This window comes from Bhargavaea massiliensis, from assembly GCF_050480245.1.
Taxonomy (GTDB): domain Bacteria; phylum Bacillota; class Bacilli; order Bacillales; family Anoxybacillaceae; genus Anoxybacillus.
Window position 1 is genome coordinate 1 of record NZ_JBCNEQ010000019.1, and the last position, 115,343, is coordinate 115,343.

Below are 115,343 nucleotides of genomic sequence, written 5' to 3' on the forward strand. Positions count from 1 at the left end.
TGTCATGCAGGAAGACTGGAAATTTCGACATCAAAGGAAAAGACGGTAAACGTATCGCACAAGGAATCAGCTATAAATATATTCAAGTCATTCAGCGATTTGATGGATATACTTACAGAAATGAGGAAGCGGAACTTGCGTAAGGCGCAATTCCTCCCCGTGCCTAAAGGCAGGGGCTTCCTTGCGTGAGTTTCGTGAAAATGTAAAGTTGCATATCCCCCTTCCGTTACATAATATATAAAAAAGAATTTTCAGAAAAGATAAAGACGGAAGGGGTGCACGAGATGAGAAAAACAGCCGATGGATTTAAAAAAATGGATGGAGAACGCCGAATTAAAGTATTAAAGCTCGAAGTTGATTACGAACTAGCCACCCTTTATGAAGCGATGTTAGAAAACAATGAAGCGAAAAAAAATGAATGTAAACGAAAATTAGAAAGACTGCGCCAAGAACTCATTCGTCTGTTGTCGAAATGAAAGGCGGCAAGCGCCGCCTTTTCTACATAAGTATATGCAGGAGGTTTTTTATGTGGAACGAAATTGATCAACATATGCAGCATTGGATTCGCGAAGCAGGGGAGCGCATCCGCGATGCGTTTCAAACGAAACTAAAAATCGAAACGAAATCAAGCCCGTCTGACTTAGTGACAAACGTCGATCGGGAAATCGAACAGTTTTTTATTGAGCGCATTCGTCGGACGTATCCGACACACCGCATTTTAGGAGAAGAAGGGCTCGGGGATGAATTACAAGCGCTAGATGGCGTCGTTTGGATTATCGACCCGATTGACGGGACGATGAATTTTATTCATCAACAGCGTCATTTCGCCATTTCAGTCGGGGTGTTTCAAGATGGCGTCGGCATGCTTGGCTACATTTACGATGTGGCGTTTGACGAACTATATTATGCTCAAAAAGGAAAAGGGGCGTTTTTAAACGGCACGCCCCTCCCCCCACTTGAAAAAACATCGCTCGACCGCGCGATCATTTCACTAAATGCAACGTGGGTGACAGAAAACCGCCGCATTGACCCGCATGTGCTAGCACCGCTTGTGAAAAAAGCGCGCGGCACGCGTTCGTACGGTTCTGCGGCACTTGAGATGGCGTACATCGCATCAGGTAAACTAGATGCGTACATTACGCTTCGGTTGTCGCCATGGGATATTGCTGGTGGGATGGTTATTGTTGAAGAAGTAGGCGGTGTGGTGACAAATTTGTACGGTGAGCCGCTCAATATGATTGAAAAAAGCTCGGTGTTTGTTTCAAAACCGGGATTGCATGAAGAAATACTTGCGATGATCAAGCGCTAACTATCGTTCGTTAGCGCTTTTTCTTTTTTTCAGTGAAAACCCAAGCCCCATCACACCAAAAAAGGCAATGATCGAGCCGACGATTGCTGGCACATGTCGATAAGCGATCGCAATGCCGGTGCCTATTAACGTTATCGTCGCAAGTAGCGCCATTATAAAAAAAAGCGGTTGAAATTTATTCATATGTTCTCCTCCTATTTCCTTTAGATTACAACAAAACATTCCGCTTTTCTACTATATTTGTGCTATAATAGACGCGCAATGTTGAAAAATAGGAGCTGAAAACAATTGAGAAACGATATTCGCAACATCGCGATTATTGCGCACGTTGACCACGGAAAAACGACGTTAGTCGACCAATTGCTTCGCCAATCGGGCACGTTTCGGGCGAACGAACAAGTGGAAGAACGGGCGCTTGACCGCAACGATTTAGAACGTGAACGAGGCATTACGATTTTGGCAAAAAATACAGCCATTCAATACAAAGGCACGCGCATTAACATTTTAGATACGCCGGGACATGCGGACTTCGGCGGAGAAGTCGAACGCATTATGCGGCTCGTTGATGGGGTGTTGCTCGTTGTCGATGCGTACGAAGGATGTATGCCCCAAACGCGCTTCGTCTTAAAAAAAGCGCTTGAACAAAACTTAACGCCTATTGTCGTCGTCAATAAAATTGACCGCGAATTTGCTCGACCGCACGAGGTCGTCGATGAAGTGATCGATTTATTCATTGAGCTCGGCGCATCAGAAGACCAGCTCGAGTTTCCGGTCGTGTACGCTTCAGCGATTAACGGCACAGCAAGTTTAGATGCGGACAAACAAGACGCCGACATGACGGCGCTATTTGAAACGATTATTGAGCATATTCCGGCTCCAATCGACAATAGCGATGAGCCGCTTCAATTTCAAGTCGCCCTTCTCGACTATAACGACTACGTCGGTCGCATTGGAATCGGCCGTATTTTCCGCGGGCGCATGCAAGTGGGGCAGCAAGTCGCCCTTATGAAGCTAGATGGCTCTGTGAAAACGTTTCGCGTTACAAAACTGTTTGGCTTTCTCGGGTTAAAACGCATTGAAATTGAAGAAGCGAAAGCGGGCGATTTAGTTGCGGTTTCCGGAATGGAAGATATTAACGTAGGCGAAACGGTATGTCCCCTCGACGCTCAAGAAGCATTGCCTCCGCTTCGCATTGACGAACCGACATTACAAATGACGTTTCTTGTGAACAATAGCCCGTTTGCTGGACGGGAAGGAAAACATGTGACCGCAAGAAAAATTGAAGAACGCCTTCGCTTACAGCTAGAAACAGACGTTTCGCTTCGCGTTGAGCCGACCGATTCCCCTGATGCATGGATCGTGTCAGGGCGCGGAGAGTTGCATTTATCGATTTTAATTGAAAATATGCGCCGCGAAGGCTTTGAACTGCAAGTATCGAAACCAGAAGTCATTATGAAAGAAATCGATGGCGTCATGTGCGAGCCAGTTGAGCGTGTACAAATTGATATTCCAGAAGAATATACAGGAGCGATTATGGAGTCGCTCGGTGCGCGCAAAGGGGAAATGGTCGATATGGTCAATAACGGAAACGGGCAAGTGCGCCTTATTTTCCTCGTGCCTGCGCGCGGATTAATCGGCTATCGAACAGAATTTATGTCGCTTACGCGCGGATACGGCATTTTAAACCATTCGTTCGACAGCTATCAACCCGTCATCCCAGGTCAAATTGGCGGGAGACATCAAGGGGTACTCATTTCGATGGAGACAGGAAAAGCGACGGCTTATGGCATTATGCAAGTCGAAGACCGCGGCGTCATTTTCATCGAACCGGGAACGGAAGTGTATGAAGGGATGATCGTTGGCGAACATAGCCGCGACAACGATTTAGTCGTAAACGTATGCAAAATGAAACATGTGACAAACGTCCGCTCGTCAACGAAAGAACAAACGGTGACGATGAAAAAGCCACGCCTCATGACGTTAGAAGAAGCGCTTGAATATTTAAACGACGACGAATATTGCGAAGTGACGCCACAATCGATTCGCTTGCGAAAAAAAATATTAGATAAAAACGAACGCGAAAAAATCGCGAAAAAGAAAAAACTCGCCGAGCAAAAGAAATAGGGGGATTTTTCATGGATGTGGTCGGTCGCCTGTCATTTTTTGCTTCGCTATACAACGTGCACGAACAGCCGATAACAGGGATGTGGTTGTTGTACGCGACGATCGTCGTGTTAGCGATCATTGTGTATCGTCTCGGCTTTGCGCGTAAATTACCGATGTTAAAAAACGTTGTCATTTATACGCTACTTGTGCTCGGTTGTACGATTTTAACGTTTTTTGCTGTCTTTTTACCTGTGGCAGAAGGATTGCTTGTTGCTGCCGTCGTATTAATCATTTATAAATGGCGTCTTCGTCGCGAGGGGGAAAATGCGTGAAATTACAAGATGCGGTATACAATTGGCTGACAATTAAAGTAGTTGCGCAGGCGCGCCCAGACGATACGGCAGCACAAGAGACAGAACAATTTTTTTCTGATTTGTTGCGTGAAGATCATGCGATTGAGCAAATCACATATACAAAAGAAGATGACGTCTATACGGTCGCGTTCACTGTAAACAACGAATCACGCACGTTTCGCTTTCCGGCCGAGCTCGTCGAAACGATGCTTGATCAAATTAATCGCGAACCTGAAAAATATGTCAATTACGAATAAGCGCCCACGCTTCGTGCAGGGCGCTTTTCTTACCATTCTGTTTCATGTTTGCTCGTGCGGAAAAAGCGAAATTTGCCCGTTGCAAGCCGTTCTTTCGTTTTTTGCGCAATGCGCTCATGGCACGTTTCACACATATACGTATGAATCGGGCGATTGCGCAATCGTTTTGCAAGCAACGTTTCATCGTTTAACGTATCTATTTTTTCACAAAGAATGCATCGTACTCTCATCGTCAAACCTCACATGTTTTTTTGATCAATAGTATATCATATCATTTGAAAGTGTGTGAAAAAAAGGTATGATAAAAATAAGGAGGGATACGTATGCCAAATGCGGTAGAGCCAACATTAATTGAACCGTTGTTCCGAGCGTTACAAAAAGAACGATATGTCATTGTATGTACGATTGACCACGAAACAGGTGCACCAAATGCAAGTGCGGTTTCATGGGTGTATGCGCCTGCCCCTGACAAAGTATATTTTGCGGTCGATCAACGTTCCCGCATCGTTGCGAACGTGAAAGCGAATCCAGCGATTTCGATCGTTTTAATCGCCAACGAATCGACGTACTCCATTAGCGGAAAAGCGCACGTGAAAGTTGAAAAATTAGAAAATGTTCCGTTGAAGCTTGCCGCAGTTCAAGTCGATATTGAAGCAGTGCGCGATGTCATGTTTTACGGAGCAAAAATTTCTGTCGAACCGAAATACGACAAAACGTACGATGCACAGGCCGCAGCGAAACTTGATCAACAAGTGATGAGCGCATTAAAACAAGCATAAGCCGAGCAATACGCCCGGCTTATTTCATATGGTCGCTTGATTGTTTTTGTTGTACGTTTTCGAGTTGCTGTTGTTCACCATCGTTTAGTTGCTTGTCGTTTTGTCGTGTTGGGCGCGGATTTTTCGTTTGAAGAAAGTCGCTCGGAATTTCAGGCATGACCCGTCCGACGATGGCGGCGAGTTCATCCATAAATCCTTGAATCGGCTTTCCTTCCTCCACTTGTTTTTGAATGGCTTTTAACCTCGTATTCAAATCCGCATCAGCGATAACGATCGCATTCGCCCCGTACGGATCTTTTTGTAAGCTTTCCACGACAGAATATTTCACCGTCCCTACCCGTGATGGATCGAGTTTAGCGTTGACGTCGATGCCGACTAACGCATATTTCCCAACAACTAATACGGTCGCATCGTTTACATTCGGCACGCTGCTCGCAAGATGAGCGAGATGACGGGCAATTTGTTGTCCTGATTTATTTACAATTTCTTCATTTGTCGTATTTTTCACATGAATGAGCGAATCGCGATCGTTCGGCTGTGCTTGTTGTCCACAGGCGCTCATAAAAAGCAACATGAAGATGAAGATATATTTCAATCGTTCCACCCCTTTTCGTCTTTAAGTTTATTTTGCGAAACTTCTTCTATCTTTATACGCCTGTTCATATATATAAACAACAATCCCGTCCAACGACGGTCGTCAAGGGGGAGAAAACGTGGGCAAAAAAATATACGTATTAGATACAAACGTTCTTTTGCAAGATCCGTATTCCATTTTTTCCTTTCAAGATAATGAAGTTGTCATCCCGGGTGTCGTGTTAGAAGAAGTGGACTCAAAAAAGCGATATATGGACGAAGTAGGGAGAAACGCGCGCCAAGTGTCCAAACTTATTGATCAATTGCGCCAAAACGGCAAACTCCATGAAAAAATCCCGCTTGATAACGGTGGGGTGTTGCGCATTGAATTAAACCATCGCTCCTTTCAGCAGCTGCAAGAAATTTTTGTTGAAAAAACGAACGACAATCGCATTTTAGCGGTTGCGAAAAATTTATTGCTTGAAGAACAAACGAAAGAAAACGGTCGCCCGGTTATTTTAGTGAGTAAAGATGCGCTCGTGCGCGTCAAGGCAGATGCGATTGGACTAGAAGCGGAAGATTTTTTAAGCGATCGCGTCGTTGAAATCGACCATATTTATACCGGATTTTTAGATTTGTACATAAGTCCGGAGCATTTGTCACGCTTTTATGAAAAAGGTGAACTTGTGCTGGCGGAAATTACAAACCATCCGTTTTATCCGAATCAATTTATCGTCATGAAAGACGCGCTTGGCGGTTCGTCATCGGCGCTTGGCATCGTTGACCATACCGGGAAAAAAGTGCGCAAACTTGTATTTCATTACGATCATATTTGGGGCATTCGCCCGCGCAATGTACAGCAAACGATGGCATGTGAATTGTTGCTTCGCACAGACATCCCGCTTGTGACGCTGATCGGAAAAGCTGGGACAGGAAAGACGCTGCTTGCGTTAGCGGCAGGACTGATGCAGACAGAAGATATGCGGCTATATAAAAAATTGCTTGTCGCTCGTCCGATCGTGCCTGTCGGCAAAGATATCGGCTATTTGCCAGGCGAGAAACAAGAAAAGTTAAGGCCGTGGATGCAACCGATTTTCGACAACTTACACTTTTTATTTGATACAAAAAAACCGGGAGAACTCGATGCGATTTTATCAGGCATGGGGTCGATTGAAGTCGAGGCGCTTACGTATATACGCGGAAGAAGCATTCCAGAGCAGTTTATTATTATTGATGAGGCACAAAACTTAACGAAACATGAAGTGAAAACAATTTTAACGCGCGTCGGGGAACGAAGTAAAATTGTATTAATGGGTGATCCTGCTCAAATTGATCATCCGTATTTAGATGAATACAATAATGGGCTCACATACGTCGTTGAAAAATTTAAAGACCAAAAAGTGGCTGGACACGTGCGGCTCATTAAAGGCGAACGGTCATCGCTTGCGCAGCTTGCCGCCGATCTTTTATAAAGCACGAAAAGAGGCGAAAAGCCTCTTTTTACTCGACGATAAACGCCCGCACGTGTGTGATCGGATTGTCGCGGTTCGAGCCGTCGCCGAAATAAATATGGACAGGTCCATCTTCTTTGAGTGGTTTGCCGTCTTTTGAAAAACATAATAACAACTCGTAAGCTTCAGCAAGTGAAATCGTCGTATCGCCGTTTTCTGTGACGATCACGACCTTTGTAGCATTCTCGTTCGGCTCTGCATTGCGCAAAAACGGGGCAAATGGCATACCAAATGTGCCTGTTAATATTTTTTCTTTTTCAAATTGTTTTTCTGTTTGCAATGTTGGAGGGGACACAGCTCCCTCTTGAATTTCACGATCCCAATATGCTGAAATTTTTTGAATGTCGTCGGTTTCTTTTCGTTGTTCTGTTTCGAAATTGCGTGTAAAATAAGTATGTACATCTACTTTTCGATCGTCAAAAATCCATACGCTCGGATCGAGTGTAATCGTAAATTTGACGTTTCCCTTGATGACGATGACCATGTTTATTCCCCCTATCTGCCTTTCATTATATGATGGAAGCGCTTATTTGTAAAATGAATCGGTCTAGACGCGATGCTTGCATTTTTCTCGTATTCACGATAAGATGAAAAGACAGGAACGTACGGAACGGAGGGGTCAACGTGACGCCTGAAGTGGCGATAAACTTTCGAGAAAGAGCCTATTCGTTATTGCAAGCGGATGCGGAGAAAATTGTGAAGCTGATTCAAGTGCAAATGGATCATTTAACGATGCCGCAATGTCCGCTATATGAAGAAGTGCTAGATACGCAAATGTTCGGGCTATCCCGTGAAATTGACTTTGCGGTCCGCTTAGGACTTGTCGATGAAAAAGACGGGAAGGCGATTTTAGACCGACTTGAGCGTGAGCTTTCGGCATTGCATGAAGCGTGCACGAAAAAAAAGAAAAAATGACAAAAACTCAAACGAATTTCGTTTGGGTTTTTTCTGTTTTGTAGTACAATGCAAAGTAAGAAAATGAAAAGGAAGATGGGGCGAATGCGCTTGAAAACGTTTCTGAAATATCATGATTATCCGTTAATCATCGCTGTCATGTTGTTGTCGTTGTTTGGGCTTATCATGGTATATAGCGCAAGCATGATTACAGCGGTCGTCCGTTTTCATACGGCGAGTGATTATTTTTTCCAAAAACAAAAATGGGCGTGGATCATCGGTGCATGCATGTTTTTATTCACTGCATTTGTTCCGTATAAACATTATGCGCGCAAAAAGTTTTTGCAATTCGTTTTTTTTGTTATGCCTTTGCCGCTCATTTACGTCCTTTTGTTTGGACATACAGCAAACAATGCGACAAGCTGGATTAAAATCGGTCCGTTGAGCGCTCAGCCAGCCGAGTTTGCGAAAATGGGCTTAATTGTGTATTTAAGCGGGGTATTAGCAAACAAACAAAAAAAATTGATTGCATCACCGCAAGAAGCGCTCTTTCCCATTTATTATATGCTGTTTATTTGCTTGCTTATTTTTCTTCAACCAGACGCTGGAACAATGCTCATTATCGTTGCGATTTGTTTAACAATCATACTTTCATCGGCAACAAGCAAATGGCTATTAATTAAACAAGGCGTATTATTCGGGATTGTTTCTCTCTTATCCCTTCCGTTCATATATGACAAAGTTTTTACTGAAGTGCGCAAGGCGCGGCTGTACAGCTTTTTAGATCCGTTTGCATACGCACAAAAAGAAGGATATCAACTCATTAACTCATATTTCGCAATCGCAAACGGGGGACTAAAAGGTCTCGGTCTTGGACAAGGCATTCAAAAATACGGCTATTTGCCAGAAGCGCATACCGACTTTATTATGGCAGTCATCGCAGAGGAGCTTGGTTTATTCGGCGTTTCATTCGTCCTTATTTTACTATCGTTTATCGTATTGCGCGGCTTTGTCATTGCAAGGAGATGTCCAGATGCGTTCGGCAGTTTATTAGCTATCGGTATTTCCGCAATGATCGGCATTCAAGCGTCCATCAATCTCGGTGGGGTGACAGGTATTATCCCGCTTACAGGGGTGCCGCTTCCGTTTGTCAGCTACGGCGGATCGTCGCTCGTTTTACTTATGATGTCTGCAGGCGTGCTTGCGAACATTTCCGCTGTCACAACGTATGAACAAAAACATAAAACGAAGAAAGAAAGCAATATTCAAAAAAATCATATTTCTTTTTCGTAATGCTATTTACAAACAAAGAAAATTCGTTATAGTTTTTATATAAAGAATAGGGGGATGATTTATATGAGGCGTATTCAAAAAGTGCTTGTCGCTAATCGCGGGGAAATTGCGATTCGCGTTTTTCGCGCATGCAATGAGCTCGGGATTCGCACTGTTGCCATTTACTCGCGTGAAGATGCAGGATCATATCATCGCTATAAGGCGGATGAAGCATATTTAGTTGGTGAAGGAAAAAAGCCGATTGAAGCCTATTTAGACATTGAAGGCATTATTGAAATTGCCAAAATGCATGATGTCGATGCGATTCATCCAGGCTATGGCTTTTTATCGGAAAACATCGAATTTGCGAAACGATGCGAAGAAGAAGGCATCATTTTTATCGGACCGCGCCAACAACATTTAGATATGTTTGGCGACAAAGTAAAAGCGCGCCACCAAGCGAAACAGGCGGGCATTCCGGTCATTCCGGGTAGCGACGGCCCTGTGCAAAGCTTGGAGGATGTCGTGCGCTTTGGTGAGACATACGGTTATCCGATGATCGTCAAAGCAGCGTTGGGTGGCGGCGGTCGCGGGATGCGCATCGTTCGTTCCCAATCGGAAGTAAAAGAAGCATACGAGCGCGCCAAATCAGAAGCAAAAGCGGCATTTGGCAGCGATGAAGTATATGTTGAAAAACTCATTGAAAAGCCAAAACATATTGAAGTGCAAATTTTAGGTGACGAATACGGCAACATCGTTCATTTATACGACCGCGATTGTTCTGTACAACGTCGCCATCAAAAAGTGGTCGAAGTGGCGCCGAGCGTGTCACTTTCGAAGGAGCTTCGCGAAGAAATTTGTGAAGCGGCAGTCAAACTTATGAAAAACGTGCAATACGTCAACGCGGGAACAGTCGAGTTTCTCGTTTCTGGCGATGAATTTTATTTCATTGAAGTAAACCCGCGCATTCAAGTTGAACATACGATTACCGAAATGATTACCGGCATCGATATCGTTCAATCGCAAATTTTAATTGCCGAAGGACATGCGCTACATAGCGAAAAAGTCGGCATTCCGAAACAAGAAGACATTTATGTTCACGGATATGCGATTCAGGCGCGCGTCACAACAGAAGATCCGCTAAATAACTTTATGCCGGATACAGGGAAAATTATGGCGTATCGCTCAGGCGGCGGTTTCGGCGTTCGTTTAGACACAGGAAATAGCTTTCAAGGGGCGGTCATTACCCCGTATTACGATTCGCTGTTAGTGAAAGTGACGACGTGGGCATTAACGTTTGAACAAGCGGCAGCGAAAATGTTGCGCAACTTGCGTGAGTTTCGCATTCGCGGCATAAAAACGAACATTCCGTTTTTAGAAAACGTCGTTCAACATCCGAAGTTTTTAACAGGGGAATATGACACATCATTTATTGATACGACGCCAGAGCTATTTATTTTCCCGAAACGAAAAGACCGCGGAACGAAAATGTTATCATATATCGGAACAGTGACTGTAAACGGTTTTCCGGGCATCGGAAAAAAGAAAAAGCCGGTATTTGATCCACCACGCATTCCAAAAGTAAACTATATCGAACCGATGCCAAAAGGGACGAAACAAATTTTAGATGAGCGCGGAGCTGACGGGCTCGTCCAATGGATTAAAGAGCAAAACCGAGTGCTGTTGACAGATACGACGTTTCGTGACGCCCATCAATCGCTTTTAGCAACGCGCGTGCGCACAAACGACTTGTTGCGCATTGCGGAGCCGACGGCGCGCATATGGCCGCAACTGTTTTCGATGGAAATGTGGGGCGGGGCGACGTTCGATGTCGCGTATCGCTTTTTAAAAGAAGATCCGTGGGAGCGGCTTGTCCGATTGCGCGAAAAAATTCCAAACATCCTGTTTCAAATGTTGCTTCGCGCCTCGAACGCGGTCGGATATAAAAACTATCCAGATAACGTCATTCGCGAGTTTGTTGCGAAATCAGCCGAAGCGGGCATTGACGTATTCCGCATTTTCGATAGCTTAAACTGGGTCAAAGGAATGACGGTTGCGATTGATGCGGTGCGCCAAACCGGAAAAGTAGCGGAAGCAGCCATTTGTTATACGGGCGATATTTTCGATCCGGCGCGCACAAAATACAATCTCGATTACTATAAAAACTTAGCGAAAGAGCTAGAGCAAGCAGGCGCGCACATTTTAGCCATTAAAGATATGGCAGGGCTATTAAAGCCGCAAGCAGCGTATGCGTTTATTTCCGCTTTAAAAGAAGTCGTCGATATTCCGATTCATTTGCATACGCACGACACAAGCGGCAACGGCATTTATACGTATGCTAAAGCGATTGAAGCAGGGGTCGATATTGTTGACGTAGCCGTTAGTTCCATGGCTGGTTTAACGTCACAGCCGAGCGCGAGCACGCTTTATTATGCGCTAGAAGGAACGGAGCGCGCGCCCGAAGTCAATATTACATCGCTTGAAAAATTGTCGCGTTATTGGGAAGATGTGCGCAAATATTACGCCGACTTTGAAAGCGGCATGAACGCACCGCATACGGAAGTGTATATGCACGAAATGCCAGGCGGACAATATAGCAATTTGCAACAACAAGCGAAAGCGGTCGGTTTAGGAGATCGTTGGGATGAAGTAAAAGAAATGTACCGCCGCGTCAACGACATGTTTGGCGACATTGTAAAAGTGACGCCATCATCGAAAGTCGTTGGTGATATGGCGCTATATATGGTGCAAAACAATTTAACAGAACAAGACATTTACGAACGTGGGGAAACGCTCGACTTCCCAGACTCCGTCGTCGAATTTTTCGAAGGCTATCTCGGCCAGCCGCATGGCGGATTCCCAGAAACGTTGCAGCGCATCATTTTAAAAGGGCGTAAACCGATTACCGTTCGTCCGGGTGAACTGTTAGAGCCAGTCGATTTTGAAAAATTAAAAGAAGAATTGTATCATCTCATCCAGCGAGAAGTGAGCGACTACGATGTGTTAGCGTATGCGCTTTATCCGAAAGTGTTTGTCGAATACGCCCGCACCGTTGAACAGTTTGGCGACGTATCTGTTTTAGATACACCGACGTTTTTATACGGCATGCGCCTTGGCGAAGAAATTGAAATCGAAATTGAAAAAGGAAAAACGTTAATCGTCAAGCTCGTTGCCATCGGTCAACCACAAGCGGACGGAACGAGAGTCGTTTACTTCGAATTAAACGGTCAGCCGCGCGAAATCGTCATTAAAGACGAAAGCATTAAAACAGCGGTTGTCACCCGTGCGAAAGCAGATCGCAACAATCCGAACCATATTGCCGCAACGATGCCAGGAACGGTTGTGAAAGTGCTTGTGGAAAAAGGGGAAAAAGTGAAAAAAGGCGACCATTTAATGATTACGGAAGCGATGAAAATGGAAACGACGGTGCAAGCCCCGTTTTCAGGCATTGTGAAAGACATTTACGTCCAAGGCGGCGACGCGATTCAAACGGGAGATTTATTAATTGAATTAGCCGAAAAATAAAAGAACGAGGGATCCCTCGTTCTTTTATTTTAATACCGCAGATGGAATGGCGCTTGATTGTTGCGTTACGTCTTTTTCTTTTTTGCTGCGTGTCGCAAGTAAAACAAAATAGCTTAGCACGCCGAACAAACATGAAATGAAAAACGCATGAGCTAAGGCGACGTATAAATTCAATTCCGTAAAGACGACAAGCGCACCGGTTGCAACTTGGCAACTGACGAGAATAAGCGCAACGAGCCAACCCCAATACATAATTGGCTGTTGTTTATATCGCTTCAACGCATACATCGTCGCCCATAAAATCCAAACAAATAAAAGACCAGCTGCAAAGCGGTGCCCCATTTGCACCCATTCGTGTAATTGTGTCGGGAATATGCGCGTTTGCGCGCAAAACGGCCAGCTTGGACAAGCTAAGCTCGCCTGCTTATGACGAACGAGCGCGCCTGTATACACAACGATATAGCAGTAGGAAATAATGCCATAAATATGAAATTTCATCGTGCGATCAAGCACAACAGATGAGGCATCAAATTTTTTATCGACTTCAAAAATAAACAACGTCAATAAAAAGACGGCCGCAAACGAAATTAATGAAATGCCGAAATGAAGCGCAAGCACAACGTCCGATTGTCCCCATACGACCGCGGCTGCCCCGATGAGTCCTTGCAAGACGAGAAACACGAACGAAACGATCGCTAAAAATTTCGTTTCGCGAATATGGCCAATCGCTTTCCATACCCAAACGGATAGGATGAGCACCATCAGCCCAACGACACCTGAGACGACGCGGTGACTTAACTCAATCAGCAGCTCTGCTGTAATATTAGACGGAATAAGTTGTCCGTGACATAGCGGCCACGAACGACCGCAGCCCATGCCTGAGCCTGTTTTTGTTACAAGCGCTCCGCCAATTAAAACGAAAAGCATGCCGATTGTTGTCGCTACCGCAAACCATTTTAAAAGCCGTTGCAATGTATTCACTTCCTTAATGCGAAATTTTATCTAGCAAACGCCTAGTAAAAACTGTATAATAAATGTGAAATACGTGTGAAGAAATTCTATTCCCATATTAGCGGAAAACGTCGAAAAGCGCAAAGTTTTATTATTTTACAATATAGCAATCGTTGCAAATATGGTTGAATATTTGTGTGGAGTTTGCTAGAAGTATAAATGCAGTTATTTTTCAACGTTTTCATCGTAACAATCTCATTTTGACACAAATTCGACACAATTCAGACAAAAAAAGTTCACAATTTGATGGAAAAATGTGCTTTAATTACAGAGACGGCATATCGTTATCGTGTATAGAATGGAAACGCCTTCACAGGCATAAGAGAGGAGTGGCGACACATGGCGGATGTAGTCGAAGATGTAAAAACAACAAAAATACGATCAGGCGTTTTAAAAGATGTGCTTGCGGTCGTAAAAATTGGCATCGTCAACTCCAATTTAATTACGACGTTTACAGGACTTTGGTTAGCCCTTCATTTTACGGGAAAAGGATTTTTAAGCAATTTGCATACGGTGTTTTTCGCGCTCGTTGGATCTGCGCTTGTCATCGCAGGTTCATGTGCGTTAAATAATTTTATCGATCGCGACATTGATCATTTAATGGAGCGAACAAAAGATCGTCCGACGGTAAGCGGAAGTGTAGAACCGAAGCGCGTGCTTTGGTTCGGCATCCTTCTTGTCGCTATTGGCACGCTTAGCTTGCTCATGACAACCGTCACTGCTGCCATCATCGGATTAGTTGGCGTTGTGACGTACGTCTTTTTATATACGATGTGGTCAAAGCGAAGCAATACGCTAAATACGGTTATCGGAAGCGTTTCTGGTGCGGTTCCGCCGGTCATTGGCTGGACGGCAGTCGATGACGCCTTTCATATCGTTCCAATCATTTTGTTTTTGCTTATGTTTTTATGGCAACCGCCGCACTTTTTAGCGCTGGCGATGAAGCGATGTGAAGAGTATCGCGCAGCGGGCATTCCGATGTTGCCTGTCGTTTACGGATTTGCGATGACGAAGCGGCAAATCATCATTTGGATTGTAGCGCTTTTGCCATTGCCGTTTTACTTGTTTTCATTAGGCGTTCCGTTTTTAGTCATTGCGACGCTGTTAAACGTCGGTTGGCTAGCGCTCGGATTAGCCGGCTTTAAAATGAAAGACGACATCAAATGGGCAAAATGGATGTTCATCTACTCATTAAACTATTTGACGATTTTATTCGTCACGATGGTGATCGTCACCATTGATTGATGAAGCGTCCATTTGGCGCTTGTTGCAAAACAAATAGGTTTACAATTCTTTCTTTTTGTAAAGAAAGAATGTATATATTTCACTTTATTTCATAATCGAAAGAGGGGTTTGATTAGGCTATGAAAAAGTGGCTACGAAATTGGCGCTTGGTTTCTCTTGTATCCGCCATGGCGCTTTTGCTAGCTGGTTGCGGTAAGCCGTTTTTATCGACGCTTCAACCAGCAGGAGAAGTAGCTGACATGCAGTACAAGCTTATGCTGCTCAGCACGGCCATCATGGTCATCGTCATTGCGGTTGTAACAATTATTTTCCTTTACGTCGTCACTCGCTTCCGTCGTCGTAAAGGGGAAGAAAACAAAATTCCAAAGCAAGTGGAAGGAAGCCATACGCTTGAAATCATTTGGACAGTTATTCCGATTATTTTACTAATCATCTTAGCTGTTCCAACGGTTTTATACACATTTAAACTTGCTGATGTAAAACCGATGAACAAAAAGGAACGTGACGTTGTGGTCGTCAACGTTCGTGCGAATTTGTACTGGTGGGAGTTTGAGTACCCAGACTACGGCATTATTACAAGCCAAGACTTAGTTGTTCCAACAGGTGAACGTGTGTATTTCAACTTAAAAGCATCTGACGTTAAACATTCGTTCTGGATTCCTGCGGTTGGAGGAAAAATGGACACAAATACAGATAACACAAACCAATTTTTCCTCACATTTGATGACAAACGTGCTGAAGAGGCAGGACGTCTGTTTTACGGAAAATGTGCGGAGCTTTGCGGCCCGTCACACGCTTTAATGGACTTTAAAGTGAAGGCGCTTCCTCGCGCGGAGTTTGACCAATGGGTAGAAAAAATGAAAAATGCTAAACCTGTTGCTTCAACAGATCCAGTTGTGAAGCAAGGGGAAGAAATTTTCAACAAAAGCTGTATTGGCTGTCACGCGGTGACACCGGTTGATGGTCGTCCAGAGCAAGCTCGCCTTGCGCCGAACTTAGGCAACTTTGCAGATCGTGAACGCATTGCCGGCATCTTAGAACATAATGAAGAAAACTTAAAAGCTTGGTTAAAAGATCCAGAGAAAATTAAGCCAGGCAACAAAATGACAGGCACATACCCAGCGTTGTCTGATGAAGAGCTTGAAGCATTAACAAAATACTTAATGACATTATCTGTTGAGTAAGGGGATTATTGATCAAGGGAGGTTAAACTGTGAGTACGTTAGCTCGGAAAAAAGGTGTCGGCGCAGTCATTTGGGACTACTTAACAACAGTAGACCATAAGAAGATTGCGATTTTGTACTTAATCGCCGGCGGAATTTTCTTCTTGCTTGGCGGTTTAGAAGCGATGATTATTCGCATTCAGCTCGCCGTGCCAAACAACGACTTCATTAGTGCGGGTTTTTACAATGAAGTGTTGACGATGCACGGAACGACGATGATTTTCCTTGCGGCGATGCCGCTCGTGTTTGCGATGATGAACGCCGTTGTTCCGATTCAAATCGGTGCGCGTGACGTGGCGTTCCCGTTTTTAAACGCGCTTGGATTTTGGTTATTTTTCTTCGGTGGTGTGTTTTTAAACTTATCTTGGTTTTTAGGTGGAGCACCAGATGCGGGTTGGACATCTTACGCATCGTTGTCGCTTGCATCACCGACGCACGGGATCGACTTTTACGTATTAGGTTTACAAATTTCCGGTATCGGAACGTTAATCGGTGGAATTAACTTCCTTGTGACAATCATCAATATGCGTGCACCAGGAATGACATATATGCGCATGCCGATGTTTACATGGGCAACGTTTGTCACATCTGCGCTCATTTTATTCGCATTCCCACCATTAACAGTCGGTTTAATTTTCATGATGATGGATCGCTTGTTCGGTGGAAACTTCTTTGATCCAGCGCTTGGTGGAAATACGATCATTTGGGAACATTTATTCTGGATTTTCGGTCACCCAGAAGTATACATTCTCGTATTGCCAGCGTTCGGTATTTTCTCTGAAATTTTTGCAACGTTCTCGCGTAAGCGTTTGTTCGGCTATTCATCGATGGTATTTGCAACGGTGTTAATCGGATTTTTAGGATTCATGGTTTGGGCGCACCATATGTTTACAGTTGGTTTAGGTCCAATTGCCAACGCCATCTTTGCGGTTGCGACAATGGCAATTGCGGTTCCAACAGGAATTAAAATTTTCAACTGGCTATTTACGATGTGGGGCGGAAGCATTCGCTTTACAACACCAATGATGTATGCGGTAGCGTTTATTCCATCGTTCGTTATCGGTGGAGTGACAGGTGTCATGAACGCTGCAGCAGCGGCAGACTATCAATATCATGACAGTTATTTCGTCGTTGCGCACTTCCACTACGTTATCGTCGGCGGGGTTGTTTTCGCGCTACTAGCAGGTGCTCACTACTGGTGGCCAAAAATGTTCGGTAAAATGTTAGATGAAAAATTAGGAAAAGTAACATTCTGGTTGTTCTTTATCGGCTTCCATTTAACGTTCTTTATCCAACACTTCCTTGGTTTAATGGGTATGCCACGTCGCGTATTTACATTCTTGCCTGGCCAAGGATTTGAAACAGGAAACATGATTAGTACTGTTGGTGCATTTTTCATGGCAGCAGGTATAATCGTGTTATTAGCAAACGTTGTCATCACAACAGTAAAAGGAAAACGCGTTGGCAACGATCCATGGGAAGATGGACGTACGTTGGAATGGGCAGTATCTTCACCAGCGCCAGAATACAACTTTGCCCAAACACCACTTGTGCGTGGATTAGACGCATATTGGATTGAAAAAATGGAAGGCAAAAAAGGCTTAACACCAGCAGAGCCGCTTGGCGATATTCATATGCCTAACCCTACAATTTTGCCGTTCGTTATGTCGTTAGGTCTATTCATTTCAGCGTTAGGCTTCTTGTTCCATAACGACTACGGTTGGGGATTACCTGTTGGTATTATCGGCTTACTGATCACGCTAGTTGCCATGTTCTTCCGTTCAATTATTGATGACCATGGCTTCCACATTCCTAAAGAAGAAGTGATGGAAGCAGAGAAAAAGGGGGCTGGGGCATAATGCATATGGAAGAAAAATTAACGCCGGAGACGTTCCCGGCAGAGCCAGAAAGAGCAACCCTCGAAGGGAAGAATAAGTTTTTAGGTTTTTGGTTTTTCCTCGGTGGAGAGACGGTATTGTTCGCCTCTCTCTTCGCCACATATTTGGCGTTAAAAGACTCTGTGGCAGGAGGACCATCTGGAAAAGAACTGTTCCAAATGCCGATCGTCTTTTTAGCGACGATGTTGCTTTTAACGAGCAGTTTAACGAGCGTATATGCAATGCATCATATGCGCAACTTTGACTTTAAAAAAATGCAGCTTTGGCTCGGCATTACTGTATTGCTTGGTGCAGCCTTTTTAGCGCTTGAAATTTACGAGTTTACAGAGTACGTACATGAAGGATTTAAATTTTCAACAAGTGCGTTTTCTTCAGCGTTTTATACGCTTGTTGGTACGCACGGTGCCCACGTCGCGTTCGGTTTGCTTTGGATTGTTACACTAATGGTTCGTAACGCGAAACGCGGGTTAAACTTATATAATGCACCGAAGTTTTACGTCGCAAGCTTATATTGGCACTTTATCGACGTTGTTTGGGTGTTCATTTTCACGGTCGTATACTTAATGGGAATGGTGGGGTGATTGTATGGCAAATCATACACATGTACAAAACCCAAAAGTAGATGTACAATATCGCCGCAAAAAAAATGCGGAAGAAATGAAACATCAAATCGTTTCATTTACGTTAATGATTTTCTTAACGCTCATCGCTTTTTTTGCGGTTGGATATGAAGGATTTTCCGCTTGGTTTTCTGTACCGTTCATTTTATTGTTAGCGGTCGTGCAAGTCATTTTCCAGCTATATTACTTTATGCATATGAGCCATAAAGGGCATGAGCTTCCAGCTCTATTCATCTATGGTGGCGTGGCAGTTTCGTTCATTACCATTTGGGCGTTTTTAACAATCGTCTGGATTTAAGAAGCTAGCATTGGCTAGCTTCTTTTCTTTTCACGTTTGTTACGTTTGTAGTATAATAAAGTTGGAAAAAAAGCGAGGTGAGTATGATGCCGTTAAGTATATTTGGTTTTGAAGCGATGTGGAGCCCATACTTTTTCATCTTTTTAGTTGCGGTAACGGTCGTTTATTTTTGGCTTGTCAATCGCTCAAAAGAACAAACGACGACGAAACAAAAAACGTTGTTTGTGACTGCGATTGTTTTGCTTTATATTTGCAAAGGTTCTCCGGTCGATTTGCTAGGGCATTTAATGTTTAGCGCCCATATGACGCAAATGGCTGTCCTTTATTTAATGGTGCCACCGCTTCTCATTAAAGGTATTCCATCGTGGATGTTTGAAGCAATTTTTCGAATTCAAATTATTCGTTCAACGTTTACGTTTTTCACGAAACCGCTCATCGCCTTATTTTTGTTTAATGGTATTTTCTCGTTATACCATGTGCCGCTTATTTTTGATGTCGTGAAAACAAACATGTGGCTGCATGCGTTCACAACAACTGCCATTTTTATTGCCGCAATCATGATGTGGTGGCCGCTCGTCAATGAAATACGCGGTTTTCCAGCATTGTCTGGATTAAAAAAAGTCGGTTACATTTTCGCCGATGGCGTGCTGCTTACACCAGCATGTGCGCTCATTATTTTTGCCGATACGCCGTTATATGCCACATATTCCGATCCGACCGCTTGGATGAACGCATTAGCGCTTTGTGTGCCACAAAGCACGTTATCGTCGCTCAAATTGAGCGGACCAGAAATGTTTAGTTCCATGTCGATTTTACACGATCAACAGCTCGGTGGCGTATTAATGAAAATTATTCAAGAAATTGTGTATGGAGTTATGTTGTTTTACATTTTTATTGCATGGTATCGAAAAGAACGAGATGAAGAAAACGTCGTGGCTCAAACAACAAAATGATAAGCTAAGAGAGGGGACGCTATGGGTTCATTACCAATTTTACCTACTATTAGTACAAGCTTTATTGTCATTAGTGCGATTCTAGTCGCCATCGGTTGGTATTTCATTCGGCAAAAACAAGTCGAGAAGCATGAAAAAACGATGTGGCTTGCGGCTGCTTTTGCGCTCGCTTTTTTCTTAATTTATTTGTCGCGCACGATTTTTATCGGCAATACAAGCTTCGGCGGTCCAGATGATTTGAAAATATATTATACAATCTTTTTGCTTTTCCACATTTTTTTAGCGACTGCTGGTGCCGTTTTTGGCATTGTGACGTTGTTATCAGCGGTGAAAAAAAATTGGTTGCGACATAAAAAGCTCGGTCCAATCACAAGCGTTGTTTGGTTTTTTACGGCAACGACAGGTGTAGCAGTCTATTTATTGTTATACGTCTTTTACCGCGGCGGTGAAACGACATCGGTCATTAAAGCCATTTTAGGCTTTTAAAAAGAGGGTGAACGATTCACCCTCTTTATCATTTGTATCATAAAGTAATGGCATCAAAACATAAATATTTTGAACGACGAAGCGGCATCTGCTTTGATTTTAGTGTGGGGGATGGATATGCATAAACCCGTTATAACGATTGTTGCGATGAGTGTACAACCGTTTGATCATGTCATATTAGAAGAAGTGAACGTGTATGAACGACAAAACCGATTGACGATTTCCATGACCATTTCTGTCAAGCTGCATGGCAATATGCTCACCTTATGTGAACGTATTCAAAAACAAGTGATCGATGACATATACGACATCACAGGAAAAGAGGTTGTTTCTGTTCACCTGTACGTCCGTCGTCTCATTGACGGAAAAAACGCATGAGCGCGCTCATGCGTTTATAGTTGCAAGACCTTCTTTCACTTTTGCTAAAAGAGCTTCACATTGGTTTACTAATGATGAAGGGAAGTTCTCTCCCTCACCATATTCGACACCATGTGGATAATAATACTTGCCAAGCAACGGCTTCATCAGTTTAATGACCGCATGGCGACCACCAACGTCTCCTTCAATCGCATAACCTTGCACACGTAAATAAAAGACGTCATTTTTAATTTCAAATTTGCGGTCATATGTGACACGTTCGTAATCCCATTGACCGGCACGTACGAAGCCGAGGCTTTCCATTAAGTCATCTAAACGTGTTAATGGCGCTGTTTGATTTTCAATGCCTGTATTTTCGAAGCGCATCGTTCATTTCCCCCCCTTATGTAAAAAACATTCCTCCCTCAATAATAGTACGAAAGCGCATAACTTTCAATGACGAGCTTCATAATTGTTCCGATTTTGGTGAAACTAAAGGGCGAAAGGAGAGATGAACATGACAAAAGTAAAAGAAATGATGACGACAGAAGTAGAATGTTGTACACCGCTCGATAATATGTACGAAGCAGCGGTAAAAATGCGCGATTATAACGTCGGTGCTATTCCGATTGTAGATGGGAATCGACTTGTCGGCATTGTAACTGATCGCGACTTAGTCATACGCGGCATCGCTGAAAAAAAACCAGGCTCGACAGCCGTAACAGAAGTGATGAGCAAACAGCTTGTGACGATTTCACCGGACGCTTCTGTCGCTGAAGCCGCTCGTTTAATGGCGAAACATCAAATTCGTCGTTTACCTGTTGTGGAGGGAGACACGTTAGTCGGCATGGTGTCGCTTGGCGATTTAGCGACCCATACAGCAAGCGACGAACAAGCGGGAGAAGCGTTAACAGAAATATCACAATATCATTAAAAAATAAGGCTATGTTTTCGCATAGCCTTATTTTTTAGTGTTGCGAGGGTGACAAGCTGTATATAATGAATATATATAACGATTAAGGGAGAATGATGAATGCGTTGGATAGTTGCCCTTATGATGGTCCTCATCATTACTTTTTATTTTTCACCAACAGATGAACAAGCCCCGTTAAACGATACATCAATAATGAGTAAACAAACGAGTGAACAAGCGGTCGCGGAAGGGTTAGGTGCGTGGATCGGAAAGACGGAAGAAGAGGTTAAACAAACATTTGGACAACCTGCCCGCATCGATCCGTCTGCGTACGGTTATGTATGGTGGATCTATAACGATCTAAAAACGTATATGCAAATCGGTATATTGAATGGACGAGTTGTGACGATTTATGCGTGTGGACCTGAAGTAAATATCGCCCCGTTTCAATTCGATCGCTCGATCAATGAGCTATTGCAAACGATGCCGCTTCAAGACGAAATTCATGTGCAGCTTGACGATGGCGTATATCGTTTTCAACTGACAGAGGAAGATTTAATGATTCAGCCGCTTCTTTCATTTGGCGATGCGTATGTGCAATTATATATTGACCGTTTTACCGGAAAATTATCAAGCGTTCGCTGGGTTGACTGGGAGACGTTAGTGAAGCTTCGCCCATATGAGCTTGAATATCGTGGGCCGTTACCTGAGGTGGCGCTTGATGAAACGATTGCAAAACAAATCGAACGAGCAAACGCCAAACAAATTTTTGATATTACGAATGTGATGCGCATACGCCACGGTCTTTCTCCGCTACAATGGGATGAACGTGTGGCGAAAGTAGCATATGGACATAGTAAAGATATGGCAGAAAACAAATTTTTTGCGCACGAATCGCCAACAAATGGCGACTTACAACAGCGACTTACAAAAGCAAACATTCCTTTTGAACTAGCGGCGGAAAATATTGCGGCGGAATATGTTGATGCACCAGCAGTCGTCGAAGCATGGCTCAATAGCCGTAGCCATCGGCAAACGTTGTTAAATGAGAAACTGACGCATTTAGGTGTTGGTGTATATAAACGACATTATACGCAAAATTTTATTCGCCCTTTTTCACAACCAAAATAGGCGCACGTATTGGCTGTTCGGTCGTAATATATGATAGGCAAACAAACGAGAAAGGAGCGACCGATATGTCCGTTGAACAATTTAAACAGTTTGTTAAAAAACATCCAAAGTTAATTGAAGAGGTGCGCGAAGGAAAAAAAACGTGGAAACAGCTATACAACGATTGGTACGTATTCGGCGAAGATGATGAAATGTGGAATGAGTATACGCCCACTAATGATAAACAAGAACAAGGAGCGCTCGTTCAAAAATTAGCAAGTTATTTAAAACATCTTGACGTCAACGAGCTTCAAACGTACATTACAAACGTTCAACAAGCGATTACATCCATTCAAGAAGTCGTTCGTCAAATGCAGCATACGGATAAAAAAGATCCGTTTTCGTTCCGAAGGGATTAAGGAGATACCCGATGAGAAAAGACGTATACGAATACATCATAGCAAAGCCAAAGCTTCATCAGTTTTTACGCGAACAACCGTCATGGTATCGGCGATTAGCGAGACGTCCGATGGATGTGAAAGAAATGGAAAAACAAGCGCGTCAATATTATAAACAAACGTTGCCACATAAAGTCGAACAAGTCGTCCAAACGGTTGAAATGGCTAAAATGATGATGGCGATGATGAAACTGATGAAGAATACTCATAATTAAAGACGAAACGTAAACACTATCACTATGAAAGGATGGTGAAAGTGTTGCGTTTCTTTTTTTTATGTGTTGCGCTATTATGTTCCATGTACGCAAATGATTGTGACCAAATCGTTTTTGCCAAACAAAAACAAGCGTTATTTGTGAAACATCATGTCAAAGGAAATAACGTATTCGTCGAATGTGTAGTCGATCAGTTTACGTTTACGAAAGGAAAACATCCGAAAAAAGACGGACAAGGACGCATTCACATTTACGTTAATGGAAAAAGAGTAAGCGAAACGACGACGGCAGCGTTCGTCATTCGGGGATTGCCTGTCGGAAAGCATACGATTCGACTTGAGCTTGTGCATAACGATGCTAGCAAATACGATGTATCGCATGAATTTACGGTGACGATTCCATAAGTTTGTGGGGCCTCCATACGTATTTGTTTTGTTTATAAAATCATGTTATGATACCGTTGTGGAGGTGTTGCTCGTGCTTGTAGCAACGATCGAACGATTACAGTTGTTAGATTTCGCCGAAGAGCTTGGCAAAATGATCGTCGAATCAGACGTGGCGGAGGAATATCGCCGCTGTTTTTATCATGTGCAACAAGATGAAAAGGCGCAGCAACTCATTCGTCAGTTCGTTCAGTTAAAAGAACGATACGAAGAGGTGCAGCGTTTTGGAAAATATCATCCAGATTACAAAAAGATGACAAAACAAGTGCGCGACGCCAAACGCGAGCTTGATTTATACGGTCCGATCGCTAATTTTAAAAAAGCGGAAAAAGAGATGCAGTCGCTTTTAGATGAAATTAGCACGATGATCGGTCGCGCCGTATCCGAAAACATTAAAGTGCCGACAGGAAACCCGTATTTTGACTCTTTATCTTGCGGCGGAGGATGCGGGTCTGGCGGAGCGTGCGGCTGCCGGACGAAATGAAAAGGGGGATGGGGTTTTTATGTTTCCAATGCGTCAAGGGATTATCGTTTGGCTTTATTCGCTGAAACATAGTAAACAGTTACGAAAATATGGTAACGTTCATTACGTGTCGAAACGGCTCAAATATGCGGTCTTATATTGCAACATGGACGAAGCGGAAGATGTTATGAAAAGACTCGCCGATTTGCCGTTTGTAAAGCGGGTCGAACCGTCTTACCGTCCGTATGTGAAAGTCGAATTTGAATCAAAAGCGGATAAAGAAAAAGAATATGAATATGGCATATAAAAAAGGATGTCAGCGAGCGACATCCTTTTTTTCATCGTCTTTGGCGAGGAGACCCCCACCTTCAACGACCAAAGGGAGTAAGTGGGGGCGGAATCGCTTTTTTTCAAGATGAGAAAGTATGATAGGGCGCTTTCTTTATTGTAATGGCGGAATGAACCGATTCATGCGCATAATGCCGATTAAATGTTGGTAGTACAATTGTAAATCTGCAAAAAAGTTTGATGGCTTCACGTCTAAATGAATAATTTCTTGATTCAATTCCTTCGCTAAATCAACAAATAGCTCGTATCGCTTTGTCACTTTGACAGACGGATGTGGAATGCCTTCACGGCAAATGTATAACGGCTGAAAATCGCCCGGATCGGTCGGATGAAGCACGACGACGAACGACGTGAGCGCCTTCCCATCTTTCATCGTATGGAACGCAAACAAACCAGATAAACGATGGCGGTTTGATTTGGCGATTTCGATCAGCTCATAAATGTCAGAATATCCTTCTCCAAGTTCAATAAAGCGTTGAATCATCTGTTCATTCCCTCACTTTTATGTTTTGTCCCATCATTACTTTAACACGTTCAACTTTTTTCGACAATTAGTGAAAACGGTGTATGACAACGGATTGAAATTTTGCTATTGTTATATTATAAACTGCTAAATGAGGGGCAATCGCATGCGGAAAGTAGCTTTCATTTCAACGCTCCTTTTCCTCGGAGTTAGCGCAGGGGCTTTATATTACCAGTGGGACGAATATCATACAGAAGCAACGAAACAGTCGGTCATGCAACATGACATTGAAGCGACATTTACGGGAAAGACGATACAAGTCGTTCATCATATACGCGGGGCTGTTGCTGATACGTATGAAGTGACAGTGCCAAAAGAAGTGAAAGGTGTTTCGTGTTTAAACGACAAAACATGCGTGAAACGACAAAACGACAAAACAGTCGTCGACGCACCGAAGACCGGTGAGCTTTCCCTCACTTATCGCGTGCCAATTGCACAAAAAGAACCGCTTTTTGTTAAGGAATGGCTCGTTCGTTTTCATACATCACAACAGCAACAAATGAATATATCCCTCACCGATGCTGTTCATCCGAAAGGTGTGTGGGCAGCGGACGGAAAGCTCATTGGCTACGTATATAAACCGTCGTTTTCGTTTTTTATGTGGGAGAAAAAAGGCGGGCAAGCTGTTCCGCTTTATTTTCAAGCGAAACCACTTCGCACATCGTTTGATCATGACCTGGCAGTGTATGCGACAAAGCCAGTCGATCCAACAGCGCTATCGTTTTGGCGAAAAAGCAGCGTACAGACGCTTATTGTTACTCCGTTTCAGCTGCAATATATAACACCGACGTTTGTCATGATACCGGAAACGGCTTCCTTTGCCAACGTGCAGCGCGCTTACGTTCGCGTGGAGCTACAACAGCGATTTCCAAATAGTTCTGTTCCGGATTGGATATGGGATTTGCTTGCAGCGTACATGACAAAAACAAAACCGATGACACAACAAGCGCAACGCGTTTTGCAGCAATTGCAGACGACATTAACGAAAGAAGAACAACAAACGTTTTGGACATCCGTTACAACGAACGATGGTCAACCATTGACGATGAAAAAGTTGGATGAATGGTTAGGAAAGGCGTACGGTGGGAATACGACATTTTTCCAAGATGAACAACCGTACATGACATTTACGGAGCGAAAAATGCTTGTCGCCAATAACGTCAAATTACCGAATGCCCACGTCTTATTAAAAGACGGTCAACAACTGTTCCCATTCGTTCCGATTATGCGCACGCTTGGCTATACCGTTCAACGTTCAAGTGAAGCCGTATTTATTGAAAAAAATGGTGCACGTTGGCGCTTTTTTACGAATGGCACAAATGCCGTCATTCGTGAATGGAACGGAACGCTATACGTGGAACGAACCGAATTTCCAAAATGGTTTTCTGTTTATATTAGCGAAACGAGTGAAGAAATACATGTTGTAGGGCAATAGGGCAAAAAAAAATCCCTGTGGCATATGCCATAGGGGCCCTTCTATTTTTTTCGGACAAGCCGAAAAAAGAAGGCAAAAAGGGAGAGGAGAAACCGGAGGAAGAACTTATGGGGAACGTAAGTCTTCTCCATGGTTGGCAACAACATCGCAACGATGTTGTTACTATCAGTATGACCATTGTTTCGCATTGTATACATCCTCATCATTTTTTTCCTTACAATGATTGTCCATTTCGTCGGTTATGCTATGATCATAAAAGCGAGGTGAAATACGATGAGAGTCATATCAGGGAAATGTAAAGGAAAGCTGTTACAAGCTGTACCAGGGATGACGACCCGTCCGACGACAGATAAAGTGAAAGAAGCAATGTTTAATATGATCGGTCCATATTTTTCAGGTGGACTTGGACTTGATTTGTTTGGCGGAAGCGGCGGGCTTGGCATCGAAGCGTTAAGCCGCGGACTCGATCGCGTCATTTTCGTCGATCACGATGCAAAAGCCGTCCAAACGATGAAAAAAAACGTGGCGGCTTGTCGTTTGACAGACCAAGCGGAAATTTATCGCAACGATGCGGAACGAGCGTTAAAAGCAATCATCAAAAGAGGCTTGACGTTTCGCCTTATTTTTCTTGATCCGCCTTATAAAAACAAGCAATTGGAAGCACTTATTGCGATCATCGATGCCCATCAGCTGTTGCAACGAGACGGTTTCATCGTGGCTGAACACGGGGCGGAAGTGGAGCTTCCAAAGCAAATTGGGCGGTTAACACAAGTGAAACATGAAACGTACGGCATTACGGCTGTATCGATTTTTGCTTATGTCGATGAGGAAGGGGAATAAATATGGCAAGCATTGCAGTATGCCCAGGAAGTTTTGATCCTGTGACGTATGGGCATTTAGATATTATTCGTCGCGGGGCGAAAGTGTTTGACCAAGTTTATGTTGTCGTATTAAACAATTCATCGAAAAAACCGTTATTTTCAACCGAAGAACGAGTGCAATTGCTTGAGGAAGTGACAAAAGATTTACATAACGTCACCGTAGATTCGTATCGAGGGTTGCTTGTCGATTACGCCCGCAGTAAAAATGCAAGCGCGATTTTACGCGGATTGCGTGCTGTTTCTGATTTTGAATACGAAATGCAAATTACATCCATGAACCGCGTATTAAACGAACAAATTGAAACGTTTTTCATGATGACAAACAATCAATACGCCTTTTTAAGTTCAAGTATCGTAAAAGAAGTGGCGAAATATAACGGCAACATTTCTGAACTCGTGCCAAAAGTTGTAGAAGAAGCACTTCGTAAAAAATTTTCCGAAATAAAAAACCACCTTTAAGCAGGTGGTTTTTCGCGTCGAAAAGTGATCATCACATACATAAAACACGCCGTAGCTGTAATGAAAAAGCCGTATTGTTCGATCCAATGCGCATACACAATCGACCACTGGCTTGTTGTTTCTGGAAGCCAAACAGGTAACATTTCTGCTGATTCAAGCGGTTGAACGTAAAGCGGCTTCCAAAGAAGAGACGCGAAAAAAGCAGCAAACAATCCGTGAAAGATGCGCGCAATGAAAAAAGGTTGAAAGCGAATATGAGCTTCCGCTAAAATGCTCGCGACTTGTGCTTGTACAGAAAAACCGCCAAAGGCAAGAATGAAGCTTGTGACGATGACTTTTTGCAATAGCGTCGCATTTGCCGTTTCGCTCGTCATTTGACTGCCAAGCGTAATTTCAAACAACCCTGCGATAAACGGAACGCTTAATTCGCTCGGTAAATGAAAAAGCGCTAATGCGTATCGCACGATGCCGGCTAGCCATTCGGTGATGTTTGTAATATAAAGCAACTTATTTAAAACAGAAAATAAAATAATAAATCCGCCGATCATAAGAAGCGTTTGAATGGAGGACCGAACCGCATCCCCGAGCAGCTTGCCGATCGCTTGGCCATGTTTTAAGCGCGTTTCATGCATCGCACGAAATGCTTGCTGGAAAATACCTTTTTTTTGTTTAGCGACAAAAGCGGTGTCATCTTTTCCGTGAAAGCGCATCATGAAACCGACACAAATGTTGCCGAGATAATGAGATAAGGCAAGAATGATGCCGATGTTTGGATTATGAAAAAATCCGACCGAAATCGCCCCGAAAATAAAGAGCGGATTAGATGAGTTTGTAAACGAAACGAGCCGCTCTGCTTCAATGGCGGAAAGTTGTTGTTGCTGTCTTAACCGCGCGGTCAGTTTTGCGCCGACAGGGTAGCCGGAAGCCATGCCCATCGCCCAAACGAATCCGCCGATGCCCGGCACTTTAAAAAGCGGACGCATCAATGGCTCAAGCAATACACCGAGAAAATGAACGACACCAAATCCAATTAAAATTTCTGATACAATAAAAAAGGGAAGAAGGGAAGGGAAAACGACATCCCACCACATATGCAATCCGCGCACCGCAGCTTCAAGCGCATGTTGCGGGTAGCGGAGCAATGCAAAACATAAGCAAATAATTATAGACGATAGCATCAATGTTTTCCATTTTTCTTTCATCGTTCGTTGGCCTCCTTATCCGCCGATCGTACTCGTTTTAATATACGAGTATATGTGGACATTTTAGACCATAGTATTGAAGAGGGAAGGGGGGGGAAATGGATGAAAATCGGGTTGGCGCTCGGCTCTGGTGGTGCGCGCGGTTTTGCACATGCAGGTGTCATCAAAGTGCTAGAAGAAGAAAACATTCCGATCCATATGATTGCAGGGAGCAGCATGGGCGCACTCGTCGGAGCGTTATATGCATCGGGGATGTCAACGGAACGATTATATCGGCTTGCGATGGCGTTTCGGCGCAACGACTATATCGACTGGACGTTGCCGAAAATGGGGCTTATTGCAGGGCGACACATTAAACAGTTTATATCGGTTATGACGAAACAAAAGCGCATTGAAGATGCCCGCATTCCGTTAGCGGTTGTGGCGACCGATTTGCAAAAAGGTAAGAAAGTGGTGTTTCGCGAAGGAAACATCGCTGATGCCGTGCGTGCGAGCATTTCGATTCCAGGCATTTTTGTGCCCGAACGTTTGAATGGCCGCCTTCTTGTTGATGGTGGGGTCATTGATCGTGTGCCAGCCACCGTTGTTCGTGACATGGGGGCTGATGTCGTCATCGCGGTTGATGTTGCCTCCGTCAAAAAGAACGACACGCTCACCTCCATTTTTGATGTTATTTTACAAAGCTTAGACATTATTCAAGCTGAGCTCGCTTCCCACCGCATCGCTCAAGCGGATATCGTTATTCGTCCGCAGCTTGAGCGATATAGTTCGTATGCGTTTACACATGCGAAAGAGATGATTCAAATGGGGGAAGAAGCGGCACGCCAACAGCTACCGATCATTCGTCAATTGCTTGCAGAGAAGGGGTTTAAACGATGAACAATAAACGGTATATTCGGACGATTGCGCTCATTGCACTATTGCTCGTTTTTGGTACCTTTTTTAAATTGCCATATTACGTGACGATGCCTGGAACGGCTGAACCGTTGCGTCCGCTCGTTGAAGTCGAAGGCGGCTATAAAGAAAAGGGAAAGTTTATGTTAACGACCGTTCGCATGGGGCAGGCAAACCTTTTTTCGTTTGTATTCGCCCATATGAGTAAATATAACGAACTATATCGCATAGACGAAGTGCGTCAACAAGACGAAAACGACGAAGAATATACGTATCGCCAATTGAAAATGATGGAAAATTCAAAAGAAACAGCGATTGCTGTCGCCTACAAAAAAGCAAACAAACCGGTTTCATATCGCAATAAAGGTGTATATGTGCTTTATGTCGTCGATAACATGCCGGCAGCAAAATATTTAAAAAGCGGCGATCAATTAGTAGCGATTGACGGGCAACGTCTCAACGACGCAGACGAATTTATTCAATACGTAAGCGGAAAGAAAAAAGGAGATCGCGTCCGAATTACGTATAAACGATCAGGAAAAGAAAAAACAGCAACGTTGACGCTTGCGCCGTTTCCAAATGAAAAAAATCGCATCGGTCTCGGCGTTTCCGTCATGACGGATCGCGATATTGTGACGGATCCGCCTGTTCATATTGAATCTGATGACATTGGCGGCCCGTCGGCTGGACTTATGTTTGCGCTAGAAGTGTACAATCAGCTCGTTCCTGAAGATTTAACGAAAGGATATGACATTGCCGGAACGGGAACGATCAATATCGACGGAGAAGTCGGACCGATCGGCGGCATTTCTCAAAAAGTGATCGCTGCTCATAAAGCAGGAGCGGACATTTTTTTCGCTCCGAACGAACGCGGAGCGAAACATTCCAACTATAAAGAAGCGGTGAAAACAGCAAAAGATATCGGCACAAAGATGAAAATTGTACCTGTTGATACGTTTGATGATGCCGTTCAATTTTTACAAAAATTATCGTAGTGGTGGCGTTGCATATTCATTGCGCAACGCTTCTGTCCAAAGCGGCTCAGGCAAAATACACATATATGCTTGTGTCGCTTTTTTTTCGATATGATATACCGGATCGTGTTGTATATGCTTGACGTTTGTGACAATTGGCAATGTCGTTTTCTTTTTCACCGTTTGTAAATACGCTCTTCCTGTTTCGTTCATCGCTAGCGGGCGAATGTATGTCGCACGCTTCTTTTCGTGCGCTTTCGCCATTTCTTTTTTGGTGACGTTCGTCAACACATGTGTGCATATGCGCTGCAACCGTGTCCACGTATATCGTTTCGTTTTTACAGCTGAAAGAAAGTCGTGAAACGATGTGGCGTGAACAATTGCCTTTTTCAGACGATGTTCGATGCCTTCTTCCACTTCAGCAATTTGGCGAATGTCATCTACTTCCATCGTCAATAACCGATATTTTAAAACCGGAAAATATTTGTCCCAATCGTGCCACGTTGTATATGTATGACGATACGTTTGTAACGTTTCAAATGTTGGATGCGGAACATAGCGCGCGACGTCCTCGTGACCAGATTGTAAAAAACGGCGGATGCTCGTTGCGCTAGCAATGTCATCGTTTGCTGGAAGCGACGCGTCGTGATAATGAGCGACGATCCGTTGAATCGTCTCAGGCTTTATATCGCTTTGTTGTTCGATGATCGCTTTGACGTAATGTAAGCCTAAAATGTTGTTTGGTTGCGATATATCTAGCGCATCGTGACCGATGTCATAAAGCGCAAGCGCATATGCTTTCGCGTAGCTCATCCCTTGATGCATATAATGTTTTATTTTTTCGTTATGCCGTTCTTTTTCGTCGATGAGCAAGCGTGCTGTTTGGATAAATGCTTCAACGTCTCCGTGTTCGCTCCCGAAACATAATTGTTCACAAAAAAGCGCATCGAGAATCGAAACAGCGCCATGGGCGAACCGTTCAGCTGTTTGTACGGCAAACGGATAAGGAAGCTCGACGACGAGATCGACACCGCCTGCAAGCGCCATACGAGCGCGCTCCCATTTCGGTACGATCGCAGGTTCGCCCCGTTGTGTAAATGAGCTGCTCATGACGGCGATGACGCAATCCGCCTTTGTTTTTTTTCGCGTCTGTTGCACATGGTATAAATGCCCGTTATGAAACGGATTGTATTCGACAACGATGCCGACCGCTTTCATTTGTCGTCCACCTTTCTTTTTTGTGTAAAACGTGATACAGTGAGTATAAGCTGATTATAATCGAGGTAGTGTAAAGAAAAAATATTGACAAAACCGTTGTTCAAACGTATAATTTTCTTTGTTGTCTTGAGGTGATTATCATTGAGATGGTCTATTCATCAACTTCATCAGTTGCAACATAAAGGGCTGACGATTGACGAAATAGCCGATGTGTCCGAGTTAAAAGAAGTGAACGCTTCCATTCGCGACATTTCACCGGTTCATGTGTATGGACGGGCCGATGTGAGCGCGAAAAAGTTTACGTTCCACTTAACGATTGAGGGGACAATGAAACTGCCTTGTTCCCGCACGCTCGTGGACGTATCGTATCCATTCGCCATCGAAAGCACCGAAACGTTTTTTTTAAATGACTATGACGCAACGGATGAAGAGTCGCATGTTGTTCAAGGAGAGACGATCGACTTAATGCCGATCGTAAAAGAACTCATTCTTCTTGAAATTCCGATGCAAATTTTTAGCGAGCAGCCGGATCATCCAGATGCCGTTCCGCAATCAGGAAAAGATTGGGCAGTCATTTCAGAAGAAGAACATGAAAATAAAATTGATCCGCGCTTAGCGAAGCTAGCAAAGTTTTTCGAAAACAAAAATGAATCTTAAGGGAAGATCCGGAACTACACCGGCCTCCATATTCGCCTAAATCTCTTTAAGGAGGTGGAAATGATGGCAGTACCTTTTAGAAGAACATCGAAAATGAAAAAGAGACTACGTCGTACGCACTTCAAATTGCGCGTACCTGGTATGGTAGAATGCCCAAACTGCGGTGAAATGAAACTTGCTCATCGCGTATGCAAAGTTTGTGGAACATACAAAGGAAAAGACGTTGTAAACAAATAAGAAAAGCGCGGGGAATTGCCCTTGCGCTTTTCTTGTTTTGAAAGGAAAACACGCAGTTTGCAGCGAATCATACGATGGACATGCAATAAAGGGGAGAAGGAAGATGATTGAAAAAACACGAGCGAGCGGTGCAATCATTTTTAGCAAAACGGAACAAATAATCTTCTATCTTCTAATCTTCTATCTTCTCTATTAGCTGCATAATTATATAGTAAATGCAGTGAGGAGGGATAGGAATGATGCGTCAAGATGCATGGAAAGAAGAAGAAGATGTGTTGCTTGCTGAGACGGTGTTAGCTTTTGTGCGCGAAGGTAGCACGCAATTACGAGCGTTTGAGGAAGTAGGAAAAAAACTATCGCGAACCGCAGCGGCTTGTGGTTTTCGTTGGAATGCATACGTGCGCAAACAATATGAAGAAGCGCTAGAGCTTGCCAAACAACAACGAAAGCAGAAAAAAGAGCCTAAACCGCCTGAGCGCGACATTACGTTACAAGATGTCATTTCCTTTTTACAAACGTTGCAACAACGCGGGGAAGGACAACAAGAAATCGAACGGCTGCGCAACCAAGTATCCACGTTGCAAAAAGAAAAAGAAGAGCTTGAAAAACAACTGCAAGTGGTACAACAAGAATATCAAGCCATTATGCACATTTTAGAACGCGCACGCCAATTGTCCGTATAGTAGCTGATAGACGCCAGCTACTTTTTTTTATACAATAAAGCATAGGTAGAAAAGAGGAGGACGTACCGTGCGCATCGGAATTATAGGGGGCGGAGCGGTCGGGTTGTTGACGGCCGCTTACTTCAGTAAAAACTATGATGTGACGATTTATACACGTCGTCATGAGCAGGCGGAACAGCTATGTACATACGGAGTGACGGTCATTTGTGGCGACGAACAGACAACGCATCGTGTGAACGCTAAGCCGTTCGTTCGAGAAACGGAAGAAGATGTGCTGTTTCTTGCGGTCAAACAATACGACTTAACAAACATATTGGAAACGCGCATACATATGCTTCAAGCGAACGCCATCGTCTTTTTGCAAAACGGCATGGGGCATGTTTCGTATTTGCCGCATTTGCCACACGACCATATTGCGCTTGCTGTCGTTGAACATGGCGCCTTAAAACTCGATGATACGACCGTTTCTCATACCGGTGTTGGCCAAACGAAATGGAGCGTATGGAAAGGAGAAAAAGAGACGTTTTCGTTTCTATCATCGACAAGCAGCCGCTTTGCGTTTCAATATGTCGCTCATTGGGAAACTATGTTGCTTGAAAAATTAATGGTAAACATAGCTATTAATCCGCTAACTGCGTTGTTGCGCGTTCCAAACGGCATGTTAGTGACGCATGAGCCATATCGGCAAGCGATGAAACAATTGTTTTGCGAAGTTGCGTCTATTTTTCAACTTGACCAACGCGAGCGCATATGGCAGCATATTGAAACCGTCTGTCATCAAACGGCTGCGAACCGTTCTTCGATGTTGCGCGACATCGAGGCAGGGCGGAGGACGGAACTAGATGCCATTTTACGCTATGTCATTGAGCACGCGCACAAACAGCACATCTCTGCCCCAATTACGACATTTTTATATGCGCTTGTGAAAGGGAAAGAATTAGAGGGGGAGAAGAAAAAGTGAAAGATGTACTCGCCTCTTTCATTGCTATCATGATTGTTATGCCGTTTCTTTCGTTTTTTTTTATTTTTACACTCGCCAAAGCGGTTTTTAGACGTAAAGGAAAGCGCGCGTTTCATTTGGCTGTAAACGGATCGACCATTTTTTTTATTGTTGCTGTTCACGTGTTATTGCAAGCGATTTTTCAACGATCGTATATTGTTGAATTTCTCATTTTTTTTATTGTAGCATTTATGATTGGAATCGTTTTATATTGGAAAAAAACAGGGGACGTGTCGCTGCAACGAACGTTTAAACTGTACTGGAGAATGCAATTTTTATTATTTACAACCGTTTATGTCGGACTATTTATATATGGGATCATTCATCGTGTCATGATCGCATTTTCATCATGAATGAGAAAGGGAGTTTAGGATGGAAATCATCGAGCTGTCATTGCCAGCAACGAACCGTTTAGCAACGGAGTATATCGAAGGGACGTTTCCTGTTCATGAAGCGTTTCATCCTTGTTCATTTCAAGAACGTTTGCATGAACTTCAAAAACGAACGTATGCCCGCGAAGCGATCGTTGACCATTTGTTGACGTATCATAAGCAGTTTCAAGCAAGCGCCGAAACGATGGCAAACATTGAAAAACTGCGTCATCCGGAAAGTGTTGTTGTCATCGGTGGACAACAAGCTGGGCTTTTAACAGGACCGTTATATACGATATATAAAATCATTTCAATCATTACATTGGCCAAACAGCAAGAACAACAGCTTGGCGTTCCTGTCGTTCCGGTATTTTGGATGGCATCAGAAGACCATGATATTGCAGAAATCAATTATGTACATGTCGCTGAATACGGAAAAGTAAAAAAACGTATATATCCGCCATTAGCAAAAGAAAAACGAATGGCTGCTCATATTGAACTCGACGCGAACGCGTGCCGTCAATGGATTGATGACGTGTTAAAAACATATGGCGAGACAGATGTCACAAATGAATTGCGCGCGTACATCCATGCATGCATCGCGAAGTCCAATACGGTGGTAGACTTTTTTGCGAACGTTGTTTTAACGTTGTTTGCCAAAGAAGGCATCGTCGTTGTGGATGCCGCCCATCCGCAATTGCGGGCGATGGAGCGCGAATGGTTTATGACGCTTATTCATGAACATCATATGATTACAAACGCGCTTCAAAACCAACAACAACATCTCGAACGGTTAGGCTATACAAAAGCGATTGACGTGATGCCGATGTGCGCCCATTTGTTTTATGATGACGGTCAACGCCGTTTGTTATATTACGATGATGCTCAACGTTGTTTTTACACAAAAGACGGGGCGTACCGTTTTGCGCCAGATGAGTTAAGACAACGAATCGAAAGCGATCCGCAATCGTTTAGCAACAACGTCGTCACAAGACCGCTTATGCAAGAATGGTTATTTCCTACGCTTGCTTTTATTGCCGGTCCGGGCGAAATTGCGTATTGGGCTGAACTAAAACAAGTGTTTGAGCATTTTCATTGGCGCATGCCGCCGATTGTGCCGCGCCTTTCTTTAACGCTTATCGAACGCCATATTGCGTCCGATGTAGCGGATGTGCATATGACGGTGGCAGAGGCGTTAACAAACGGAACGAAACAGGCGCTAGAGAAGTGGATGCGCGACAATCAGCCTGTGGCATTTGATGAAACGTTTCATGAGGCGAAAAAAGAAATCGCACGCATTCATGAACAACTGCGCCAACTCGGGCTCCAAGTGGATCCTCAGCTTGAAGGAGTCATGTTGAAAAATGCTGAACGGGTCGAGACACAAATCGATTATCTTCAACAATTGATTACACGCCGCCTATTGCAAAAACATGATGTGCACATACGAAAATATGAGCGCATTGAGTTGGCGCTCCGCCCGAACGGTATGCCACAAGAGCGCGTTTGGAACGTATTTTACTATATAAACCGTTACGGTTTTGATTTTGTTGATCGACTTCTTCATGTCGATTATCGGTGGAATGGGTTGCATAAAATTGTATATATTTAACTGTTTTCGTCGATAAAAAAATCCTGTCGCGCACAGGATTTTTTTTATATACAATAGAATAGTTCGGAAGTAAGTAGTGAATTTAGTGAAATGATGGTACAATACAATTGCAATCATTTTTGTAGCACGTTTGAAGTTGTAGAGGTAGGTGACATCATTGTTTCATCACGTAACCGTATTATTAAAAGAGACAGTTGACGGATTAAACATTAAAAAAGACGGTACATATGTAGATTGTACGCTCGGTGGAGCTGGACATAGCGAATATTTATTGTCGCAATTATCGCCGGAAGGAAGATTGTTCGCCTTCGATCAAGACGATGTCGCGATTCGTCATGCCCAACAAAAACTCGAACGATATAGCGGTCAGTTTACGATCATTAAAAGCAACTTCCGTTATTTAAAACAACAGTTGGCGCTTTACGGTGTGCATGAAGTAGACGGCATTTTATTTGATCTCGGCGTATCGTCTCCGCAGTTAGATATGCCAGAGCGCGGCTTTAGCTATCAGCATGAAGCGCCGCTCGATATGCGCATGGATCGCGAGCAAACGTTAACGGCGTATGACGTTGTCAACACATGGCCGTATGAGCAACTTGTGAAAATTTTCTTTCAATACGGTGAGGAAAAATTTTCAAAAGCTATCGCGCGTAAAATTGAGCAAACGCGCAAGCAAAAGCCGATTGAAACGACGACAGAGCTTGCGGAAGTCATTAAAGAAGCGATTCCAGCACCGGCACGTCGAACGGGAGGGCATCCGGCAAAACGCGTATTTCAAGCGATTCGCATTGCGGTAAACGATGAATTGCGTGCGTTTGAAGAAGCGATCGAACAAGCGATCGATTTATTAAAGCCTGGGGGACGCATAAGCGTTATTACGTTCCATTCGCTCGAAGATCGCATTTGTAAGCAAGCGTTTAAACAAGCAAGTGAAACGCCGCACTTGCCGCCAGGTTTGCCGATCATTCCAGATGAATACAAACCGAAATTAAAAATCATTACAAAAAAACCGATCGTACCATCGGAAGAAGAATTGCAACATAATCATCGCGCACGATCTGCAAAATTGCGCATTGCCGAAAAGTTGTAAAAAAGGGGGAAAAACGTATATGGCAGCTGTTCGCATTCAACAAAAAGTACAAAAAGTACAACAAGAACAACACGTGCAACGCGCACCGAGAAAAAAGCAAAAACGTAGTGTGCGCTGGACGGTTGGGGAGAAACTTGTGTTTGTTTCGTTTCTCGCATTTGCGCTATATAGTAGCGTAACGATCATTTCTAATCAATTTACGATTTATCACGTCAATAAAGAAGTTCAACAATTACAAGCGAACATTCAAGAGCAAGAAAAACAAAACCGCGATTTATACGTGCAAGTGCAAGAACTAAGCACATACGAGCGCATTTTAGCAAAAGCGAAAGAGCTCGGTTTGACATTAAATGAAAATAACGTAAAAGTTGTGCAGGACTGATGCCGAATGAGAAAGCATAAACATACGCATAGAGGAGCAGCTATATGTTTCGGTATTTTTAGCTTGCTCTTTTTTATATTATTTGGACGTTTCGTTTATTTACAAGCCACAGGTGTCGCTGATGGACAAGTGCTAGCTGTCGAAGCACAAAAACGTTACTTAAAAAAACAAGTGCTAGAAGCAAAGCGGGGAACGATTTTGGATCGGCGCGGCAAAGTGATTGCCGAAGACATTCCTTCTTACACCATTGCCGCGATTCTCGACCCGGACATGCCGGAACACGTGACTGATCCAGAGGAAACAGCGCGCAAGTTGGCCCCATTATTAAATATGGACGTAGCGGATGTCGAACGCATTTTGAAAAAAGATGCAAAGCAAGTTGAGTTTGGTCCGAACGGACGCGGCATTAGCCAAACGGTAAAAAAACAAATTGAAGCGCTAAAGCTTCCAGGCATCATTTTTTTGCGCGATTCAAAACGATTTTATCCGAACGGCACGTTTGCCTCATACGTCGTCGGCTATGCGCAAAAAGATGAAGCGACGAACGAAGTCGAAGGAAAAATGGGCATTGAAAAACAGTTTAATGAGCAATTAAAAGAAAAAGACGGCTATGTCGTCTATGAGGGCGATCAACAAGGGTTTAAACTGCCTCATGCGGATGAACAAATCGTTCCACCGCAAAACGGAAAAAACATTTACTTGACGATTGATCAAAACATTCAAACGTTTTTAGAAGATGCGATGAATACGGTGGAAAAACAATATACCCCAAAAAAAATGATCGCCATCGTTGCCGATCCGAAAACAGGCGCCATTTTAGCGATGAGCACGCGCCCGAGTTTTGACCCAAACAAACGAAATATCGAAAACTACTTTAACGATGCGATTGCATATCCGTACGAACCAGGATCGACGATGAAAATATTTACGCTGGCTGCTGCGGTGAACGAAGGGGTGTTTCAGCCGAATGAAACGTACCAGTCCGGTTCATATCAAATCGGTCCTCATCGCGTTCGTGACCATAACAAAGTCGGGTGGGGGAAAATTACGTTTCTTGAGGGAGTACAGCGCTCGTCAAACGTCGCATTCGCAAAAATTGTGCGTGAAAAATTAGGGGAAGATCGCTTTTTACAATATTTGCATCGTTTCCGTTTTAACGAACCGACAGGCATTGAATTGCCGGGTGAAAAATCTGGAAACATTTTGTATCGTTATCCGATCGAAAAAGTGACAACCGGCTTTGGACAAGGAACATCGGTTACACCAATTCAACAAATTCAAGCGGCAACTGCCATTGCAAACGGCGGTAAAATGATGCAACCGTATGTCGTCGATCGTATTGTCGATCCTGATACCGGAAAAACGGTGGCAAAACACGAGCCGAAAGTCGTCGATACACCGATTTCAAAAGAAACAGCTGAAAAAGTATTAGACATTTTAGAAACGGTCGTCACATCTGAAAAAGGAACAGGGCGTCCGTATCAAATTGAAGGTTATCGTGTGGCAGGAAAAACAGGAACGGCGCAAATTCCAGATCCAAAAGGCGGATATTTAACAGGGCATCAAAACTATATCTTTTCCTTTTTAGGCATGGCACCGCGCGAAAATCCGCGCTTAATTATGTATGTCGCTGTGCAACAACCGAACATTTCATATACGGAAACAGGGGCGGTGCCCGTATCGATGATTTTTAATTCCGTTATGAAAAGCAGCTTGCAATATTTAAACATTCAACCGACCGTTGGGAAAAAGAGCGAGAGAAAAGAAAAAAGCATTTCGCTTCCTTCTTATGTCGGTCAATCGGTTGAACAAGCAACAGCATCATTGAGAAAACAAGGGCTACACGTAACAGTAATCGGAAAAGGAACAAAAGTACATGCTCAGTTTCCGCAAGCAGGTGAACACGTTGTCGCGCCAGATCGCGTGTTGCTGCAAACGGACGGGAACGCCATCATGCCGGATTTGACGGGCTGGTCGTTGCGCGATGCCATGAAGCTTGCTGAACTGCTGCAGTTGAAACCGAGCTTTATCGGCAGCGGATATGTGTTTCGGCAAAATATCGCTCCGGGATCGGTTGTGAAAAAAAACGACTATATGATTGTCGAGCTGGCGAAACCATCGGAAATCGATAAAAAACAACAAACCGAAACAGAACAACAAGAAACGGACGGTCCGATCGATTAGTTCTACATGAAACGGTACAAGCATATAGTGGAACGAGCCTAAACATATAAGGAGGTTCCGCTATATGCGCGCAGTCACCGTTCGAAAACGATTAACGGCTGTATTGTTGATCGGATTTTTGATTTTTGCCATTATTGATATACGTCTCGGTTATGTGCAATTCGTTTTAGGAGATGTGTTAACCGAGCGAGCGAAAGATTTATGGAGCCGAAACATACCGTTTGAACCAGAACGCGGAGAAATTGTTGATCGCAACGGGGTGCCGTTGGCAACAAATATGAGTGCCCCGTCTGTGCTCGTCGTACCAAGACAAATCGAAAATCCATCTGAAGTGGCACAACATCTCGCACGCATTTTAAACATGCCGGTCGAAAAAGCGTATAAACATGTAACGAAAAGAACATCGATTGAACGCATTCATCCAGAAGGGCGAAAAATTTCAAACGAGCAGGCAAAACAAATTCGCGATTTAGGGATGAAAGGGATTTACATTGCTGAAGACTCGAAGCGTTATTATCCGTTTGGAAGATATTTATCGCACGTGCTTGGATTTGCAGGTATCGATAATCAAGGATTGATGGGGCTTGAACTTTATTACGACGAACAATTAAGCGGCAAGCCGGGATCGGTGCAATTTTATTCCGATGCAAAAGGGAAACGCATGCCGGGCATGGCGGATGCGTACACGCCGCCTGTCGATGGTCTCGATTTAAAGTTGACGATTGATACGCGCGTCCAGACGATTTTAGAGAGAGAACTAAATATCGCTGAAGCGACATATCGCCCAGATGGCATTATCGCGATTGCGATGAATCCAAACAACGGAGAAATTTTAGGGATGGCAAGCCGTCCGACATTTGACCCTGCCGATTTTCAAAACGTTCCTCCAGAAATTTTTAACCGCAACTTACCCATTTGGAGTACGTACGAACCGGGATCAACGTTTAAAATTATTACGCTTGCTGCGGCATTAGAAGAAAAAGAAGTGGATTTATTGAAAGAACATTTTCATGACCCAGGATATGTAAAAGTAGCGGGGGCGACGTTGCATTGTTGGAAGCGTGGCGGTCATGGCGATCAAACATTTCTCGAAGTCGTGCAAAACTCTTGTAACCCGGGATTTGTTGAGCTCGGTGATCGGCTCGGCAAAGAAAAACTATTTGAATATATTCGCGCATTCGGCTTTGGTGAAAAAACGGGTATTGATTTGCAAGGAGAAGGAAAAGGCATTTTGTTTCCGCTCCATCGCGTTGGACCGGTCGAACAAGCAACGACTGCTTTCGGTCAAGGGGTAGCGGTCACACCGATTCAACAAGTCGCAGCGGTAGCGGCGGCTGTGAACGGCGGCATTTTATACAAACCGTACATTGCAAAAGAGTGGCTTGACCCTGTCACAGGTGAAGTCGTGCGCCGCCAAACGCCACAAGCGAAAAGACGGGTTATTTCCGAGGAAACGTCAAAACAAATTCGTTATGCGCTCGAAAGCGTTGTTGCCCAAGGGACAGGTAAAGGGGCGTTTGTCGATGGCTATCGCGTCGGTGGCAAAACAGGGACAGCCCAAAAAGCGAAAGACGGTCAATATTTAAAAGATAATCATATCGTTTCTTTTATCGGTTTTGCACCGGCGGACGATCCACAAATTGTTGTATATGTAGCGGTCGATAATCCGAAAGGAACGGTGCAATTTGGTGGCGTCGTTGCGGCACCGATTGTTGGAAATATTATGGAAGATAGTTTGCGTGCGCTCGATGTCAAACCGCGCAAGCAACAAATTGAAAAAGAAACGACATGGCTAGATACACGCTATGTAGAAGTACCAAATTTAATCGGTTTAACAAAAAAAGATTTGCAACAGCAACTTTTTAACTTAAAATTAGATGGTAGTGGTGAAGGAGATATGGTCATTGAACAGGCACCGAAGCCTGGAGTGAAAGTGAAAGAAGGAGCGACGATCCGGGTTTATTTTGGAACGAAACGGTAAAGCCTAGAGGGAGCATCCTCATGGCTTCTTTTTCTGTTTATAAAGAAAAAAGAAAGGACAGATTGATATGAAGTTACAAACGTTGCTTCGTTATTTGCATCGCTTTACGCCACACGTTAGCGAAAATCCAACGATTACATCAATTGAAATGGACTCAAGGGAAGTAAAACAAGGTTCGTTATTTGTATGCATCAAAGGATTTACAGTAGACGGGCACGATTTCGCCAAACAAGCAGTGGCGCGTGGAGCAGTGGCTGTCATTGCAGAAAAGCCGCTCACATTGCCTGTACCGGTCATTTATGTAAACGATAGCCGCCGCGCGTTAGCGGTGTTAGCGGATGCGTTTTACGGCCAACCGACGCATCAGCTTCATTTAATTGGTGTGACAGGAACGAACGGTAAAACGACGACGACCCATTTAATCGAACGCATATGCCGTCGCGCTGGAAAAAAAACCGGGCTTATCGGTACAATTAACATGAAAATTGGCGATGAAACGTATGATGTAAAGAATACAACCCCAGAATCGCTCGTTTTGCAAAAAATATTTCGCAAAATGGTTGATGCGCATGTGGACATCGCTGCGATGGAAGTATCATCGCATGCGCTACATATGGGGAGAGTGCATGGTTGCGACTTTGATGTCGCTGTTTTTACGAATTTAACGCAAGATCATTTAGATTACCATCAAACGATGGACCATTACCGTTGGTCAAAAGGGTTGTTGTTTGCGCAGCTCGGCAACCGTTTTGATCATCAACGTCCGAAGTTTGCGATATTGAATGCAGACGATGCTGCGTCAGAAGAATATAAAAAAAGTACGGCAGCAACAGTTGTGACGTACGGCATTCATAAAAAAAGCGATATCATGGCGAAAAACGTAGAGATGACGACAAGCGGCACGACGTTTCAGCTCGTCACGCCGATCGAAACCGTACAAGTGAAAACGAAACTGATCGGTATGTTTAGCGTGTATAATATTTTAGCTGCGGTGAGCGCTTGTCTCGTTTCAAACATTCCGCTTGCAACCATTGTTGACGCAATCGCTGACATCGAAGGCGTTCCGGGCCGGTTTGAAGTCGTTGATGCTGGTCAGCCGTTTACCGTCATCGTCGATTACGCTCATACGCCAGATAGTTTAGAAAATGTGTTACAAACGATTCGACAGTTTGCGAAAAAGCGCGTGTTTGTCGTTGTTGGTTGCGGCGGAGATCGCGATCGGACGAAGCGTCCATTAATGGCGCAAATCGCTGTCAAATATGGCGATGTCCCGATTTTTACATCGGATAATCCACGCTCGGAAGACCCGATGGCCATTTTAAACGACATGAAACAAGGCGTAACCGAAGACGTTGTATGTATCGTCGATCGAAAAGAAGCCATTACATATGCGATCGAGCAAGCCGAACAAGACGATGTCGTTTTAATTGCAGGAAAAGGGCATGAGACGTATCAAATCATTGGCAAAGACGTGTTATATTTCGATGATCGTGTCGTCGCACGCGAAGCTATTCAACGGAGAAAAGATAAATAGGAGATGAGGAAGGTGCAACGATCATGAGCGAGAAAGTCATTTTATTCACGGCAGGGCTTGCCTTTATCATTACGGTTGTGCTATCGCCGATTTTCATTCCGTTTTTAAGGCGATTAAAATTCGGGCAAAGCATTCGTGAAGAAGGACCAAAATCTCATCAAAAAAAATCAGGTACGCCTACGATGGGCGGTTTAATGATTTTACTATCGCTTTCAATTACGACGTTTATCATGAGCGATATGTTTTTTGAGCGGACAGCCCAAACGTATTTATTGTTGTTCGTTACAATCAGCTACGGATTGCTCGGTTTTGTTGACGACTTTATTAAAGTGGTGATGAAACGCAACCTCGGTTTGACGAGCAAGCAAAAACTAGCAGGGCAACTGCTCGTTGCGCTCATATTTTACTTTTTCTTTCAACACTACAGCATTTCAACGGTCGTTTCGATTCCAGGGACGAATCAGTCCGTCGATTTAGGTGCCGCCTACATTTTATTAATTATTTTTATGCTTGTTGGCGGTTCGAATGCGGTCAACTTAACAGACGGCTTAGACGGCTTGCTTGCGGGTACAGCGGCGATTGCGTTTGGTGCATATGCTGTATTGGCATGGAATCAAGGGCAATATGACATCGCCATTTTTAGCGTCGCTGTCGTCGGTGCGGTGCTTGGATTCCTCGTTTTTAACGCTCATCCTGCTAAAGTGTTTATGGGCGATACCGGTTCGCTTGCACTTGGGGGAGCGATTGTCGCCATTGCGATTTTAACGAAACTTGAAATTTTATTAGTAATTATCGGCGGTGTGTTCGTCATCGAAACGTTATCCGTCATTATTCAAGTCATTTCGTTTAAAACGACAGGCAAACGCGTGTTTCGCATGAGCCCGATTCATCATCATTACGAATTAATCGGCTGGTCTGAATGGCGCGTTGTCGTGACGTTTTGGGCAGTTGGTTTATTGTTTGCCATTTTAGGAATTTACATTGAGGTGTGGGTATAATGTATAACGGAAAAAAAGTGTTTGTATTAGGGTTAGCGAAAAGTGGATTCGCAGCGGCGAAAAGGCTTCGTGAGCTAGGAGCGGATGTCGTCGTCAACGATCGAAATGAACCGAGCGAGCAAGATAAACGCGAATTAGAGGCGCTTGGCATCCGTCTCGTATGCGGAGGGCATCCGCTTGAACTACTTGACGAGCCATTTGATGTTGTCGTGAAAAACCCAGGCATTCCATACTCAAACGCGCTTGTCCAAAAAGCGCTTGACAAACAAATTCCGGTCATTACGGAAGTTGAAATTGCCTATGAAACGTCTAAAGCGCCTATTATCGGCATTACAGGCTCAAACGGAAAAACGACGACGACGACCTTGATTTATCACATGTTGCAAGAAGCGAAACGTCGGCCGCTTATTGCAGGAAATATCGGAACGGTCGCATGCGAAGTGGCGAAACGCGCGACAAAAGATGATGTGATCGTCATGGAATTATCCTCGTTCCAGCTGCTTGGAACGATTCGCTTTCGCCCGCACATTGCGGTGTTGTTAAACATTTTCGATGCGCATTTAGACTATCATGGGACGAAAGAAGCGTATGCGGAAGCAAAAGGAAACATTTTCAAAAACCAGACAGAAACAGATTATGCTGTCGTCAATGCAGATGACCCGATCGTTATGCAATTAGCGGAGAAAAGTCGCGCGCAAAAAGTGCCGTTTTCTGCGACTACGCCATTATCGTACGGTGCAACGGTGAAAGAGGGAGCGATTTATTTTCATGACGAGCGGATCATTGATGTCACAGATGTGGCGTTACGCGGGGCGCATAATATCGAAAATATATTGGCGGCTGTTGCAGCAACAAAACTAGCAGGTGCAGACAACGATGCCATTCGCCGCGTATTAATGACGTTTACCGGTGTGCCTCATCGTTTGCAGTTTGTTGCTGAAATTAACGGACGAAAATTTTATAACGATTCGAAAGCGACAAACATTTTAGCAACACAAAAAGCGTTAAGCGCCTTTCATGAGCCGGTCATTTTACTTGCAGGCGGATTAGATCGCGGCAATGAGTTTGATGAGCTATTGCCGTACTTCAAGCACGTCAAAGCCGTCATTACGTTTGGACAGACGGCACCGAAAATTGAACGCATAGCGCGCGAAGCGGGAATACAGCAAGTGAAACGTGTCGATAATGTGGAACAAGCAGCTTTTGCCGCGTATGAATGGTCGTCACCGGGCGATGTCATTTTACTCTCCCCGGCTTGTGCAAGTTGGGACCAATATAAAACTTTCGAACATCGTGGGGACATGTTTATACATGCGGTGCATAAGCTTAAATAAGACGAATTTTAAGTAAATTGAGGTGTTCCGCATTGCATGGAAAAAAGTCTGCACCTGATTTTTTGTTAATGATCATCACGTTTTCGTTGTTGGCGATCGGGCTCATTATGGTGTATAGCGCAAGCGCCATTTGGGCGGACTACAAGTTTCACGATTCGTTTTTCTTTGCGAAGCGTCAGCTGTTGTTTGCAGGCGTTGGGATTGTTGCGATGTTTTTTTTCATGAACATCGACTACTGGACGTGGCGCACGTGGGCGAAAGTGCTGCTGATCGTTTGTTTCGTTCTTCTCGTCCTCGTTTTAATTCCAGGCGTCGGCATGGTGCGCAACGGTTCGCGCAGCTGGATTGGCATCGGTGCATTTTCCATTCAGCCATCTGAATTTATGAAAATGGCGATGATCGCTTTTTTAGCAAAATATTTATCCGAAAATCAAAAAAAAATTACGTCGTTTAAGCAAGGGTTACTCCCGTCTTTGGCGCTCGTGTTTATCGCCTTTGGCATGATTATGTTGCAGCCGGATTTAGGGACGGGAACGGTGATGGTCGGCACGTGCGTCGTCATGATTTTTGTCGCTGGTGCGCGCATGAGTCATTTTGTGCTTCTCGGTTTGCTCGGATTGGCAGGGTTTGCCGGGCTTGTGTTATCCGCTCCGTATCGCATCAAGCGCATTACATCATTTTTAAACCCATGGGAAGACCCGTTAGGAAGCGGTTTTCAAATTATTCAATCCCTATATGCGATCGGGCCGGGCGGGCTATTTGGACTTGGGCTCGGGCAAAGTCGCCAAAAGTTTTTTTACTTGCCTGAGCCGCAAACCGACTTTATTTTTGCCATTTTAGCTGAGGAGCTTGGGTTTATTGGCGGATCGCTCGTCTTGCTTCTGTTTAGCTTATTGCTTTGGCGCGGCATTCGCATCGCCTTAGGGGCGCCTGATTTGTACGGCAGCTTTTTAGCTGTCGGCATCATTGCGATGGTGGCCATTCAAGTTATGATTAATATCGGGGTTGTAACCGGATTAATGCCGGTGACGGGCATTACGTTGCCGTTTTTAAGCTACGGCGGTTCGTCGTTGACGCTTATGCTCATGGCGATTGGCGTCTTATTAAACATTAGCCGTTATGCGCGCTATTAAAGGCTGACTTCATGGAAGTCAGCTTCTTCTGTTACTTTTGATGAGGGGGAAAAACGATGAAAATTGTAGTAAGTGGTGGCGGAACAGGAGGTCATATTTATCCTGCGCTTTCGTTTATTCATGAAGTGAAAAAACAACATCCGAACGTAGATGTATTATATATCGGCACGAAAAAAGGATTAGAAAGTACAATCGTTCCAAGAGAAAACATTCCGTTTCATGCGATTGACATTAGCGGATTCAAGCGTAGTCTTTCATTTGAAAACGTCAAAACGATCGTTCGTTTTATAAAAAGCGTGCGCACATGTAAACAACTGTTGAAACAATACAAACCGGACGTTGTGCTCGGCACGGGAGGATATGTGTGCGGACCTGTCGTCTATGCGGCAGCGAAATTAGGCATACCGACGATCATTCATGAACAAAACAGCATTCCGGGGCTGACGAATACTTTTTTAAGCCGTTATGCCGATAAAGTGGCCATTTGTTTTGAAGAAACAAAACAATATTTCCCACAAGAAAAAGTGGTGTTAACAGGAAACCCGCGCGCTTCAGAAGTCGTAGGAAAAGACGGACGAGAAGCGAGACGGTCGCTCGGATTAGATGAGAAGAAAAAAACGGTGCTCATTGTCGGTGGTAGTCGCGGAGCGCGTCCGATCAACGAGGCGTTTTTACAAGTGCTTCACGAAGTCGAACAAAAGCCATACCAATTTTTATATGTTACAGGTGACGTTCATTATGATAAAGTAATAAAGGCGGTACAAGGTGTCGGCAATCCGACAAACGTCATCATTCGTCCGTTTATTCATAATATGCCGGAAGTATTAGCAGGAATGGATATGATCGTCGCGCGCGCAGGTGCAACGACGCTCGCAGAAATTACAGCATTAGGCATTCCGAGCGTTTTAATTCCGAGCCCGTATGTGACAAATAATCATCAAGAAAAAAATGCGCGGGCGCTTGAAAAAAAAGGAGCAGCGATCGTTCGCCTAGAAAGCGAATTGACGGGCGCGCGCTTGCTTGACGATATCGATCGTATTTTGCTGGACGAACAAACGTTGACGAGCATGAAAGAAGCGGCGTTTCAACTCGGCATTCGCGATGCGGCGGAACGTTTATATCGCGTTATGGTAGAGATGATTTCATAAGCTGCATACGATATATGGAACAGGTAGAGGAGGTATGACATTGGAAAAGCTACGTGAAGAGCTACTGCAAGCAAATGTTGGAACGGTGAAAGAGAACGAGCGGATGGCCCATCATACGACAATAAAAATTGGCGGACCTGCTGACCTTTTTGTCGAGCCGAAAAATATAGATAGCTTAAAAAAGACGATGGAGATCGTGCGGAAATATCACGTACCTTGGCGTGCGATCGGCCGCGGTTCGAACTTGCTCGTATCAGACGAAGGCATTGAAGGCGTCGTCATTAAGCTTGGTGAAGGATTAGACGAGTTGCACATTCATGAGACGGAAGTGACTGTTGGCGGAGGATATTCGCTTATTAAACTGGCGACCGTCGTTAGTAAGCAAGGATTGTCCGGACTTGAGTTTGCTGGCGGCATTCCGGGAACGGTGGGTGGAGCGGTATATATGAACGCCGGCGCTCACGGATCGGATATGTCGCACATCGTGAAAAAAGCACAAATTTTGTTTGAAGACGGAACGATCGAATGGTTGACAAATGAACAAATGGAATTTTCGTATCGCACATCGGTATTGCAGAAAAAACGAAAAGGCATTTGTGTTGCGGCAACGCTTGAAATGAAAAAAGGAAAGCGCGACGAGATTGTCGCAGCGATGCAAAAAAATAAAGATTATCGCCGCGAAACACAACCGTGGAACTATCCGTGCGCCGGAAGTATTTTCCGCAACCCGTTGCCGCAGTATGCGGGGCAGTTAATTGAACAAGCGGGGCTAAAAGGATATACGATTGGCGGGGCGAAAATTTCTGAACAACATGCGAATTTTATCGTTAATGCAGGGGGAGCAACGGCAAAAGACGTGCTTCAGCTCATCGACTATGTGAAAAAGACGATTCACGACTTATATGGCGTTTCATTGCAAACAGAAGTTGAAATTGTTGACCGAAAGTAATGAAATTTCCCCATCCTAATTTTTGCTATATTATGCTATAATATAAAATAGAAACAATGAACTAACGGTTGCTGCCACGCACCGTTAGTTTTCTTGTTATTTTGATTTGGTCCATCGACCGAGGTGGAGTGAATGGGAAAAGGAAAAGTTGTTGTTCTTGAAGAACGTGTACCAAAGTTAAAAGAGCAGCGAAGACAGCGCGCCAATCGTTTACTCATTGTATATATCGCTTTATTTTTTATGCTTTTGTTAGGCGTCATTTATGCCCAGTCGCCACTTAGCAACGTCGCAGTCATCCACGTCGAAGGAAATCATCATATCGCTTCGCAACAGATCATCCAATTAAGCGGTATAACGAAACAAACGAGCTTTTGGAAAGTAAAAAAAGACGAGGTCGAACAGCGAGTGAAACAACATCCAGAAGTGAAAGACGTCAGTGTAAAAAAACGAATCCCGAATCGAATCGACATCGTTGTCGTGGAACGAAAGCGCATCGCTTACATTTTGGACAAGCATTCGTTTCTCCCGATTTTAGATAATGGGAAAGTGCTGACGCATGCGAAACAAGCGATTCCGAGCGATGCCCCGATTTTAGTTGGGTGGAAAGAAGGAGAGGCTATTCAAGAAATGGCTGCCCAATTGGCCAACACGCCAAGTTCTATTTTAAACCTCATCTCGGAAATTCATCATACCCCAAGCCCATCTGATCAAAGGCATATTACCGTCTATATGAATGATGGCATAGAAGTAAGTGCTACCGTAGATCGTTTTGCGGAAAAAATCGTTCATTATCCTTCGATCGTCAGTCAGTTGCAGCCGGGGATGAAAGGTGTTCTCCACTTAGAGATGAGCACATATTTCAAGCCATATGAAGCAGATGAAGGGAATGACAAAAACGATGAAAATGAACGGTAGCCATGTCATTTTGTCGTTCGTTTGTTTTGTTTTAGGGTTTATGCTGGCATTCTCCTATCAAATGACGAAAAAAGAAGCAGCCAATCGCCAGCTAGAACGCCAATGGAACAAAGAATACGAATACCGTCAGCAGCTCATTGAACAACAAGAGCAAAATCGCAAGTTGCAAGCTCAATTATTTCAAAGGCAACAACGCGTTCGCGACATGGAAAAAGAGTTAGCGGATGAGGAGCAAATTTATTTTAACCTCGTTGAAGATGCGGAACGATTGCGCATGTATCTTGGGAAAGTGAAAGTGAAAGGAAAAGGGGTGGAAGTGACGTTGTCAGACGCTTCCTACATCCCTTCGGAAGAAAACGCCACAAACTACATCGTCCATGAACAACATGTATTTCAAGTCGCTAACGAACTATGGATTGCGGGAGCGTCTGCGGTGGCGATTAACGGTCAACGATTGTCGCATCGTTCATATATCGTATGTAACGGTCCGGTCATTGAAATTGATGGGACGCAACATCCAGCCCCGTTTGTCATTCAAGCGATTGGCGATCCGAACGTACTCATTCCAGCATTGACGATGGCTGGCGGCGTCAAAGACCAACTGACAAGCGATCATATTGTTGTGGACATTGTAGAAAAATCGGAAATTACAATGGAACCGTTGATGCAAAAATAGAGGAGGAGCGAGGTTGACGCGAAAAACGACATGGCATTTTACGTTTGTATCGCTCATTATCGGTTTTATGTTAGCTGTCCAGTTTCAAACGAGCCATGAGCCAACCGTGCGCGATACACGCGACATATGGGAAATACGTCAAGAGTTAAAAAAAGAACAAGAGCTACATGAACAACTATTAACTGAAATACGAAAATATGAAGAAACGTTAGAAAAATATGAGCAACAGCGCGAAGAAAGCAAAGGGGCTATTTTGCGTCAAACGGTAGAGGAGCTGAAAAAAGAGGCGGGATTAACGGAAGTCGTTGGCGAAGGTGTGGTGCTTTATGTCGAGCAAATGTACGATGAATCATACGTTGGTCCTGTGACCGACACGGTGTCCGCCGACTTGCTTCGCCGGCTTATTAACGAACTAAATATGTACGGAGCTGAACATATTTCGATTGCAGATCAACGAATTGTCAACACGACCGTCATTCGCGACATTAACGGGGTGACGAAAGTAGATGCGCATCCGCTTCGCTTCTTCCCGATTGAAGTGAAAGTCATTGCCGCCGACGCTGAAAAGCTGTACAACCGACTAAAAGCTTCAACGATTGCCGATGACTTTGCGCTCGAAAATTTACAGCTGACCATTTCAGAGCCACAACAGCGAGTTGTGATCCCTCCGTATGATGGAACGGTGCGCGTCAAACAAATGGAAGCAGTCGAAGATGATAGGAGGTGAACATCATGTGGCTTCCATTGCTCGGTTTAATTATCGGGATATTGCTCGGCTGGTTGACGGATTGGCACATCCCAAGCGAATATGCCAACTACTTGTCGATCGCGGTGCTTGCGGCGTTTGATACGCTCATTGGCGGCATTCGCGCCCATTTACAAAACATTTACGATGAGCACGTGTTTGTCTCTGGATTTTTTTTTAATATTATTTTAGCAACAAGTTTAGCTTTTCTCGGTGTGCATCTTGGTGTAGACTTGTATTTAGCAGCTGTATTTGCGTTCGGTGTGCGCCTGTTTCAAAACATTGCTGTCATCCGCCGAATTTTATTAACAAAATGGTTAGAAAACCGCCAAAAAAATCGTTTATAAAAAAGGGAATGCTGTTCGAATGTGGAATATAGTGTTGATATACATAGCAACGTTCATTTTGTAAAGGAGGTGCCAATAAGATGAACAGCAACGATTTTTATGTTAGTCTTGACATCGGTACGTCGAGCGTAAAAGTCATTATTGGCGAAATGATGAACGATCAGTTAAACATTATCGGTGTCGGCAATGTGAAATCGCAAGGGCTGAAAAAAGGCTCCATTATTGATATAGATGAAACAGTACAATCCATTAAACGAGCGGTTGAGCAAGCGGAACGGATGGTCGGCGTAACGATTAAGGGCGCGATTGTCGGGGTGAACGGCAATCATATTCAACTTCAACCGTGTAACGGGATTGTCGCTGTATCAAGCGAAAATAAAGAAATTACAAATGAAGATGTCACGCGCGTCATCGAAGCAGCGCAAGTCGTTTCCATTCCCCCGGAGCGCGAAATTATCGATGTCATTCCGAAACAGTTTATCGTCGATGGACTAGATGGCATTAACGATCCGCGCGGCATGTTAGGCGTTCGCTTAGAGATGGAAGGTACGATGATTACCGCTTCAAAGACGGCTTTACATAACGTGCTTCGTTGCGTTGAACGCGCGGGTTTAGAAGTGCTTGACGTATGCCTTCAACCGCTGGCTGCCGCCTCGATTGCGTTATCAAAAGATGAAAAAAATTTAGGTGTGGCGCTTATTGACATCGGTGGCGGTTCGACGACCGTTGCGGTGTTTGACCAAGGATTTTTGCAAGCAACGACCGTGCTTCCGATCGGCGGTGAACATATTACAAAAGATTTATCGATCGGCATGCGTACGTCGACAGAAGATGCAGAACGCATTAAACTAAAACATGGACATGCTTTTTACGACCTTGCTTCAGAAGACGAAGTATTTAGCGTTCCAATCATCGGTACCGATCAACATCAACAATTTAGTCAGCTACAAATTGCTGATATGATTGAAGCACGTGTAGAAGAAATTTTACAAATGGTACAAGCGGAAATTCGAAGACGCGGATTTCGTGACTTGCCTGGCGGATACGTGCTGACAGGCGGCACAGCGAATATGCCTGGCGTATTAGAACTTGCCGAAGCGATATTTGAACATACCGTTCGGGTGGCAATGCCAGACTATATTGGCGTGCGCGATCCGCAATATACAAACGGGGTCGGCTTAATTCAATTCGCTTATAAAAATGCGAAGTTGCAAGGAAGAAACGTTCCTGTTCTTTCTCTCGGGGTGGCAGACGATTTCCAAATGGAGAAAAAGGTGCATAAAGCGCCAGCCAAACCGAAACAAAAAGAAGAACATTTCGGACATAAAGTCAAAAAATTTTTCGGATACTTTTTTGAATGACAATTTGAATGGCTAGGAGGATTATGTCATGTTGGAGTTTGACACGACTGTTGATCAGTTAGCAACAATTAAAGTAATTGGTGTCGGCGGCGGGGGAAACAACGCTGTAAACCGCATGATTGAACATGGTGTGCAAGGCGTTGAATTCATCGCGGTTAATACAGACGCCCAAGCGTTAAACTTATCAAAGGCGCCAATTAAGCTGCAAATTGGAGCGAAATTGACGCGCGGATTAGGTGCTGGGGCAAATCCAGAAGTAGGAAAAAAGGCGGCAGAAGAAAGCAAGGAACAAATTGAAGAGGCGCTAAAAGGTGCCGACATGGTATTCGTTACAGCCGGCATGGGCGGAGGAACAGGAACTGGCGCGGCTCCGGTCATTGCACAAATTGCGCGCGATTTAGGCGCGCTCACAGTCGGCGTCGTTACGCGGCCGTTCACGTTTGAAGGAAGAAAGCGCGCGATGCAAGCGGCAAGCGGCATTGCGGCGATGAAAGAAGCAGTTGATACGCTCATCGTCATTCCGAACGATCGTTTGTTAGAAATTGTCGATAAAAACACGCCGATGTTAGAAGCGTTCCGCGAAGCAGACAACGTGCTTCGTCAAGGCGTGCAAGGCATTTCCGACTTAATCGCTGTACCGGGGTTAATTAACTTAGACTTTGCCGACGTGAAGACGATCATGTCGAATAAAGGGTCAGCCCTTATGGGAATCGGCGTAGCGACGGGCGAAAATCGCGCCGCAGAAGCAGCGAAAAAGGCGATTTCAAGCCCGCTACTAGAAACGTCGATCGACGGTGCCCAAGGGGTGTTAATGAACATTACAGGCGGCACGAACTTAAGCTTGTATGAAGTGCAAGAAGCGGCTGACATTGTCGCATCAGCGGCAGACCAAGATGTGAATATGATTTTCGGTTCCGTCATTAACGAAAACTTAAAAGACGAAATTGTTGTTACTGTCATCGCGACAGGATTTAACGAAGAAATCAACCAAGCGAAAGCAACGCGGCAAGCGGTTGTCAAACCGAATGTTGGCGTCAAACGTGAAAAAAAGGAAGAGCCGGTCGACTACTCGCCAACACGCGGCCAACAAGTTGAAGACCCGCTCGACATTCCAGCATTCCTACGCAATCGTAACCGCCGCCGTTAAAAAAACGCTCACTACGTGTGGGCGTTTTTTTCATTTTCGTATCGTTTGACAAAATCTCTAAAAAAATGACGTCATCGTTTGACACACTTTTCTATTGAAAGTGCTATATACTAGTTTCAAAATAAGGAGGGGATGCCGCTGATTTATGCCGATCTCGTATGGTTATTAAATCTTTGTTTTGATGCGATGTTGCTATGGCTTGCGGCGATCATGTTAAAGCGCCGCGTTCGCTTATGGCGGCTTATGCTTGCAGCGTTGTTCGGCTCGCTGCTCGTCTTACTTGTTTTCACTCCTTTTGCTTATATGACATCTCATTTCGTAACGAAACTTGTCATCTCTTTTTTCATCGTGTGGATTTGTTTTGGCTTCCATCGCTTTCGCTTTTTTGTGGAAAACGTGCTCGCTTTTTACTTTGCCACGTTTATGATGGGGGGAGGGATGGTTGCTTTTCACTTTTTGTTGCAAAGTGAAATCACGCCTTATTCATCGGGTTGGCTCACGCATTCAACTTCGATTAGCTGGTTGTTTATCGTCAGCATGTTTCCAATTTTATGGCTTTTATCTAAAGCGCAAATGGGAACGATTCGCGAAAAAAAATTGCGGTTTGAACATGTCATTGACGTGCGTGTGACATGCTTCGGACAAACGGTATCGTTAAAAGGATTAGTAGATAGCGGAAACCAGTTGCGTGACCCGTTAACAAACACACCGGTCATGATCGTTGAATTGCAACCGTTCGCACATATACTCCCTCATGCTGTTTTACAAATGATTCACAAACGGACGTACACAGATGACATCCCGAGCGAATGGGTTAGTCGTATGCGTTTCGTTCCATATCGCGCCGTTGGCGTTGAGCAACAGCTGTTAGTAGCGATGAAACCAGACGACGTACAATGGTTGGACGGAAAACAATGGACATCCGTCGCAAAAGCGCTGATCGGCTTTTATCCGTCATCGCTTTCAGCTGACGGGGAGTACAACTGCATCGTTCATCCGCATATGGTCATGTCGCAAGCTTCGTAATTATTATTATCATACGGCCGATCGTGCCGAAATAGAAGGAGGTTTTTTTATGAAGTTATTCAAATTACGTCTCACTTATTTATGGTACAAACTATTAAAAAAATTAGGGCTCAAAGCGGACGAAATTTATTACATCGGTGGAAGTGAAGCGTTGCCACCGCCACTTACTAAAGAGGAAGAAGAAATGCTCCTGCAAAAACTTCCTTCTGGAGACGAAACGGCGCGTTCGTTGCTGATTGAACGAAATCTTCGCCTTGTCGTATATATTGCACGAAAATTTGAAAATACCGGCATCAACATTGAAGATTTAATTAGCATTGGTACGATCGGATTAATTAAAGCAGTCAATACGTTTAATCCGGAGAAAAAAATTAAACTCGCTACATATGCGTCGCGCTGTATTGAAAATGAAATTTTAATGTATTTACGGCGCAACAACAAAGTGCGTTCAGAAGTATCGTTTGATGAACCGTTAAACATCGATTGGGACGGCAACGAACTATTGTTGTCCGACGTATTAGGCACAGAAGACGACGTCATTACGAAAGATTTAGAAGCAAATATTGATCGCAACTTATTATTTCGTGCACTCGACCAATTAAGCGAACGAGAAAAACAAATTATGGAACTTCGTTTCGGCTTAACTGGCGGAGAAGAAAAAACGCAAAAAGATGTCGCCGACTTATTAGGCATTTCCCAATCATATATTTCCCGCTTAGAAAAGCGAATTATTAAACGATTGCGAAAAGAGTTTAACAAAATGATGTAATGCATATTTTTCCCTTCGAAGGAGATACTGAAAGCTGACAGCAATCTCCTGCAAGGAGGGAAAGACATGACAAGAAACAAAGTTGAAATTTGCGGCGTTGATACATCGAAGCTTCCCGTACTGAAAAACGAAGAAATGCGTGAATTATTTCGGCAAATGCAGGCCGGTGACATATCTGCACGCGAAAAGCTGATCAATGGGAATTTACGGCTCGTATTAAGCGTCATTCAACGATTTAACAATCGTGGTGAATATGTCGACGATTTGTTTCAAGTCGGCTGTATCGGACTTATGAAATCGATTGATAATTTTGATTTAAGCCAAAACGTCAAGTTTTCTACGTACGCTGTGCCGATGATTATCGGTGAAATTCGCCGATATTTACGTGACAATAACCCGATTCGTGTGCCCCGCTCGCTGCGCGACATTGCGTACAAGGCGTTGCAAGTGCGGGAAAAAATAATGAGCGAAACAGCAAAAGAGCCAACAGCGGAAGAAATTGCGAAAATTTTAGACATCCCGCATGAAGAAATTGTATTTGCGCTCGATGCCATTCAAGATCCTGTTTCGTTATTTGAACCGATTTACAATGACGGCGGCGATCCGATTTATGTGATGGATCAACTGGGCGATGAGAAAAATCGCGATACAAACTGGGTTGAAGAAATCGCGCTCAAAGAAGGGCTACGCCGGTTAAATGGGCGAGAAAAAATGATTATTCGCAAACGATTTTTCCAAGGAAAAACGCAAATGGAAGTGGCTGAAGAAATCGGCATTTCACAAGCGCAAGTATCCCGTTTAGAAAAAGCCGCCATCAAACAAATGAATAAAAACATTCAATGGTAATTTACGCCTCCACCGACGTAAACAGGTGGGGGTTTTTCTATGTGCCTCATATGACTACTGTGCCTCATATGACTACAACGAACAGCTTATGCATACATATAGGAGATAGAACGAAGAAAAGGAGCGGGGAAACATGATGAAAATTTCTGAATTACAGCAAAAAGATGTCGTCAATGTCGCCAACGGGAAGCGGCTTGGAAATATTGGAGATATTGATATTAACTTAACGACCGGTCAAATTGAAGCCATTATTATTATCGGAGGCGGGAAAGTGCTCGGTTTATTTGGACGGACGACGGATGAAATGATCATTCCGTGGCGCGATATTGTCAAAGTTGGTGCCGATGTGATTCTTGTTCGATTAGATGGCGATGAATAATTCACGTTTTCGGCAAGTTGTGATAAAATAGGAAAAAAAGTGATAAAATTGTACAAAGGATGTCGAATGGTCAACTACCCACCACTTAAGGCCTAACGGCTTTTGAAGTGGGGGCTTGCCAAGCCCTAGTTGACTACCCTCAGCCATTCAATGGCTACGTTGGAGGGGTCATGACACTTACGGATGCTCCTCCAGTCCGTAACCCTGTCGCAGATGGTTAAAAGTTCTGATGGGTAGGAGCGGTGCTGTCTGCCAAACAAGTCCTTCCAACATTGGGGAGGAGGAACTCACTCCTGAAAGGAGGTACACGTCTTGTTCGTGTACATTATCAATAAGCATGGAAAACCACTCATGCCATGCTCACCAAGGAAAGCAAGACTTCTGTTAAAACAGAAGAAAGCAAAAGTAGTAAGAAGGACACCTTTTACCATCCAGCTTCTGTATGGTAGTAGTGGTTACAAACAACCAGTGTCATTGGGTGTTGACATGGGAACACGACATGTAGGAATTTCCGCAACAACAGAGAAAGATGTGCTGTTTGAAGCGGAAGCGCAACTTCGAACAGATATTGTGGATTTACTTGCTATACGGAGACAGTTCCGCAGAAGTCGAAGAAATAGAAAGACTCGCTACCGAGAAGCCAGATTTCTTAACAGAAGAAAACCAGAGGGGTGGTTGCCACCATCTATTCAACACAAAATCAACTCGCATATAAAGTTGATTGATTTAGTACACAATATTCTCCCTGTTACATCTGTCACTATTGAGGTAGCAACATTCGATACACAGAAACTAAAGAACCCAAATATCCAAGGGGTGGAATATCAACAAGGAGAACAAATGGGGTTTTGGAATGTTAGAGAGTATGTTCTATACAGAGACAATCATACTTGTCAATATTGCAAAGGAAAAAAGAAAGACCCTGTTCTCCAAGTGCATCATATTGAAAGTCGAAAGACAGGAGGCGATTCACCAGATAATCTGATTACTCTATGCAAAACATGTCACCATGAAATTCACGAAAAAGGGCTTGAACATATATTACAACGCAAACGACCGCCTATGAGGGATGCTAGCCAGATGACTGCCATGCGATGGACAATGTTTAGTAGGATAAGAGAAAAATACTCGCATGCAAATATCACATATGGGTATATCACCAAGTGTATTCGCATTGCTAATGGACTGCCTAAATCTCATATGGTGGATGCTCGTTGTATTAGTAGAAATCCACTAGCTAAGCCAAGTGGCACGGTTTATCTTCTAAAATTCGTTCGCAAAAACAACCGTCAATTGCATAAGGCAACCATCTTGAAAGGTGGAAAACGAAAATCAAACAAAGCTCCACGATTTGTCAAAGGGTTTCAACTGTTTGACAAGGTGGTGTACGAAGGGAAAGAATGTTTTATATTTGGCAGAAGAAGCAGCGGTTATTTTGACCTTCGGCTGTTAGATGGCACAAAAGTGCATGCTTCAGCAAGCTGGAAAAAACTAAAAAGAGTTGAGTATGCTAGTACATTACTAATTGAAAGGAGGAAGGGCGATTCCTCCCCGACTTTCGCTCTCGCTTAGAAGTCGGGGTCTCCTCGCCTAAAACTGATGAATGAAATATTTCGCCAAGTGGGCGAACAATTGCTTTTGTTTGAAGGCTGGGAACATGTTACCGTTGCGTTTACAACGAGGCAAGGCGGGGTAAGCGATGAACCGTTCGCTACGTTAAATGTTGGCATGCATGTGGAAGATGATGAAGATGCGGTGTATAAAAATCGAACAATTGTTGCCGAAACGCTCGGTCTTCCGATTGAGCGATGGGTGTGCGCACATCAAGTGCATGGCGTGCATATAGAGAAAGTGACGAAAGCGCATGCTGGCAAAGGCGTGCGCACGTACGACACCGCGTTGCCGCATACAGACGGGCTTTATACGAACGAGCGACAATTAACTTTAGCGCTTTGTTTTGCGGATTGTGTTCCGCTTTACTTTTTTTCACCAAGTAAAAAGCTAATTGGACTTGCACATGCCGGCTGGAAAGGGACGGTGCAAAACATCGCTGGTCAAATGGTAAAGCGATGGAGCGAAGAAGGAGTAGATGCGAGCGATACGTATGTCGTCATCGGGCCAGCAATTGGCCGCTGTTGCTACATCGTCGATGACCGCGTCATCGAATTCGTTCAAAAGGCGCTGGTCAATTCCTCACAATCTCTTTATAATGAAACAAGTAAGGGACAGTATGCGCTTGATTTAAAAGAAATGAATAAACAGCTTTTGCAGCAAGCCGGTGTGCCCGTTGACCACATCGCTGTTTCATCGTATTGCACAAGCTGTGAGCGGTCATTATTTTTCTCCCACCGTCGCGATGGTGGAAAAACAGGAAGAATGATGGCGCTTATTGGCTGGAGGTGATCATATGTCTGTGAAACAACGCTTACAAACGATTCAACAACAAATTGCCGAAGCGTGTGAAAAAACAGGACGAAGCGCGGCAGACGTTCAAATCGTTGCGGTGACGAAATATGTAAGCATCGCGCGCGCAAAAGAAGCGATCGAAGCGGGGATCGTTCATTTAGGCGAAAGTCGTGCCGATGGCTTTTTACGCAAATACGAAGCGATTGGAAACGAAGCAACGTGGCATTTTATCGGCACGTTGCAATCAAGAAAAGTGAAACAAATCATCGATTACGTTGACTACGTTCATTCGCTCGACCGTCTTTCATTAGCGGAAGAAATTAACAAACGAGCGAATCGAACGATCAAATGTTTTGTGCAAGTTAACGTATCAGGAGAGACGTCTAAACACGGATTAGCGCCAGAAGACGTATTGCCGTTTATTGAAACGTTATCCGCTTTTTCGCGTATCGAAGTTGTCGGACTGATGACAATGGCGCCATATACGGATGATGAGGCGATCATTCGCCGTTGTTTTCGAACGTTGCGTGAGTTAAAAGAACGCGTGCAAGAAAAACAATTTCCGCACGCCCCATGTACAGAACTGTCGATGGGGATGTCAAACGATTACGTTATTGCCGTCGAAGAAGGAGCCACGTTTCTTCGACTTGGTACATGCCTTGTTGGTGAAGAGGAGGTGGAGTAAATGGGATTTGTGAAAAAAATTCGTGATTTTTTCGATTTAGATGAGGAAAAATGGGAAGAAGATGAATATGAGGAAGAAGAAGTCGTTCAACAACCGAAAGCCGAACAAAAACAAAATGTTGTGAGTTTACAAAGTGTACAAAAATCGTCCAAGCTCGTTTTATTTGAGCCGCGCGCATATGCGGAAGTACAAGAAATTGCCGACCATTTAAAAAACCGGCGTGCTGTTGTCGTCAACGTCCATCGTGTTGACCGCGATCAAGCGCGGCGCATCGTCGACTTCTTAAGCGGAACGGTGTATGCGATAGGCGGAGACATTCAACAAGTTGGATCGACCATTTTTTTATGCACGCCAGATAACGTCGATGTAAGCGGCTCGATTTCAATTGTTTCTGACGATGAACCGACAATAAAGAGGTGGTAAATGTGTATACAATTGCAAACTTTTTAGCAACAGCTATTGAAGTATATTCGTACGCGATTATTATTTACATTTTAATGTCTTGGTTTCCGAATGCGCGCGACACGAAGGTAGGTCAGTTTTTCGCCAACATTTGTGAGCCGTATTTAGAGCCGTTTCGTCGCTTTATTCCGCCGATTGGTATGATCGACATTTCCCCGATTGTTGCCTTGCTTGTTTTGCGCTTTGCGACAGCAGGCGTCTATGGGTTAGTTGATATGGTTAATAGAGGGCTGTAATGGACATTTATCAACATTTTCGCAAAGAAGAGCATCATTTCATCGATCTCGTATGCGAATGGAAGCGGCTCGTGACGGAACAATACGCTCCGAAACTAACCGACTTTTTAACTCCGCGCGAACAGCAAATTGTCCGCTCGATTGTCGGCCATCACGATGATGTACACGTTGCGTTTTTTGGCGGTTCATCGTCGGTCGAACGAAAGCGTGCGCTATTATATCCGCCGTACATGCAACCGAATGAAGAGGATTTTCAACTATCGTTATTTTCCATTCGCTACCCGAAAAAATTTGTGACGCTCGGGCATCGCGACGTGCTCGGCGCACTTTTGTCGCTCGGTGTGAAGCGGGAAAAGTTTGGTGACATTATCATCGTTGATGATGTTATTCAATTTGTCGTTGCTAAAGAAATTGCGCCGTTTGTTCAAATGAACGTGACAGCGATTGGAAAAGCAAAAGTATTGTTAGAGGAACAACCGCTTTCAAAACTTCTCGTCGTGGAAGAACAGTGGGAGGAAGAGACGTTTACCGTTTCTTCTTTGCGCCTCGATGCGATTTTGGCCCAATGTTTCCGCATTTCGCGGCAAAAAGCGCAAGCGCTCATTGACCAAAACTTCGTGAAAGTGAATTGGAAAACGGTTGACCAAGCTCATATGGAGTGCCAAGAAGGCGATTTATTGTCGCTGCGTGGGTATGGGCGCTGCCGACTGCAAGCGATTGTCGGTCAAACAAAAAAAGAAAAATGGCGCATCGTTGTCGAAAAAGCAAAATAAAAGCAGGATTTCCGCAAAAGATGTCGAATAACCCGATACGTACATAAGATGGAGGTGGGCCGCATGCCGTTAACGCCGTTAGATATTCATAATAAAGAATTTAGCCGAGGCTTTCGCGGATATGATGAAGATGAAGTAAACGAATTTTTAGATCAAGTGATTAAAGACTACGAAATGGTGTTGCGTGAAAAAAAGCAATTAGAAGAAAAAGTGAAAGAGCTGACAGAAAAACTAGACTACTTTACAAATATTGAAGAAACGTTAAATAAATCGATTTTAATTGCGCAAGAAACAGCAGAAGAAGTGAAGCGAAACGCGCAAAAAGAAGCGAAGCTCATCATTAAAGAAGCGGAAAAAAACGCGGATCGCATCATTAGCGAAGCGCTCGCCAAAACGCGGAAAATCGCGATGGAAGTCGAAGAATTAAAACGGCAAGCGAAAGTGTTTCGCAGTCGTTTTAAAATGTTAATTGAAGCGCAGCTCGATATGTTAAACAACGACGATTGGGATCATTTATTAGATTACAAGCTCGACGATGAAGCGGTGCAAGAGATGACGGAGTCTTGACGAGCGGTGTTGTTATTGCCTATAATATCGAATACAGTTATACATGAGAAAACGATGAAGGGGACAGTAGTTCTTTCATCAGCTTATTTCAGCGAGCCGAGGGCGGTGGAAGCTCGGCATAAGCGAAGGAATGAAAATCACCCCGGAGTTCCGTGCCGAACGATATAGTAGGCCACGGCGCGTCATTCCCGTTACGAATGTCGAGTGGGCTATGTTTACATAGTCAATAAGGGTGGTACCGCGAGACCTTCTCGTCCCTTTTGGGCATGAGAAGGTTTTTTATTTACATGAAAAGGAGGTCACATGATGGATTACAAAGATACGTTATTAATGCCAAAGACCGATTTCCCGATGCGTGGAAATCTTCCACAACGTGAACCACAAATACAAGCAAAATGGGATGAAATGGACATTTACCGTAAAGTGCAAGAGCGTACGAAAGATCGTCCGCTGTTTGTGCTGCATGATGGACCGCCGTATGCGAACGGCGACATTCATATGGGCCATGCGCTCAATAAAATTTTAAAAGACTTTATCGTTCGCTATAAGTCAATGAGCGGCTATTGTGCTCCGTACGTACCGGGCTGGGATACGCACGGCTTGCCAATTGAAACGGCGCTGACGAAAAATAAAGGCGTCAATCGGAAAGAAATGAGCGTTGCGGAATTCCGCAAGCTATGTGAGCAATATGCATACGAGCAAATCGATCGCCAGCGTGAGCAGTTTAAACGACTTGGTGTGCGCGGCGATTGGGACAATCCTTACATTACGTTAACGCCAGAATACGAGGCACAACAAATTAAAGTATTTGGCGAAATGGCGAAAAAAGGATTAATTTATAAAGGACTAAAACCGGTCTATTGGTCTCCATCGAGCGAATCGGCGCTTGCCGAAGCCGAAATCGAATATAAAGATAAACGCTCACCGTCCATTTACGTCGCTTTTCCTGTCAAAGACGGAAAAGGAGTGCTTGATGGCGATGAAAAAATCGTCATTTGGACGACGACGCCATGGACGATTCCAGCGAACTTAGGTATCGCTGTTCATCCAGAGTTGCAATATAGCGTCGTTGAGGCAGACGGTGGCAAATATGTCGTTGCATCCGAGTTATTACAATCGGTGCAAAAAGAAATCGGCTGGGAACATGTAACCGTATTAAAAACAGTAAAAGGAAGCGAACTCGAATACGTCGTTGCGAAACATCCGTTTTACGACCGCGATTCGCTCGTCATTTGTGGCGAACACGTCACAACGGATGCCGGAACCGGTTGCGTTCATACGGCTCCAGGACACGGGGAAGACGACTTTATCGTCGGTCAAAAATACGGCCTCGGTGTTCTTTGCCCTGTCGATGAGCGCGGCTATATGACGGAAGAAGCGCCAGGGTTTGCCGGCATGTTTTACGATGACGCAAACAAAGCGATTACAGAAAAGTTACAAGAAGTAGGTGCTTTATTAAAACTATCGTTTATTACGCACTCGTATCCGCACGACTGGCGCACGAAGCAACCGACAATTTTCCGTGCGACAGCTCAATGGTTTGCGTCCATCGACAAAATTCGCGAGCAATTATTGAAAGCTGTCGAAGAAACGAAATGGGTGCCAGCATGGGGCGAAATTCGCATCCACAACATGATTCGCGATCGTGGCGACTGGTGCATTTCGCGCCAACGTGCGTGGGGCGTACCGATTCCAGTCTTTTATGCGGAAAACGGTGAACCGATTATTACAGACGAAACGATTGAACACGTATCGAACTTGTTCCGCCAATACGGTTCAAACGTTTGGTTTGAACGCGAAGCAAAAGATTTACTTCCAGAAGGGTTTACGCATCCAGGCAGCCCGAACGGACGGTTTACGAAAGAAACGGACATTATGGACGTATGGTTCGACTCTGGTTCTTCTCATCAGGCGGTATTGGAAGAACGCGATGATTTACAACGGCCAGCAGACCTTTATTTAGAAGGGTCCGACCAATATCGCGGCTGGTTTAACTCGTCGCTTTCCACCGCTGTTGCGGTTACCGGAAAAGCGCCGTATAAAGGCGTATTAAGCCACGGATTCGTACTAGATGGCGAAGGACGAAAAATGAGCAAATCGCTTGGCAACGTCGTCGTGCCTGCGAAAGTGATGGAACAGCTCGGTGCCGACATTTTGCGCCTTTGGGTTGCTTCTGTCGACTATCAAGCAGACGTGCGCATTTCTGATAACATTTTAAAACAAGTGGCAGAAGTGTACCGCAAAATTCGCAACACGTTCCGCTTTATGCTCGGTAACTTGTTCGATTTCAATCCTGCGGAACATACGGTAGCGGTCGATCAATTGCGCGAAGTTGACCGATACATGCTCATTAAATTAAATCGTCTCATCGACAAAGTAAAACAAGCATATGAAACGTATGAATTTGCGACGATTTATCATGAAGTGAACAACTTCTGTACCGTTGATTTAAGCGCGTTTTACTTCGACTTCTCAAAAGACGTGTTGTACATCGAAGCGGCAAATAATCATGAACGTCGTTCGATTCAAACGGTGTTGTATGAAACGCTTGTTGCGTTGACGAAACTTGTTGCGCCGATTTTACCGCATACGGCAGATGAAGTATGGTCATACATCCCGCATGTAAAAGAAGAAAGCGTGCAGCTTGTCGATATGCCGGAAGCGGTGCATATTGATGATGCAGATCGCATCGTTGCGAAATGGGATGCGTTTATGGAATTGCGCGATGAAGTATTAAAAGCACTAGAAGTGGCGCGCAATGAAAAACTTATCGGTAAGTCGCTTACTGCGCATGTCATTTTATATCCGACAGACGAAACGAAAGCGCTCATTGATTCGATTGAAGAAGATATGAAACAGCTATTAATCGTTTCAGCATTTTCGATCGGCGGAACGTTTGCTGATGCACCGAGCGAGGCGCAAACGTTCACAAAAACAGCGATTGTCGTCAAACAAGCAGAAGGAAAAACGTGCGCGCGTTGCTGGGTTGTTACACCAACGGTAGGCGAAGATGCAGACCATCCAGAGCTATGTCCACGTTGTGTGGCCATTGTCAAGCAATAACACATATCCCCCCTCGCTTTCAAGGGGGGATTATTTATGATAAAATGGAGAAGAATTTCGCTCTGGAGGGGTATGATGTTATATTATTTGCTTGCTTTTGTCGTTATATTGATCGACCAATGGACGAAATGGCTTGTCGTTCGCTATATGGAATTAGGGGAAAGCATTCCAATTATTGAAAACGTGTTATACATTACATCGCATCGCAATCGCGGAGCGGCATGGGGCATGTTGCAAGGGCAATTTTGGTTGTTTTATATCGTTACGGTTGTCGTTGTCGTCGGCATCGTCATATACATTCAACGCTTGCAGCCTACGCAGCGGTTGCTTGGCATTGCGCTTGGACTTATGCTCGGTGGCGCGCTCGGCAACTTTATTGATCGCGTGTTTCGAAAAGAAGTTGTCGATTTTGTGCATACGTATATTTTCAATTATAGCTTCCCGATTTTTAACGTCGCCGATGCAGCATTGACAATCGGTGTTGCGCTCATGTTTATTTATACATGGACCGAAGAAAAACAACGAAAGGGAATGAGCGATGGAGCAAATTCAACTCACGATTGAAGAACAACATGATGGGGAACGCATTGATAAAGTCATTGCCGAATTAAATGAACAATGGTCGCGCTCCCAAGTACAACAATGGCTAAAAGAAGGCCGCGTGCTTGTCAACGGCAAAGCGGTGAAACCGAACTACAAATGCCATGTCGACGATGAAGTGGTCATTTCCATTCCTGACCCAGAACCGTTAGATGTTGAGCCGGAGCCGATTCCACTCGACATTTATTACGAAGATGCGGACGTGCTAGTTGTCAATAAGCCGCGCGGCATGGTCGTTCATCCAGCACCAGGGCATATGCACGGGACGCTTGTCAACGCATTGCTTGCTCATTGTAAAGACCTTTCAGGCATTAACGGCGTATTGCGCCCAGGCATCGTTCACCGCATTGATAAAGATACGTCTGGTTTATTAATGGTCGCAAAAAACGATTTGGCGCACGAGTCGCTTGTGAATCAGCTTGTAAACAAAACGGTGACGCGCAAATACCAGGCGATCGTTCACGGCGTCATTCCACACGATTATGGGACAATTGATGCGCCGATCGGACGCGATCCGCGCGATCGACAAAGCATGGCCGTTGTTGAAAATGGGAAAGAAGCGGTGACGCATTTTCGCGTTCTTGAACGATTTGAACATTATACGTTTTTGGAGTGTCAACTCGAAACAGGGCGAACGCATCAAATTCGGGTTCATATGAAATATATCGGCTATCCGCTTGCGGGTGACCCGAAATACGGTCCGCGCAAAACGCTACCGATTGATGGACAAGCGCTTCATGCCGGCGTATTAGGGTTTCATCACCCGCGCACAGGCGAATATTTGCAGTTTGAAGCCCCGATTCCTCATGAATTTGAACGATTGCTCGATATGTTGCGAAATAATCGTTGACAAACGAAACAAGGAAACGTAAAATGAACTCAAGTGAACAAGGACCTTTAAATTCAGTCCCGTGAGGCTGAGAAGGTGTCGGATCTAGGTGACGTATGCCTACATGCACCCTCTCGCCAAACGGTGAGAGGGCTTTTTGTATGGAGGTGGAACGATGCAAAAGGCAATTGTATTAGACGAACAAGCGATTCGACGCGCGTTGACGCGCATTGCCCACGAGATTATTGAGCGCAATAAAGGCATCGATGGCTGTGTGCTCATCGGCATTAAAACGCGCGGCATTTACTTGGCAAAACGATTGGCGGAACGCATTGAACAAATTGAAGGAACGTCTATTCCTGTTGGTGAGTTAGACATTACATTGTACCGCGACGATTTAACGGTAAAAACAGCCGAACGTGAACCGCTTGTGAAAGGAACGGACGTCCCGTTTTCCGTTACGAATCAAAAAGTCATTTTAGTTGATGACGTATTATTTACAGGCCGAACGGTGCGTGCAGCAATGGATGCGGTGATGGATCTTGGGCGTCCTGCGCAAATTCAATTAGCTGTGCTCGTTGATCGCGGTCATCGCGAATTGCCGATTCGCGCCGATTTCGTCGGCAAAAACATTCCGACGTCAAGCTCGGAAATGATCGTCGTCGAATTAAAAGAAGTAGACGACACCGATCAAGTGAGCATACATGAATAAAGCACCCTTTTTAAAGGCAGTCCAGCGAGGCTGACAAAGGGGATTCGTTTCCTATACCCTCTTTGTGCCTTCGTACGGACAAAGAGGGTTTTTTATATAAATTGAGAAAGGGAGAGAGAAGATGAACAAACCGGTATTAGACGTGAAAGATGTCCCTTCTTTTGGACAGCTTGTTACACTTAGTTTACAACATTTGTTTGCGATGTTTGGTGCAACGATTTTAGTGCCGTATTTAGTCGGATTAAGTCCAGCGATGGCGCTCATTTCCAGCGGACTCGGTACAATCGCCTTTTTGATTGTAACAAAATGGCAAGTCCCTGCGTACCTTGGCTCATCGTTTGCGTTTATTACGCCAATTATTGCGGCAAAGGCAGCTGGTGGTCCGGGTGCGGCGATGATCGGCAGCTTTTTAGCGGGACTCGTATACGGGATCGTCGCTTTAGCAATTAAAAAAGCAGGTTATCGTTGGATCATGAATTTACTTCCGCCGATCGTTGTCGGTCCAGTCATTATCGTCATCGGCTTAGGATTAGCAAACGTCGCCGTCAACATGGCGATGAACGGTCCAGACGGAAAATATAGTTTAACACACTTTTCCGTTGCGATCGTGACGCTCGCGGCAACGATTGTATTCTCGATTTTATCGCGAGGAATGTTTAGCCTTGTACCTGTCCTTATGGGCATTATCGTTGGCTACGTGTACGCGCTAGCTATCGGTGTCGTTGATTTATCAGGGGTGGCGAAAGCAAAATGGCTCGAAATGCCGGATTTCTTATTGCCGTTCGTTGATTATGACGTGCGTGTGACACTCGATATTGTGCTATTGATGGTGCCTGTCGCGATCGTCACTTTGTCTGAACATATCGGGCATCAGCTCGTATTAAGCAAAGTCGTTGGGCGCGACTATATTAAAGAACCAGGTTTACATCGCTCGATTTTCGGTGACGGATTAGCAACGATGATTTCTGCGCTCATCGGCGGTCCGCCAAAGACGACATACGGTGAAAATATCGGGGTATTAGCGATTACGCGCGTATATAGCGTGTACGTGTTAGCTGGTGCAGCTGTCCTTGCGATTGTGTTCGGATTTTTCGGCAAAGTGACAGCGATCATTAGCTCGATTCCGACGCCGGTGATGGGCGGCGTATCCATCTTATTGTTTGGGATTATCGCTTCTTCTGGCTTGCGCATGCTTGTCGACAGCAAAATTGATTTTGGCGACAAACGAAACTTAGTCATCTCATCGGTTATTCTTGTCATCGGCATCGGGGATGCGGTCATTAAAGTATCAGAGCAATTTGAAGTGCACGGCATGGCGCTTGCAGCAATCACAGGTATCGTCTTAAACCTCATTTTGCCTGGTCGTCCGAACGTGACAGATGGCGTATTTGAACAAAAACATGATGTCGTATAATACACCTTTTAAAAGAAGTCCAGCGAGGCTTACAAAGGTGTGATAGAGGAAATCCGTTCATTGAAACGGTCTCTTTCCTCATGCTTTCAAACACCTTGCCTCGCTCGGCAAGGTGTTTTTTTACTAAAAAGGAGGAGTTTTATATGCATTTACTTACGTTAACAGAGTTATCAGTTGATGAAGTGCTTGCTATTTTGCATGAAGCGGAACGATTTGCACACGGAGAGACGTGGAAAGTCAATAAACAAACATTTGTCGCAAACTTATTTTTTGAGCCGAGCACGCGCACAAAATGTAGCTTTGAAATAGCGGAACGAAAACTTGGGCTTGAAGTCATTCCGTTTGATGTAGAGATGTCGAGCGTTCAAAAAGGAGAAACGTTGTACGACACGGTTCGGACGTTGCAAGCGATCGGTGTTGAAGCGGTCGTCGTTCGCCACCCATCTGATCATTACTTTGACTCGCTTCGCGAAACGATTCATATCCCGATCATTAACGCAGGTGACGGATGCGGTCACCATCCGACACAATCGTTACTCGACTTAATGACGATTCGTCAACAGTTTGGCACATTTATAGGGCTCCATATCGCCATCGTCGGTGACATTCGTCATAGCCGAGTGGCACGTTCAAATGCTGAAATATTAACTAGGCTAGGCGCAAACGTCTTATTTTGCAGCCCGCCCGAGTGGCAAGATATAACGAATCCGTATGGCACGTACGTCGACTTCGATACAGCGGTAAAAGAGGCAGATGTGATTATGCTTCTTCGCATTCAACATGAGCGGCATGAAGAAAAAATGGGATGGACGAAGGAGCAATATCACGAGCAATACGGCTTAACGGTCGCGCGGGAAAAACAAATGAAAAAAACGAGCATCATTTTGCATCCGGCTCCAGTCAACCGCGACGTAGAAATCGCAAGCGAGCTCGTTGAATGTGAACGCTCCCGCATTTTTAAACAAATGGAAAACGGTGTATACGTGCGCATGGCTGTATTAAAACGGGCATTACAAAAAGGAGGGACGAAAAATGGCTATCATTTTCAAACATGCGCGCTTGCTTAATGAACAAGGCGAGTTCATATCGGCCGATATACAAATTGACGAAGGTCGCATCGTTCATATTGCCCCTGACCTCGATGCAAGCGATGACGATGAAGTGATTGATGTTAACGGCCAATTTGTTGCTCCGGGGTTTATTGACGTACACGTTCATTTGCGCGAACCCGGTGGGGAACATAAAGAAACGATCGCAACAGGTACGCTTGCTGCTGCAAAAGGTGGATTTACAACGATTGCGGCGATGCCAAACACAAAACCTGTTCCTGATACGAAACAACAAATGGAATGGCTCGTTAACCGCATTCGCGAAACGGCGCACGTGCGCGTGTTGCCGTATGCGGCTATTACGGTGCGTCAAGCAGGAAAACAGCTCGTTGATTTTGCCACATTAAAAGAAGCAGGGGCGTTTGCATTTACAGATGATGGCGTTGGCGTGCAAAGCGCACGCATCATGTATGAGGCGATGAAACAAGCGGCCTCTCTCGATATGCCAATTGTTGCGCATTGTGAGGATGAAACGTTGACGTATAAAGGATGCGTGCACGACGGATCATTTGCGAAACGGCATGGGCTGACAGGCATTCCCTCTGTTTGCGAATCTGTACATATTGCGCGTGATGTGTTGTTAGCGGAGGCGACAGGATGTCACTACCACGTTTGCCATATAAGCACGAAACAATCGGTGCGCATCGTGCGTGACGCGAAGCAAGCGGGCATTCGTGTAACTGCTGAAGTGACACCGCACCATTTGTTGCTTTGCGATGAAGATATCCATGCGTTAGACGCGAACTTTAAAATGAATCCGCCGCTGCGAACGAAAGAAGATCAACAAGCGTTAATTGAAGGATTGCTTGATGGAACGATTGATTTTATCGCAACCGACCATGCACCGCATACAGAAGAAGAAAAAAGCGAAGGGATGGTACTTGCCCCGTTTGGCATCGTTGGATTAGAAACCGCCTTTCCGCTTTTATATACGCATCTTGTTGAAAAAGGAATATGCACGTTAAAACAGCTTGTCGATTGGCTTGCGAAAAAGCCAGCTGAGACGTTTCGCATCGACGGCGGGGAACTAAAAGTTGGCGCCAAAGCAGATCTTGTCGTCATCGATTTACATAACGAACAAGTCATTGATCCTCATACATTTGCTTCAAAAGGAAAAAACACACCGTTTGCAGGCTGGGTATGTAAAGGATGGCCGTCGATGACGGTTGTAGATGGAAAAATCGTTTGGCAGAAAGGAAGAGAGCGATGAAACGACAACTTATTTTAGAAGATGGTACGCGCTTTGTTGGCGAGGCGTTTGGAAGTCAGGTGCAAACAATCGGTGAAGTCGTTTTTAACACCGGAATGACAGGATATCAAGAAATTTTAACCGATCCGTCGTATTGCGGGCAAATCGTGACGATGACGTATCCTTTGATCGGAAACTACGGCATCAACCGTGATGATTTCGAATCAATCGAACCGCATGTGTTCGGTTTTATCGTAAAAGAAGCGTGTACATCTCCGTCCAATTGGCGAAGCGAGCTAACGATTGACGAATATTTGCGTACAAAAAACATTCCGGGTTTAGCCGGTGTCGATACGCGGAAACTAACGCGCATCATTCGCCAATACGGCACGTTAAAAGGAATGATTTGCGACATGGACGTGTCCGTTTCGGAGGCGGTCGCTTATTTAAAAGAAACGGAACTTGCGCGCGATCAAGTGAAGCGCGTATCGACAAAAAGCCCATACGCTAGCCCAGGGCGCGGCCATCGCGTCGTTTTAATCGACTTTGGCATGAAGCACGGCATTTTGCGCGAATTAAATAAACGTCATTGCGACGTTATCGTATTACCATACAACGCAACAGCAGAAGACGTGTTACAACTTCATCCCGATGGTGTCATGTTATCGAATGGACCAGGGGATCCAAAAGATGTGCCAGAGGCGCTTGACATGATCCGAGGTGTCCTTGGGCGTGTGCCGCTTTTCGGCATTTGCCTCGGCCATCAACTGTTTGCGCTCGCCTGCGGAGCGAATACAGAAAAAATGAAGTTCGGCCATCGCGGTTCGAATCATCCTGTGAAACATATTGAAACAGGAAAAGTAGCGATCACCTCGCAAAATCACGGCTACACTGTCACGGAAAAGTCGCTCGTTCATACGCGATTAGAAGTGACGCATATCGCCTTAAACGACGGAACGATTGAAGGGCTTCGCCATCGCGACGTTCCTGCGTTTACGGTGCAATATCATCCCGAAGCATCGCCAGGACCAGAAGATGCGAACCAGTTATTTGATGATTTTATGGCGATGATTGAACAGTTTAAAAAAGAAAGAGGTGTCGTTCATGCCTAAACGTCAAGATATTGAAACGATTCTCGTCATCGGTTCTGGACCGATCGTCATCGGGCAGGCAGCGGAGTTCGATTATGCGGGAACGCAAGCCTGCTTGGCGTTAAAAGAAGAAGGATATAAAGTCATCCTCGTCAACTCCAATCCGGCAACAATTATGACCGATACACAAATTGCCGACAAAGTATATATGGAGCCGTTAACGCTCGAATTTGTCTCGCGCGTCATTCGGAAAGAACGGCCCGATGCCATTTTGCCGACGCTTGGCGGACAGACGGGGTTAAATTTGGCGGTCGAATTGGCAAAAGCGGGAGTACTTGAAGAGTGCGGCGTTGAAATTCTCGGCACGAAATTAGAAGCGATTGAAAAAGCAGAAGACCGCGAACAATTTCGAGCGCTTATGAACGAACTTGGCGAACCGGTGCCGGAAAGCGCAATCGTGCATAGTTTGCAAGAAGCATATGCGTTCGTTGAACAAATCGGGTATCCGGTCATCGTTCGCCCTGCATTTACGCTCGGTGGAACAGGCGGAGGCATTTGTACGAACGAAGAAGAGCTAATCGACATCGTCTCAAGCGGTTTAAAAATGAGCCCTGTTCATCAATGTTTATTAGAAAAAAGTATCGCGGGCTATAAAGAAATTGAATATGAAGTGATGCGCGATGCGAAAGACAATGCGATCGTCGTCTGCAATATGGAAAATATCGATCCGGTCGGCATTCATACGGGCGATTCGATTGTCGTTGCCCCAAGCCAAACGTTAAGCGATCGCGAATATCAACTGTTGCGAAACGCCTCGCTCCGCATTATTCGTGCGCTCGGCATTGAAGGGGGTTGCAACGTGCAGCTTGCCCTTGATCCGCACAGTTTTCAATATTACGTCATTGAAGTCAACCCGCGCGTCAGTCGCTCATCGGCGCTTGCATCGAAAGCAACGGGGTATCCGATTGCGAAACTCGCCGCAAAAATTGCGGTCGGTTTAACGCTTGATGAAATGATGAATCCTGTGACGGGAAAAACGTACGCTTGCTTTGAGCCAACGCTTGATTACGTCGTCACAAAAATTCCGCGCTTTCCGTTTGATAAATTTGAGTCAGCGAACCGCCATCTCGGCACGCAAATGAAAGCGACAGGCGAAGTGATGGCGATCGGGCGCACGTTTGAAGAGTCGCTATTAAAAGCGGTACGCTCGCTTGAAACGAATGTCTATCATTTAGAATTAAAAGAACAAGTCGATGATGCGCTGCTACAAAAACGCATTCAAAAAGCGGGTGATGAACGGTTATTTTACATTGCGGAAGCGTTTCGCCGCGGCGTAACAGTCGAACAAGTGCATGCATGGAGCCAAATCGATCCGTTCTTTTTAACGAAAATTTCCAACATTGTGAAGTACGAATCGGTTTTACGCCAACATGTTGGCGACATCGACGTACTAAAAAAAGCAAAAGAAATGGGCTTTTCCGATGTAGCAATCGCGAAATATTGGCATATGACCGAACGCGACGTCTATGAGATGCGGAAACGCGCTCGCATAACGCCTGTATATAAAACGGTCGACACGTGCGCAGCGGAATTCGAATCAGAAACGCCGTACTATTACAGCACGTATGAAGAAGAAAACGAATCGCTTGTTACGCCGCGCGAAAGTGTCGTCGTCCTCGGCTCTGGTCCGATTCGCATCGGGCAAGGGATCGAATTTGACTATGCGACCGTTCATTCCGTATGGGCGATTAAAGAAGCGGGATACGAAGCGATTATTATTAACAACAATCCAGAGACGGTTTCAACCGACTTTAGTATTTCCGATAAGCTTTACTTTGAACCGTTAACGATTGAAGATGTGATGCACGTCATCGATTTAGAACACCCGATTGGCGTTATCGTTCAATTTGGCGGTCAAACAGCGATCAACTTAGCGGCCGAATTAGCCGCACGCGGGGTGCGCATTCTCGGCACGTCGCTTGAAGATTTAGATCGCGCCGAAAATCGCGACAAATTTGAACGAACGCTTGCGCAACTCGGCATTCCGCAACCGAAAGGAAAAACAGCGTTTTCGGTTGAAGAAGCGGTACACATCGCTGAAGACATCGGATATCCTGTTCTCGTGCGCCCGTCGTATGTGCTTGGTGGTCGTGCGATGGAAATCGTATATAAAGAAGAAGAGTTGTTACATTATATGGAGCATGCAGTGAAAGTCAATCCGCAACACCCGGTATTAATTGACCGTTATTTAATTGGAAAAGAAATTGAAGTCGATGCGATTTCCGACGGAGAAGATGTATTCATTCCAGGCATTATGGAGCATATTGAGCGCGCTGGTGTCCATTCGGGCGATTCGATCGCCGTCTATCCACCGCAGACGTTAACAAGAGACATCAAACAAAAAATTGTTGATTATACGATTGCGCTTGCGAAAGGGTTGCGCATCGTCGGATTGTTGAACATTCAGTTCGTGTTATATGACGGCGATGTGTACGTTTTAGAAGTCAATCCACGTTCAAGCCGTACCGTTCCATTTTTAAGTAAAATTACGAACGTGCCGATGGCAAACCTCGCAACAAAAGTCATTTTAGGCGCAAAGTTAAACGAGCTTGGTTACTACACCGGATTAAAAGAAGAAAGCGAAGGGGTATATGTGAAAGCGCCTGTGTTTTCATTCGCGAAGTTGCGTAACGTCGATATTTCGCTCGGTCCAGAAATGAAATCGACGGGCGAAGTGATCGGGAAGGATGAAACGTTTGCGAAGGCGCTTTATAAAGGGCTTGTCGCTTCGGGGATTCACATTCGTCCACACGGTGCTGTGTTGTTGACGATCGCCGATAAAGATAAAGAAGAAGCGATTGATATCGCGCGCCGCTTTTACAATATCGGCTATCAGTTGCTAGCGACAAACGGAACAGCACAAACGTTGCGCGAAGCGAACATTCCCGTGACCGTCGTCAATAAAATTCATACCGGCTCACCGAACATTCTTGACGTCATTCGCCAAGGTGAAGCGCAAGTCGTCATTAACACATTAACAAAGGGAAAAGAAACAGAAAGCGACGGCTTCCGCATTCGTCGCGAAGCGGTAGAAAACGGCATTCCTTGTTTAACGTCGCTCGATACAGCGAAAGCGATGCTTCTCGTCTTAGAAGCGATGACGTTTTCGACAACAGCGATGGCAGAAAAGAAGGTGGGCGTATGAAGGAAAATATGACGATTATCTCCAATCGCCAAATCGCAAAAGGCATTTATGAATTGACGCTCGCTGGTTCACTCGTTCGGCGCATGCGTACGCCCGGGCAATTTGTGCATGTCAAAGTGGGGCATCGCGAACCGTTATTAAGACGGCCGCTTAGCCTTTGCGACATCAATCAAGAAGCGGGCGAATGCACGATCGTTTACCGCGCGGAAGGGGCAGGCACGACGCTCCTTTCGCAAAAACAGCCTGGGGAGACGCTCGATGTGCTAGGACCGCTCGGAAACGGCTTTCCGCTTTCCGCTCTTTCAAGCGGACAACATGCCCTTCTTGTCGGCGGCGGCATTGGGGTGCCGCCGTTATATGAACTAGCAAAGCAATTAGTAAATAACGGCGTATGTGTGACGATCGTGCTTGGCTTTCAAACGAAAGATGTCGTCTTTTACGAGCAACGGTTTGCTTCGTTCGGCACGACGTACGTTGTCACCGTAGACGGCTCGTACGGCATGAAAGGATTTGTTACCGACGTCATTCTTGATCACGCCCTTTCGTTTGATGTGCTATATGCGTGTGGACCGAAGCCGATGTTAAAAGCATTAGAACAACAATTTCCGCATAAAAAACTATATTTGTCATTAGAAGAACGAATGGGTTGTGGCGTCGGCGCTTGTTTGGCATGCGTATGCCGCGTGCCGCATAGCGAAACAGCATATAAAAAAGTATGTAGCGACGGGCCGGTGTTTCGAGCAGGGGAGGTCGTGTTATGAACCGATTAGCAGTTGAATTGCCAGGACTTTCATTAAAAAATCCGATTATGCCTGCATCGGGCTGTTTCGGATTCGGACGGGAATACGCGAAATTTTACGATTTAAGCATCCTTGGAGCAGTGATGATTAAAGCGACGACGCTTGAAGCGCGCTTCGGCAATCCGACGCCACGTGTCGCCGAGACGCCAAGTGGCATGTTGAATGCGATCGGACTGCAAAATCCTGGTGTAGACAAAGTGCTTGCTGAAGAACTTCCGTGGTTAGCGCAATACGACGTGCCGATTATCGCAAACATTGCCGGTTCTACGATGGAAGAATACGTGGAAGTCGCCAAGCGCATATCAAAAGCGCCAAACGTTCATGCGCTCGAGTTAAATATTTCATGCCCCAATGTAAAACAAGGTGGCATTGCGTTCGGTACTGTGCCGGAAGTTGCCGCCGAACTGACGCGGGCGGTAAAAGAAGTGTCTGCCGTGCCTGTGTATGTGAAACTATCTCCAAATGTGACAAATATTGTTGCAATGGCGAAAGCGATTGAACAAGCAGGAGCGGACGGATTGACGATGATTAATACGTTATTAGGCATACGTATTGACGTCAAAACAGCGAAGCCGATTTTAGCGAATCGAACGGGCGGATTATCCGGTCCAGCCATTAAGCCGATTGCGCTACGAATGATTTATGAAGTAAGCCAAGCGGTATCGATTCCGATTATCGGCATGGGCGGCATTCAAAGTGCGGAAGATGTGATTGAGTTTTTTTACGCTGGTGCGAGTGCGGTCGCGATCGGAACAGCCAATTTTATCGACCCGTACGTTTGTCCAAATATTATCCGCGATTTGCCACCGCTTTTAGATGAACTTGGCATTCATCATATTTCGGAATGTACGGGAAGGAGCTGGAACAATGGACAAACCGTTTATTGTGGCACTTGATTTTTCATCCAAGGAAGAAGTGCGGTCGTTTTTGCAGTTATTTTCTGACACATCGCTTTTTTTAAAAGTCGGCATGGAGCTATATTTTCAAGAAGGTCCAGCGATCATCGACGAATTAAAGCAGCGCGGACATGATATTTTTTTAGATTTAAAGCTTCATGATATTCCACATACAGTAAAACGAGCAATGAAAGGATTGGCGAAATTAGGCGTTGATTTAGTGAACGTTCATGCATTAGGGGGAAGCGCGATGATGCGCGCAGCGATCGAAGGATTAGAAGAAGGAACGCCGCCTGGAATGAAGCGTCCCCGTTGCATCGCGGTGACGCAGCTAACAAGCACAAGTGAACGAATGCTTCACGATGAATTGTTGATTGACCGGACGATGAATGAAACGGTGCTTCATTACGCTACACTTGCGCATTGTAGCGGGCTTGACGGCGTTGTTTGTTCGGCGCAAGAAGTGCCGCTTCTTCGCGCAACTTTCGGAACATCTTTCGGAACATCTTTCATCACCGTTACCCCAGGCATTCGTTTTGCGGATGATCAAGCGGACGATCAAGTGCGCATCGTCACACCTTATAAGGCGAAACAGCTTGGAGCAAATTATATCGTCATCGGACGAAGCATAACAAAAGCGCATGATCCTTATGCGGCATATGAGCGGCTAAAACGGGAATGGGATGGTGGACAATGATGAAAAAAGAAATCGCAAAACAATTGCTTTCGATTGGCGCGGTGTCGTTAAGCCCAAATGAACCGTTTACTTGGTCTTCAGGCATACAAGCGCCTATTTATTGCGACAATCGGCTGACGTTAGCGTACCCAACGACGAGACGAATGATTGCTGATGAACTAACTGCGCTTATCCGCATGCATTTTCCAACCGTTCATGTCGTTGCTGGCACGGCTACCGCAGGCATTCCGCATGCAGCATGGGTGAGCGAACGGCTCGATGTGCCGATGTGCTATGTGCGCAGTCAAGCGAAAGGGCACGGAAAAGGAAAACAAATCGAGGGGAAAGTAGAAGCAGGTCAACATGTCGTTGTCATCGAAGATTTAATTTCAACAGGCGGCAGCTCACTCAATGCTGTGCGCGCTTTGCGGGAAGCAGGATGTCACGTGCTTGGCGTCGTTGCGATTTTTACATACGGATTAGAAAAAGGCAAACGAGCATTTCAGCAGGAACAAGTCCCATACTACACCACCACTGATTACGATACGCTCATCGAAACAGCAACAGAGCTTAGTATCATTACCGAAGAAGAGCGGGCCACGTTACATCATTGGCGCGAGCAGTTAGAAGCATAAAGTTAAGGGTGTCCAACGAGCGACACCCTTTTTGATTTTATACTTATTTAGTGGAAATTGCGTTTGTTTTTAAATAGTGGATATCGTTTGCTTGTTGAATCGAACGGAGTGATAATGCTTGTAGGATCGTTTCTTGATGCGCTATTTTCTCAAACCCTTCTTCCATTTGTTGCGACAATTGTTCGATTTGCTGTTTTATGGCTGGAATTTCTTGCACATGCAACTCAACAACAGTCATTCGTTCCATCAACTGTCCAACCATTTCCCGAATAGCTGGCACAAGCGCCACATCGTCTTTTGTGGCCATTGTTTGTTCAATTCGCTCCACCCGATGTTCAAGCGCACGCATACCGCTTTGCAGAGATACAACATCATCTTTTGTCGCCATACGCTGCTCGATGCTTGCGACGTCGTCTTTTGTCGCCATACGCTGCTCGATGCTTGCGACATCGTCTTTTGTCGCCATACGCTGCTCGATGCTTACGATATCATCTTTTGTCGCCATACGCTGCTCGATGCTTGCGACATCATCTTTTGTAGCCATGCGCTGCTCGATGCTTACGATATCATCTTTTGTAGCCATGCGCTGCTCGATGCTTACGATATCATCTTTTGTAGCCATGCGCTGCTCGATGCTTGCGATATCGTCTTTTGTGGCCATGCGCTGCTCGATGCTTGCGACATCGTCTTTTGTCGCCATCGTCTGTTCGATATGACTCACGCGGTTTTCTAATACGCGAATGTCATCTTTCAACATAGCGACGTCTTCTTTCGTTGCCATGTTCGCACGCAAATATGCCAGCTCATCAAAAATGCGTTGCAACAACTGTTCCACCACATTCACCTCCTTTTTTCCTTTTCTATTATATCATCATTCGACAAAAAGAGAGGACGAAAAAATAACAAAAAATTTTGATTAAATTGAAAACCCGCCTACTTAGACGGGTTTTTTCATCCTCACAACTAACTCCTCATCCGGCGTGACGTAAATCGTCTGTTGGTTTTCGTAAATGACGAAACCAGGTTTGGCACCGCTCGGTTTTTTGACGTAGCGGACGCGCGTGTAGTCGACCGGGACGGAGCTCGAGTGGCGCGCTTTGCTAAAGTAAGCGGCTAAGTGGGCAGCTTCCATAATCGTTTGTTGTGACGGTTGTTTGCTGCGAATGACGACATGGGAGCCAGGGATGTCTTTCGTGTGAAGCCAAATGTCGTCTTTGCTTGCGAGTTTGTTTGTTAAATAGTCGTTTTGTTTATTGTTTTTGCCGACAAAAATCTCCGTTCCGTCGCTTGAAACGTAGCGCTCAAGTTCGATTGTGCGCGGCTTTTGTTTTTTTTGTTTTGTCACCTTGGCGCGCAAATATCCTTGTTCGACTAATTCGTCGCGAATGTCTTCAATATCTTTTGGCGAGGCGGTTTCTAGCTGCTGCAATAGCGTATCGAAATACACGATTTCTTCTTTTGTCCGTTCGATTTGTTCTTGGACAATCGCAAGCGAATTTTTCGCTTTTTGGTATTTTTGAAAATAACTTTGTGCGTTTTCGGACGGCGTTTTTTGTTCATCAAGCGGAATGGTGATCGTTGTGCCATGTTCGTCGTAGTAGTTGATCACTTCAATTTCTTTCATTCCGCGCTTTACTGCATAAAGATTTGCCGTCAGCAATTCCCCATATAGCCGATATTGCTCCGCCTGTTTTGCTTCTTCTAACGTTTGTTCTAACTTCACGAGCTTTTTCTCGTTTTTCGCTTTTTCATTCGCGACAAATCGTTCTAAATCGTGCGCCTGTTGTTTGACGCGGTCGCGTTCCGCTTTGCCGAAATAAAAACGATCAAGCATGTCGCTTAACGTTGGAAAATGTTTCACTTCTCCTTCGATATGCATAAGCGGCAAGGCGTAAAATATTTCTTTTTGCCCGTTTGTATATATACACGGAGTAAATGTCTCGTTTCGTACATCTTCGATCAGCGATATAAAACTTTTCGGCAGCGTCGTGCGATTGGCAAGTCCTGCCCGATGAACAGCTTCGCGCGCAAACAGCGGTGAGATGCCCATAAATGTGGCAACGAGTTGATCAGCTAATTTTCCTGCGAGAAAATCGATTTTTTTTAACACCGTTTCTTCCGTCGCTTCCAGCGGATTCAGTTTGTCGTGCGATGGTGGCGAAATGTAAGGCGCCCCAGGCAGCACTGTTCGGTAACGATTCACAGCAGGTGAAAGATGTTTGACACTGTCGATGATTGTATTCGTCTGTTCATCGACGAGAATGATGTTGCTGTGGCGGCCCATGATTTCGATGATGAGCTGTTTCGTGCATACATCACCGAGCTCATTTCTTGCTTTCACGTGAATGATGATCATGCGATCGAAATTGACTTGCGTAATCGCTTCAATGACGCCTCCTTCAATATGTTTGCGCAAAAGCATACAAAACATCGGTGGCTCGGGCGGGTTATCGTACGTTTCATTTGTTAAATGAACTCGGGCGTAAGTCGGATGCGCAGATAATAACAATTTATAGTTGCTTCCGTGCGAGCGAACGTGAAGCACTAATTCGGATGGAAACGGCTGATAAATTTTTGAAATGCGTCCGCCGATAAGCGTTCGCTGTAATTCTTTTGTCATGGCATATGTAAATACTCCGTCAAACGACATCGAAAACACCTTTCTCTTTTTCTTTTCATTATACCATATCATTTTTTTGTACATGCCTGAATAAGCTGTCATAGATAAGACAAGCGGAAGGGGGAAAGACATGAGTTGGCATTTGTCAAATGTTGAACAAGTAGAACAACAAGTAAACACAACAATCGGTTTTGGATTAACGGAAAAAGAAGCGAAAAAACGATTAAAACAATTTGGGAAAAATGAGCTTTCAGAAGAAAAAAAGCCGTCTGCGTTCAAACAATTTATCGGGCAGTTTCAAGACTTTATGGTGCTCGTTTTATTGGCGGCAACGGCGATTTCTGCCGTATTAGGGGAATACATTGATGCGGTCGCCATCGTAGCGATTGTCATCATTAACGCATGCTTAGGATTTATGCAAGAGCGGCGAGCGGAAAAGTCACTTGAAGCATTAAAAAAATTATCTGCCCCAGAATCGCTCGTTTTGCGTGACGGTGAATGGATCAAAGTGCCGTCTGCCCATCTCGTCGTTGGGGATATTATAAAATTTACAAGCGGCGATCGCATCGGGGCTGATGTCCGCATCATTGAAGCGAAAGGGCTATATATTGAAGAATCATCATTGACAGGCGAATCGCTTCCCGTCGAAAAACAAACCGCACCACTTGCGCAAGACGTTTCGTTAGGAGATCGTACAAATATGGCGTTTATGGGTACGCTCGTGACGAAAGGAAGCGGCATAGGGATCGTTGTGGCGACAGGAATGAATACAGCGATGGGGCAAATTGCCCATTTATTGCAGTCTGCACCAACGATGATGACACCATTACAGAGGAAGCTTGAACAACTCGGAAAAATTTTAATTGTCATCGCTTTAATACTTACCGCTCTTGTCGTTGTGCTCGGTGTATGGCAAGGACATGCGCTATATGACATGTTTTTAGCCGGGGTATCGCTTGCGGTCGCCGCTATTCCGGAAGGTTTGCCTGCCATTGTTACCGTCGTTTTGGCGCTTGGCGTCCAGCGAATGATGAAACGAAACGCTATTGTGCGCAAACTTCCGGCGGTTGAGACGCTCGGATGTGCCTCTGTCATTTGTTCCGATAAAACAGGAACGATGACAGAAAATCAAATGACGGTCACACACGTATGGGTGAATCATCGCTTATGGACGGTGAGCGGGACGGGCTATGAACCAAAAGGAACGTTTTTGTGCAATGGTAAACAAGAAAAGATAGATGCTACATTGCAACAACTACTATTGTTCGGTGCGCTATGCAATCATGCCGAGCTGAAGAAAAAAGGAAAAACATATATGATCGACGGCGATCCGACAGAAGGGGCGCTCGTTGTGGCGGCAGCGAAAGCCGGATGGACAAAAGAAAAAATTGCGGCCGAGTTTACGGTTGAACATGAATTTCCGTTTGATTCGACGCGCAAAATGATGACCGTCATCGTCAAAGACCGCTCCAATCGGCGCTGGATTGTTACAAAAGGAGCGCCAGATATGTTGCTCGAACGTTGTCGCTTCATATATATGGACGGTCAAGCGAAACCGTTGCGTGACCAAGAACGAAAAATGGTGCAACAAATGGTCAATACGCTCGCATCGCAAGCGTTGCGCACGATTGCGATCGCATATCGTCCGCTTTCGCTCACCGAAGCGATCAATGATGAAACGAAGGCGGAAAGCGATTTAACGTTTATTGGTTTACAAGGAATGATCGACCCGCCGCGGAAAGAAGTGAAAAAAGCGATTGCCGAATGTAAAAAAGCAGGCATTAAAACAGTCATGATTACAGGTGATCATATTTTAACAGCCAAAGCGATTGCCGAACAGCTACACATGTTGCCGCCAAACGGAAAAGTGATGGACGGAAAAATGTTATCGACGCTTTCTGTCGAAGAATTGGAAGATATCGTTGAAGATGTATATGTTTTTGCGCGCGTATCGCCAGAACATAAATTAAAAATCGTGCAAGCATTACAAAAAAGAGGGCATATTGTGGCGATGACAGGCGATGGGGTCAACGACGCTCCCGCTATTAAAACAGCCGATATCGGCATTGCGATGGGAATGACAGGAACAGATGTGTCAAAAGAAGCGGCATCGCTCGTTTTGTTAGACGATAACTTTGCGACAATTAAAGCCGCCATTGAAGAAGGGCGAAACATTTACGAAAACATTCGCAAATTTATTCGCTATTTGCTTGCCTCAAACGTTGGGGAAATTTTAGTGATGTTGTTTGCGATGATTTTAGCTCTTCCGCTTCCGCTTGTACCTATTCAAATTTTATGGGTAAATCTCGTGACAGACGGGCTTCCTGCGATGGCGCTCGGATTAGATCCTGCAGAAGAAAATGTCATGAAACGGCCGCCACGCCATCCGAAAGAAGGAGTGTTTGCGCGCGGGCTCGGTTGGAAAATTGTTAGCCGTGGCTTTCTTATCGGCATGGTGACGCTTATCGCGTTTCTCGTTGTGCATACGCGACATCCGGAAAATTTGACGTATGCGCAGACGGTCGCCTTTGCGACGCTCGTGCTCGCTCAGCTCATCCACGTCTTTGATTGTCGAAGCGAGCGATCAGTGTTTGACCGCAATCCGTTTGAAAATATGTATTTAGTGCTTGCCGTTTTGTCGTCGCTTTTATTGCTGCTTGTCGTTATTTATTATCCGCCGTTACAACCAATTTTCCATACCGTTTCGCTACCGGTTACCGATTGGTTGCTTATTGTCGGGTTATCAGCAATTCCGACATTTTTACTTGCGGGTTCGCTATTTACGCGTCGTCGTTCATGAAATGTTTTCGCTATATAGTGATATGTGCTATAATGTGAGAAGGTAATGGAGCGAATCTATTACCTTCTTTTGTTGTCGATATTTCATATGTACAATGGATGTGAGAATATGATCGTCAGTATGACAGGATTTGGCCGAGGAAAAAAAGAAGGCGAAAATATGCGCGTCACGGTGGAAATAAAATCAGTCAATCACCGTTTTTGTGAAATTTCGATCCGCATGCCTAGACAGTGGATGATGTTTGAAGATAAAATAAAAAGAGTAATTACAGAACATATTGCACGTGGACGTGTCGAAGTGTTTATTACCATTGAAGGGGAACAACTCGTTGAACGAACGCTTCACGTCGATTGGCAACTTGTTGATGCGTATTATCGGATGCTGACTGATGTGCGCAGCCGGTTTCATTTGAAAGACGATGTATCGCTTCGAGATGTTGTACACATGCTATCAGATGCGGTGGAAATGACAGAACAGCCGTTACAAAACGATGTGCTTCTTTCTTTGCTTTTAGAAGCGACAAAAGAAGCAGTCGAGCAACTGAAATATATGCGCGAACAAGAAGGGAAAGCGCTATTAGCAGATATGCTTGCGCAAGTCGAGACGATTGAGACAAGCGCGCGTCGCATTGAACAACTTGTACCAACGGTCGTCGCTTCTTACCGCGAACGCATACATAAACGGGTGCATGAATTCGTCCAAGGAATCGTTGATGAACAACGGCTACTAACGGAAGTCGCTTTATTTGCAGAAAAAGTCGATATTCATGAGGAATTAAAACGTATATATAGCCATATTGAACAGTTTCGTCGCATCGTTTCTGAAGGGGGAGCAGTCGGACGAAAGCTCGACTTTCTCGTCCAAGAGCTCAACCGCGAAATGAATACGATCGGCTCCAAAGCAAACGATTGCCACATCGCCTCTGAAGTCGTTAACATGAAAAGCGCCCTTGAAAAAATTAAAGAACAAGTGCAAAATGTGGAGTAGTTTGTTTATTATAGAAGGGTAGGGATGAACGTGAAAGAACGAGGGTTATTAATCGTTTTATCAGGACCGTCCGGCGTTGGAAAAGGGACAGTGCGAAAAGCATTATTTTCACAGCCAGACATTCAATTGCAATATTCGATTTCCGTCACGACGCGCAAACCGCGTGAAGGGGAGGTTGATGGTGTCGACTACTTTTTCAAAACGCGCGAACAGTTTGAACAAATGATTCGCCAAAATGAATTGTTAGAATGGGCCGAATATGTCGGAAATTACTACGGCACGCCAATTGAGTATGTGGAAAAAACATTGCAAGAAGGAAAAGACGTCCTTTTAGAAATTGAAGTGCAAGGAGCGATGCAAGTCCGCAAAGTGTTTCCAGGGGCGCTTTTTATTTTCCTCGCTCCGCCAAGTTTAAGCGAATTGCGTAAGCGCATTGAAATGCGCGGAACAGAATCAGAGGAGCTCATTCGCGATCGGTTAAAGGCGGCAAAAGAAGAACTAGAAATGATGGATGCGTACGATTACGTCGTCGAAAACGACCAAGTCGAGCTTGCGTGTGAACGCATTAAAGCGATTGTGATGGCTGAACATTGTCGTCGGGAACGCGTGGCACAACGATATAAAAAGATGTTGGAGGTTGAGTAATATGTTGTACCCTTCCATTGATTTACTTATGACAAAATTAGATTCAAAATATACGCTTGTCACAGTTGCGGCAAAGCGCGCTCGCCAGTTGCAAGTCAAAAACGATTTAACAATCGAAAAACCTGTGTCGAAAAAATTTGTCGGCAAAGCGTTAGAAGAAATTGTGGCGGGTCATATTGAAGTCGTTAGCGAAGAAGAAGCAACGCAATAAACTACTTACGACAACCTAGTTTTAGGTTGTTATTTTTTTACAAATATCAAATGAAAGGGGCAACGTTGATGCTTCAGCAAAAAAACATTTTATTATGTGTTACCGGTGGCATTGCGGTGTATAAAGCAGCAGCGCTCACAAGCAAACTTGTACAAGCGGGGGCGAACGTTAAAGTCGTCATGACGGAAGCTGCTTGTCAATTTGTCACACCGCTTACGTTTCAAGCGTTATCGAAAAACGAGGTATACGTCGATACATTTGATGAAAAGAAGCCAAACGTTATTGCACACATTGATTTAGCCGATTGGGCACATGTCGTACTCGTTGCCCCTGCGACAGCAAACACGATCGCAAAGCTTGCGCATGGACTAGCGGACAACATGGTTACAACCATTTTGCTTGCGACGAAAGCACCGGTTTGGCTCGCGCCTGCGATGAATGTTCATATGTATGAGCATCCAGCTGTACAACAAAATATGCGCACGTTGCAGTCGTTTGGTTATCGTTTCATTGAACCGGCTGAAGGGTTACTTGCGTGCGGCTACGTTGGAAAAGGACGGTTAGAAGAGCCAGAAACGATCGTCGCTTTGCTTGAACAACATTTCACAACAACCGAGATATTGAAAGGGAAAAGAGTATTAGTGACCGCTGGTCCGACTCGTGAAAAACTTGACCCTGTCCGCTTTTTCAGCAATCATTCGACAGGAAAAATGGGTTATGCGCTCGCTGAAGCAGCTCGCGATTTTGGAGCCGATGTCGTCCTCATTTCTGGTCCGACAGCGCTCCCTAGCCCTGCAGGTGTACAGACGATTCGCGTGGAAAGTGCGCAAGACATGTATGAAGAAGTGATGAAACATTTTCATCATAGCGACATCGTCATTAAAACAGCCGCGGTTGCTGATTATCGCCCAAAATACGTCGCTGGCAATAAAATAAAAAAGCAACAAGGGGACTATACCGTTGTTTTGGAACGAACGATCGACATTTTACAAACGCTCGGTGAACAAAAAACGCATCAATTTTTAGTCGGCTTCGCGGCAGAGACGAACGATGTCGAACGATATGCCAAAGATAAGCTTGCGCGCAAAAACGCTGATATGATTGTCGCTAATAACGTCGTACAAGAAGGGGCGGGATTCGGAACGGATACAAATATTGTGACGTTATTTAAACGAGACGGAACGACCAAACAACTTCCGCTTTTACCAAAGTCGGAAGTGGCAAAAGAAATTTTACGTGAAGTTCATCGTGAAATTGAGGGACGCTTATGACGATTGCTTCTGTCATCGTTGATATTCCAACGAGTCAAACGGATCGTCCGTTTGATTACATCATCCCGCCTGAACTTGTCGGCATCGTACAAGCAGGGATGCGCGTTGTCGTGCCATTTGGCACCCGCCTTTTACAAGGGTTTGTCATTGAAGTGAAAGAAACGACCGATATGCCGATAGAACAATTAAAGCCTATTCACTCTCTTTTTGATGTCGTTCCTGTGTTCAATGAAGAATTGCTTCAATTAGGAAAATGGCTAACTGAAACGACGCTTTGTTTTATGGTGTCAGCGCTTCAAGCGATGCTCCCTGCGGCGATGAAGGCCAAGTATGAAAAAGACATTCGGCTTATTGAGCAACATATTTCGCTTGTGCATGAAGATGTACGTGCATTGTTTGGCGGTCGTCTCGCCATTCCGTGGAGCGATGTCGAAAAAACCCCATACGTGCGCCTGTTGCAAAAAGAAATTGCAAACGGTCATATCGAAGTCGTTTATCGTGTTGAAGAAAAAGGAAAAATAAAAACAGAAAAATGGATCGAGTTGTGCGCAAGCGACGAATACGTCACACATGTACTCGCATCGCTCCCCGAGCGAGCGATCAAACAAAAACAAGTGCTCGAGCGGTTGCTTACAGCGCGCACTTTACCGTTAAAACAGTTGCTTGACGAAACAAATAGCACATATGCGACCGTTCAAGCACTCATCAAAAAACAGCTCGTTACTGTGAAAGAACAAGAAGTATATCGTGATCCATATGCAAACCGATCATTTACAAAAACAAAACCGCTCGCTTTAACAGATGAACAGCGTCAAGCGTTGCATGCGATCGGACAAGCGATTGACGAAGACGTGCACGATGTTTTTTTAATGTACGGCGTCACCGGAAGCGGAAAAACAGAAGTGTATATGCAGGCGATTGATATCGTCTTAAAAAAAGGAAAAGAAGCGATTGTGCTCGTACCTGAGATTTCACTGACGCCTCAAATGGTGAGACGTTTTAAAGAACGATTCGGCTCGAGAGTAGCCGTTCTTCATAGCGGCTTATCGCTCGGAGAAAAGTATGATGAATGGCGGAAAATTCAACGAAAAGAAGTGCAACTCGTCGTCGGGGCGCGCTCTGCCATTTTTGCCCCGTTTGAAAACATCGGCATCATTATTATTGATGAAGAGCATGAAACGAGCTACAAACAAGAAGAATCACCGCGCTATCACGCTCGCGATGTTGCGATTTTTCGCGGCCGTTATCATCGCTGTCCGGTTGTGCTCGGCAGCGCCACTCCATCGCTTGAATCGTTTGCGCGCGCGAAAAAAGGTGTATATCAACAAGTCACGTTAACGAGACGAATGAATGATCATGCGCTTCCACCTGTTGAGATTGTCGATATGCGTGAAGAGCTGCGGGCAGGAAACCGTTCGATGTTTTCGCGGCTTTTATTTGAAAAATTAACGGAGCGGTTACAAAAAGGGGAACAGTCCGTTTTATTTTTAAATCGTCGGGGCTATTCAGCTTTTGTCATGTGCCGCGATTGTGGCCATGTCATTCAATGTCCGCATTGCGATATTTCGCTCACATACCATCGCGTGCAACAGCAGCTGAAATGTCATTATTGTGGATACGAACAACGCATGTCTTCGCATTGTCCTGCTTGCCAAAGCGAACATATTCGCTTTTTCGGAACAGGGACGCAAAAAGTGGAAGAAGAATTAACAAAGCTCCTACCTCATGCGCGCGTCATTCGCATGGATGTCGATACAACGAGCCGAAAAGGAGCACATGAACGATTGCTAAATGAATTTGGGGAAGGGAAGGCGGACATTTTACTTGGCACGCAAATGATTGCCAAAGGACTTGATTTTCCGAACGTCACATTGGTCGGCGTATTAGCGGCTGACACGATGCTTCATGTACCTGACTTTCGTGCGGCGGAAAAAACGTTTCAGCTACTAACACAAGTGAGCGGCCGAGCAGGGCGACATCATCTTCCGGGCGAAGTCGTCATTCAAACGTACACGCCTGAGCATTACAGCATTCAACTAGCAGCCGATCATCACTTTGAGGCGTTTTATGAGCGTGAAATGATCAATCGAAAAAAACACGGGTATCCGCCGTTTTACTATTTAGCGCTCATTACGGTGTCACATCTTGATCCGCTTAAAGGGGTAAGCATCGCTGATAAAATTGTCGCTCATGTGAAAAAACATCTTTCTGCTGAATCGGTTGTGCTAGGACCTGTCGCTTCCCCGATTGCGCGCATGAACGATAGATATCGTTACCAATGCATGATAAAATACAAGCGGGAAGCGAACTTAACGACCGCGCTGCGCACGATTGTTGAACATTATCAGCGCGAGATGGCGCGCGGCGATGTGACGATTACGATTGATTTAAATCCATATATGATGATGTAAATAAGGGAGGAACCGTTTTGGCGATTTTACCGATTGTAATATATCCTGCACCAATTTTAGAAACCGCTTGTCAGTCGGTCACCGTATTTGACCGAAAGTTGACGAAGCTATTAAACGACATGTACGATACGATGCTTGCAGCCGATGGGGTCGGCTTAGCCGCCCCACAAATCGGCATCGCTCAACAAATTGCCATCGTCGATATTGGCGACCGCCATGGGCGCATTGAATTAATTAATCCTGTCATCGTGGAACAGAGCGGCGAACAAATCGGGCCAGAAGGATGTTTAAGTTTTCCGGGATTATTTGGGGAAGTGAAACGTTTCCAATACGTGAAAGTACGTGCGCAAAATCGTCGCGGTCGCCCGTTTGAAATCGAAGCGACTGGCTTTTTAGCGCGCGCGTTACAACATGAGATCGACCATTTACATGGCATATTATTTACATCGAAAGTCATTCGGTACTATGAAGAAGGGGAGTTCGAAGGATGAACATTGTGTTTATGGGAACACCTGATTTTGCTGTTCCGATTTTAGAACAACTGATTAAAGACGGATACAACGTGGTCGGCGTCGTTACGCAACCGGATAAACCGAAAGGACGAAAGCAACAATTGACCCCACCTCCCGTCAAAGTGACCGCACAATCATACGGCATTCCTGTATTGCAACCAACGAAAATTCGGGAAAAAGACCAGTATGAACAAGTGATCGCTTTACAACCAGACATCATTGTGACAGCAGCGTTCGGACAAATTTTACCGAAACCGCTCCTTGAAGCACCAAAGTATGGCTGCATTAATGTTCACGCATCGCTTTTGCCAGAGTTGCGCGGAGGCGCTCCGATTCATTACGCCATTTTACAAGGAAAAAAGAAAACGGGCATTACGATCATGTATATGGTTGAAAAACTAGATGCAGGCGATATATTAACGCAAGTGGAAGTGCCAATTGATGAACGCGATACAGTCGGGACATTGCACGACAAACTAAGCCAAGCGGGTGCGAAACTACTTTCTGAGACGCTTCCGAAACTGCTTCGTGGCGACATTATGCCGATCAAGCAAGATGATGAACAAGCGACGTTTGCGTACAACATTAAGCCCGAACAAGAGCGGATCGATTGGACGAAAACAGGTGAAGACATTTACAACCATATTCGCGGCATGAATCCGTGGCCTGTTGCTTATACGACATATGGCGATGAACGTTGGAAAATTTGGTGGGGAGAAAAAGTCCAAACTTCTTCACAAGCGAAGCCAGGCACGATTGTCGCCATTGAGAAAGATGGCATCATCGTTGCAACCGGCAATGAAACAGCGATAAAAATTACGGAACTGCAGCCAGCCGGGAAGCGAAAAATGAGCGCCACCGACTTTTTGCGCGGCACGACGATTTCAATTGGGACAGCATTAGGAGGAACGAATGAGTAAAAAAAACGTGCGAAACTTAGCATTAGATGTGCTGATCGACATTGAAAAAAAACGAGCATATAGCAATTTGTCGCTCCATCACGTCATTGAAACGAACGAATTATCCGCCCAAGACGTTGCGCTTTTAACGGAATTAGTGTACGGAACGGTACAACGTCGCGATACGCTCGATTACTATTTACAGCCGTTTGTTAAAGGAAAAATCGAGCCGTGGGTGCGCCTGTTGCTTCGCTTGTCGCTTTATCAAATGGTATATTTAGATCGCATCCCCGATCGCGCAGTATTGTTTGAAGCGGTTGAAATTGCTAAACGGCGGGGGCATCGCGGCATCGCCTCGCTTGTTAACGGCGTATTGCGCTCGATTCAGCGCCAAGGGTTGCGCTCTTTTGACGAAATACAAGACGACCTCGAACGTTTAGCGATCGCAACGAGCCATCCGCTTTGGCTCGTGCGCCGGTGGGTTGAACAATTCGGATTAGATGCGACGAAACGGATGTGTGAAGCAAACGTTTTGCCGCCAGAGCAAACAGCGCGTGTCAATACGACAAAAGCAACCGTTTCTGACGTGATCGCTGAATTAAAAAAAGAAGGCATAGAGGCCGTTCCATCAACGGTTGTTGATGTTGGGGTGAAAATGGTTAAAGGAAACGCGGCGAAAACGAAAGCATTTCAAAATGGGCTTCTTACTATTCAAGATGAAAGTTCTATGCTTGTCGCTTATGCGCTTTCTCCAAATGAAACAGATGTCGTATTAGATTGTTGTGCGGCTCCAGGTGGAAAGACGACGCATATTGCGGAGCGAATGAACAATCGCGGTCGTATTGTCGCCTTAGATATTCATGATCATAAAGTAAAACTGATCGAACAGCAGGCGAAGCGACTCGGTTTGTCGAATATTGAAGCGAAACAACTCGATAGCCGTCAAGCACATACACAATTTGCTGCTGAAACGTTTGATCGCATATTAGTTGATGCTCCGTGTTCAGGGCTTGGCGTCATTCGTCGGAAGCCGGAAATTAAATACGCCAAAAACGAAAAAGACATCGCGCAGCTTGCCGAAATCCAATTGAACATTTTACGGGCGGTTGCCCCGCTTTTAAAACGTGGTGGAACGCTTGTATATAGCACATGTACAGTCGATCGGGAAGAAAATGAACGAGTGATCGCTAAGTTTTTAGACGAGCATCCACAATATGAACGCGACCAAACACTTGCTTTGCGCTTGCCGTCATCGGTTGCGCCATATGTGCATGACGGCATGTTGCAATTGCTTCCACATCACGTATTTAGCGATGGGTTTTTTATCGCAACATTGAAAAAGAAAGGTGAAATGACATGAAACCATCCATTTACTCGCTGCGTTTAGAAGACTTGCAAAGTTGGGTGGAACAGCAAGGAGAAAAGCCGTTTCGCGCCACACAAATTTTTGAATGGTTATATAAAAAACGTGTTGCGTCATTTGAAGAAATGACGAATATTCCAAAAGCGTTGCGCGAGCGGTTAGATGAACATTTTGTCATCACAACATTAAAAACGCTCGTGCAACAAACATCAAAAGACGGAACAATGAAGTTTTTATTCGAGCTTCATGACGGCTATTCGATTGAAACAGTGCTTATGCGCCATGACTACGGCAATTCGATTTGTGTCACGACTCAAGTCGGCTGCCGGATCGGCTGTACGTTTTGCGCTTCGACATTAGGAGGATTAAAGCGCAATTTACAAGCAGGTGAAATCGTTGCCCAAGTCGTCAAAGTGCAAAAAGCGCTCGACGAAACAAATGAACGCATAAGCAGCATCGTCGTCATGGGAATTGGGGAGCCGTTTGACAACTATGACGAACTCATGAAGTTTTTAAAAATTGTTAACCATCCGAAAGGGCTGCATATTGGTGCGCGTCATATTACCGTATCGACGAGCGGCATCATCCCGAAAATTTATCAATTTGCTGACGAAAACATGCAAATTAATTTTGCCATTTCGCTTCATGCGCCAAATACAGAGTTGCGCACAAAGCTTATGCCGATTAACCGCGCCTACAAATTGCCAGAACTTATGGAAGCGGTGCGCTACTACATTGAAAAAACAGGGCGGCGCGTTACATTTGAATACGGTTTGTTTGGTGGTGTGAACGATCAAATAGAACACGCGGAAGAGCTTGCACAGCTCATTAAAGGATTGAAATGTCATGTCAATTTAATTCCGGTCAACTATGTACCTGAACGCAACTACGTTCGTACGCCGCGCGAACAAATTTTTGCGTTTGAGAAAACATTAAAAAAACATGGCATTAATGTAACGATTCGCCGCGAGCAAGGGCATGATATTGATGCAGCATGCGGACAACTGCGTGCAAAGGAGCGAAAAGAGGAGACGAAAGCGTAAACGGGATACACATACAGAAGGGAGGAAGCGATACTCGCGTGAGTGTCGCGCGCGTATGAAGGCGGTTTTTCAAACGGATGTCGGTAAAATTAGGTCGCATAATGAAGATAACGGCGGTGTTTTTATCAATAAAGCTGGCGATTATTTAGCCGTTGTCGCTGATGGTATGGGTGGCCACCGCGCTGGCGATGTGGCGAGTGAAATGACGATGACGCAATTAAAACAGTTTTGGGAAGAAACAGATGAAATGACGTCGCCACAACAAGCGGAAACGTGGCTAAAAGAGCATGTGATGAAAGTAAACGAATCGCTCTTTCATCATTCTCAAACAAACGATCATTGTCAAGGAATGGGCACAACGATTGTAGCTGCCATTTGTACAAAACAGTTTGCTACGATCGGGCACATCGGTGATAGCCGTTGCTATTTACTAAATGCAAACGGATTTCAACAAATGACAGAAGATCATTCGCTTGTCAATGAGCTAGTGAAAAGCGGACAATTATCGAAAGAAGATGCCGAATATCATCCCCGCAAACATGTATTATTGCGCGCGCTCGGAACAGAACAGACGATTCAGCTAGACGTGAAAACGGTCGCTATTGAAGAAGGAGATATGTTGTTGCTTTGTTCCGACGGGCTTTCGAATAAAGTATCGGAACAGACGATGGTAGATATATTAACGTCTGATCGCCCGCTTGAAGAAAAAGCCCAAGCGTTAATTGATGTAGCAAACGAGCACGGTGGTGAAGATAATATTACGTTAGCGATCGTACAATTTTTACACATGAGTGAAAGTAGGTGATCGCTCGTGCTCATCGGCAAACGATTAAACGGTCGCTATAAAATTTTGCAACTCATTGGCGGCGGCGGAATGGCAAACGTTTATTTAGCCAGAGATATCATTTTAGATCGCGACGTTGCCGTAAAAGTGTTGCGCTTAGATTTTGTTAACGATGATTTATTTATTAAACGGTTTCGGCGTGAAGCGCAAGCAGCGACGAGTTTAAATCATGAAAATATTGTAACGATTTACGATGTTGGGGAAGATGATGGCATTTATTACATGGTTATGGAATATGTGCGCGGTTGTACGTTAAAACAATATATTCAACAACATGCTCCGCTTCCGATTCAAGAAGCATTGCGCATGATGGACGAGTTAACGGGTGCAATAGCCCACGCGCACCAAAACGGAGTCATTCATCGCGATATTAAACCGCAAAATATTTTAGTGGCGGAAGACGGAACGGTTAAAGTGACTGATTTTGGCATCGCTATCGCACTAAGCTCGACAACGATTACGCAAACGAATTCTGTTTTAGGGTCTGTTCACTATTTATCGCCTGAGCAAGCAAAAGGCGGCATGGCGACAGAAAAATCGGATATTTATTCGCTCGGTATCGTCATGTTTGAGCTATTAACCGGTCATTTGCCGTTTTCTGGTGAATCAGCTGTCGCAATTGTACTAAAACATTTACAAACGGAGACGCCTTCTTTGCGGCGATGGAATCCGAATATTCCACAGAGCGTAGAAAACATTGTATTAAAAGCAACAGCAAAAAATCCGTTGCATCGCTACAATAGCGCGCTAGACATGCAGCAACATATTCGTACGGCTCTTTTACCTGAGCGCATCAACGAAGCGAAGTTTACGTTGCCTATGGAAGACGATGATGAAGAAACAAAAGTAGTGCCGATTGTCAAATCACCCGCTCCTCCATCGCCAGAAAAAAAAGAAAACGTTTCTGCTCCAAAAGAAAAGCGACAAAAGAAATGGCTCATTTTATGGACGGTGTTTCTTTTCTTATTTATTGGTGCTAGTGTGAGTGCGGTTACATGGCTTCCTGATTTATTTTTTCCGAAAGATGTCACTGTGCCTGATGTGACGAACAAAAATTATGATGATGCGGTAGCGGAGTTAACGTCGTTAGGTTTAAAAATTGAAAAGACGATTGAACAAGAACATGATGATATTGCAGAAGGATACGTCATTCGTACAAATCCACCGGCTGGAAAAATCGTAAAAGATGGCACATCTGTGACGATTTATAAAAGTATAGGAAAGAAAAAAGTTGAGTTTAAAAATTATGTCGGTGAGCAAATTGATGACATCGAGCCACAATTGCGCGCAGAAAACTATTTGATTATTGATAAAAAAGAAGTGTATAGCGATGAACCAGCAGGGACGATTATCGAACAATTTCCGCTTCCAGGTGAAAAAGTCGTACCTGAAGAGACAGAAGTACAATTGACGGTCAGCCTTGGACCAGAAAAAATTATTTTAAAAGATTTAACCGGATATACGGAGAAAAGTGTGCGCGATTATGCGGCAGACCAACAATTGTACGTCGTCGTAAAGCAGCAATATTCCGATACGGTCGAAAAAGGGCTCGTCATTTCCCAAACGCCACAAGCGAATGCAAGATTGGAAAAAGGGGCAACCGTTACAGTCGTTATTTCTCTCGGAAAAGAACCTATACTGACAAAAAAGGTGATTCAACAAATTGACATTCCATATGAACCGCCTGTTGATGACAACGAGCCGGTCATGGCAGAATTATATATTGAAGACGAAAACCATTCATTCGCCCAACCGTACAAACGTTATCGCTTAACTAATGACGTGAAAGAGCGTGTCGAATTCGTCATTCAACAAGGAAAACAAGGACGCTATCGCGTCGTTGTAAACGGCACGACGGTACGCGAAGGCATTGTTCCATATCCGACAACACCTTAAAGGAGGGAAGCTATGGCAGAAGGAAAAATTATTAAAGCGCTCAGCGGCTTTTATTACGTGTTAAGTGATGGCAAAGTGTATCAATGTCGCGGCCGCGGGGTGTTTCGCAAGCGGAAAGTAACGCCGCTTGTCGGCGACTACGTTTCCTTTCAGGCGGAAAATGAACGGGAAGGCTACATATTAGATGTATTTGAGCGGAAAAATGAACTCGTTCGTCCGCCGATTGCCAATATCGATCAAGCGATTTTAGTGTTTTCAGCAGTAGAGCCAGATTTCAGCCCTGGATTACTCGATCGTTTTCTCGTATTAATTGAAGCAAAAGACATTCGTCCGCTTATTGTTGTGAGTAAAATGGATTTAGTAGACGATGACACAAGGCCTCGTATTGAACAATATATTCGCGATTATCGTCAAATCGGATATGAAGTGTTCGAAGTTTCGGTCAAAACGCGCGCAGGTATTGATGCATTATTGCCTTATTTTGAAGGAAAAGTATCGGTATTTGCAGGGCAATCAGGCGTCGGGAAGTCGTCTTTACTAAATGCATTACGTCCGGACTTGCAGTTAAAAACGGGCGACATTTCCCATCACCTTGGGCGTGGAAAACATACGACAAGACATGTCGAGTTAATTGAAATCGGAGGCGGTTTTGTCGCAGATACACCAGGATTTAGCGCGCTAGAATTTGATGATATTGAACTTGAACAATTACCGCTTTGTTTTCCGGAGTTTGTCGCAAAAAGCAGTGATTGTAAATTTCGCGGTTGCACGCATACGGCTGAGCCGAAATGTGCGGTCAAAGAAGCATTAGCATCAGGAGACATTCCTCCTTATCGCTATGAACATTACATGAGTTTTATAGAGGAAATCAAGGAACGAAAGCCGAGGTATTAAACATGATCAAAATTGCGCCATCCATTTTATCTGCTAATTTTGCTAAACTTGGCGAAGAAATTGTGGACGTAGAACGAGGGGGAGCTGATTACATTCATGTCGATGTGATGGACGGCCATTTCGTTCCAAACATCACAATCGGTCCGCTCATCGTGGAGGCGATTCGTCCTGTAACGAAACTGCCACTTGACGTTCATTTAATGATTGAACAGCCGGATCGCTATATTCCGACGTTTGCGAAAGCGGGAGCCGATTATTTAACGGTGCATGTTGAAGCTTGCCCGCATTTACACCGGACGATCCACCTCATTAAAGAACATGGTGTGAAAGCAGGAGTAGCGTTAAATCCGCATACACCGATTTCGATGATTGAACATGTGATTGAAGACCTCGACCTCGTTTTATTTATGACGGTCAACCCGGGTTTTGGTGGACAATCGTTTATTCCAGCAGTGCTCCCAAAAATTCATGCGTTTTCAACACTCGTTCGTGAACGAGGGCTTTCTGTTGAAATTGAAGTAGACGGTGGCATTCATGCAGAAACGGCAAAACTTTGTGTCGAAGCAGGCGCGAATGTTCTTGTTGCAGGGTCAGCCATTTATAACAAAGCGGATCGTGCCCAAGCCATTCGCATGATTCGTGAGGGTGTGTCACGTTGACACATCCTTCTTTATTAGGGAGGTGAATTTGTTGATTATTCATCTTGTAGCAGGTGGTCCGACAAGTTTTTTACCTCATTTACAAACATACGACGGAGAGGACGTATGTTGGGTAGGGGTAGATCGTGGCGTTTTAGCGCTGCTCGATGCGGGAATCATGCCAAAACGGGCGTTTGGCGATTTTGACTCCATTGCCGAATATGAGTTGCAGCAATTACAAACACAATTGCCGCATATCGACATATGGCCAGCTGAAAAAGACCAAACGGATACAGATATTGCGCTCGATTGGGCGCTTGAACAACAAGCGACAAAAATTCGCCTATTTGGAGCAACAGGCGGACGGCTCGATCATTTCTTTGGCAACGTTCAACTTTTGTTCAAAGGAAAAGACGGGCAGATTGAGTTAATCGATCGTCAAAATATCGTTGCGCTTTATCGAAGTGGAAAACATGTCGTTGAAAAAAAAGACGAATACCGATACATTTCATTTATTCCTATGACTCCGATTCGCGCTTTAACGCTCCGCGGATTTAAATACCCGCTCGATGCGCACGATGTGCCGCTTGGATCAACATTATGTGTAAGCAATGAACTCATCCATAGTTTTGGTACTTTTTCATTCACTGAAGGCATATTAATGATGATAAGAAGCAAGGATGAAAAATAACGCTTCGAGGTACAATTTGTGCGGAGATGAATATATTAAATGGAAGAGTGTGCACAGTAGGGGAGGGAATGATCGTGAAGTTTTATACGATTAAGTTGCCAAAATTTTTAGGTGGAATTGTTCGGGCGATGTTAAATTCGTTTAAAAAAGGATAAAAAGCACCAATCATTTGGTGCTTTTTTCTATGAGGCGTGCGCTTTCCGCTTTTTTTATTACACACGTTCTACTTTTCCGGATTTTAATGCGCGAGCAGAAACCCAAACGCGCTTTGGTTTTCCGTCAACTAAAATGCGAACTTTTTGAAGGTTTGCTTTCCATGTGCGGCGGCTCGCATTCATTGCATGAGAACGAGCGTTTCCGAATGATTTTTTCTTACCAGTCACAAAGCATTTTGCCATTTTGTTTCCCTCCTCACTTGCCAAACTACGTGCTCAAAACACTACTATAATTTATCATACATAAAAACGGATTGCAATACTTCCGATACACTGTTTCAAGAAAATAACCTTGACATTCGTTTTCCGTTTCGGGTAAATATACTATGGGTGGGAGCTTTCAAAAATAAGCCGAGTATAGTACAATGGCGTTAGCTACCTAATAAGAAAGGGGACTTGAGCGATGTCCATTGAATTACAAACGAAATACGGTCGTGTTGAAATTAGTAACGATGTCATTGCAGCAATTGCTGGAGGAGCAGCAGTCGATTGCTACGGCATTGTCGGCATGGCATCAAAAAATCAATTAAAAGACGGCATTGCTGAAATTTTACGCCGCGAAAACTTTGCAAAAGGCATTGTCGTTCGCCAAGAAAACGATGAAGTGCATATTGATTTATACGTCATTGTTAGCTACGGCACAAAAATTTCGGAAGTTGCGCACAACGTACAAACGAAAGTCAAGTATACGCTAGATAAAACGTTAGGTTTATCTGTTCAATCGATCAACATTTATGTTCAAGGGGTTCGCGTCACGAATCCGTAGTGAGGGGGAACTAATCTGTGGCAATAATAACATTAGATGGAAAACGCTTTGCGCAAATGGTGCTGCAAGGCGCGACACATTTAGCGAACAACGCAAAAACAGTAGACGCGTTAAACGTCTTTCCCGTTCCGGATGGGGATACAGGAACGAATATGAATTTGTCGATGACGTCTGGTGCGAAAGAAGTAAAAAATCACATATCTGACCATATTGGAAAAGTAGCAAGCGCGCTAGCGAAAGGATTGTTAATGGGCGCGCGCGGAAATTCAGGCGTCATTTTATCGCAATTATTCCGTGGATTTGCGAAAGCGATTGAGCAAAAAAGCGAAATTAACAGCAAAGAGTTTGCAGCTGCGCTTGAAGCGGGCGTGCAGACAGCGTATAAAGCGGTGATGAAGCCGGTTGAAGGCACGATTTTAACGGTTGCGAAAGATGCGGCAAAGCGCGCAGTAGCTGTGGCGAAAAAAGAAACGGACATCGTCGTTGTGATGACGGAAGTGTTAAAAGAAGCAAAAGCATCGCTGAAGCGGACGCCCGATTTACTTCCTGTATTAAAAGAAGTAGGTGTCGTTGACAGCGGAGGACAAGGTCTTGTCTTTGTATACGAAGGATTTTTATCGGCGTTAAAAGGTGAAACCATTGCAGAAACAGAAACGTTGTCAATGGAGCAACTCGTCCGCACAGAACATCATCGCAGCGTTCAAAGCCATCTAAGTGCAAATGACATCGAATTCGGATATTGTACGGAATTTATGGTGAAATTTGAACAAGAAAAAGTGGCGAAACATCCGTTTCATGAAGAATCGTTCCGTCAAGATTTAAGCCGCTTTGGCGATTCGCTTCTTGTCATTGCGGACGATGAATTAGTAAAAGTACACATTCATGCGGAACAGCCAGGTGAAGTGCTCACCTATGCGCAACGTTATGGAAGTTTAATTAACATTAAAATTGAAAACATGCGTGAACAACACGCGAATATTGTTCATCAAGAGATGGAGCCGCCGAAAAAACAAGAGCGCATCCCATACGGTATCGTTGCGGTAGCGATGGGGGATGGAATTGCCGAATTGTTTAAAAGCATCGGTGCTCATGCGGTCATCGAAGGTGGACAAACGATGAATCCGAGCACAGAAGACATCGTGAAAGCGATTGAAGAAGTGAATGCGCAAACGGTATTTGTGTTGCCGAATAATAAAAACATTATTTTAGCAGCCCAACAAGCCGCTTCTGTCGCTTCATGTGATGTGGTCGTCATTCCGTCGAAAACGGTGCCACAAGGCATGACCGCTTTGCTTTCCTTTAATCCTTCTGCGACAAAAGAGGAAAATGAGCAAGCGATGACGGAGGCACTTGCGCGCGTGAAAACAGGACAAGTGACGTTTGCTGTCCGCGACACACATATTGACGGAGTAGAAATCGCGAAAGACGACTATATGGGAATTGCCGATGGAAAAATTGTCGTATCTAACAAAGAGATTGCTTATGTCGTTGAAACATTACTTTCACATATGATTGGCGAGGAAGACGAAATTTTAACGATCCTCTCTGGCGAAGAGGCAACAGAAGAACAACTCGCACACGTCGTTCAATTTGTTGAACAACAATTCCCGCATGTTGAAATCGAAACACATCATGGCGGACAACCGTTATATCCATTTATTTTTGCCATTGAATAAAGCGGATCGCTGTTATTCACATACGATGAAAGAAGGGGAGTGTTCCCCTTCTTTTTCATGAAGATGACAAAGGGGAGGAAAAAATGAAATATCGCAGTGTATTTGACATTATCGGCCCAATTATGATTGGTCCGTCTAGCTCACATACAGCAGGAGCGGTACGCATTGGTAAAGTAGCGCGCAATTTATTCGGAAGAAAACCTGCTTGGGCGGATATTTTCTTTTACGGTTCATTTGCTCAAACGTACAAAGGGCATGGAACAGATGTCGCTATTGTTGGCGGCTTATTAAATTTTGATACGTTCGACGAGCGTATGAAAACATCGTTACACATCGCCAAACAAGAAGGCATTCGTGTGACATTTCATGAAGAAGAAGCGATTCCGCCTCACCCAAACACCGCCAAAATTCGTCTTGGAGATGAACAAGGCGAGCTTGAGGTTGTCGGCATTTCGATTGGCGGAGGAAAAATTGAAATTATCGAACTAAATGGTTTCGAGCTAAAGCTTTCTGGTCATCATCCGGCCCTTTTAATTATGCACAACGATCGATACGGGGCGATTGCGGGGGTTGTCAATGTTTTGGCAAAATATGCGATCAATATCGGGCATATGGAGGTATCACGTAAAGAAAAAGGGAAGCAAGCGCTTATGACAATTGAAGTAGACCAAAATATTGATGATACGATTGTGGAGCAACTAAAAACGTTGCCACATATTATTGATGTAACAAAAATTGTCGAGTAAACGCGTCACAAAGGGGAGACAACGATGTTTCGAAATGTAGCAGAACTCGTGGAACGAGCAGAACGAGAACAAATTAAAATCGCTGAAGTAATGATTCGTCAAGAAATGGAAGTAACTGAGCGCAGCCGAGAGGACATTGTTGTGCAAATGGAGAAAAACTTACAAGTGATGGAGCAAGCCGTCATGCGTGGATTAGCGGGCGTTCGCTCTCATTCTGGATTAACAGGCGGCGATGCGACTCGCTTGCAACAATATATTGCACGCGGCCAATTTTTATCGGGAGAAACAATTTTAGATGCCGTCAGCAAAGCGATGGCGACAAACGAAGTGAACGCAGCCATGGGAATGATTTGTGCCACGCCGACGGCAGGATCGGCTGGTGTCGTTCCAGGCACATTATTTGCGGTGAAAGAGAAACTGCAGCCGACGCGTGAACAAATGGTTGAGTTTTTATTTACTGCAGGTGCATTCGGATTTGTTGTCGCAAACAACGCATCGATTTCCGGGGCGGCAGGAGGATGCCAAGCGGAAGTAGGCTCAGCGGCAGGCATGGCAGCGGCGGCGCTTGTAGAAATGGCTGGAGGTACGCCAAGACAAGCGGCAGAAGCGATGGCGATCGCTTTAAAAAATATGCTTGGGCTCGTCTGTGATCCAGTAGCAGGGTTAGTTGAAGTACCGTGTGTGAAACGAAATGCGATCGGAGCGGCAAATGCGATGATTGCTGCTGATATGGCGCTTGCTGGCATACAAAGCCGCATTCCGTGCGATGAAGTGATTGAAGCGATGTTCCGCATCGGTCAGACGATGCCTGTTGCGTTAAAAGAAACAGCACAAGGAGGGTTAGCGGCGACGCCGACCGCTCGTAAATTAGAAGCGAGCATTTTCGGCAAGCCGAATGAGAAACGTGAGTGACGTACTACAACAAACAGTCACAGCGATTAAAGGAATTGGTGAAGAAACAGCCGCCGCTCTTCATGATATGGGAATTGATACGATTGAACAACTATTGTATCATTTCCCGTTTCGTTATGAAGATTATCGTCTATGTTCATTAGAAGAAGCAAAGCACGATGAAAAAGTGACGATTGTCGGCAAAGTATATAGCGAGCCTGTCCTCACGTATTACAGCCGCAAAAAGTCACGGTTGACATTTCGCGTGCTCGTCGATCGTTTTTTAGTAACCGCCGTTTGTTTTAACCAACCATATTTGAAAAAGAAACTTGCTTTACACGAAACGGTAACGATCACAGGCAAGTGGGATAAACACCGTCAAACGATTACGGTACAACAGTTACACATCGGGGAAATGAAACAGCAAAAGGAAATCGAACCGGTGTACTCGATACGTGGCGATATAACGGTCAAAGGCATGCGGCGTTTTATTGCGCTCGCCTTACAACAATACGGCCATGCGCTTGTCGACCCGCTGCCGAGCGAACTGTTGCACGCATATCGACTCATATCGAAGCGCGATGCCATTCAAGCGATTCATATGCCGCTTTCGCACGAGCAACTGAAACAAGCGCGGCGCCGTCTCGTTTATGAAGAATTTTTACTTTTCCAATTAAAAATGCAAGCGTTAAAAAAATATCGTCGCGAACAATCGCCGGGCATCGCCCATCGTTTTCCTGATGAACAACTTCATGCCTTTATTCAATCGCTGCCGTTTCCGTTAACGAACGCTCAACAGCGCGTTGTGCGTGAAATTGTACAAGATTTAAAATCGCCATATCGCATGAATCGGCTATTACAAGGCGATGTCGGTTCTGGGAAAACAGTTGTTGCTGCTATTGTATTATATGCGGTGCATTTGTCAGGGTATCAAGGAGCGCTGATGGTACCGACAGAAATTTTAGCCGAGCAACATGCCGAATCGCTTTTGGCGCTGCTTGCACCGATGGGCATTCGCGTAGAACTGTTGACGAGTTCGGTAAAAGGAAAAAGGCGCAAACAACTACTTGAGCAACTCGCAGCAGGGGAAGTTCATGTTGTTGTCGGCACGCATGCGCTCATTCAAGACGATGTCAATTTTGCGAAACTTGGTGTCGTCATTACAGATGAGCAACATCGCTTTGGGGTCGAACAACGGCGCATTTTACGTGAAAAAGGGCAATCGCCTGATGTGTTGTTTATGACGGCCACTCCGATTCCACGCACGCTTGCGATTACGGCATTTGGAGAAATGGACGTCTCGATCATTGATGAAATGCCAAAAGGGAGAAAAAAAATCGAGACGTACTGGGTTAAGCACGACATGCTTGAACGTGTATTTCAGTTTATCGCTAAACAAGTCGATGCGGGTCATCAAGCATACGTCATTTGCCCGCTCATTGAAGAATCAGAAAAATTGGATGTCCAAAACGCAATTGATGTTCATGCGATGCTGACGCACTATTATAAAGGGCGATATCGCATTGGATTGATGCACGGCCGTTTATCTTCAGAAGAAAAAGAAGAAGTGATGCGCGCCTTTAGCACAAACGACATCCATATTTTAGTTTCCACAACGGTTGTTGAGGTCGGCGTAAACGTTCCGAACGCCACGGTCATGGTTATTTACGATGCGGATCGGTTCGGTCTTGCCCAACTTCATCAGCTGCGCGGGCGAGTAGGGCGAGGAGAAGCCCAATCGTATTGTATTTTAGTCGCTGATCCAAAATCGGAAACCGGAAAAGAGCGGATGCGCATTATGACTGAAACGAACGATGGTTTTGTATTGTCTGAAAAAGATTTAGAGCTGCGCGGACCGGGTGATTTTTTTGGAACGAAGCAAAGCGGCATGCCTGAATTTCGGCTTGGTGACATCGTTCACGACTATCGCGTTTTGGAAGTTGCGCGCCAAGACGCTGCTCGTCTCATTGATTCGCAAGCTTTTTGGCATGACGATAAATACGCCTTTCTTCGCGACTATTTACAACAATCGGGCATTTTAAACGGTGAAAAATTAGATTAAAATGTGTTGAAATGTATTTCTGGGTGTTATATACTACTATTAGTATCTAGTAATAATTCGGATGGTGGATCGAAGATGAGAAGAAATAAGCGAGAACGGCAACGGTTATTGCAAGCAACGATCGAAGAGAACCCATTTATTACGGACGAACAGCTTGCCGAAAAATTTTCTGTCAGTATTCAAACGATCCGCCTTGATCGCCTTGAACTGTCGATACCAGAGTTGCGCGAGCGCATTAAACATGTCGCTGAGCGCACATTTGCTGATGAAGTCAAGTCGTTGCCTATTGAAGAAGTAATTGGAGAAATTATTGATATGCAATTGGACGAAAGTGCGATTTCGATTTTTGATGTCAAAAAAGAACATGTATTTAAACGAAATCAAATTGCACGAGGACATCATTTATTTGCTCAAGCAAACTCGCTTGCAGTTGCAGTCATTAACGATGAATTGGCATTAACTGCAAAGGCAAACATTCGCTTCATGCGTCCTGTCAAAGAAGGGGAGCGAGTCGTTGCGAAGGCAAAAGTAAAAAATTTAAACGAAAATGGTCGCACAGTCGTCGAAGTGAATAGCTACGTTGGTCAAGAGCTTGTTTTTCAAGGAGAATTTCATATGTATCGTTCAAACGTTGTCAAAAAGGATGGAGAACAAAATGAAAATCGCAATTGATGCCATGGGAGGAGACCACGCTCCAAAAGAAGTCGTGATCGGTGCACAAAAGGCGATTGAGCATTTTCGAGATATCGAAATTACGCTTGTTGGGAACGAATCGCTCATTCGCCCATACATAACAAACGATGAACGACTATCCGTTATTCATACCGAACAAGTGATTGAAGCAACAGATGAGCCCGTTCGTGCCGTTCGCCGTAAAAAAGAGGCGTCCATGGTATTGATGGCAAATGAAGTGCGTGAAGGACGCGCGGATGCTTGCATCTCAGCAGGAAATACGGGCGCTTTAATGGCAGCAGGATTATTTATCGTCGGCCGCATAGACGGCATTGATCGCCCAGCGCTTGCCCCGACGTTGCCAACGATTGATGGAAAAGGATTTGTATTGTTAGACGTTGGCGCAAACGTCGATGCGCGTCCAGAACATTTGTTGCAATATGCGCTGATGGGTGCGGCATACGCAGAAAAAGTGCGCGGCATTGAGCGACCACGCATCGGTTTATTAAACGTAGGAACAGAGGATCAGAAAGGGAATGAATTAGCGAAAAAGGCATTTCAACTCATGCAAAATACATCGTTACATTTTGTCGGCAACGTGGAAGCGCGAGATTTATTAGAAGGAGTGGCTGACGTCGTTGTCACTGACGGATTTACCGGCAACGTAGCGCTAAAAACGATTGAGGGAACAGCAATCGCCGTTTTTTCGATGCTGAAGTCGGCGTTTACAAGCGGACTTGTGAGCAAAATGGCTGCGCTTGCTTTAAAGTCTCAACTTCTGGAATTAAAGAAAAAAATGGATTATGCTGAATATGGGGGAGCCGCGTTGTTCGGTCTACGTGCTCCTGTCATTAAAGCGCATGGCTCATCCGATGCTCACGCCATTTTCCATGCGGTGCGCCAAGCGCGCGAAATGGTCGCCAATGACGTTGTACAAACGGTGAAACAATCCGTAGCGGAAATAAAAGAATAAGAGGTGGCATGATGGGGAAAATCGCATTTATTTTTCCTGGGCAAGGTTCGCAAACGGTCGGCATGGGAAAAGAATGGGCGGAAAAAGATGAGGCAGTAGCTGCTGTTTTTCGTCAAGCGGATGAACGATTGCAAGTTTCTTTGTCACAACTCATTTTTGAAGGACCACAAGACGTATTAACAAAAACTGAAAATGCCCAACCTGCATTATTGACGACAAGCATCGCATTTTTGCAAAAAGTAAAAGAAGCAGGTATTGTTCCGCATTATGTCGCAGGACATAGCCTCGGGGAATATAGCGCGCTTGTTGCAGCGTCTGTGTTGTCGTTTTCTGACGCAGTATATGCGGTGCGTAAGCGCGGAGAATTGATGGAAAAAGCAGTGCCATCAGGGCAAGGAACGATGGCGGCGGTGCTCGGGATGGATGAAGCTTTATTGCAACAAGTTGTCGATGAAGCAGCAACGGAATCATCACCTGTCCAATTAGCGAACTTAAACTGCCCAGGACAAATTGTCATTTCGGGCGCAAAAGAAGCGGTCGAGCGAGCATCGCAACTTGCGAAAGAAAAAGGGGCTAAGCGAGTCATTCCGCTTGAAGTGAGCGGACCGTTTCACTCCATTTTAATGAAACCAGCAGCAGAACAGTTTTCATCTGTACTTGAAACGTTGTCGTTTCAAGTAAGTGATGTGCCGGTCATTTCGAACGTGACGGCTGAGCCGATGGTCGATCCAACTGAAATGAAACAGCGCCTTGTTGAACAATTATATTCGCCTGTTCGTTGGGAACAATCTGTACAAACGATGATCGATCTTGGTGTAGATACGTTTATCGAAATCGGCCCTGGAAAAGTATTAAGCGGTCTTGTGAAAAAAGTGAACCGTCATGTCAACGTCTATTCGATTTTTGATGAAGCTTCGTTTATAGCGACGGTGGCTGCGGTGAAAGGGGAATAAACGATGGAAGGAAAAGTAGCGATTGTGACAGGAGCGTCACGCGGCATTGGGCGTGAAATTGCTTTGCATCTTGCTCGTCTTGGTGCAAAAGTAGCAGTCAATTATGCAGGAAGTGAAGCGAAAGCAAATGAAGTTGTCGCTCAAATTGTTGAACATGGTGGCGAAGCGTTCGCTGTGCAAGCGGATGTCGCAAATAGTGAAGCCGTCGATCGCATGGTGAAAGAAGTGCTTGAGCGTTGGGGCCGCGTCGATATTTTAGTTAACAATGCAGGCATTACGCGTGACAACTTGCTTATGCGCATGAAAGAAGAAGAATGGGATGCGGTCATCAATACGAACTTAAAAGGCGTCTTTTTATGCACGAAAGCCGTGACGCGTCCGATGATGAAACAACGATACGGTCGAATTGTGAACGTGGCGTCCATCGTCGGTGTAAGCGGCAATCCAGGGCAAGCAAACTACGTTGCAGCCAAAGCAGGTGTAATCGGATTAACAAAAACAGCTGCCAAAGAACTCGCAAGCCGAAATATTACAGTCAATGCGGTTGCTCCTGGGTTTATTACGACAGATATGACCGATCAATTAAGCGAAGATGTGCGTCAAACGATGTTGCAACAAATTCCGCTTGCACGTTTCGGAAACCCTGAAGATATTGCGCACGTTGTCGCGTTTCTCGTCTCAGATGGAGCAAGCTATATGACAGGGCAAACGATTCATGTAGATGGCGGCATGGTTATGTAAAAATTCGTTTTATTTTCTTATATAATTCAGTATAATGACTTGAGGGGAGGTGAATAAAAATGGCGGACGTATTAGAGCGTGTAACGAAAATTATCGTTGATCGCCTTGGTGTAGAGGAGTCACAAGTGACGCTTGAATCTTCATTTAAAGAAGATTTAGGAGCAGATTCGCTTGATGTCGTTGAGCTTGTCATGGAATTAGAAGATGAATTCGATATGGAAATTTCAGATGAAGAGGCGGAGAAAATCGTTACTGTCGGAGACGCAGTAAACTACATAAAAAGCCGTCTATCATAATAAGTAAAGTCCCGTTTTGTAAGCGGGGCTTTCTATGCTTTTTACGTTTATTAGTTGGGGGTTCATATGCATGTCAAAGCAACGGCCATACATGAAATTTAAACAGTTCCAAGAGCAGATTGGCATTTTTTTTCGCGATGAAAAATTGTTAATGCAAGCATTTACCCATTCATCATATGTGAATGAGCATCGAAAGCGGCTACATGAAGATAATGAACGCCTGGAGTTTTTAGGAGATGCCGTTCTTGAACTGACCGTCTCTCAATATTTATTTGAACAGTTTCCGCAAATGAGCGAAGGAGAACTAACGAAATTGCGGGCAGCGATCGTCTGTGAACCGTCGCTTGTTACGTTCGCTCATGCGCTATCGTTTGGCGATCTCGTCTTGCTTGGCAAAGGCGAAGAGTTAACGGGGGGGCGCATGCGTCCGTCGCTGTTAGCTGACGTATTTGAAGCGTTTATCGGGGCGCTTTATTTAGATCAAGGCATGGAGGCGGTCGTACAATTTTTAGAAAAAACGATTTTCCCTAAAATTCGCGAAGGTGCTTTTTCTCATGTGATGGATTACAAAAGTCAACTACAAGAGTTTGTGCAACGCGATGGAAGTGGAGTTTTAGAATATAAAATTTTACAAGAAAAAGGTCCTGCCCATAATAAAGAGTTCGTATCGCGCGTATCGTTAAATGGCGAAGAGCTCGGCATTGGAGTTGGGCGCTCGAAAAAAGAGGCAGAGCAGCGCGCCGCGCAAATGGCATTAGCCAAGCTAAAACAATTACACGAAGGCTGATCCGGTGCGAAAGGACAGCCTTGTTTGTTGTTACATCTTTTAGATAAAGGGGGATATATGTTGTTCCTCAAACGGTTAGAAGCTATCGGATTTAAATCTTTTGCGGATCGTATTTCTATTGATTTTGTTCCAGGTATGACGGCGATCGTCGGTCCGAACGGAAGCGGGAAAAGCAACATTACAGATGCGATTCGTTGGGTGCTTGGAGAACAATCTGTCAAGTCGCTTCGCGGAGCAAAAATGGAAGATGTCATTTTTTCAGGGAGCGAATCGCGCAAGCCGCTAAACGTCGCCGAAGTCACATTAACGCTTGACAATAGCGATCAATTTTTACCGCTTGAATACGAAGAAGTAAGCGTGACAAGACGCGTGTACCGCTCCGGAGATAGCGAATTTTTTATTAATAAACAGCCGTGTCGCTTAAAAGATATTGTCGATTTATTTATGGATTCCGGTGTCGGTCGTGAAGCCTTTTCGATTATTAGCCAAGGAAAAGTAGAAGAAATTTTAAGCAGCAAAGCGGAAGACCGGCGCATGATTTTTGAAGATGCGGCTGGCGTGTTAAAATATAAAATGAGGAAAAAAAAGGCTGAACATAAATTGAGTGAAACAGAAGACCATTTGCAACGCGTGCAAGACATTTTACACGAATTAAACCAACAGCTTGAACCATTGAAACAACAAGCGTCGATTGCAAAAGAATATATGGAGAAAAAAGAACAATTACAGACGTATGAAGTTGGTTTAATCGTCCATGAAATTGAACAGCTGCATGAAAAATGGGAAGCGCTCAAAGCGCAGCTCGCTTTACATCAACAAAATGAGATGGATTTAGCGACAACGTTACAGAAAGAAGAAGCGCACATCGCCAAGCTGCGTCATGAACTGACAGCGCTTGATGAGTCGATTGATGGTTTGCAGCAGGTGTTGTTGCTTGTGAGCGAAGAACTCGAAAAAATGGAAGGAAAAAAGCAATTATTAAAGGAGCGAAAAAACAACGCGCATAAGCAGCAACAACAAATGGAACAAACGATGGCGCAGCTCGCTGAACGCGAGCGTTCGCTTGAAGCGATGATTGCCGAAAAAAAGAAGTTGCTTCAACAACTTCAAACAGATGTGCAAGCGCTTCAAGCAGAATTAAAAGAAAAAAACAGCGTGCTTTCCGCCTACGGTCCGAAAGCGGAGGCGGAAATTGAGCGGCTAAAAAGCGAGTATATTGATCTCGTCCATGAGCAAGCAACGTTAAAAAATGAACGGATGCATATCGAGACACAGCTGCAAAAAAACGAAGAAAAACAACGGCAGCTCATTGCTGCAAACGACGAGCACATTCGGGCATACGAGCACATCGTTGAACAATGGGAGCAAAAACAACAACTTGTTCGAGAACTACAACAGCGCATGACCAACCAAGAAAAAACCATTCAAACAGAAGAACAACAATTAACGGTGCGAAAAGAGCAATATCGCAAAAAAGAAGCAACGTTATACGAAGCGTATCAATATGTACAAAAAATAAAATCAAAAAAAGAAATGCTTGAAGCGATGCAACAAGAGTACGCTGGATTTTTCCAAGGCGTAAAAGAAGTGTTAAAAGCGAAAGATCGCCTCTCAGGCATTCATGGAGCAGTCGTTGAGCTGATGACGGTGCCGTCTGAGCTAGAGACGGCGATCGAAGTAGCGCTTGGAGGAGCTGCGCAACATATCGTTGTGGAAAATGAACAAAGCGCTCGCGAAGCCATTCAATTTTTAAAGCGAAACGCATATGGACGCGCGACATTTTTGCCGCTTAATGTCATTCAACGAAAAACGCTTCCTTCATCGGTACGTGCGGATATTGCAAAACATCCAGCTTACGTTGGTGTGGCTTCGGAATTAATTTCGTACGAAGCGACATATGAGCAAGTGATGACAAACATTCTTGGAACGGTCATTATTACACGCGATTTAAAAGGGGCAAATGAGCTTGCACGCCAATTGCAATATCGTTACCGTCTCGTCACGCTTGAAGGGGACGTTGTGAATCCGGGCGGAGCGATGACAGGAGGAACGGTAAACAAACAAACGAGCTCATTATTAAGCCGTGCGCGTGAGCTAGAAGAAGTGACAGCAAGTTGGCGCGATGCTGAGCGAAAAACGCTGGAGCTTGAACAGCTCGTGCAGCGCGAAAAAGAAGCCATTGCGCAAGCAGAACAGCAACGAACAGCGCTTTACGCCGAACTAGAGGCAAATCGTATCGCGCTCCAAGAGGAAAAAAGCGCATGGATGGAACTCGATCTTCGCAAAAAGCATATGGACGAACGGCTAGCTGTGTATCGCTATGAACGACAAACGCTTGAAGAAGAAAAACAAGAGCTCACTGCTCGCCTTCATCATGTTGAGCAATTGCTTGAGGCGCTTCAGCAAAAAATTGCTGACATTGATGAACAAGTAAAGCAATGGACAGAGAAAAAACAGCTAGAACAACAATCAAAAGAACAAATGCAAGAGCAGCTTACCGCTGTGAAAGTGGCGCTTGCAGAAAAGCAAGAACATGTAAGAAATGAAGAGCAGCACGTGCGCCGACTCATCGAAGAATGGGAAGAAACGAAACGAACCCGTGCACAAATGGAGCATGAGTGCAACCAACTGCTCTATCATATGAATGAACAAGCGGAAGATGAGCAACAACTTGAACGAATATGTGAAGAAAAAATGAAGCAAAAAGAAGAAACGATTCAGCTCATCGCAAGCCGACGCGAACAGCGACTAGACTATCAAACGAAGCTTGAGCAGCTCGAAAAAGAAATGAAAGAATTGAAACGTCAGCATAAACAGCTAACCGATACGTTAAAAGATGAGGAAGTGAAACTCGCTCGCTTTGATATGGAGCTAGATCACTTGCTCAACCGACTTCGTGAGGAATATAAACTGTCATTTGAAGCCGCAAAAGAAGCGTTTCCACTGACGATTTCAGCGCAAGAAGCGCGGAAAAAAGTAAAGCTCATTCAACTCGCTATCGACGAGCTTGGAACGGTTAACCTTGGGGCTATTGAAGAATATGAGCGAGTGTCGGAGCGTCATCGCTTTTTAACGGAGCAAAAAGAAGATTTACAACGTGCGAAAGATACACTTTATCAAGTCATTGACGAAATGGACGATGAAATGAAACGAAGATTTGCGACAACGTTTGAACAAATTCGCGCCCAATTTGCGCGTGTGTTCGTCGAATTGTTTGGAGGAGGAAAGGCCGATTTACAGTTAACTGATCCGAACGATTTACTCCATACGGGTGTCGACATTGTCGCACAGCCACCAGGAAAAAAACTGCAACATTTAAGTTTATTATCAGGCGGGGAGCGAGCATTGACGGCGATTGCGCTTTTATTCGCCATTTTAAATGTTCGACCTGTTCCGTTTTGCGTGCTTGATGAAGTAGAAGCAGCACTTGATGAGGCGAACGTACAACGATATGCGAAATATTTAAAGAAGTTTAGCGACGATACACAATTTATCGTCATTACCCATCGAAAAGGAACGATGGAAGAAGCGGATGTGCTATACGGAGTAACGATGCAACAATCAGGCGTATCGAAACTTGTTTCAGTTCGACTTGAAGAAGCAGCTGGAAAGAAAGGATGAGAAACGGTGAGCTTTTTTAAAAAGTTAAAAGAAAAAATCGCAAAACAAGCGGATACAGTAACAGAAAAATTTAAGCGCGGCTTAGAAAAAACGCGCGATTCGTTTGCAGGAAAAGTGAATGACTTAATCGCACGCTATCGGGAAGTAGATGAAGAGTTTTTTGAGGAGCTAGAAGAAATTTTAATCGCCTCAGACGTTGGTGTCGCAACGGTCATGGATTTTATCGATGAGTTAAAAATGGAAGTAAAACGCCGCAATATTCAAGACCCGAAAGAAATGTATAGCGTCATTTCAGAAAAACTCATTGACATATATCAAGCTGGCGATGAACAAACGCCAGAACTAAACATCCAGCCAAACGGGTTAACAGTCATTTTGTTTGTCGGTGTCAACGGGGTCGGAAAAACGACGACAATTGGAAAACTCGCCTATAAATTGAAAAACGAAGGGAAAAAAGTGATGCTTGCTGCGGGCGACACGTTCCGTGCTGGTGCGATTGAACAGCTCGAAGTATGGGGCGAGCGCGTTGGTGTGGAAGTCATTAAACAGTCTGCTGGCTCTGATCCAGCGGCGGTGATGTATGATGCGATTCAAGCAGCTAAATCGCGCAACGTTGACATTTTGTTGTGTGATACAGCTGGTCGCTTACAAAACAAAGTGAATTTAATGAAAGAACTTGAAAAAGTGAAGCGCGTCATTGAACGAGAAGTGCCGGGCGCACCGCACGAGGTATTGCTCGTGCTAGATGCAACAACAGGGCAAAATGCGATGAGCCAAGCAAAAACATTTAAAGAAGCGACGAATGTCACCGGCATTGTGCTTACGAAACTGGATGGAACAGCAAAAGGTGGCATCGTATTAGCGATCCGCCACGAGTTAAACATTCCGGTGAAATTTGTCGGTTTAGGGGAGAAAATGGACGATTTAGAGCCGTTTAACGCCGAACAATTCGTGTATGGGTTATTTTCATCGTTTATGGAACGAGAAGAGGCGCAAGGAGAATAACTTGACAGTATCAGCTAAAACATATACACTAAACTCATGTAAAGGCGTTTCACTTAACAGGGGGGAGTTTCATGCTAGAAAAAACAACGAGAATGAACTATTTATACGACTTTTACCAATCGTTGTTGACGCCGAAGCAACGAAACTATATGTCACTTTACTATTTAGACGATTACTCCCTCGGTGAAATTGCCGAAGAGTACGAAGTGAGTCGTCAAGCTGTATACGATAACATTAAACGGACGGAAGCGATGCTAGAAGATTATGAGCAAAAGCTATTGCTCTTTCAAAAGTTTCAGCAACGTCACAAACTATTGCACCGATTAAAAACGCATATAGCTGAACGCTATCCGAACGATGAAGAGCTGATGAGGCTCGTTATGGAGTTGGAGAAATTAGAGTAGGGGGCGGTAACGATGGCATTTGAAGGATTGGCCGACCGTCTGCAACATGTCATGAATAAAATTCGTGGCAAAGGCAAAGTCACGGAAGCCGATGTAAAAGAAATGATGCGCGAGGTGCGGCTCGCGCTATTAGAAGCGGACGTCAATTTTAAAGTCGTCAAAGACTTCGTGAAAAAAGTAAGCGAACGAGCTGTCGGACAAGAAGTAATGAAAAGCTTAACCCCAGGACAGCAAGTCATTAAAGTCGTAAAAGAAGAATTGACGGAGCTGATGGGGGGAGAAAACAGCAAAATTGCTGTAGCAAGCCGTCCGCCAACGGTCGTCATGATGGTCGGTTTGCAAGGGGCGGGAAAAACGACAACAACGGGAAAATTAGCGAATTTATTACGTAAAAAACATAATCGTAAACCGTTGCTTGTCGCAGCTGACATTTATCGGCCGGCAGCGATTAAACAGCTTGAGACGTTAGGGAAGCAGTTGAACATCCCTGTGTTCTCGCTCGGCGATCAAGTGAGCCCTGTCGAAATCGCCCGGCAAGCAATTGCGAAAGCGAAAGAAGAACATCATGATTACGTATTAATCGATACCGCAGGGCGATTGCACATTGACGAAGCGCTCATGGACGAATTAAAACAAATCAAAGAAGTGACGAAGCCGGATGAAATTTTCCTCGTCGTCGATGCGATGACGGGACAAGATGCGGTCAACGTTGCGCAAAGCTTCAACGAACAGCTTGGACTGACGGGCGTCAT

119 protein-coding genes and 1 other annotated feature (1 of these 120 running past the window's edge) are annotated in these 115,343 nt (G+C 44.7%); of the genes, 107 read left to right on the forward strand and 12 right to left on the reverse strand.

What is annotated here, in order from left to right; all coding sequences use genetic code 11:
- Positions 1-284 precede the first annotated feature (284 nt).
- On the forward strand, positions 285-476 hold the full coding sequence (locus ABEV15_RS04670) for a YkzI domain-containing protein (protein WP_429631548.1): 192 nt from the start codon (positions 285-287) through the stop codon (positions 474-476).
- A gap of 50 nt (positions 477-526) precedes the next feature.
- The gene (locus ABEV15_RS04675; RefSeq protein WP_192949475.1) at positions 527-1,309 is read left to right on the forward strand and encodes an inositol monophosphatase family protein; all 783 of its coding nucleotides are present in this window, start codon (positions 527-529) and stop codon (positions 1,307-1,309) included.
- On the opposite strand, the gene ABEV15_RS04680 is transcribed toward ABEV15_RS04675, so the two are convergent.
- Complete coding sequence (locus ABEV15_RS04680) at positions 1,310-1,492, reverse strand: DUF5325 family protein (RefSeq protein WP_041638617.1); 183 nt, start codon at positions 1,490-1,492, stop codon at positions 1,310-1,312.
- A 105-nt stretch (positions 1,493-1,597) separates the two neighbouring features.
- Between ABEV15_RS04680 and typA the strand changes: the two genes are divergently transcribed.
- The 3 genes from typA to ABEV15_RS04695 are packed head-to-tail and all read left to right on the forward strand — an operon-like array spanning position 1,598 to position 4,025.
- Positions 1,598-3,433: a translational GTPase TypA gene (gene typA / locus ABEV15_RS04685; RefSeq protein ID WP_498852496.1), complete on the forward strand. Its 1,836-nt coding sequence runs from the start codon at positions 1,598-1,600 to the stop codon at positions 3,431-3,433.
- Between the two features lie 11 nt (positions 3,434-3,444).
- Complete coding sequence (locus tag ABEV15_RS04690) at positions 3,445-3,747, forward strand: YlaH-like family protein (protein WP_498852497.1); 303 nt, start codon at positions 3,445-3,447, stop codon at positions 3,745-3,747.
- Positions 3,744-4,025: a hypothetical protein gene (locus tag ABEV15_RS04695; protein WP_077429531.1), complete on the forward strand. Its 282-nt coding sequence runs from the start codon at positions 3,744-3,746 to the stop codon at positions 4,023-4,025. Before ABEV15_RS04690 ends, ABEV15_RS04695 begins: the two co-directional genes overlap by 4 nt.
- Before the next feature lie 29 nt (positions 4,026-4,054).
- Here the strand turns inward: ABEV15_RS04695 and ABEV15_RS04700 are convergent, their stop codons facing one another.
- On the reverse strand, positions 4,055-4,255 hold the full coding sequence (locus tag ABEV15_RS04700) for a YlaI family protein (RefSeq protein WP_004891284.1): 201 nt from the start codon (positions 4,253-4,255) through the stop codon (positions 4,055-4,057).
- A 93-nt stretch (positions 4,256-4,348) separates the two neighbouring features.
- On the opposite strand from ABEV15_RS04700, the gene ABEV15_RS04705 reads away from it, so the two are divergent.
- Positions 4,349-4,804, forward strand: coding sequence for a pyridoxamine 5'-phosphate oxidase family protein (locus ABEV15_RS04705; RefSeq protein WP_429631556.1), 456 nt, complete (start codon positions 4,349-4,351; stop codon positions 4,802-4,804).
- A gap of 19 nt (positions 4,805-4,823) precedes the next feature.
- Here the strand turns inward: ABEV15_RS04705 and ABEV15_RS04710 are convergent, their stop codons facing one another.
- Positions 4,824-5,408: a YhcN/YlaJ family sporulation lipoprotein gene (locus ABEV15_RS04710; RefSeq protein WP_498852498.1), complete on the reverse strand. Its 585-nt coding sequence runs from the start codon at positions 5,406-5,408 to the stop codon at positions 4,824-4,826.
- Between the two features lie 109 nt (positions 5,409-5,517).
- Here ABEV15_RS04710 and ABEV15_RS04715 point away from each other — a divergent pair, with 109 nt between their 5' ends.
- Positions 5,518-6,849, forward strand: coding sequence for a PhoH family protein (locus ABEV15_RS04715; RefSeq protein ID WP_498852499.1), 1,332 nt, complete (start codon positions 5,518-5,520; stop codon positions 6,847-6,849).
- A gap of 28 nt (positions 6,850-6,877) precedes the next feature.
- On the opposite strand, the gene ABEV15_RS04720 is transcribed toward ABEV15_RS04715, so the two are convergent.
- Positions 6,878-7,372 carry a peptidyl-prolyl cis-trans isomerase gene (locus tag ABEV15_RS04720; RefSeq protein WP_498852500.1) on the reverse strand — a complete coding sequence of 165 codons (495 nt, stop codon included), beginning with the start codon at positions 7,370-7,372 and terminating at the stop codon, positions 6,878-6,880.
- Positions 7,373-7,512: 140 nt separating this feature from the next.
- On the opposite strand from ABEV15_RS04720, the gene ABEV15_RS04725 reads away from it, so the two are divergent.
- The 3 genes from ABEV15_RS04725 to pyc all read left to right on the forward strand — a co-directional run bounded on the left by ABEV15_RS04725 (position 7,513) and on the right by pyc (position 12,579).
- The gene (locus ABEV15_RS04725) at positions 7,513-7,803 is read left to right on the forward strand and encodes an Fpa/YlaN family protein (protein WP_004891276.1); all 291 of its coding nucleotides are present in this window, start codon (positions 7,513-7,515) and stop codon (positions 7,801-7,803) included.
- A 75-nt stretch (positions 7,804-7,878) separates the two neighbouring features.
- Entirely contained in the window at positions 7,879-9,075 is a 1,197-nt protein-coding gene (locus tag ABEV15_RS04730) for an FtsW/RodA/SpoVE family cell cycle protein (RefSeq protein ID WP_498852501.1), read from the forward strand.
- A 63-nt stretch (positions 9,076-9,138) separates the two neighbouring features.
- On the forward strand, positions 9,139-12,579 hold the full coding sequence (gene pyc / locus ABEV15_RS04735) for a pyruvate carboxylase (protein ID WP_498852502.1): 3,441 nt from the start codon (positions 9,139-9,141) through the stop codon (positions 12,577-12,579).
- A gap of 24 nt (positions 12,580-12,603) precedes the next feature.
- Here the strand turns inward: pyc and ABEV15_RS04740 are convergent, their stop codons facing one another.
- Complete coding sequence (locus ABEV15_RS04740) at positions 12,604-13,551, reverse strand: COX15/CtaA family protein (protein WP_498852503.1); 948 nt, start codon at positions 13,549-13,551, stop codon at positions 12,604-12,606.
- 378 nt (positions 13,552-13,929) lie between these two features.
- Between ABEV15_RS04740 and cyoE the strand changes: the two genes are divergently transcribed.
- From cyoE to ABEV15_RS04780, 8 genes are all read left to right on the forward strand, one after another.
- On the forward strand, positions 13,930-14,835 hold the full coding sequence (cyoE, locus tag ABEV15_RS04745; protein ID WP_429631570.1) for a heme o synthase: 906 nt from the start codon (positions 13,930-13,932) through the stop codon (positions 14,833-14,835).
- A gap of 119 nt (positions 14,836-14,954) precedes the next feature.
- Positions 14,955-16,019 (forward strand): cytochrome c oxidase subunit II, encoded by a 1,065-nt coding sequence (gene coxB, locus ABEV15_RS04750; protein WP_498852504.1) that lies wholly within the window; start codon positions 14,955-14,957, stop codon positions 16,017-16,019.
- A gap of 29 nt (positions 16,020-16,048) precedes the next feature.
- Positions 16,049-17,917, forward strand: a complete 1,869-nt coding sequence (ctaD, locus tag ABEV15_RS04755) for a cytochrome c oxidase subunit I (protein WP_498852505.1) — start codon at positions 16,049-16,051, stop codon at positions 17,915-17,917.
- Positions 17,917-18,537 carry a cytochrome (ubi)quinol oxidase subunit III gene (locus tag ABEV15_RS04760; protein WP_498852506.1) on the forward strand — a complete coding sequence of 207 codons (621 nt, stop codon included), beginning with the start codon at positions 17,917-17,919 and terminating at the stop codon, positions 18,535-18,537. Before ctaD ends, ABEV15_RS04760 begins: the two co-directional genes overlap by 1 nt.
- Before the next feature lie 4 nt (positions 18,538-18,541).
- A complete protein-coding gene (gene ctaF / locus ABEV15_RS04765) occupies positions 18,542-18,874 on the forward strand; it encodes a cytochrome c oxidase subunit IVB (RefSeq protein WP_498852507.1) in 333 nt (110 codons plus the stop codon).
- A gap of 83 nt (positions 18,875-18,957) precedes the next feature.
- Entirely contained in the window at positions 18,958-19,827 is an 870-nt protein-coding gene (ctaG, locus tag ABEV15_RS04770; protein WP_498852508.1) for a cytochrome c oxidase assembly factor CtaG, read from the forward strand.
- A gap of 21 nt (positions 19,828-19,848) precedes the next feature.
- Positions 19,849-20,313 (forward strand): DUF420 domain-containing protein, encoded by a 465-nt coding sequence (locus ABEV15_RS04775; RefSeq protein WP_498852509.1) that lies wholly within the window; start codon positions 19,849-19,851, stop codon positions 20,311-20,313.
- A gap of 117 nt (positions 20,314-20,430) precedes the next feature.
- Entirely contained in the window at positions 20,431-20,691 is a 261-nt protein-coding gene (locus ABEV15_RS04780; protein WP_498852510.1) for an Asp23/Gls24 family envelope stress response protein, read from the forward strand.
- A gap of 6 nt (positions 20,692-20,697) precedes the next feature.
- Here the strand turns inward: ABEV15_RS04780 and ABEV15_RS04785 are convergent, their stop codons facing one another.
- On the reverse strand, positions 20,698-21,057 hold the full coding sequence (locus tag ABEV15_RS04785) for a YugN family protein (protein WP_004891257.1): 360 nt from the start codon (positions 21,055-21,057) through the stop codon (positions 20,698-20,700).
- Between the two features lie 130 nt (positions 21,058-21,187).
- On the opposite strand from ABEV15_RS04785, the gene ABEV15_RS04790 reads away from it, so the two are divergent.
- The 7 genes from ABEV15_RS04790 (at position 21,188) to ABEV15_RS04820 (ending at position 24,579) form a co-directional block, all read left to right on the forward strand.
- On the forward strand, positions 21,188-21,604 hold the full coding sequence (locus ABEV15_RS04790) for a CBS domain-containing protein (RefSeq protein ID WP_498852511.1): 417 nt from the start codon (positions 21,188-21,190) through the stop codon (positions 21,602-21,604).
- 99 nt (positions 21,605-21,703) lie between these two features.
- Positions 21,704-22,714: a CAP domain-containing protein gene (locus ABEV15_RS04795; RefSeq protein ID WP_498852512.1), complete on the forward strand. Its 1,011-nt coding sequence runs from the start codon at positions 21,704-21,706 to the stop codon at positions 22,712-22,714.
- A gap of 65 nt (positions 22,715-22,779) precedes the next feature.
- On the forward strand, positions 22,780-23,112 hold the full coding sequence (locus ABEV15_RS04800; protein WP_498852513.1) for a YlbD family protein: 333 nt from the start codon (positions 22,780-22,782) through the stop codon (positions 23,110-23,112).
- Between the two features lie 11 nt (positions 23,113-23,123).
- On the forward strand, positions 23,124-23,366 hold the full coding sequence (locus ABEV15_RS04805) for a YlbE-like family protein (protein WP_429631591.1): 243 nt from the start codon (positions 23,124-23,126) through the stop codon (positions 23,364-23,366).
- A 32-nt stretch (positions 23,367-23,398) separates the two neighbouring features.
- Entirely contained in the window at positions 23,399-23,770 is a 372-nt protein-coding gene (locus ABEV15_RS04810) for a hypothetical protein (RefSeq protein ID WP_498852514.1), read from the forward strand.
- Positions 23,771-23,843: 73 nt separating this feature from the next.
- Positions 23,844-24,293, forward strand: coding sequence for a YlbF/YmcA family competence regulator (locus ABEV15_RS04815; protein ID WP_498852515.1), 450 nt, complete (start codon positions 23,844-23,846; stop codon positions 24,291-24,293).
- A gap of 19 nt (positions 24,294-24,312) precedes the next feature.
- On the forward strand, positions 24,313-24,579 hold the full coding sequence (locus ABEV15_RS04820; protein WP_498852516.1) for a YlbG family protein: 267 nt from the start codon (positions 24,313-24,315) through the stop codon (positions 24,577-24,579).
- Between the two features lie 135 nt (positions 24,580-24,714).
- Here ABEV15_RS04820 and ABEV15_RS04825 read toward each other — a convergent pair whose 3' ends face one another.
- Entirely contained in the window at positions 24,715-25,104 is a 390-nt protein-coding gene (locus ABEV15_RS04825) for a DUF7147 family protein (protein WP_429631599.1), read from the reverse strand.
- 145 nt (positions 25,105-25,249) lie between these two features.
- Here ABEV15_RS04825 and ABEV15_RS04830 point away from each other — a divergent pair, with 145 nt between their 5' ends.
- The 3 genes from ABEV15_RS04830 (at position 25,250) to coaD (ending at position 27,918) form a co-directional block, all read left to right on the forward strand.
- Positions 25,250-26,578, forward strand: a complete 1,329-nt coding sequence (locus ABEV15_RS04830; RefSeq protein ID WP_498852517.1) for a hypothetical protein — start codon at positions 25,250-25,252, stop codon at positions 26,576-26,578.
- A gap of 273 nt (positions 26,579-26,851) precedes the next feature.
- On the forward strand, positions 26,852-27,418 hold the full coding sequence (gene rsmD / locus ABEV15_RS04835) for a 16S rRNA (guanine(966)-N(2))-methyltransferase RsmD (RefSeq protein ID WP_429631603.1): 567 nt from the start codon (positions 26,852-26,854) through the stop codon (positions 27,416-27,418).
- A 2-nt stretch (positions 27,419-27,420) separates the two neighbouring features.
- Positions 27,421-27,918 carry a pantetheine-phosphate adenylyltransferase gene (gene coaD / locus ABEV15_RS04840; protein ID WP_498852518.1) on the forward strand — a complete coding sequence of 166 codons (498 nt, stop codon included), beginning with the start codon at positions 27,421-27,423 and terminating at the stop codon, positions 27,916-27,918.
- Here coaD and ylbJ read toward each other — a convergent pair.
- Positions 27,915-29,120 carry a sporulation integral membrane protein YlbJ gene (gene ylbJ, locus ABEV15_RS04845; RefSeq protein ID WP_498852519.1) on the reverse strand — a complete coding sequence of 402 codons (1,206 nt, stop codon included), beginning with the start codon at positions 29,118-29,120 and terminating at the stop codon, positions 27,915-27,917. The two genes, coaD and ylbJ, sit on opposite strands and share 4 nt — an antisense overlap.
- A 102-nt stretch (positions 29,121-29,222) precedes the next feature.
- Here ylbJ and ABEV15_RS04850 point away from each other — a divergent pair, with 102 nt between their 5' ends.
- Together ABEV15_RS04850 and ABEV15_RS04855 are read left to right on the forward strand one after the other, a co-directional pair.
- Complete coding sequence (locus ABEV15_RS04850; protein WP_429631609.1) at positions 29,223-29,999, forward strand: patatin-like phospholipase family protein; 777 nt, start codon at positions 29,223-29,225, stop codon at positions 29,997-29,999.
- Positions 29,996-31,009, forward strand: a complete 1,014-nt coding sequence (locus ABEV15_RS04855) for a SepM family pheromone-processing serine protease (protein ID WP_498852520.1) — start codon at positions 29,996-29,998, stop codon at positions 31,007-31,009. The genes ABEV15_RS04850 and ABEV15_RS04855 overlap by 4 nt, the downstream gene beginning before the upstream one ends.
- Here the strand turns inward: ABEV15_RS04855 and ABEV15_RS04860 are convergent.
- Positions 31,001-32,206: a nucleotidyltransferase gene (locus ABEV15_RS04860; RefSeq protein ID WP_498852521.1), complete on the reverse strand. Its 1,206-nt coding sequence runs from the start codon at positions 32,204-32,206 to the stop codon at positions 31,001-31,003. The genes ABEV15_RS04855 and ABEV15_RS04860 overlap by 9 nt on opposite strands.
- Positions 32,207-32,347: 141 nt before the next feature.
- Between ABEV15_RS04860 and ABEV15_RS04865 the strand changes: the two genes are divergently transcribed.
- The 46 genes from ABEV15_RS04865 (at position 32,348) to pyrE (ending at position 79,058) form a co-directional block, all read left to right on the forward strand.
- On the forward strand, positions 32,348-32,863 hold the full coding sequence (locus ABEV15_RS04865) for a YceD family protein (protein ID WP_498852522.1): 516 nt from the start codon (positions 32,348-32,350) through the stop codon (positions 32,861-32,863).
- A 63-nt stretch (positions 32,864-32,926) separates the two neighbouring features.
- Positions 32,927-33,100: a 50S ribosomal protein L32 gene (gene rpmF, locus ABEV15_RS04870; protein WP_003395111.1), complete on the forward strand. Its 174-nt coding sequence runs from the start codon at positions 32,927-32,929 to the stop codon at positions 33,098-33,100.
- 236 nt (positions 33,101-33,336) lie between these two features.
- Complete coding sequence (locus tag ABEV15_RS04875; RefSeq protein WP_498852523.1) at positions 33,337-33,783, forward strand: RsfA family transcriptional regulator; 447 nt, start codon at positions 33,337-33,339, stop codon at positions 33,781-33,783.
- A 67-nt stretch (positions 33,784-33,850) separates the two neighbouring features.
- On the forward strand, positions 33,851-34,744 hold the full coding sequence (locus ABEV15_RS04880) for a 2-dehydropantoate 2-reductase (protein WP_429631623.1): 894 nt from the start codon (positions 33,851-33,853) through the stop codon (positions 34,742-34,744).
- Positions 34,741-35,136 (forward strand): DUF3397 domain-containing protein, encoded by a 396-nt coding sequence (locus ABEV15_RS04885; RefSeq protein ID WP_498852524.1) that lies wholly within the window; start codon positions 34,741-34,743, stop codon positions 35,134-35,136. The genes ABEV15_RS04880 and ABEV15_RS04885 overlap by 4 nt, the downstream gene beginning before the upstream one ends.
- Before the next feature lie 19 nt (positions 35,137-35,155).
- Entirely contained in the window at positions 35,156-36,766 is a 1,611-nt protein-coding gene (gene bshC, locus ABEV15_RS04890) for a bacillithiol biosynthesis cysteine-adding enzyme BshC (RefSeq protein WP_429635270.1), read from the forward strand.
- A gap of 157 nt (positions 36,767-36,923) precedes the next feature.
- Positions 36,924-37,856: a 16S rRNA (cytosine(1402)-N(4))-methyltransferase RsmH gene (gene rsmH, locus ABEV15_RS04895; RefSeq protein ID WP_498852525.1), complete on the forward strand. Its 933-nt coding sequence runs from the start codon at positions 36,924-36,926 to the stop codon at positions 37,854-37,856.
- A gap of 19 nt (positions 37,857-37,875) precedes the next feature.
- Positions 37,876-38,238 carry a cell division protein FtsL gene (gene ftsL / locus ABEV15_RS04900; protein WP_429635267.1) on the forward strand — a complete coding sequence of 121 codons (363 nt, stop codon included), beginning with the start codon at positions 37,876-37,878 and terminating at the stop codon, positions 38,236-38,238.
- Between the two features lie 6 nt (positions 38,239-38,244).
- On the forward strand, positions 38,245-40,422 hold the full coding sequence (locus ABEV15_RS04905; protein WP_498852526.1) for a penicillin-binding protein: 2,178 nt from the start codon (positions 38,245-38,247) through the stop codon (positions 40,420-40,422).
- 64 nt (positions 40,423-40,486) lie between these two features.
- Positions 40,487-42,403: a stage V sporulation protein D gene (locus tag ABEV15_RS04910; protein WP_498852527.1), complete on the forward strand. Its 1,917-nt coding sequence runs from the start codon at positions 40,487-40,489 to the stop codon at positions 42,401-42,403.
- A 67-nt stretch (positions 42,404-42,470) separates the two neighbouring features.
- Positions 42,471-43,937 carry a UDP-N-acetylmuramoyl-L-alanyl-D-glutamate--2,6-diaminopimelate ligase gene (locus ABEV15_RS04915; RefSeq protein ID WP_498852528.1) on the forward strand — a complete coding sequence of 489 codons (1,467 nt, stop codon included), beginning with the start codon at positions 42,471-42,473 and terminating at the stop codon, positions 43,935-43,937.
- A 23-nt stretch (positions 43,938-43,960) separates the two neighbouring features.
- Positions 43,961-44,935, forward strand: coding sequence for a phospho-N-acetylmuramoyl-pentapeptide-transferase (gene mraY / locus ABEV15_RS04920; RefSeq protein ID WP_429631639.1), 975 nt, complete (start codon positions 43,961-43,963; stop codon positions 44,933-44,935).
- On the forward strand, positions 44,935-46,269 hold the full coding sequence (gene murD / locus ABEV15_RS04925) for a UDP-N-acetylmuramoyl-L-alanine--D-glutamate ligase (protein ID WP_498852529.1): 1,335 nt from the start codon (positions 44,935-44,937) through the stop codon (positions 46,267-46,269). Before mraY ends, murD begins: the two co-directional genes overlap by 1 nt.
- Before the next feature lie 32 nt (positions 46,270-46,301).
- The gene (spoVE, locus tag ABEV15_RS04930; RefSeq protein WP_498852530.1) at positions 46,302-47,402 is read left to right on the forward strand and encodes a stage V sporulation protein E; all 1,101 of its coding nucleotides are present in this window, start codon (positions 46,302-46,304) and stop codon (positions 47,400-47,402) included.
- A gap of 56 nt (positions 47,403-47,458) precedes the next feature.
- Complete coding sequence (gene murG / locus ABEV15_RS04935) at positions 47,459-48,550, forward strand: undecaprenyldiphospho-muramoylpentapeptide beta-N-acetylglucosaminyltransferase (protein ID WP_498852531.1); 1,092 nt, start codon at positions 47,459-47,461, stop codon at positions 48,548-48,550.
- 40 nt (positions 48,551-48,590) lie between these two features.
- Positions 48,591-49,499 (forward strand): UDP-N-acetylmuramate dehydrogenase, encoded by a 909-nt coding sequence (murB, locus tag ABEV15_RS04940; protein ID WP_498852532.1) that lies wholly within the window; start codon positions 48,591-48,593, stop codon positions 49,497-49,499.
- Between the two features lie 132 nt (positions 49,500-49,631).
- Positions 49,632-50,414, forward strand: coding sequence for a cell division protein FtsQ/DivIB (locus ABEV15_RS04945; RefSeq protein WP_498852533.1), 783 nt, complete (start codon positions 49,632-49,634; stop codon positions 50,412-50,414).
- Complete coding sequence (locus ABEV15_RS04950) at positions 50,377-51,090, forward strand: DUF881 domain-containing protein (protein WP_429631939.1); 714 nt, start codon at positions 50,377-50,379, stop codon at positions 51,088-51,090. The genes ABEV15_RS04945 and ABEV15_RS04950 overlap by 38 nt, the downstream gene beginning before the upstream one ends.
- A 67-nt stretch (positions 51,091-51,157) precedes the next feature.
- On the forward strand, positions 51,158-51,817 hold the full coding sequence (locus ABEV15_RS04955; protein ID WP_498852609.1) for a DUF881 domain-containing protein: 660 nt from the start codon (positions 51,158-51,160) through the stop codon (positions 51,815-51,817).
- Between the two features lie 5 nt (positions 51,818-51,822).
- On the forward strand, positions 51,823-52,182 hold the full coding sequence (locus ABEV15_RS04960; RefSeq protein WP_429631651.1) for a small basic family protein: 360 nt from the start codon (positions 51,823-51,825) through the stop codon (positions 52,180-52,182).
- 80 nt (positions 52,183-52,262) lie between these two features.
- Positions 52,263-53,543: a cell division protein FtsA gene (ftsA, locus tag ABEV15_RS04965; protein WP_429631653.1), complete on the forward strand. Its 1,281-nt coding sequence runs from the start codon at positions 52,263-52,265 to the stop codon at positions 53,541-53,543.
- Between the two features lie 28 nt (positions 53,544-53,571).
- Positions 53,572-54,690 carry a cell division protein FtsZ gene (gene ftsZ, locus ABEV15_RS04970; RefSeq protein ID WP_429631655.1) on the forward strand — a complete coding sequence of 373 codons (1,119 nt, stop codon included), beginning with the start codon at positions 53,572-53,574 and terminating at the stop codon, positions 54,688-54,690.
- 132 nt (positions 54,691-54,822) lie between these two features.
- A complete protein-coding gene (spoIIGA, locus tag ABEV15_RS04975) occupies positions 54,823-55,716 on the forward strand; it encodes a sigma-E processing peptidase SpoIIGA (protein WP_498852534.1) in 894 nt (297 codons plus the stop codon).
- 49 nt (positions 55,717-55,765) lie between these two features.
- Positions 55,766-56,485 (forward strand): RNA polymerase sporulation sigma factor SigE, encoded by a 720-nt coding sequence (gene sigE / locus ABEV15_RS04980; RefSeq protein WP_429631659.1) that lies wholly within the window; start codon positions 55,766-55,768, stop codon positions 56,483-56,485.
- Positions 56,486-56,551: 66 nt separating this feature from the next.
- Complete coding sequence (sigG, locus tag ABEV15_RS04985) at positions 56,552-57,331, forward strand: RNA polymerase sporulation sigma factor SigG (RefSeq protein WP_498852535.1); 780 nt, start codon at positions 56,552-56,554, stop codon at positions 57,329-57,331.
- A 133-nt stretch (positions 57,332-57,464) separates the two neighbouring features.
- A complete protein-coding gene (locus ABEV15_RS04990; RefSeq protein WP_498852536.1) occupies positions 57,465-57,710 on the forward strand; it encodes a YlmC/YmxH family sporulation protein in 246 nt (81 codons plus the stop codon).
- A 318-nt stretch (positions 57,711-58,028) separates the two neighbouring features.
- Positions 58,029-59,282 carry an RNA-guided endonuclease IscB gene (gene iscB, locus ABEV15_RS04995; protein ID WP_498852610.1) on the forward strand — a complete coding sequence of 418 codons (1,254 nt, stop codon included), beginning with the start codon at positions 58,029-58,031 and terminating at the stop codon, positions 59,280-59,282.
- A 27-nt stretch (positions 59,283-59,309) separates the two neighbouring features.
- Positions 59,310-60,113: a peptidoglycan editing factor PgeF gene (gene pgeF, locus ABEV15_RS05000; RefSeq protein ID WP_498852537.1), complete on the forward strand. Its 804-nt coding sequence runs from the start codon at positions 59,310-59,312 to the stop codon at positions 60,111-60,113.
- A 4-nt stretch (positions 60,114-60,117) separates the two neighbouring features.
- The gene (locus tag ABEV15_RS05005) at positions 60,118-60,801 is read left to right on the forward strand and encodes a YggS family pyridoxal phosphate-dependent enzyme (protein WP_429631667.1); all 684 of its coding nucleotides are present in this window, start codon (positions 60,118-60,120) and stop codon (positions 60,799-60,801) included.
- Complete coding sequence (locus tag ABEV15_RS05010) at positions 60,802-61,224, forward strand: cell division protein SepF (protein ID WP_064220854.1); 423 nt, start codon at positions 60,802-60,804, stop codon at positions 61,222-61,224.
- 2 nt (positions 61,225-61,226) lie between these two features.
- On the forward strand, positions 61,227-61,499 hold the full coding sequence (locus ABEV15_RS05015; protein ID WP_429631669.1) for a YggT family protein: 273 nt from the start codon (positions 61,227-61,229) through the stop codon (positions 61,497-61,499).
- Entirely contained in the window at positions 61,499-62,272 is a 774-nt protein-coding gene (locus tag ABEV15_RS05020) for a YlmH family RNA-binding protein (protein ID WP_429631671.1), read from the forward strand. Before ABEV15_RS05015 ends, ABEV15_RS05020 begins: the two co-directional genes overlap by 1 nt.
- A 63-nt stretch (positions 62,273-62,335) precedes the next feature.
- The gene (locus tag ABEV15_RS05025) at positions 62,336-62,839 is read left to right on the forward strand and encodes a DivIVA domain-containing protein (RefSeq protein WP_498852538.1); all 504 of its coding nucleotides are present in this window, start codon (positions 62,336-62,338) and stop codon (positions 62,837-62,839) included.
- Between the two features lie 45 nt (positions 62,840-62,884).
- Positions 62,885-63,101: a binding site (T-box leader), on the forward strand.
- A gap of 44 nt (positions 63,102-63,145) precedes the next feature.
- Positions 63,146-65,902: an isoleucine--tRNA ligase gene (gene ileS / locus ABEV15_RS05030; RefSeq protein ID WP_498852539.1), complete on the forward strand. Its 2,757-nt coding sequence runs from the start codon at positions 63,146-63,148 to the stop codon at positions 65,900-65,902.
- Positions 65,903-65,977: 75 nt separating this feature from the next.
- A complete protein-coding gene (gene lspA / locus ABEV15_RS05035) occupies positions 65,978-66,466 on the forward strand; it encodes a signal peptidase II (protein ID WP_498852540.1) in 489 nt (162 codons plus the stop codon).
- The gene (locus tag ABEV15_RS05040) at positions 66,441-67,352 is read left to right on the forward strand and encodes an RluA family pseudouridine synthase (protein ID WP_429631679.1); all 912 of its coding nucleotides are present in this window, start codon (positions 66,441-66,443) and stop codon (positions 67,350-67,352) included. Before lspA ends, ABEV15_RS05040 begins: the two co-directional genes overlap by 26 nt.
- 154 nt (positions 67,353-67,506) lie before the next feature.
- Positions 67,507-68,043: a bifunctional pyr operon transcriptional regulator/uracil phosphoribosyltransferase PyrR gene (pyrR, locus tag ABEV15_RS05045; protein WP_498852541.1), complete on the forward strand. Its 537-nt coding sequence runs from the start codon at positions 67,507-67,509 to the stop codon at positions 68,041-68,043.
- A 121-nt stretch (positions 68,044-68,164) separates the two neighbouring features.
- Entirely contained in the window at positions 68,165-69,457 is a 1,293-nt protein-coding gene (locus ABEV15_RS05050) for a solute carrier family 23 protein (protein WP_498852542.1), read from the forward strand.
- A 143-nt stretch (positions 69,458-69,600) separates the two neighbouring features.
- Positions 69,601-70,524, forward strand: a complete 924-nt coding sequence (locus ABEV15_RS05055; RefSeq protein WP_498852543.1) for an aspartate carbamoyltransferase catalytic subunit — start codon at positions 69,601-69,603, stop codon at positions 70,522-70,524.
- Positions 70,490-71,776 (forward strand): dihydroorotase, encoded by a 1,287-nt coding sequence (pyrC, locus tag ABEV15_RS05060; protein WP_498852544.1) that lies wholly within the window; start codon positions 70,490-70,492, stop codon positions 71,774-71,776. The genes ABEV15_RS05055 and pyrC overlap by 35 nt, the downstream gene beginning before the upstream one ends.
- A complete protein-coding gene (locus ABEV15_RS05065; protein ID WP_429631689.1) occupies positions 71,773-72,867 on the forward strand; it encodes a carbamoyl phosphate synthase small subunit in 1,095 nt (364 codons plus the stop codon). The genes pyrC and ABEV15_RS05065 overlap by 4 nt, the downstream gene beginning before the upstream one ends.
- Entirely contained in the window at positions 72,860-76,051 is a 3,192-nt protein-coding gene (carB, locus tag ABEV15_RS05070) for a carbamoyl-phosphate synthase large subunit (protein ID WP_498852545.1), read from the forward strand. The genes ABEV15_RS05065 and carB overlap by 8 nt, the downstream gene beginning before the upstream one ends.
- Positions 76,048-76,812 carry a dihydroorotate dehydrogenase electron transfer subunit gene (locus ABEV15_RS05075; RefSeq protein ID WP_498852546.1) on the forward strand — a complete coding sequence of 255 codons (765 nt, stop codon included), beginning with the start codon at positions 76,048-76,050 and terminating at the stop codon, positions 76,810-76,812. The genes carB and ABEV15_RS05075 overlap by 4 nt, the downstream gene beginning before the upstream one ends.
- Positions 76,809-77,747 carry a dihydroorotate dehydrogenase gene (locus ABEV15_RS05080; protein WP_498852547.1) on the forward strand — a complete coding sequence of 313 codons (939 nt, stop codon included), beginning with the start codon at positions 76,809-76,811 and terminating at the stop codon, positions 77,745-77,747. The genes ABEV15_RS05075 and ABEV15_RS05080 overlap by 4 nt, the downstream gene beginning before the upstream one ends.
- Positions 77,719-78,444, forward strand: a complete 726-nt coding sequence (pyrF, locus tag ABEV15_RS05085) for an orotidine-5'-phosphate decarboxylase (RefSeq protein ID WP_498852548.1) — start codon at positions 77,719-77,721, stop codon at positions 78,442-78,444. The genes ABEV15_RS05080 and pyrF overlap by 29 nt, the downstream gene beginning before the upstream one ends.
- A complete protein-coding gene (gene pyrE, locus ABEV15_RS05090; RefSeq protein ID WP_498852611.1) occupies positions 78,444-79,058 on the forward strand; it encodes an orotate phosphoribosyltransferase in 615 nt (204 codons plus the stop codon). Before pyrF ends, pyrE begins: the two co-directional genes overlap by 1 nt.
- Before the next feature lie 43 nt (positions 79,059-79,101).
- On the opposite strand, the gene ABEV15_RS05095 is transcribed toward pyrE, so the two are convergent.
- Both ABEV15_RS05095 and ABEV15_RS05100 read right to left on the reverse strand, forming a co-directional pair.
- Positions 79,102-79,893: a hypothetical protein gene (locus tag ABEV15_RS05095; RefSeq protein ID WP_498852549.1), complete on the reverse strand. Its 792-nt coding sequence runs from the start codon at positions 79,891-79,893 to the stop codon at positions 79,102-79,104.
- Between the two features lie 102 nt (positions 79,894-79,995).
- Positions 79,996-81,708 (reverse strand): Rqc2 family fibronectin-binding protein, encoded by a 1,713-nt coding sequence (locus ABEV15_RS05100; RefSeq protein WP_498852550.1) that lies wholly within the window; start codon positions 81,706-81,708, stop codon positions 79,996-79,998.
- A 100-nt stretch (positions 81,709-81,808) separates the two neighbouring features.
- On the opposite strand from ABEV15_RS05100, the gene ABEV15_RS05105 reads away from it, so the two are divergent.
- The 16 genes from ABEV15_RS05105 (at position 81,809) to spoVM (ending at position 98,938) form a co-directional block, all read left to right on the forward strand.
- On the forward strand, positions 81,809-84,478 hold the full coding sequence (locus tag ABEV15_RS05105) for a calcium-transporting P-type ATPase, PMR1-type (protein WP_498852551.1): 2,670 nt from the start codon (positions 81,809-81,811) through the stop codon (positions 84,476-84,478).
- Positions 84,479-84,586: 108 nt separating this feature from the next.
- On the forward strand, positions 84,587-85,465 hold the full coding sequence (locus tag ABEV15_RS05110) for a YicC/YloC family endoribonuclease (RefSeq protein WP_498852552.1): 879 nt from the start codon (positions 84,587-84,589) through the stop codon (positions 85,463-85,465).
- Positions 85,466-85,489: 24 nt separating this feature from the next.
- The gene (gene gmk / locus ABEV15_RS05115; protein WP_429631707.1) at positions 85,490-86,110 is read left to right on the forward strand and encodes a guanylate kinase; all 621 of its coding nucleotides are present in this window, start codon (positions 85,490-85,492) and stop codon (positions 86,108-86,110) included.
- A 1-nt stretch (position 86,111) separates the two neighbouring features.
- A complete protein-coding gene (gene rpoZ / locus ABEV15_RS05120) occupies positions 86,112-86,321 on the forward strand; it encodes a DNA-directed RNA polymerase subunit omega (protein ID WP_429631709.1) in 210 nt (69 codons plus the stop codon).
- A 68-nt stretch (positions 86,322-86,389) separates the two neighbouring features.
- The gene (gene coaBC / locus ABEV15_RS05125) at positions 86,390-87,592 is read left to right on the forward strand and encodes a bifunctional phosphopantothenoylcysteine decarboxylase/phosphopantothenate--cysteine ligase CoaBC (RefSeq protein WP_498852553.1); all 1,203 of its coding nucleotides are present in this window, start codon (positions 86,390-86,392) and stop codon (positions 87,590-87,592) included.
- Positions 87,589-90,003, forward strand: a complete 2,415-nt coding sequence (gene priA, locus ABEV15_RS05130) for a primosomal protein N' (protein WP_498852554.1) — start codon at positions 87,589-87,591, stop codon at positions 90,001-90,003. Before coaBC ends, priA begins: the two co-directional genes overlap by 4 nt.
- 17 nt (positions 90,004-90,020) lie before the next feature.
- Complete coding sequence (gene def / locus ABEV15_RS05135) at positions 90,021-90,494, forward strand: peptide deformylase (RefSeq protein WP_498852555.1); 474 nt, start codon at positions 90,021-90,023, stop codon at positions 90,492-90,494.
- Complete coding sequence (fmt, locus tag ABEV15_RS05140) at positions 90,491-91,435, forward strand: methionyl-tRNA formyltransferase (protein WP_429631717.1); 945 nt, start codon at positions 90,491-90,493, stop codon at positions 91,433-91,435. Before def ends, fmt begins: the two co-directional genes overlap by 4 nt.
- Complete coding sequence (gene rsmB, locus ABEV15_RS05145) at positions 91,428-92,774, forward strand: 16S rRNA (cytosine(967)-C(5))-methyltransferase RsmB (RefSeq protein WP_498852556.1); 1,347 nt, start codon at positions 91,428-91,430, stop codon at positions 92,772-92,774. The genes fmt and rsmB overlap by 8 nt, the downstream gene beginning before the upstream one ends.
- The gene (gene rlmN / locus ABEV15_RS05150) at positions 92,771-93,820 is read left to right on the forward strand and encodes a dual-specificity RNA methyltransferase RlmN (RefSeq protein WP_498852557.1); all 1,050 of its coding nucleotides are present in this window, start codon (positions 92,771-92,773) and stop codon (positions 93,818-93,820) included. Before rsmB ends, rlmN begins: the two co-directional genes overlap by 4 nt.
- Positions 93,821-93,875: 55 nt before the next feature.
- On the forward strand, positions 93,876-94,625 hold the full coding sequence (locus tag ABEV15_RS05155) for a Stp1/IreP family PP2C-type Ser/Thr phosphatase (protein ID WP_429631722.1): 750 nt from the start codon (positions 93,876-93,878) through the stop codon (positions 94,623-94,625).
- Between the two features lie 6 nt (positions 94,626-94,631).
- Complete coding sequence (gene pknB / locus ABEV15_RS05160) at positions 94,632-96,560, forward strand: Stk1 family PASTA domain-containing Ser/Thr kinase (RefSeq protein ID WP_498852558.1); 1,929 nt, start codon at positions 94,632-94,634, stop codon at positions 96,558-96,560.
- Positions 96,561-96,572: 12 nt separating this feature from the next.
- A complete protein-coding gene (gene rsgA, locus ABEV15_RS05165; protein ID WP_498852559.1) occupies positions 96,573-97,454 on the forward strand; it encodes a ribosome small subunit-dependent GTPase A in 882 nt (293 codons plus the stop codon).
- Positions 97,455-97,456: 2 nt separating this feature from the next.
- A complete protein-coding gene (gene rpe / locus ABEV15_RS05170; RefSeq protein ID WP_498852560.1) occupies positions 97,457-98,113 on the forward strand; it encodes a ribulose-phosphate 3-epimerase in 657 nt (218 codons plus the stop codon).
- Positions 98,114-98,144: 31 nt separating this feature from the next.
- Positions 98,145-98,783, forward strand: a complete 639-nt coding sequence (locus tag ABEV15_RS05175; RefSeq protein ID WP_429631730.1) for a thiamine diphosphokinase — start codon at positions 98,145-98,147, stop codon at positions 98,781-98,783.
- Between the two features lie 74 nt (positions 98,784-98,857).
- On the forward strand, positions 98,858-98,938 hold the full coding sequence (spoVM, locus tag ABEV15_RS05180; RefSeq protein ID WP_003394991.1) for a stage V sporulation protein SpoVM: 81 nt from the start codon (positions 98,858-98,860) through the stop codon (positions 98,936-98,938).
- A 57-nt stretch (positions 98,939-98,995) separates the two neighbouring features.
- On the opposite strand, the gene rpmB is transcribed toward spoVM, so the two are convergent.
- The gene (gene rpmB / locus ABEV15_RS05185; protein ID WP_003394988.1) at positions 98,996-99,181 is read right to left on the reverse strand and encodes a 50S ribosomal protein L28; all 186 of its coding nucleotides are present in this window, start codon (positions 99,179-99,181) and stop codon (positions 98,996-98,998) included.
- Positions 99,182-99,401: 220 nt separating this feature from the next.
- On the opposite strand from rpmB, the gene ABEV15_RS05190 reads away from it, so the two are divergent.
- The 15 genes from ABEV15_RS05190 to ffh form a co-directional block, all read left to right on the forward strand.
- On the forward strand, positions 99,402-99,764 hold the full coding sequence (locus tag ABEV15_RS05190; protein WP_004891123.1) for an Asp23/Gls24 family envelope stress response protein: 363 nt from the start codon (positions 99,402-99,404) through the stop codon (positions 99,762-99,764).
- A 17-nt stretch (positions 99,765-99,781) separates the two neighbouring features.
- The gene (locus tag ABEV15_RS05195) at positions 99,782-101,440 is read left to right on the forward strand and encodes a DAK2 domain-containing protein (RefSeq protein ID WP_429631733.1); all 1,659 of its coding nucleotides are present in this window, start codon (positions 99,782-99,784) and stop codon (positions 101,438-101,440) included.
- 83 nt (positions 101,441-101,523) lie between these two features.
- Positions 101,524-102,186, forward strand: a complete 663-nt coding sequence (gene sdaAB, locus ABEV15_RS05200) for an L-serine ammonia-lyase, iron-sulfur-dependent subunit beta (RefSeq protein WP_429631735.1) — start codon at positions 101,524-101,526, stop codon at positions 102,184-102,186.
- A 24-nt stretch (positions 102,187-102,210) separates the two neighbouring features.
- Positions 102,211-103,098 (forward strand): L-serine ammonia-lyase, iron-sulfur-dependent, subunit alpha, encoded by an 888-nt coding sequence (sdaAA, locus tag ABEV15_RS05205; RefSeq protein WP_429631737.1) that lies wholly within the window; start codon positions 102,211-102,213, stop codon positions 103,096-103,098.
- Positions 103,091-105,139 carry an ATP-dependent DNA helicase RecG gene (gene recG / locus ABEV15_RS05210; protein WP_498852561.1) on the forward strand — a complete coding sequence of 683 codons (2,049 nt, stop codon included), beginning with the start codon at positions 103,091-103,093 and terminating at the stop codon, positions 105,137-105,139. Before sdaAA ends, recG begins: the two co-directional genes overlap by 8 nt.
- Before the next feature lie 75 nt (positions 105,140-105,214).
- Entirely contained in the window at positions 105,215-105,811 is a 597-nt protein-coding gene (fapR, locus tag ABEV15_RS05215; protein WP_429631741.1) for a transcription factor FapR, read from the forward strand.
- Positions 105,795-106,784: a phosphate acyltransferase PlsX gene (plsX, locus tag ABEV15_RS05220; RefSeq protein ID WP_498852562.1), complete on the forward strand. Its 990-nt coding sequence runs from the start codon at positions 105,795-105,797 to the stop codon at positions 106,782-106,784. Before fapR ends, plsX begins: the two co-directional genes overlap by 17 nt.
- 11 nt (positions 106,785-106,795) lie before the next feature.
- Complete coding sequence (gene fabD, locus ABEV15_RS05225; RefSeq protein ID WP_498852563.1) at positions 106,796-107,737, forward strand: ACP S-malonyltransferase; 942 nt, start codon at positions 106,796-106,798, stop codon at positions 107,735-107,737.
- A 3-nt stretch (positions 107,738-107,740) separates the two neighbouring features.
- A complete protein-coding gene (gene fabG, locus ABEV15_RS05230; protein WP_004891107.1) occupies positions 107,741-108,478 on the forward strand; it encodes a 3-oxoacyl-[acyl-carrier-protein] reductase in 738 nt (245 codons plus the stop codon).
- 59 nt (positions 108,479-108,537) lie between these two features.
- The gene (acpP, locus tag ABEV15_RS05235; protein ID WP_003394967.1) at positions 108,538-108,774 is read left to right on the forward strand and encodes an acyl carrier protein; all 237 of its coding nucleotides are present in this window, start codon (positions 108,538-108,540) and stop codon (positions 108,772-108,774) included.
- 70 nt (positions 108,775-108,844) lie between these two features.
- Positions 108,845-109,561 carry a ribonuclease III gene (gene rnc, locus ABEV15_RS05240; RefSeq protein ID WP_498852564.1) on the forward strand — a complete coding sequence of 239 codons (717 nt, stop codon included), beginning with the start codon at positions 108,845-108,847 and terminating at the stop codon, positions 109,559-109,561.
- Positions 109,562-109,621: 60 nt separating this feature from the next.
- Positions 109,622-113,182 (forward strand): chromosome segregation protein SMC, encoded by a 3,561-nt coding sequence (gene smc / locus ABEV15_RS05245; RefSeq protein ID WP_429631750.1) that lies wholly within the window; start codon positions 109,622-109,624, stop codon positions 113,180-113,182.
- Between the two features lie 6 nt (positions 113,183-113,188).
- A complete protein-coding gene (gene ftsY / locus ABEV15_RS05250) occupies positions 113,189-114,187 on the forward strand; it encodes a signal recognition particle-docking protein FtsY (RefSeq protein ID WP_429631752.1) in 999 nt (332 codons plus the stop codon).
- Between the two features lie 71 nt (positions 114,188-114,258).
- Complete coding sequence (locus tag ABEV15_RS05255) at positions 114,259-114,591, forward strand: putative DNA-binding protein (protein WP_004891101.1); 333 nt, start codon at positions 114,259-114,261, stop codon at positions 114,589-114,591.
- Positions 114,592-114,603: 12 nt separating this feature from the next.
- Positions 114,604-115,343, forward strand: partial view of a signal recognition particle protein gene (gene ffh / locus ABEV15_RS05260; protein ID WP_498852565.1) — the 5' portion only. It continues 601 nt past the right edge of the window; 740 of the gene's 1,341 nt are visible here — the first part of the coding sequence; its start codon is at positions 114,604-114,606; its stop codon lies off the right edge, out of view.

Coding starts and splice junctions, on each gene's coding strand:
- ABEV15_RS04670 (WP_429631548.1), top strand. CDS start 285: ATGAGAAAAACAGCCGATGGATTTAAAAAAATGGATGGAGAACGCCGA.
- ABEV15_RS04675 (WP_192949475.1), top strand. CDS start 527: ATGTGGAACGAAATTGATCAACATATGCAGCATTGGATTCGCGAAGCA.
- ABEV15_RS04680 (WP_041638617.1), bottom strand. CDS start 1,492: ATGAATAAATTTCAACCGCTTTTTTTTATAATGGCGCTACTTGCGACG.
- ABEV15_RS04690 (WP_498852497.1), top strand. CDS start 3,445: ATGGATGTGGTCGGTCGCCTGTCATTTTTTGCTTCGCTATACAACGTG.
- ABEV15_RS04700 (WP_004891284.1), bottom strand. CDS start 4,255: ATGAGAGTACGATGCATTCTTTGTGAAAAAATAGATACGTTAAACGAT.
- ABEV15_RS04705 (WP_429631556.1), top strand. CDS start 4,349: ATGCCAAATGCGGTAGAGCCAACATTAATTGAACCGTTGTTCCGAGCG.
- ABEV15_RS04720 (WP_498852500.1), bottom strand. CDS start 7,372: ATGGTCATCGTCATCAAGGGAAACGTCAAATTTACGATTACACTCGAT.
- ABEV15_RS04730 (WP_498852501.1), top strand. CDS start 7,879: ATGGGGCGAATGCGCTTGAAAACGTTTCTGAAATATCATGATTATCCG.
- pyc (WP_498852502.1), top strand. CDS start 9,139: ATGAGGCGTATTCAAAAAGTGCTTGTCGCTAATCGCGGGGAAATTGCG.
- cyoE (WP_429631570.1), top strand. CDS start 13,930: ATGGCGGATGTAGTCGAAGATGTAAAAACAACAAAAATACGATCAGGC.
- coxB (WP_498852504.1), top strand. CDS start 14,955: ATGAAAAAGTGGCTACGAAATTGGCGCTTGGTTTCTCTTGTATCCGCC.
- ABEV15_RS04760 (WP_498852506.1), top strand. CDS start 17,917: ATGCATATGGAAGAAAAATTAACGCCGGAGACGTTCCCGGCAGAGCCA.
- ctaF (WP_498852507.1), top strand. CDS start 18,542: ATGGCAAATCATACACATGTACAAAACCCAAAAGTAGATGTACAATAT.
- ctaG (WP_498852508.1), top strand. CDS start 18,958: ATGATGCCGTTAAGTATATTTGGTTTTGAAGCGATGTGGAGCCCATAC.
- ABEV15_RS04775 (WP_498852509.1), top strand. CDS start 19,849: ATGGGTTCATTACCAATTTTACCTACTATTAGTACAAGCTTTATTGTC.
- ABEV15_RS04780 (WP_498852510.1), top strand. CDS start 20,431: ATGCATAAACCCGTTATAACGATTGTTGCGATGAGTGTACAACCGTTT.
- ABEV15_RS04785 (WP_004891257.1), bottom strand. CDS start 21,057: ATGCGCTTCGAAAATACAGGCATTGAAAATCAAACAGCGCCATTAACA.
- ABEV15_RS04790 (WP_498852511.1), top strand. CDS start 21,188: ATGACAAAAGTAAAAGAAATGATGACGACAGAAGTAGAATGTTGTACA.
- ABEV15_RS04795 (WP_498852512.1), top strand. CDS start 21,704: ATGCGTTGGATAGTTGCCCTTATGATGGTCCTCATCATTACTTTTTAT.
- ABEV15_RS04800 (WP_498852513.1), top strand. CDS start 22,780: ATGTCCGTTGAACAATTTAAACAGTTTGTTAAAAAACATCCAAAGTTA.
- ABEV15_RS04805 (WP_429631591.1), top strand. CDS start 23,124: ATGAGAAAAGACGTATACGAATACATCATAGCAAAGCCAAAGCTTCAT.
- ABEV15_RS04810 (WP_498852514.1), top strand. CDS start 23,399: ATGGTGAAAGTGTTGCGTTTCTTTTTTTTATGTGTTGCGCTATTATGT.
- ABEV15_RS04820 (WP_498852516.1), top strand. CDS start 24,313: ATGTTTCCAATGCGTCAAGGGATTATCGTTTGGCTTTATTCGCTGAAA.
- ABEV15_RS04825 (WP_429631599.1), bottom strand. CDS start 25,104: ATGATTCAACGCTTTATTGAACTTGGAGAAGGATATTCTGACATTTAT.
- ABEV15_RS04830 (WP_498852517.1), top strand. CDS start 25,250: ATGCGGAAAGTAGCTTTCATTTCAACGCTCCTTTTCCTCGGAGTTAGC.
- rsmD (WP_429631603.1), top strand. CDS start 26,852: ATGAGAGTCATATCAGGGAAATGTAAAGGAAAGCTGTTACAAGCTGTA.
- coaD (WP_498852518.1), top strand. CDS start 27,421: ATGGCAAGCATTGCAGTATGCCCAGGAAGTTTTGATCCTGTGACGTAT.
- ylbJ (WP_498852519.1), bottom strand. CDS start 29,120: ATGAAAGAAAAATGGAAAACATTGATGCTATCGTCTATAATTATTTGC.
- ABEV15_RS04850 (WP_429631609.1), top strand. CDS start 29,223: ATGAAAATCGGGTTGGCGCTCGGCTCTGGTGGTGCGCGCGGTTTTGCA.
- ABEV15_RS04855 (WP_498852520.1), top strand. CDS start 29,996: ATGAACAATAAACGGTATATTCGGACGATTGCGCTCATTGCACTATTG.
- ABEV15_RS04860 (WP_498852521.1), bottom strand. CDS start 32,206: ATGAAAGCGGTCGGCATCGTTGTCGAATACAATCCGTTTCATAACGGG.
- rpmF (WP_003395111.1), top strand. CDS start 32,927: ATGGCAGTACCTTTTAGAAGAACATCGAAAATGAAAAAGAGACTACGT.
- ABEV15_RS04875 (WP_498852523.1), top strand. CDS start 33,337: ATGATGCGTCAAGATGCATGGAAAGAAGAAGAAGATGTGTTGCTTGCT.
- bshC (WP_429635270.1), top strand. CDS start 35,156: ATGGAAATCATCGAGCTGTCATTGCCAGCAACGAACCGTTTAGCAACG.
- ftsL (WP_429635267.1), top strand. CDS start 37,876: ATGGCAGCTGTTCGCATTCAACAAAAAGTACAAAAAGTACAACAAGAA.
- ABEV15_RS04905 (WP_498852526.1), top strand. CDS start 38,245: ATGAGAAAGCATAAACATACGCATAGAGGAGCAGCTATATGTTTCGGT.
- ABEV15_RS04910 (WP_498852527.1), top strand. CDS start 40,487: ATGCGCGCAGTCACCGTTCGAAAACGATTAACGGCTGTATTGTTGATC.
- ABEV15_RS04915 (WP_498852528.1), top strand. CDS start 42,471: ATGAAGTTACAAACGTTGCTTCGTTATTTGCATCGCTTTACGCCACAC.
- mraY (WP_429631639.1), top strand. CDS start 43,961: ATGAGCGAGAAAGTCATTTTATTCACGGCAGGGCTTGCCTTTATCATT.
- murD (WP_498852529.1), top strand. CDS start 44,935: ATGTATAACGGAAAAAAAGTGTTTGTATTAGGGTTAGCGAAAAGTGGA.
- murG (WP_498852531.1), top strand. CDS start 47,459: ATGAAAATTGTAGTAAGTGGTGGCGGAACAGGAGGTCATATTTATCCT.
- ABEV15_RS04945 (WP_498852533.1), top strand. CDS start 49,632: ATGGGAAAAGGAAAAGTTGTTGTTCTTGAAGAACGTGTACCAAAGTTA.
- ABEV15_RS04950 (WP_429631939.1), top strand. CDS start 50,377: ATGAAGGGAATGACAAAAACGATGAAAATGAACGGTAGCCATGTCATT.
- ABEV15_RS04955 (WP_498852609.1), top strand. CDS start 51,158: ATGTTAGCTGTCCAGTTTCAAACGAGCCATGAGCCAACCGTGCGCGAT.
- ABEV15_RS04960 (WP_429631651.1), top strand. CDS start 51,823: ATGTGGCTTCCATTGCTCGGTTTAATTATCGGGATATTGCTCGGCTGG.
- ftsA (WP_429631653.1), top strand. CDS start 52,263: ATGAACAGCAACGATTTTTATGTTAGTCTTGACATCGGTACGTCGAGC.
- ftsZ (WP_429631655.1), top strand. CDS start 53,572: ATGTTGGAGTTTGACACGACTGTTGATCAGTTAGCAACAATTAAAGTA.
- spoIIGA (WP_498852534.1), top strand. CDS start 54,823: ATGCCGCTGATTTATGCCGATCTCGTATGGTTATTAAATCTTTGTTTT.
- sigE (WP_429631659.1), top strand. CDS start 55,766: ATGAAGTTATTCAAATTACGTCTCACTTATTTATGGTACAAACTATTA.
- sigG (WP_498852535.1), top strand. CDS start 56,552: ATGACAAGAAACAAAGTTGAAATTTGCGGCGTTGATACATCGAAGCTT.
- ABEV15_RS04990 (WP_498852536.1), top strand. CDS start 57,465: ATGATGAAAATTTCTGAATTACAGCAAAAAGATGTCGTCAATGTCGCC.
- pgeF (WP_498852537.1), top strand. CDS start 59,310: ATGAATGAAATATTTCGCCAAGTGGGCGAACAATTGCTTTTGTTTGAA.
- ABEV15_RS05005 (WP_429631667.1), top strand. CDS start 60,118: ATGTCTGTGAAACAACGCTTACAAACGATTCAACAACAAATTGCCGAA.
- ABEV15_RS05010 (WP_064220854.1), top strand. CDS start 60,802: ATGGGATTTGTGAAAAAAATTCGTGATTTTTTCGATTTAGATGAGGAA.
- ABEV15_RS05020 (WP_429631671.1), top strand. CDS start 61,499: ATGGACATTTATCAACATTTTCGCAAAGAAGAGCATCATTTCATCGAT.
- ABEV15_RS05025 (WP_498852538.1), top strand. CDS start 62,336: ATGCCGTTAACGCCGTTAGATATTCATAATAAAGAATTTAGCCGAGGC.
- ileS (WP_498852539.1), top strand. CDS start 63,146: ATGGATTACAAAGATACGTTATTAATGCCAAAGACCGATTTCCCGATG.
- lspA (WP_498852540.1), top strand. CDS start 65,978: ATGTTATATTATTTGCTTGCTTTTGTCGTTATATTGATCGACCAATGG.
- ABEV15_RS05040 (WP_429631679.1), top strand. CDS start 66,441: ATGGAGCAAATTCAACTCACGATTGAAGAACAACATGATGGGGAACGC.
- pyrR (WP_498852541.1), top strand. CDS start 67,507: ATGCAAAAGGCAATTGTATTAGACGAACAAGCGATTCGACGCGCGTTG.
- ABEV15_RS05050 (WP_498852542.1), top strand. CDS start 68,165: ATGAACAAACCGGTATTAGACGTGAAAGATGTCCCTTCTTTTGGACAG.
- ABEV15_RS05055 (WP_498852543.1), top strand. CDS start 69,601: ATGCATTTACTTACGTTAACAGAGTTATCAGTTGATGAAGTGCTTGCT.
- pyrC (WP_498852544.1), top strand. CDS start 70,490: ATGGCTATCATTTTCAAACATGCGCGCTTGCTTAATGAACAAGGCGAG.
- ABEV15_RS05065 (WP_429631689.1), top strand. CDS start 71,773: ATGAAACGACAACTTATTTTAGAAGATGGTACGCGCTTTGTTGGCGAG.
- carB (WP_498852545.1), top strand. CDS start 72,860: ATGCCTAAACGTCAAGATATTGAAACGATTCTCGTCATCGGTTCTGGA.
- ABEV15_RS05075 (WP_498852546.1), top strand. CDS start 76,048: ATGAAGGAAAATATGACGATTATCTCCAATCGCCAAATCGCAAAAGGC.
- ABEV15_RS05080 (WP_498852547.1), top strand. CDS start 76,809: ATGAACCGATTAGCAGTTGAATTGCCAGGACTTTCATTAAAAAATCCG.
- pyrF (WP_498852548.1), top strand. CDS start 77,719: ATGGACAAACCGTTTATTGTGGCACTTGATTTTTCATCCAAGGAAGAA.
- pyrE (WP_498852611.1), top strand. CDS start 78,444: ATGAAAAAAGAAATCGCAAAACAATTGCTTTCGATTGGCGCGGTGTCG.
- ABEV15_RS05100 (WP_498852550.1), bottom strand. CDS start 81,708: ATGTCGTTTGACGGAGTATTTACATATGCCATGACAAAAGAATTACAG.
- ABEV15_RS05105 (WP_498852551.1), top strand. CDS start 81,809: ATGAGTTGGCATTTGTCAAATGTTGAACAAGTAGAACAACAAGTAAAC.
- ABEV15_RS05110 (WP_498852552.1), top strand. CDS start 84,587: ATGATCGTCAGTATGACAGGATTTGGCCGAGGAAAAAAAGAAGGCGAA.
- gmk (WP_429631707.1), top strand. CDS start 85,490: ATGAACGTGAAAGAACGAGGGTTATTAATCGTTTTATCAGGACCGTCC.
- rpoZ (WP_429631709.1), top strand. CDS start 86,112: ATGTTGTACCCTTCCATTGATTTACTTATGACAAAATTAGATTCAAAA.
- coaBC (WP_498852553.1), top strand. CDS start 86,390: ATGCTTCAGCAAAAAAACATTTTATTATGTGTTACCGGTGGCATTGCG.
- priA (WP_498852554.1), top strand. CDS start 87,589: ATGACGATTGCTTCTGTCATCGTTGATATTCCAACGAGTCAAACGGAT.
- fmt (WP_429631717.1), top strand. CDS start 90,491: ATGAACATTGTGTTTATGGGAACACCTGATTTTGCTGTTCCGATTTTA.
- rsmB (WP_498852556.1), top strand. CDS start 91,428: ATGAGTAAAAAAAACGTGCGAAACTTAGCATTAGATGTGCTGATCGAC.
- rlmN (WP_498852557.1), top strand. CDS start 92,771: ATGAAACCATCCATTTACTCGCTGCGTTTAGAAGACTTGCAAAGTTGG.
- ABEV15_RS05155 (WP_429631722.1), top strand. CDS start 93,876: ATGAAGGCGGTTTTTCAAACGGATGTCGGTAAAATTAGGTCGCATAAT.
- rsgA (WP_498852559.1), top strand. CDS start 96,573: ATGGCAGAAGGAAAAATTATTAAAGCGCTCAGCGGCTTTTATTACGTG.
- rpe (WP_498852560.1), top strand. CDS start 97,457: ATGATCAAAATTGCGCCATCCATTTTATCTGCTAATTTTGCTAAACTT.
- rpmB (WP_003394988.1), bottom strand. CDS start 99,181: ATGGCAAAATGCTTTGTGACTGGTAAGAAAAAATCATTCGGAAACGCT.
- ABEV15_RS05190 (WP_004891123.1), top strand. CDS start 99,402: ATGTCCATTGAATTACAAACGAAATACGGTCGTGTTGAAATTAGTAAC.
- sdaAB (WP_429631735.1), top strand. CDS start 101,524: ATGAAATATCGCAGTGTATTTGACATTATCGGCCCAATTATGATTGGT.
- sdaAA (WP_429631737.1), top strand. CDS start 102,211: ATGTTTCGAAATGTAGCAGAACTCGTGGAACGAGCAGAACGAGAACAA.
- fapR (WP_429631741.1), top strand. CDS start 105,215: ATGAGAAGAAATAAGCGAGAACGGCAACGGTTATTGCAAGCAACGATC.
- plsX (WP_498852562.1), top strand. CDS start 105,795: ATGAAAATCGCAATTGATGCCATGGGAGGAGACCACGCTCCAAAAGAA.
- fabD (WP_498852563.1), top strand. CDS start 106,796: ATGGGGAAAATCGCATTTATTTTTCCTGGGCAAGGTTCGCAAACGGTC.
- fabG (WP_004891107.1), top strand. CDS start 107,741: ATGGAAGGAAAAGTAGCGATTGTGACAGGAGCGTCACGCGGCATTGGG.
- acpP (WP_003394967.1), top strand. CDS start 108,538: ATGGCGGACGTATTAGAGCGTGTAACGAAAATTATCGTTGATCGCCTT.
- rnc (WP_498852564.1), top strand. CDS start 108,845: ATGTCAAAGCAACGGCCATACATGAAATTTAAACAGTTCCAAGAGCAG.
- ABEV15_RS05255 (WP_004891101.1), top strand. CDS start 114,259: ATGCTAGAAAAAACAACGAGAATGAACTATTTATACGACTTTTACCAA.